Source organism: Enterovibrio makurazakiensis (genome assembly GCF_050336585.1).
Classification (GTDB): Bacteria; Pseudomonadota; Gammaproteobacteria; order Enterobacterales; family Vibrionaceae; genus Enterovibrio; species Enterovibrio gelatinilyticus.
In genome coordinates, this window is record NZ_JAKJSE010000009.1 from 115,344 (window position 1) to 221,092 (window position 105,749).

The following is a 105,749-nucleotide window of genomic DNA, read 5'->3' on the forward strand; positions in this document are numbered from 1 at the left end:
TGATTGCTGGCCTCGAAGATGCCACCAGCGGCGACATACTGATTGGCGGCAAGGTCGTGAATGATTTGGAACCAAAGGACCGCGATGTCGCCATGGTATTCCAAAGCTATGCGCTCTATCCCAACATGACGGTATATGAAAACATTCGTTTTCCACTCAAGGTAAGACATGTCGACCCTGCAACGCATGATGAGAAAGTCATGCGGGCAGCCCAAATGGTCGAACTCACCGATTTTCTGCACCGCCGCCCTGCTGATCTTTCTGGCGGACAACGCCAACGTGTTGCACTAGCGCGTGCAATCGTGCGCGAGCCCAACGTATTTTTGATGGACGAGCCTCTCTCTAACCTTGATGCAAAACTCAGGGTGTCCACGCGCGCCCAGATTAAAAACCTGTCTCACGAACTGCAAATCACCACCATCTATGTCACGCACGATCAGATTGAAGCAATGACACTGGCAGATCGTGTTGTCGTGATGAGTGCGGGTAACGTGCAGCAAGTCGGCACGCCGACGGAAATATACAACTACCCCGCGAACACGTTTGTGGCGAGCTTCATCGGCTCCCCTGCCATGAACCTTGTGAAAGGCAAGATTCGTGATGGCGTCTTTACCGCGGAAAACATGACGATTCGAGGATTAGATACCTCTTTATCAGGGGATATCACCCTTGGTTTTCGCGCAGAAGATGCCACGGTCAATCCCGCAGGTAGCTCACCAGACATCACTGAAATCAGCGGCATCAACGCCAATGTTTTCTCCATAGAATTGCTCGGTGAAGCCACCATGATCACCGTTAAAGTGGATGATGCGTTGGTCGCGGTAAAAGCTGACAAAGAGTATTCAACTGAGATAGGTGATGTGTTTTCAACCAATATTCCAGCCTCAATTTGCCACCTTTTTGATGCAAAAACGGGTGAGCGTATCAACAACAGGAGCCAACCAGAATGAAAGGCTCACGGCCAGAGCAAGCGAGTTTGACCAAAGAAACCGATATGCGTCAAACAGACGAAACACGCCGCGTTATCGAATCCATGGTGGATGGGCTCAACGACCATCGAATAAGCGATATCGGTGAGTTTTTCGCGGAGAGTTTTCGCTGGTTTGGCAACCGAGGATGCGGAACAAAAGTGGGTTTGGAGGCCTTTCAACGCAATTGGCAGAAGCCATTTCAAGCGGCGTTTTCAGACAAGATTTGCGTCGATGAGGCTCGGCTTTACATGGGTGAATGGGCCGCCGCATTTGGACACCAAACCGCGAAACACACGGGCACATTCATGGGTATCGAACCCACCAACCAAACGGTTGAAATCCGCTATATGGACTTTTGGAAAGTTCAGGGAGGAAAAATCGTCGATAACTGGGTGATGGTTGATTTCCCTCATGTTCTTCATCAACTGGGGGTTGATGTTTTTGATGGCGAAGGCTGGGAAGCGTTCGACAACGACCAAAAAACACCACCCACCCCTTCTCAATCACATTGAGTCGCTCCGTTTGCTCCATTCATGGGGAAACACGATCAATAGGAAACACATAGATGGCTATCACGTACCTTAAAACGGGCAAATCTGAATCAGACAAAGTCAGCGATAACGAAAAAGTCGTTCAGATCGTTTCGGACACCTTGAAGAAAATTGAAAATGAAGGGGATGCTGCAGTCAGAGAACTGGCGATAAAGTTCGATAATTACGCACCAGCGTCCTTCCTTCTTTCAGAGCAAGATATTGCGGATCTGATTGCAAAAGTGTCACCAGAAGACATGGCGGATATTCGCTTCGCCAATGAACAAGTCACCAACTTTGCCCAGATTCAACGCGATTCGATGACTGACGTCGAAGTTGAAACGCTACCCGGCGTCATATTGGGACACAAAAACATTCCGGTTCAAAGCGTGGGCTGTTACGTACCAGGAGGGAAATTCCCCATGGTTGCCTCTGCACACATGTCTGTCGCCACCGCCAAAGTGGCGGGTGTTCCCCGTGTGATTGCGTGTACTCCACCTTTCAAAGGGGAACCTAACCCTGCGGTTGTGGCAGCCATGCATCTTGGCGGGGCAGACGAAATCTATGTACTGGGTGGAATTCAGGCCGTCGGTGCCATGGCATTGGGAACGGAAACGATCGATCCCGTGCATTTGTTGGTCGGTCCTGGCAATGCCTTCGTTGCTGAAGCGAAACGTCAGCTGTTTGGTCGTGTGGGCATTGATTTGTTTGCAGGCCCTACAGAAACCATGGTGATCGCGGATGACACCGTTGACGCGGAAATGTGCGCGACGGATTTACTCGGACAAGCCGAACACGGCTATAACTCTCCTGCAGCTTTAGTGACCAACAGCGAGAAACTTGCCAACGACACACTGCTTGAAATTGACCGCTTACTAAACATACTGCCCACTGCAGATACCGCAAAGGTCAGTTGGGAAGATTACGGTGAAATCATCCTCTGCGACTCCTATGAGGAGATGCTGGAGGTATCAGAAGAGAAAGCCTACGAGCATGTTCAAGTGATGACAGATCGCGATGACTGGTTCCTTGAAAATATGACCTGTTATGGCGGCCTATTCCTTGGCCCACGCACAAACGTCTCCAATGGCGACAAAGTGATTGGTACAAACCATACCCTACCGACACAAAAAGCGGGGCGTTATACCGGTGGGCTTTGGGTAGGTAAATACTTAAAGACCCACAGCTATCAAAAAATCACGACCGACGAAGCAGCAACAACCATCGGTGAATATGGCTCTCGCCTTTGCATGCTAGAAGGCTTTGTTGGCCACGCAGAACAATGCAACGTGCGCGTCAGACGCTATGGGAAAAAACACGTTCCTTACGGTCAACCAGCGCCTCGGGGTTAACGTGTGATGACTCATGCCGCTGACCTCACAACATGGATGCACATGCTGACGCGCTGGCGAGAAAGCCAGCAGCGTGTGAATGTCATTGAACTCGATGACATCGCATCAACGATGTTCAGCGATAACGCCCGTATTCACATGTGTCATCCTTTTGGGGAGCAACCTAGCGCGCGTGCATGGATAAACACCAGCTATCGTGCTTTGGTCGACGCCATCCCTGATGCAGAAAGAAGAGACACCATTGTCATCAGCGGGCAAGACCAACAAGACAGTCGTTGGGTCGGTTGCTGTGGGTATTACTGTGGCACCTTCATCGCACCATTTTTAGACATTCCGCCAACGGGCCAATTCGTGCACATGCGATATCACGAGTTTTATCGCGTTTCAGAGAATGGCATCGAAGAGGTACAGGCAATTTGGGACATCGTTGAAGTCATGAAACAAGCCAACGCTTGGCCCATGGCTCCCTCACTGGGCCGCGAAGGTTTGGTACCTGCCCCTGCCACTCTCGACGGCATTAAACCGATGAATGGGGAGCTAAGCGGAAGTGACAGCCTTGATATTGTCATCCGTATGCTCGACAACCTCGGACGACATCCCTCTCAAGGTGGCCCTGACGTGATGAAGCTGCCCGAGGCGTGGCACGAAGATTTAACCTGGTATGGCCCATCAGGAATCGGGACATGTCGCGGTTTTTCAGGGTTTCGCCAATGGCATCAAATTCCTTTTTTAAACGCGATGCCCGACCGTGGCTTGGACAATGAAAACATCACGCTGCATTTTTTTGCACAAGAGAACTACGTCGCGGTGACAGGTTGGCCAAACATGAGTCAAACCTTGTCCGCCGGTGGCTGGCTCGGCATCGCGCCGACAAACAAGAAAATCACCCTGCGCAGTCTCGATTTCTGGCGCATCGAAGATGAGAAAATCAAAGAAAACTGGGTGCTTATCGATCTATTAGACATTTATGCGCAACTTGGGGTCGATGTTTTTGCGAGACTAAAAGCATTCAACACATCAAGACCGACAGGATCCGTCGTTTTGCCAAAGGAAAGGTTATGACCATATCGCTACCCATCACACCCTCTTTTGATCTCTTTAACAAACGTGCACTTGTCTCCGGTGCCTCCTCGGGTATTGGCCTAGCTTGCGCGACGGCACTCGCCAGGGCGGGTGCCCACGTCACCTTAATCGCTCGCCGCGAAGAAAAGCTATTAGAACTAAAAGAAGCCCTCGACCAAGAAGGTTACCAATCTGATATTTTGGTGTTGGATGTCACCCAACTTGATGCGCTTGAGCAGGCTCTAAATGCGCGAGAACCTTACGACATTGTTTTAAATTCTGCGGGGCTCGCGATTCATTCACCCGCGCTCGATACACAGCAAGCTGATTTCGACACGGTCTTCGATCTGAATGTGAAAGCCGCGTATTTCTTATTCCAATTTGCCGCTCGTCGTCTAATGGAATCGCAGAAGCCCGGCAGTTTTATTAGCATTTCCAGCCAAATGGCGCACGTTGGCGGCWTCGATCGTGCCGTGTATTGCGCCAGCAAACACGCCGTTGAAGGTTTCACCAAAGCCATGGCGATTGAATGGGGCAAACAAAACATTCGTGTAAATACAATTTGCCCCACGTTCATCAAAACCGAACTCACCGCAAGCACCTTCGCAGATCCAGAGAAGCTAGCATGGCTGCAAAGCAACATTAAGTTAGATCGTGTCGGTGAAGTGGAAGATTTAATGGGCGCAGTGCTTTACCTCGCCTCTAGCGCTTCAGGCATGGTCACGGGAACCTCGCTCAAAGTTGACGGAGGCTGGACAGCAGAGTAATGGCAAACGATAAGATCACCTCAACCGATGTAGCAAAACATGCCGGCGTCAGTCAGTCTGCCGTCAGTCGTGTCTTTACGCCCGGCGGATCCGCATCCAAGAAAACCATCGATAAAGTCAAAAAGGCCGCCGAAGAGTTGGGTTATCGCCCAAACGTGCTTGCACGCGCCATGGTCTCAGGTAAAAGCCGCGTAATTGGACTTGTGGTGGCCTACCTCAACAATCAATTTTACCCCGAAGCATTGGAAAAGCTTTCAAATTTATTGCAAGAACAGGGCTATCACGTCCTGATTTTCATGGCGAACAATGTCGACAGCGTGGTTGATGAAGTCATTGAAGAAATTCTGGATTACCAAGTCGACGGCATCATCGCCGCTTCCGTCGAGTTGTCATCTGAATTGGCCGTGAGATGCCGTTCGGTAGGCGTTCCGATCGTACTGTTCAACCGCGCCCAACAAGGCGGTGAATTCTCTTCCGTTACCTCTGACAACTTTAGTGGCGGCATGGCTGCTGCAGAGTTTCTGGTGGCAGGTGGACATAAAAAAATCAGCTACATCGCTGGGCTGGAATGCACATCAACACAGCGCGACCGAGAAATTGGATTTCGCGCCGGCTTACAACAAGCCGGCATGGCATTGCATTCGCGCGGCGAAGGCATGTTCGATATGGCAAAAGCCAGTGCGGCAACCAAAGCCATGTTTCAGGACGATCCGCCTGACGCTGTTTTCGTCGCCAATGACCACATGGCACTCGCCGTGATGGACACGCTGCGTTTCGAACTAGGGTTACGTATTCCTGACGATGTTTCCGTTGTGGGGTATGACGATGTACCTGCAGCAAGTTGGCCGAGTTATGGCCTCACCACCCTCGCCCAGCATGCAGACATCATGGTCAATGAAACAGTACGTATTCTGTTGCAACAAATCAGCCATGAGAACGATACCCCACAGAAAGTGGCTATTGGTTCGCCGCTCTTGGTTCGCACATCCGCAAAAATCCCCGCAGGTTGGAAATCATGAAAGGCTTTGATGGCAAGTTCACAGACTTTCCCGACTATATCTTGTCCATCACGGAAGAGATTTGGGAAGGGAGAAATATCCACTCACTGCATGACTACTATTCGTCAGACATTGTCGTGAGAACCCCTGCTGGCATTTCGATTGGCAACAAAGACGTTATCGCGCAAACCAGCTCAGTGCTCAACGAATTACCCGATCGGGTGCTACTGGGAGAAGACGTCATTTGGTCCGGAACACCAGAAGAAGGCATGCTGTCATCCCACCGCATTTTGTCAAAAGCCACACACAGCCGTGATGGGCAATTTGGCAAAGCCACCGGCAAAACGCTGTGTTACCAAGTGATCGCCGATTGCCATGCCATCAATAACCAAATTAATGATGAATGGTTGATTCGAGACCAAGGATCGATCGTTAAGCAACTTGGGCATGACCCCAAACAGTTTGCCATCGATCAAATTCATGCCGAAGGCGGCGCAGGCAACTGCAACCGACCTTTTACGCCAGACCAAGACACCCTAGGCCCCTATCTTGGCAAAGGTAACGATAACATTTGGGGCGAAGCCTACGTTGAAACCCTTAAACGCATGATGAGCGCAGAATACTCGTGTATTCCTGAAGATTACGATCGCGCCTGTCACGTCATACACCCAAGCGGTGAATCAGGTTATTCCTGGTCTGCAGTAGAGGCGTTTTGGTTGGGTTTACGTGCCAGCTTCCCCAACGCTGATTTCATCATTGAGCACCAAATTGGGCGAGAAGATCCGTTAATGCCTCCTCGCGCTGCCATTCGCTTTTCCCTTCACGGAAAACATGACGGATGGGGACGTTTTGGCCAACCGACGGGCGCGAATGTCTACGTCATGGGTGCAGCCCATGTTGAATTTGGGCCGCGCGGCATTCGACGTGAGTTTGTCGTTTTTGACGAAACGGCCATTTGGAAACAAATCGCCCTGCATACGGGTTAGTCGCCACAACAAGGAGTGTTCAATGAAACAGCCGCAATGGGTAAGGTTTGGTGAACTTATACCGTGTCGAACCGCATTTATCGACGCGCACACACCGGGTTCTGATCAGAAAGAAAACTTTACCATTATCGGTGGTGGTGTATCAGAAAGCCCCGACCAACATGTTCATATTCAAGCCACACCGGGCTTCAATATTGGTGCAGCCGGCCAGCCGCCACGTTGTTTCAATTCACTTCACTCACACAACACAGCAGAAGTGTTTTTTGTGCTCAAAGGCCGTTGGCGCTTCTTTTGGGGAGAAACCGGAGAAGACGGCGAAGTGGTACTGGAAGAAGGCGATATTTTCAATATACCCACTCGCATGTTCCGTGGCTTTGAAAACATCGGTAGCGACTACGGCATGATCATGTCGATTTTAGGGGGTGATGACGCTGGCGGCGGTGTCATCTGGGCACCCCATGTTCGAGAAGCTGCCGACGCCCATGGATTGGTCTTAGGCGAAAGTGGCCGTTTATACGACACAGAGAAAAATGAAGCCTTGCCGAACGGTGAGAACGAAATGCCGTTGCCTGAACGGGAATGGCTAAACAGCCTGCTTCGACCCGATGCCGCAACCGTGGTGAAACATTACGTTGCGCGCTACTGGGACATGGTCGCCATGGCTGCAAAACAACCGGTGCTTGTTATCGGTGAAAAAGGATTACTCAAAGATAAACCTGGATTTAACGTTGATTTTCTTACCCGCACCTCTGTTCAACAGCAACCACAATATGCCGAAAAAGACGTCGTGTTGATGGTGATGCGCGGGCATTGGGCGCTCACATGGGAAAACGACACACTGACGCTTAACCCTGGTGACACGGTTTGGCTGCCTGAAGGAACAGATTACAACCTTGACGTGAACGTGTCGGTTGAGGCGAGTCTTTTCCGCGTGACACGCACTCAAGATACGGCAGGATTAACCTGGATGGGTGCATCGTAATGAACCGCGCCTCTCTTGAACCTTTGGTGTTTCTTCCCGGCATGATGTGTGATGAGCGTCTGTTTGCGCCACAAATAGCCGCATTCCAAGCGGATCGAAACGTCATCGTGATGGATATTTCTTCTGAACAATCGATGGCATCCCTCGCCGACAAAGTGCTCAAAAACACCCCTGAGCGTTTCGCGCTTGCGGGGCTGTCAATGGGCGGCATATTGGCGATGGAAGTCTATCGGCAAGCACCTCATCGCATCAGCAAATTAGCACTCATGGATACTAACCCGCGTGCAGAAATCGACGAGGTAAAAGCAGGACGACAAGTTCAACTTGATCGCATCGCCAACGGGGAGCTTCTGAGTGTCATGCAAGAGGTGATGATTCCAAAATACCTTCATCGCGAACACCCCAACCCCTATATCGAAGCGCGCTGTCTTCACATGGCGAAAAGCCTCGGCGACATGGCATTCGTCAATCAATCGCTGGCGCTCAGAGACAGACCCGATCAACAAGACACGCTGAAGCATGTTGATGTTCCCACCTTGATTTTAATGGGTGAAGACGATCAGTTGTGCCCAAAAGACAGACATGATGCGATCAAAGCACTGATCCCTCATGCAGATTATGTGGTCATCAAAAAAGCAGGCCATCTTCCCACTCTTGAACAACCGGAGGCAACCACGCGTGCGCTCGCTACGTGGTTGAACAGTTAATGGATAAAGCGCTCTACGAATTACTGATCAGTGTGGACACGCCAACGGTGTGTAACGCCATAGAAGTCGCACAAGGAAAACGCGGTTTCAACGATTTCACGCGAGGAACGTTGCAAGCATCAGCGCCGGAAAGTCCCGCAATCGTGGGTTATGCAAAAACCGCACAAATAGCGGCACTTGAACCGTCTAACTTGCCCGCTGACGAGGTAAAAAAGCTGCGTATGGACTATTACCGATACATGTCAGAGACCCCTTTCCCGTCCGTTGCGGTAATCGAAGATTTGGATTTTCCTGATGCTATTGGTGCGTTTTGGGGGGAGATCAATACCAATGTCCACAAGGGCTTGGGGTTGAGTGGTGTGTTAACCAACGGTGTGATGCGCGATCTTGGCGACTTACCTGAGGAATTCCTCGTTCTCGCAGGGTCGGTGGGCCCTAGCCATGGTTTCGTGCATATCGAGAGCATTGGCGAGCCTGTCGAGGTCTTTGGTTTACGCGTGTCACACGGAGACCTTATTCACGCCGATCGACATGGCGCGGTGGTGATCCCTACCGACATTGTTCCTGTGCTCGCTGATGCGATTGACACCTTACTCAGCAACGAACAAATCATTTTGAAAGCTGCAAGAGAAGAAGGCTTCAACTTTGACCGATTCGAACAAGCATGGGCTGAATTCGAGCGTGTGCGAACTTAGCGCTTTTCATCGTCTCGCGTGATCTCGATGCGCTGAGACAACACCAACGCAATACTCATGAACACAGAAACACCACCACGCTGCTCATACTGAGCGGTGCAGGCATTTACGGCTCAAAAAAGGAGTACACCATGAAATTTTCATTGATGATGACCGTCATAGCCGGATTACTTTCCACCAGTGCATCTTATGCTGATACCACCATACGGATTGGCCACGCCACACCAGAAGTTTCTCCCATTCATCAATCGCTTCTTTATTTCGAGGAAGAATTGGAGAAACGCTCTAACGGAGACATCGATGTTGAAATCTACCCTGGCGGCCAACTCGGTAGCGTAAGGGAAATGACCGAACTTGTTCAGTCCGGCAACATCACCATGGCAACGGGCGCGTCCGTCCACCTGTCTTCCACGGTGAATGAGTTGGCTGTACTTGACCAATTCTTGCTGTTTGCCGATGAAGACACTGCACGAAATGTGCTTGATGGCGAGGCAGGCAAATCATTGGCCGCCGCCATGGAAAAACGCGGCTTGAAGTCAATGGGCTTTATGGAGTTAGGCTTTAGAAGCTTCACCAACAACCGCGCACCGCTTGATAGTTATGACGCATTTGCGGGGCTTCGTATGCGATCGGCAGATAACCCTATCGCCATCAGTGCATGGCGATCTGTTGATGCCGTGCCCATCCCGCTGGCATGGGGAGAAATCTATTCTTCGCTCCAGCAGAACCTGATTTTCGGTCAAGAAAGTGCCCTCTCCTCCATGCTTGTTGAGCGCTTCTTTGAAGTACAGAAATACGTATCGCTCACCAATCACATTTACTGGCCTGAACTCTGGATGGCCAATCTCGAGTGGTACAACGATCTCGATGACAAAGACCGCAAATTGATTGATGAAGTCGCAAGAGAAACCATTTTGCTTCAACGCGACTTAACCTTGAAGACAAACAACGAAACATTAGCGGCACTCAAAGAAAAAGGCCTCAAGGTCAACAGCCTACCGTTAGAAGACCGCGAGCGTTTGGGTAAAACCATGAACACCGCGATTGAAGCCGACATCCGTAAAAAAGTGGGCAGTGATTTTTACGACCAGTTTATGTCGAACCTTCAACCTTAGTGGCGATACAGGGCTTCTCATCGATTGAGAAGCCCTGTGTTTGACGAGTGTTCAACGTTCACAAACTGGTTGTCATGGAGAATCTCCCACCATGTTTCGGATAATCGAAAAGTACTTCGAGCCAACTATCATTGTCACCAGCCTCTTCGCGATCATTGTGCTGGTGTTTGCAGATGTCATAGCACGCTTTGCGTTCTCAACCTCTATCGTCATCGCCAATGAAATCGCAAGGCTGTGCTTCGTCTACCTCATTTACTTTGGTATCAGTTACGCCATCCGAGAACATCGCCACATGCGCGTCACTTACTTTGTCGACAAATTCTCGACGAAGAAAAAACGTGTTGTGATGTTTATCAGCGAATCCATCTTCCTCATCTACTCAGTCACGGTTTGCTACCTAGGCGTACAAATTACACAGCAAGCCATAGAGCGAGGGAAAACCTTATCAGCCACACAATGGTCAACGTCTGTACTTTACGCTGCCATCATTTTTTCAGGGTTGCTCTGTAGCCTGCGACTTCTCTACTCGCTGTACCAAATTGGTGTGCGCGGTGATTTGAGCCTATATAACAGCGAGGAGACGCCATCATGACTTCACTGATCCTCTTCGCAGGTTTCTTTGGCATGTTGCTCATCGGTGTGCCAATTGGTATCGCCCTTGGCTCAGCATCGCTTCTCGCCATTATGTACATCCCTTTTCTCAAGCCCGATTTGTATGCGCTTGGGCTTGTCAGCGGCATCAACAGCTTCACCTTGATTGCTGTTGTGTTGTTCACCCTTGCAGGCAATATCATGAGCAAAGGCGGGATTTCCAAACGTTTGATCGCCGTTGCCGATACCTTATTTGGGCGCGCACCGGGCGATTTGGGCACCGTCACTATCATGGCTTGTCTGTTCTTCGCAGCCATATCAGGCACAGGCTCTGCCACTGTCGCAGCGGTGGGTTTGGCGATGATCCCCGCGCTTGTTCAGCGAGGATATGACCGCGCTTATGCTGGCGCTATGGTAGCGAGTGCTGGCGGATTAGGTGTGATGATCCCACCGTCAGTGGTCATGATTGTGTACGCCGTTGCGGCGGGCGTATCAGTGACGGCGCTGTTTATGGCAGGGATTCTGCCCGGTATCGTGATCGCCATTACTTTGATCACTTACAACTACTTTCACCGCAGACAAAACCGCCATGCTCACATGGTAGATACTCGAGCACCCGCGACATACAAAGAAATCTTCCATGTACTCAATGAAGCAAAGCTCGCACTCATCATGCCCATTGTTATTCTCGGTGGCATCTACGGCGGCATTGTCACGCCAACGGAGTCTTCTGCCGTAGCCGTGGTATACGCCTTGATTGTCTCTTGCTTGGTGTATCGCGAACTTCCGATGAAGCAATTACCCAAAATCATGCTGGAATCCGCCATGCTGGTCTCCGCAGTGCTCGTGATTATCGGCGCATCCGTGGCCTTTGGTCGCATTATCGCACTAGAGAAGATCCCCACCGAACTGGCGCAGTTCGTTTTATCGAGTACGGAAAACAAATATTTCGTCCTCCTCGCGATACTCGTATTGCTCCTTATCATCGGCACCTTCTTGGAAACGCTCGCCTCGATTGTCATTCTGACGCCAGTGTTATTGCCAGTTCTCACCAAGCTAGACGTGGATTTGGTGCATTTCGGTATCGTGATGATCGTCGCCCTCGCCATCGGTTTCGTGACACCTCCGCTTGGCGCAAACCTCTTTATGGCGGCCCAAGTGGGAGAGATACCCTTCGAGAAAATAGCCAAGCGGATACTACCCTGGGTTATTACCTTGATTGGAGCGCTTCTGCTTATCACTTTTATTCCGCAAATATCTCTATTTTTGCCGGAATACTTTCTTGGGTACAAATAGCCTAAGCTATCGGGTGAAAGTATTGAAAATTGGAATAATATAAATACACCACAGCGTCACAAGCAAATATAAGGTCAAGCACATAAAAGCAGATCTTCAACAACTATAATAAATACCATTATTAAGAGTGATACTTTGGTTATGTCCATTTTCATTCACTTAACGCATGCATAACTGGTAAGCATTGGAATCGTTGATGAGTTCTTTTAAAACAGTATTCGGTATCGATCTACGTACATTGGCATTGTTCCGTATCGGTCTCGCCTTAATGATTCTAGTTGATCTTATCAGTAGAGCCCGTGATATCACTGCGTTCTATACTGATGAAGGGCTGCTTAGTCGCACCGCGTCCATGGCGCTGTCCTCAGACTATCGACTTTCACTTTATTGGATGAATGGCAGTGAATGGTTCGTCACGTTGCTTTTTGTCATTTCTGCGTTCGTCGCTATCTTGCTCCTCATTGGCTACAAATCCAGAACCATGGCGTTTATTAGTTGGATTTTTCTTTTCTCTATCGTAAATCGAAACAGTGTGATTGTAACCGGCGGTGACGTACTGCTCGTAATAATGTGTTTTTGGGCAATCCTTCTACCAATTGGTGCAAGATTTTCAATAGATAGCTCGCTAAATCGTCGATATAAAACAGACGAAAATGCAGTACCTGATGACCACAGATACTTTTCGATCGTCTCGGTCGCCGTTCTTCTTCAAGTGATGTATCTGTATTTCTTCACCGCATTACTAAAAACGTCAGATGACTGGCAAGTCACCATGGATGCCGCGTACTACGCCGTTCATATCGAACAACTCGCCACCGTATTTGCCATTTGGATGAGAGGTTTTCCTGAGCTACTCACATTTGGCACTTACTTTGTTTGGTATCTAGAAATCATTGCGATATTTCTGGTTTTCTCTCCTATCTTCCACGTTCAATTGCGATTGTTCACACTTGCACTGTTGATCGTCATGCACTGCGCCTTCTTTATGTCTCTCCACATCGTGCTTTTCCCATTTATCGACTTTATGTCGCTGAGCTTACTCATTCCAGGAGTGTGTTGGGACTGGTTAGCCAAATTCAATGCCAAACCCAAACGGAGAGACATCGTTATTTTCTATGATGAAGGCTGCGGATTCTGCAAGAAAACCTGCCTAATACTGCGAAACTTTCTTCTTCCTGACAGTGTGAAGATACACCCTGCACAGAAGAACCCCGACATTTATCCAATCATGGAAAAGGAAAATAGCTGGGTGCTTCGTGACCATCAAGGTGGCTTACACACTCACTGGAATGGCGTTCAATATCTGTTTAGGGTATCACTACTTTTTAGACCCATCGGAGTAGTGATGGGATGGAAACCCCTATTAGGGGTTGGAAATAGACTCTATCGTTGGATAGCCGATAATCGTGACATGATGGGGCGAATTACTGAACGCTTTCTGCCTTATAACGACCAAAAAGACCGCGCCGGTTATGTAGAAAATTGCGTGGCCTTGGGGGCACTTTATATTGTGACTTACTACAACGTTAGCGGTATTCAACAATTTCACGTAAAACGCCCGCAACATGTCTCGATACCCGCTAAGGTGCTACGCATTGATCAACATTGGGGTATGTTCGCTCCTTCACCCCTTAAATTCTCTTTGATGCCCGTTATCGAAGGTAAAACCCGAGGTGAAGACGTCGTTGATGTTTGGAGTATGAGCTTTGAGCCACCAAGCCGAGTGATACCTGAACTTCTATCTGCAGAGTTCAAAAATTACCGTTGGCGTAAATACTTTGGAAGATTGCATTCAAATCGTAACAAGAAAGTACTCGCAGGTTATGGCGGCTATTTATGCAAGCAATGGAATGAAGGAATCTTAACAAAAAACAAACAGTTAGCATCTTTCACAATTGAATTTGAACGACTAAGAACCATGCCAAATTATAGGCCGCGTAAACCCTCAACAGTAAAAGTGTGGACCCATTGGTGCTTCAAAGAGTACGCAAAGAAATAGGTTTGTCAGTTTCGGCAATATAGTGTTTCTTGTGGTGTGCGTTATATCAACGCTCATTCCAACGCCACTGGCTGAAAATCGTCTGAGCTTTTGCTTTTCAAAAGTTACTTAAAACGCTAAGAGCCTTATCACAATCGATGATAATTGCCGTTCATTGCTGAATGCAGAGCTAACGAACTACCTGAAATAAGAGTCGAGTTGCTTATTCTCGATTAATGTTCGGGATTAAATCCAGCCGCATCCGAAGACTGATTCGATTTATTGTGAAGCCATAGTCCTGTTGCTTTCATCAAGTATCCAAACACTCCACCAAGCAGCAACGACGGCAAAACAAGTTGCCAGTCACCACCCGCTGCGAATGTGGCGCAACAACCAATAAAAGTGCCTGGGATATATCCCAACCATGCTTGTTTCGCTTGGATACACATAAAGAAAGCAACAACAGCAGTAATCACGTAGCCTAAAATGTCTAGCCCAACAAAGTTGGAGCTTTCGATAATCACCATTGCCCAAAATACACCAGTTGTGTTGGTTAACAAGCTCGCTGCAAGTCCCTTTACACCGCCAGTAGGCGACGCAAAGTAGCTGGTGCATCCCAAGAAACCTGCCCATGACAGTAAGCCGAAAGAAACGGCAATCCAGCCCCATAGACCTGACAAAATACCTGTTGTTAACGAAATCGCGACCAATGTACTCATGTTGCTTCTAAAACCTCACTGCAAAATCTCTGCATTCGGTTTTAGCCTCACTAATAATCAAGCAAGCATACTAAGGGATAACAGCCCTCAATTAATAGACTTAAATCACATAATTAATGTACAGAATAGATGCGATCTCATACGTTAGTGACATATATCACAATTTCAGCCTCCAAATTGTTAGCGAATTGTTTAGTACGTCAACACGCATCCTAACCATTAACGCGATTGCAATTGTGGCACTGAATCCCTCACCCCATCATAAAATGTCATTAATAACCATTACGACCAAATTTCCGATCATACGCTGAGTTATATAAACTTAAATATCACAATTGTGATACACAAATAACCTAAAGATTGTACTTTACAAAGAATCTCTTTCACTCTATGTTGTCAGCTCCTTAACCAACAAGTGCATGAGTTATGTCCCTAACTGCTCACAACAATTTGGCCCAGCTACACACTGCATCAGCCAAGAACGTTGCAGCACTTGTCTCTGTCGTCGTCGTCATTATCTGACGCTGACGATGCTACTATTCGTCAGCAAAAAGCTGGCGAATATAAGTCTCTCCTTTTACATCTTCCAGCAAACTGACTAAACACTTTATATAAGGTACGTCGTTTGAAAAGAAGAGAACTCGCAGCCATAGGTTTCATGACATTCGCCCTATTCTTGGGCGCTGGCAATCTCATTTTCCCACCGTTAATGGCACAGCAAGCTGGCGAGAACTGGCTATCTGCAATTGCAGGCTTCCTCATTACTGCAGTAGGCTTACCGGCATTAACCTTGGTTGTACTTGGGAAGTTACCTTCAATAGATCGGCTCACGTCAGCATTGCCAGCATGGATGGATCGTGGCTTTTGGATCTTAATCCTTACCACCATTGGCCCTGCGTTTGCCTTACCTCGTGCAGTGACGGTTGCCTACGAAATGGGGATAAAGCCATTTAGCTCTGGCGATGGGCTTTTTCTCTTTTCTATACTATTTTGCGCACTTACGCTTGTTTTAGCGATAAAGCCCGGAAAACTCATTAATTACATTGGTCGGATAATGACACCAGCACTCATCGCGATGCTGGGTCTACTCACTGTATTTGCGCTGTTTAATCCCTTGGGGTCACCCTCAAAAGCTACGGATATTTACCAATCGGCACCAGTTGTTAACGGCCTCATTCAAGGTTATATGACGCTAGATGCTATCGCGGCGGTGGTGTTCGGTTGGGTTATTATCAATACTATAAGAACCACTAGCAGTCAGGATAAAGAAACGTCATTTCGCGATACGCTAATTATCGTCGGTATATACGCTGCCTTGATGGCGCTTTGTTATCTTTCTATGGGTTACTTGGGTGCGACATCATCAAACATTGCGCCGAATGCGAGTAATGGTGGAGAGATTTTAGCCGCTTATGCTGCTGGGCAGTTTGGCGCATTTGGACAAATCTTATTGGCATCAATCACACTCATCGCATGCCTAACCACAACGGTAGGTATTACAACTGCCAACGCCGAATATTACAAAAATACTTATGGTATCAATGTTAAATTAAGCGCCATTGTTGTCACCTTTCTCACTGCGACCATTTCTAACGTTGGGCTAGAAACTATTATTCAGGTGAGCTTGCCCGTTATCTTGATCCTGTGTCCAATCGCTATTGCTTTGATCCTATCGGTGATATTTATCCCTAAGGCCGGTGAACCAAAACAACGTTGCGCATCGATGGGACAAACCATGGTGGTGCTTATTTCTGGCGTATTTGGAACATTGGATGCTTTGAACATTTTGGGTAAATTACCCGACTTTGTAAGCGACACAGCAACTCACTACTTACCACTGTTCCCAGACAACATGTCTTGGTTGATGCCATCATTGGTCACCATGGCATTGGTCCGGATCACCCGCCAATTCATGGCGAGTAAACAGCCACTGTTCGGCTAATCCAACATAAGTAAAATGGAGGCGCAACCATGCGCCTCCATTTTCATTCCAAGCACTGCTTCTCATCCCTGCTTGCTAGATTTCCCATTCACAGCCTCAATCGCTTCTGACGTTTGAACAGTATGTTCCATCAATGAATCAGACAGGGCTTACTCCTTGCTCGCTCAACATCTCACCAACGGTACGTCGCCCCAACGTGTCGTATACTGGGGCGACAAGAATTCACGCCGCATACCCCACTTCGGGTCAATTCCCTGTGCGCCCATAAACACCGCGCCAGTACCATAGCGTTGATTTAGACCATCAAACGCCTGCATCAACGCTGGGTTACCGGGCTGCGAGTTAAACAAGTCAGGCTGCACGTGCTTTGCATTTACCAAATCAAGCAATCCGACCCCGACCTTGTAATAGCGCACGCCCTCTTGAAACAACTGCGGTACCATCGCTGCCACCGCAGAAGTGATCACCGCGGTGTCATCTGCCGGAAACGCAAAATGCTGCATTTGTTTAAAGCTCTTGGGCCTTTCATCAAACGGCGAATTTCCCGCGAACACCATCAATACAGAACAGAGCGAGCCTTGTGCTCGAAGTTTGGCAGCAGCGATTCCCACGTGTTTACACAAAGCTTGGCGGAGCGATTCTTGATCCTGTATCCGTTCCCCCATCGAACGTGTCGAAAAGATCTGCTTTTTGTCCGCTCTGGCGACGTCCCACCCTTTGCAGACTTCGCCGTTTAACTCCCTGACCGTACGCTCCACTTCAACGTTAAATTCCTTACGCGCAAGGCCAAGTGGCATGCGAGACAATTGCAGGGCGGTATTCACTCCTTGTAACTTCAATCTCGCGGCAATTTTTCGGCCAATGCCCCACACATCCCCCGTTTCCATGTGTGAAAGCACCGCAACACGCTCTGATTCCGAGTCCAACACGCACACGCCGTTGTAACCCTGTAACTTTTTCGCTGCATGATTTGCCACCTTAGCCAGAGTCAGAGTCTTCCCCATACCTACGCCGACTGCCAAGCGACACTCTTTCCACACTGACTGTCGCAATGCCTGCCCTTGCGCACGTAAATCTGGCACCGCACTGCATCGATGAAACGACAGGAACGATTCATCGATCGAGTAGACATGCTGCTCAGGCGCAAAGCGCCCGATCACCTGCATCATACGATCAGACAAATCCCCATAAAGCTCATAGTTCGACGAACACACAATCACCCCTGCCGCCTCACAACGGGCACGAACCTGAAAGTACGGTTTGAACTTCTCGATACCCGCTTCTTTTGCCTGACGGTTCGCCGCTACAACACAACCATCGTTATTAGAAAGCACAATGACTGGCTTGCCGCGCCAATCTGGTCTAAACACCTGCTCGGCACTGCAATAAAAGGAATTGGCATCCACTAACGCGAACACAAAAGCGGGCTCTGGCGGTGACAGCGGATAGAGCGAATCACGACACCTTCAATGGTAAAGATGTCATGTTGAGTAATGGCCACGGAAGAATACATATCATTGGCCGAAAGCAGAAGGCGACGCGGCACATCAAGCAGTTTACAGATAAACTCGCCGTTTAAGTTTGCCACAATCACATCACCATCCCTGGCGGTAACGTGCCGATCGACGATCAAAATGTCACCATCGAAGATGCCCACGCCCTGCATGGAATCACCCGACGCTTTACCAATAAAGGTCGCGCTTGGATGCTCGACAAGCAGCTCATCAAGGCTCAAAGGCAATTGGCGATAATCGCCCGCTGGCGACTCAAAACCAGTAATACCGGCGCTAGCAAGAATAGGGATAATGGTCATAAAATATACTGTTTATATATACAGTATTCATTTTAGCGCTTTTCGTCTTACAAGCAAGATCCCACGTTTCTGACAGCCGGAAATTTGAACAGGACTAACACGCAGCAGGGGCATCATCACGCAAGGATGTTCATTAGATACAGACATCCCATTCTGAGGTCTTCCCTGCTAACTCCTAAGTTTCACGATGGGGGGCATACCGAAGCAATAATGGCGTATAAAACAGGGGGTCACTATTCTAACTGCATAATCACTCAACTCATTCGCCCAATGGTATAAGGCGGATTCACCATAGGATTTTTTTATGCAGCTTAGCGACCCACAGCTTTACCGCCAACAAGCTTATATCAATGGCAACTGGACTGATGCAGGAGCGCAGAGTGTCATTGATGTGAAAAATCCTGCGACTGGCGAGAGTATTGGCTCTATTCCCAATCTGGGCCGAGTTGAGACCGTAAATGCCATTGCATCCGCTGAGGCTGCTTGGCCTGCGTGGAGGGCCAAGACAGGAAAAGAACGCGGTTTGATCTTACGTCGTTGGTACGACCTCGTCATGACGCATATCGATGACCTCGCGATGATTATTACCCTTGAAAACGGCAAACCGCTTGAAGAGGCCCGTGGTGAGGTACTTTACGCGGCATCATTTCTCGATTGGTTTTCTGAAGAAGCACGTCGTCACTATGGTGATGTCATCCCGCAGACGAAGGGAGACCAACGTTTGTTTGCTATACGCCAACCTGTGGGAGTATGCGGTGCGATCATTGCGTGGAACTTCCCTTGCACACTGGTGACACGAAAGGTAGCACCGGCACTGGCTGCAGGCTGCACGGTTGTCCTTCGGCCTGCTAGCCAAACACCGCTCTCCGCCCTCGCACTTGCAGAGCTGGCTGAACGCGCTGGCGTCCCTGCGGGTGTTTTCAACGTGATCACAGGTGACGCACGGGCTATCGGCGCGGAACTGACCGCCAATGAAACGGTTCGCAAAATCACCTTCACGGGTTCGACGCCTATTGGGCGCCTACTCATGCAGCAAGCAGCGCCCACTGTTAAACGCTTATCACTTGAATTGGGGGGCAATGCGCCATTCATTGTGTTCGAAGATGCAGACGTGGAAAAAGCTGTCGACGCGTTAATGGTGTCCAAATTCCGTAATGCGGGGCAGACTTGTGTCTGTGCTAACCGCGTTTTTGTTCATGATTCAGTCTATGAAGAGTTCGCTCGCCGAGTCACGGAAAAAGTGCTCGATATGAAAGTCGGAAACGGGCTTGAAAGTGATGTTTCAATCGGCCCCTTGATCGATGAAGCTGGCGTCGTAAAAGTATCGGAACTGGTTGAAGATGCTATCGGAAAAGGCGCACGCTTGCTGGCAGGCGGCAAGAGACACGCGCTGGGCGGCGGTTTTTATGAACCAACCGTGTTAGCAGATGTGGGTCAGGATATGGACGTCGCAAGCGAAGAAATTTTCGGCCCAGTGGTTACCCTGTTTCGTTTTGAATCGGAAAATGACGTGATAGAACGAGCGAACTCGGTAGAAACAGGACTCGCTGGGTATTTCTTTAGTCGAGATGCATCAAGAGTATGGCGTGTAGCCGAAGCGCTTGAAGTGGGCATTGTAGGCGTAAACACCGGCATGTTTTCAAACGAAGTTGGTCCGTTCGGCGGCGTTAAGCAGTCAGGCTTCGGACGCGAAGGCTCCCGTTATGGCCTTGATGACTTCTCAGACCTGAAATATATCTGTCTCGGTGACGTGAATTAATCACCTGATTCTTCAATATGCCAGCATCCCAATGAATAGGATGCTGGCATCTTAACTTTCGTCGCTGCCCTACAGCTAAATGAAAGGCTGCCTTTACCGTTCGGTCCATACCTCGATATCGCCATGTGGAACTCAACATCCACACAATCAAGATTCTGAAGGCAAGTTTTCAGAGAGTGATGTTTCAGAAAACAATATTTCAAAGGGTAAAGTTCATATAACTAAGTTCTAAATAGCAAAGTTTTAAAAAGCAAAGGTTCACAAAGCTAAAGTTTCATACAGTAACGGTGCACACAACAAAAGCCTTGTGGTTAATCCAGCTAATCTCTGTGCTCAGATGCGCACTCCCCCTCTCTTGTCCAAACGGACTAATCTAAGACGCTGATTATTATCGACTTATCTCTTTCTTTCCCCTCAAACTGCCGATACTCGCTCTCCACTCATACCGCTATTCATTTATCGAAATCGGTATATCACCCACCTTCTGTTTCTCAAATTTACCAACCATCACGAAATACGATGCCCGCCATTCCGGATGGCTTGTTCGGAAGTGCTGCGAATTGGCGTATAACTTAATGTAGATGATGCAGTTTCATCTAAAGAACTTCTTAAAAGTCAATAGGGACATTTTCATGAAGAGTATTAAAAAATTAGCAACAGTTTCTTCAATTGTATCGGCACTCTTTGCCCCACTAGCATCCGCTGATCCCGTGAAGTTAAACATGCCATCGGTTTACCCAGGATCGCTGACCCAGCTTGGTACAGCGGGTGTGCGTGTAGCAGATACCGTCAACCTAATATCTGGCGGCGAAGTAAAGATAAAGTTCTTTGAACCGGGTGCCCTTGTTCCAGCGCTAGAAATTTTCGACGCTGTTTCAAATGGCTCTGTTGATGCAGGTTGGTCTACCTCCGGTTATTGGGGTTCGAAGAATTCTGCGTTGAATATTTTTGCCACTGTTCCCTTCGGCCCTCAAGCGGGCGAGTACCTTGCATGGATGTGGTATGGCGACGGCGATAAGCTTAAGAACGAAATCTACAATAGACACGGTATCCAGAGTATTACCTGTGGTATCCACTCTCCAGAAACGTCAGGCTGGTTCAAAAAGGAAATCAACAGCCCAGCAGATCTTAAGGGCTTGAAAATGCGCTTCTACGGCATTGGCGCTAAGGTCATGCAGAAACTCGGAGTCGATACGCAATTGTTAGCCGGCGGTGATATTTTCCCCGCATTGGAGCGCGGTACCATTGATGCGACCGAATTCTCCATGCCCGCAATTGATCTCAAGCTCGGTTTCTACAATGCGGCCAAACATAACTACTTCCCTGGCTGGCATCAGCAATCCACGATTCAAGAACTGCTGGTTAACAAAAAGAAGTGGGACGGTATGACCGAACGACAGCAGGCGATAATCGAAACCACTTGTCGATCTAACATTGCCACTCAATATGCGGAAGGTGAAGCGATTCAGGCTCCCGCGCTGGCTGAAATGAAGGAAAAAGGCGTAATAACGCACCGTTGGAATGACGAGATGCTCGACGCGCTTAGAGGCGGTTGGATTACCGTTCTTGCTGAAGAAAAAGCCGCCAACCCTGAGTTCGAGAGCGTCTGGAATAACCTCGAACAATTCCGAGAGCAATATGCAGTCTGGAAGAACCTCGGGTACCTCTAGTCACATCTTAGAAAAACAAGATCAGGCCGCCGCGTAGTCGGCCTTTAGTTTCTAAGCTGTAGTAAGTGCTTATGAAATAAACGCTTTGGTGAAAAAGCCTGGAGGGGTATCTTGCAATTTTTTATTGGTTTTTCTGAAACAATTGACCGAGTCATGAGGTTTCTCGCGATGTTTGGCGGTTGGCTGGGCGTCATGTTGATTGTCGCTGTTTGTTATGATGTGGTCACACGCTACTTCGGTGTTCCTAAACCCGCCGGAATAAATTCCACTATGATCCAAGAGTCAGAATACTGGCTGCACAGTTTTCTCATTGTTTTTTCGATTGGTTACGCTTATCTCAAGAATGCTCATGTTCGCGTTGATCTTTTTCGGCCCAGTTTCTCGCTAAAAACCAAGCTCTGGATCGAACTCATCGGTCTTTTGACAGCGGTCATTCCATACTCGCTATTGGGCATCTGGCTCGCCTGGCCTTACACGGTCAAATCGTATCTTTCCGGCGAAATTTCCAAGTCACAAAATGGGCTTTCAGACCTCTGGATTCTGAAAGGCGGACTCGTCGTTCTTTTTGTACTCATCTTTTTTGCAGGCCTTTCTAAGCTCATTAAGATCATCGCAGCACTCCGCGGCGACCTCTCGATGGAAGCAGCAAATGGAGAAGAATTATGACGCTGATTGAAGCGCTTCCGCTGTTAATGTTCGCCGTGCTTGGTTTACTACTATTCACCGGTTTACCGGTCACTTTTGTCCTTGCCGGTGTCGGTCTTGGGTTTGCCATAATTGGCATCGGGTTCGGCGAGTTTTTGCCCATTCAATTCAAAGTACTGCCCTCACGGATCTTTGGCAGCATTTTCGAAAATGCAATACTCACAGCAATTCCGATGTTCATTTTCATGGGGACAATGCTCGAAAAATCTGGCGTAGCCCGTGATCTTTTAAATTGTCTTCAGGTGCTACTACGCCGTGTACCCGGAGGGCTTGCGCTTGGCGTGACACTGATGGGGACAATACTGGCTGCAACCACAGGTATTATTGGCGCATCGGTGATTATGATGACGCTGCTCGCACTACCAGTGATGATAGAGCGCAAATACAATCATGAGTTAGCGACGGGCACCATTGCCGCCTCAGGCACGCTCGGGATTTTAATCCCACCATCCATCATGTTGGTGATCATGGCCGACCTGCTCTCGCGTTCGGTCGGTGATCTCTTTATGGCGGCAGTATTCCCAGGCCTATTATTGGCTGGACTCTATATCGCTTATATCGTCATCCGCTGCACGTTAAATCCCAAGTTAGCCCCTACGCTGGATGCTGATATTGGGCCACAGAGCCTGGCCGCGGTCTTAGTCATGGTGTTCCGTAGCTTCGTGCCTCCCATTCTTCTCATCTCTATGGTGCTCGGTTCGATCCTTGGTGGCTTTGCGACGCCGACAGAAGCGGCCGGTGTGGGTGCCATGGGTGCTATCCTGCTCGGTTTTATCAACCTTGTTCTTTTGCCCTCAATGGGTGTCGCCGAAGTCGCAGGCCTTAATCCGAATGCTGACGATGGCATGGGTGATCACGCCGTTGGCGGTGGCTTTGTCAAAGAGCTGCGTCATTTTGGTAGCATCCTCACTGAGGTTGTAGAACGTGCGATGCTAACAAATGCCATGATCTTCGGCATTTTTATTGGGGCAACGCTTTTCAGCTATGTGTTCCGAGCGCTCGGTGGTGATGATATTGTCATTGAACTGGTGCATTCGCTTGGTCTTGGCCCTTGGGGATTCCTGTTCCTGATTATGGGGCTCGTATTCATACTCGGATTCTTCTTCGATTGGCTCGAAATCACTCTGATTGTGCTGCCGGTCTTTGCACCGATCATTGCACAACTTGATTTCGGCGATCACATGCCGCAAATCGAAGTCACCTATTGGTTTGCGATCTTGCTGGCGATGAATCTTCAAACCTCATTTTTAACTCCACCCTTCGGCTTTGCACTCTTCTACCTGAAAGCAGTGGCACCACCCGCGGTCAAGATCAGCGAAGTGTATCGCGGGATCATTCCGTTTGTGATGTTGCAGCTTATCGGTCTGGCGCTCGTGATTGCCTATCCGGACATTGCGCTCTGGTTGCCTAGAGTTCTGCAGGACTAATGCAAAGAGCTAGTGATATCTTAATTCTCGTTTGAGGTATGTTGCTATTATGAATAAGGAATCGACACCTTTAGACCGGAGACTTAACGTGACAATAGTCGGTACGAGATCCTCGACAGCGAACTTCGACATTACCACTTTGCGTTTGTTTGTGTGTGTGGCTGAACAAGGGAATATCGCGGAGGCGTCGCGGATTAATCACATCGCGGCGTCAGCGATCAGCAAGCGGATTTCGGACCTTGAAGCACGCGTTGGCGTTAATTTGCTCTATCGGTTGCGCGGTGGTGTAGAACCCACACAGGCTGGCAAGGCAATGCTGCGGCATGCAAAACGTGTTCTGCTGCTTATGGAGGACATGGACGCCGAACTGAGCGAATTTACACACGGCATGCGCGGACAGGTGCGATTGTGGGCCAATACGTCGAGTATCACGCAGTTTCTACCAGAAGATATATCACGTTATGTGGAGCGCTTCCCTGAGGTTGGCATAGAGTTACGGGAGGAAACAAGCCAGATCATCATTGATGGTGTTCGCGAGGGCCTTACTGACTTAGGGATATTTTCCGGTCATACGGATAGTGGAGATCTGGAAACTCGTGTGTACCGTCATGACACTCTCATGGTCATCCTGCCCTCAGGACACCCCTTGGAAGGGCATGAGAAGTTAAAGCTGACTGACATCGCAGCCTATAATCAAGTCGGTCTGCAAGATGGCAGTTCACTGCAAAACCAACTCTTACACGAAGCCTCCTCGCTAGAGGAGCCACTCCGGCTTCGTGTAAGAGTACTGAGTTTTGATGGCATTCGACGTATGGTCGAGGCTGGCTTGGGATTGGCCGTGCTGCCTGAAGGCGCTGTTATTCCTTTCCTCGAAATGGGAACCTTCACTGCCGTTAAGCTCGACGAACCCTGGGCAAAACGTTCACTGATACTGGGTTTCAGAGACTATAAATCATTGCCGGTGGTAGCCCGGACACTGATTGAATGTCTGGCTCCAGAATCCTCGTAGAACGCCTACCCAAACACATTTAGAGGCAACCTTATCGTTTCATTACGCCCTTATTCACTCTGTGTTGTAGACCAATAGCACAGAGTGAGTAAGGGCGACCGTCCCACTCGATCATGCTGCGTTCGCGATCCGATATGTCCAACCTCTTTATTGGGAAGTGGTGAAGGGAAGAAAAGTTTGCAATTCTTAATTAAAAATCAAATACGTTCGACGTAGACCCTTTCCAATTACTCACACAGTTAGGTAGATCTCATATGCCCCTCGTTAAAGAAATTTTTGATTACGTCATCATTGGCGGTGGAACAGCTGGAGCGCTGCTCACCAATCGCCTTAGCGAGAATGGCGCTAGCGTTTGTCTCCTTGAGGCCGGACCTAGTGATATCAATCCATTAATCCACATCCCTGCTGGCTATATAAAGAATGTCTATTCGAAAACACTGACTTGGGGTTTTGAGGCGGAGGCCAGTGCAGGCACGGCGGGGCGTCGATTTTCTCTGCCTCAGGGGCGAGTGCTTGGAGGTTCAAGTTCCATTAACGGCCTGAATCACAACCGAGGACAACGTGCAGACTTCGACCATTGGGCAGCGCTTGGAAATCCGGGTTGGTCCTACAACGAAGTACTTCCCTACTTTCGCCGTTCAGAGCACAAAATAGGTAAGGCAGACAAACGATACCGAGGGCTTGACGGTGAGCTATCAATCACCGACCTTGATTGGCATCATCCCGTTTCTGAAGCGTTCGTAAAAGGCGCGCAAGAACTTGGGATCCCCGAAAATCCAGACTATAACGGCGCACGGCAAGACGGTGTCGGATATTACCAACGCTGTATCAACAAAGGCTTTCGTATTTCATCGGCTCGTGCCTTTCTGGGAACAGCTAAAAAACGGCCTAGCGTAGATGTACGCACCAACGCCCAAGCGACAGCGATTCTTTTCGAAAGTAAGCGTGCGGTGGGCGTAAGCTACATGAAAGGAGGCCCCTCCGGGAAGGCGCACAACGTCATGGCTCGTCGCGAGGTTATCGTTTCTGCAGGAACCATCAATACCGCGAAATTGTTACAAATATCGGGGGTCGGCGACGCTAAACTACTGGCTGAACTCGGTGTTCCTGTGGTCCATGATTTACCGGGTGTCGGCAATAATTTACGTGATCATTATGGGGTACGCATGGTGTCACGTGTAAAAGGTATCCGCACGATAAACAGTATGGCACAAGGCCCACGACTGCTGCTGGAAATTGGCCGCTGGTTGCTCCGTAAACCCAGCCTATTGGCGGTCAGCCCTTCTCTTGCCCATGCTTTCTGGAAGTCGGATGAGACAATGGACAAACCCGACTTGCAGTTTGTGTTCTCGCCAGCAAGTTTCCGTGAGGGTGTGGTGGGTTTGCTCGATAAAAAGCCAGGGATGACAACGGGAGTGTGGCAAGAGCGACCAGAAAGCACAGGTTTCGTTCGTGCCCGTTCTTCGAACCCATTCGATACCCCCATTGTACAGCCCAATTATTTGGCTAACGAGAAAGATCAGCAAGTGTTGCTTGCAGGAATGCGCCTCGCACGACGACTAATGCGTACTTCTGCTCTTGCGCCCTACTTTGACCATGAGACTGCGCCGGGTGATGATGTGCAGACAGACGAGGAACTCCTAGATTTTGCACGCAAAAACGGTACCACGGTCTATCACCTCATTGGCACAGCACGCATGGGGCCGGATTCGGATCCCGAAGCCGTCGTCGACGCTCAACTGCGCGTCCATGGGCTTGATGGGTTGCGCGTCGTTGACGCCTCCATTATGCCATCGATGCCTTCGGCAAATACCAACGCGGCGACACTCATGATCGCAGAAAAGGCTTCCGATATGATTAGAGGGTTAACGCCTCTTGCGCCAGCCGAAAACATCGCGAACGAAGAGGCCACGGAAACTCTCTGTTGATCGTTTTTTGAGCCTCTCGGGACTGAGATACCTCTTTCCCATGTAAGGTTCAAGTAGTCGGCTGAGGTAGACGCCAGATGCGCTGGCAGGCAAACCTTCGCCTTCGAAACGCATCCGATTTTATTTCTTCTCACTATGCCGGTTTCCCGGCTCTCAGGCGCGCTTTTCTAACCCTGCAATGGACTTATACAAACGATGTTCGCCACAGCGAACATCGTTTGTATGCCATGGTTTTGTCGCACCCAAAATCTAGCGCTTACACCAAGACCTGGCAGTAACATCAAGATCTTGCACTCACATCGAGATCTTGCGCTAACAATAGCGGCAACGTATTTCGGTAACGGGGGCATCGTTATTGAACGCTTCGGGAGTCATTCCTTACCCATTATGATCAAGTCATAGATAACAATGACAAGAACAGAGGTGTATTGATGAAAGCTGGTTTTGTGGGCGTTGGTCAAATGGGTGGCCCTATGGCTGTCAATCTGGCTTCAAGCGTTGAGGTAATTGCATACTGTCGAAATAAATCCGTTCGTCAGTCTCTCGCAGTATCTGGGGTGGTCACTACGGAAAATTTGCAGGACGTCGCAGAAGCAGACGTTATTTTCTTGTGTTTACCTAGCGCGAACGTCGTCGAACAGGTTCTTTTTGGCGCAGATGGATTGGCTGACGTTTTACGTCCGGGAACGATTGTTGTTGATACCAGCACCGTCGAATACAGCACGACGATTTCTATTTCAGAGAAGCTTGCTTCACTTGATGTGAAGTTTGTGGATGCGCCCGTATCCGGTATGAGAGCACGCGCTGAAGATGGCACCCTAACCGTCATGTGTGGCGGCGACCAAAGCTTGGTTGAGGATCTCAACCCGCTTTTTTCCAGCATGGCATCAAAAATCCTGTATATGGGCCCGATTGGTAGTGGGCAACTCACCAAACTGATTAATCAGTTGCTCTTTGATATCAACGCCGCAGCTTTGGCCGAGATCCTGCCGCTGGCGGTCAAGCTTGGGCTTGACCCAACCAAAGTCGGGGATGTTGTGAATAGCGGAACCGGACGAAGCTATGCATCAGAATTCTTCATTCCCAATGTTTTAAAAGGGATCTTTGATAAAGGATACCCCTTAGAGCATGCCTATAAAGACTTGATCAGTGGGGCTGAAGTATCGGCACAACATCAAATACCAACACCTGTCTTATCGGCTGCAACAGCAACGTATCAAATGGCATTACTTAACGGACATGGCGCAAAAGATAAAGGCGCAATGATCCGCGTCTTCGAAGACCTGCTCAATGTCAAATTTCGCTCCGACAATACGGAAGGAGATTCTAAATGACAAAAGAACGTGGATTAAAACGAAACCTAACCAACTACGGTGACAAAGAGTTCGCGACCTATTTGCGTAAGTCTTTTGCGCGTTCAATGGGTATTTCGAAAGAAATGCTGGATAAGCCCATTGTCGGCATCGCAATGACACCTTCGGGTTTTAATAGCTGCCATAGAGGCATGCCTGAACTCGTAGATGCCGTATCAAGAGGCATTCTCGCGGCAGGTGCCCTTCCTCGCCCATTCCCTACCATCTCACTCGGTGAAGTTTTTCTCAGCCCCACCAGCATGGTTTATCGCAACCTGATGGCAATGGATACAGAAGAAATGGTGCGTGCTCAGCCTATGGACGCTGTTGTGATGATTGGCGGATGTGACAAAACCGTACCCGCCCAATTAATGGGGGCAGCTTCCGCTGATATTCCAACGATTCAACTCGTGACGGGGCCAATGTCTACGGGTCGCCATCGAGGGGAACGTTTAGGGGCCTGTACAGATTGCCGTCGCTTTTGGGGGAAATACCGAGCTAACGAGATTGATACGGCCGAGATCACTGAAATTGAAGGCAAATTATCAACGACCTCTGGCACCTGTGGAGTCATGGGTACCGCCAGTACAATGGCCTGTATAGCAGAAACGCTTGGGATGTCTCTACCCGATACTGCGGCGATTCCATCGGTGCATTCAGAACGTTTGGTCGCCGCTGAAGCAAGCGGTCACGCCATCGTCCAACTTATTGATAACCCGATTCTTCCTAGTGAAATCATTACTGAAAAATCGGTTGAGAACGCCTTTCGCGTCCTCATGGCCATCAGCGGCTCGACCAATGCGATCGTTCATTTAACGGCTGTCGCAGGTCGATTGGGTATCAAAATCTCTGATGAGCGACTCAATGAAATTTCTGATGAAACCCCAGTTCTGGTGAATTTAAAACCCGTTGGTGAAGGTTACATGGAAGATTTCTATGCTGCGGGTGGCCTTCGCGCCGTGTTACACGAGATTAAGCACCTGCTTCACCTTGATACCATTAACGTTCTCGGGCAAACCCTAGGAGAGATCCTTGAAGAGCCGATGGATTGGGTTGATCGAACCTATATCAAGTCACTCGATGATCCGGTCTCCAACGTGGGCGGATTGATTTCGGTGAAAGGTAACATCGCCCCAGACGGCGCGATATTCAAACGTGCTGCAGCCACGCCTGAACTGTTTGAAGTTGAAGGTAGAGCCGTGGTGTTTGAAAATTTAGAAGACCTAGCAAACCGCATCGATGACCCTGATCTTGATGTAGAAGCCAACGATATTCTGGTGTTGAAAAACGCAGGCCCTGTCGCTGCTGGCATGCCCGAAGCCGGATATCTCCCCATTCCAAAGAAGCTTGCTCAACAAGGCGTGAAAGACATGGTGCGCCTGTCCGATGCGCGCATGTCAGGAACCGCATTCGGCACCATTCTTCTTCATATCTCACCTGAAGCCGGTATTGGCGGCCCATTAGCGGCTGTTGAAAACGGCGATCGCATTCAATTTTCCGTGAGCAAAAAGCGAATAGAGCTATTGGTCGATGACAAGACAATAGAGATGCGTTTGAAAAACAAAGAACCCCTGAAGATGCCTGAACGCGGCTACCGGGCGCTATATAGCAAAACGGTTTTACAAGCCCCGGATGGTTGTGATTTTGATTTCCTTCGTCATACATCAGCTGATTCCTGATGCCGTCCTCAACATATAATTTTCTAGGAAACTAAGATGAACCTTTTCGCCAAACTCAAGCAGCGTGAACAAGAAGGCACTCCCATTAAGGTCGGACTGATCGGGGGCGGTAAATTCGGGACCATGTTTTTATCGCAAGTCGCTCGCTTGCCTGGTATTCACGTTGTTGGTATTGCAGACTTATCACCAAGCGCTGTTCAATCAAATCTCGAACTCGTTGGCTGGCCGAAAGAATCCTATGCTGCAGCGACTTTAGACGAGGCCGTCAACAAAAGGTCGACGCATGTCACCGATGATTGGCGTAGCCTGATCGAGCAGCCTGAGATTGAAATAATCATTGAAGCGACAGGCAATCCAATGGCCGCTGTCGAGCACTGTCTTGGCGCTTTTCGTCAAAATAAACATGTCATCAATGTAACGGTTGAAGCTGATGCCTTTTGTGGTTATGGGCTGGCATTAAAAGCCAAGGAAGCAGGCGTTATCTACAGTATGGCTTATGGTGATCAACCCGCATTAGCGTGTGAGTTGGTAGACTGGGCCCGCGCCAGCGGATTTAAGGTGGTTGCGGCAGGACGTGGTCATAAATGGTTACCTCATTATCGCCATTCTACGCCCGACACGGTTTGGGACCATTGGGGGTTGACCGCAGAACAGGCAAAACGCGGTCGTTTGAACCCAAAAATGTTCAATGCATTTCTGGATGGTTCAAAGCCTGCTATTGAATCGGCAGCCATTGCAAATGGCACAGGACTGGATGTTCCGACGAACGGACTGCTCTTCCCCCCTGGCTCCGTCGATGATATCCCTACCCTCATGCGCCCTAAAGAGCTAGGCGGCGTTCTCGAACGCGCAGGAATGGTGGAAGTTGTGTCTTGTCTAACATTAGACGGGAAACAAATCCCAAATGACATTCGAAAAGGTGTTTGGGTTTGTATCGAAGCAGACACGGATTACCACAAGAACTGTTTTGAAGAATATAAAGTGGTCACCGATCCATCCGGCAGGTACATGGTGAACCATAAACGCTGGCATTTGATCGGGCTTGAACTTGCCATCTCGGTCGCATCTGTTGGGCTACGTAGAGAGGCGACTGGCTTTGCCACATCATTTAGAGCAGACGTTGTCGCTATTGCAAAAAGAAACCTCACGGCAGGCGAAACACTCGATGGTGAAGGCGGTTACACCGTTTCGGGAGGACTACGCCCAGCGTCCATCTCCGTTGAAAACCGATATTTGCCGTTGGGTCTTGCGCATAATGTCATCCTGAAGAATACAGTTCAGGAAGGCCAGCCAGTGAAATGGGATGATGTGGATATCGATATGACGACCGCCGCTTATAAACTGCGCAAAGAGATTGAATTAAAATACGTGTAGTCAGGACAACGCTTTTTGCTCTGGCAAATATCGTAGATGAGTCAATTGAGCAAACAGACTATCAGTCCGTCCGCAGGCCAATAAACAGGCCTGCGGATGAACACAGCGCCCAAGCGAAAACTCCGACTCAGTAATACCCTCCCCCACAACACTCCCATCATCAAAGCCATGTTCGATGTCATTAGATGCTCTCAAAGGAGCACGAAACAAAATGGTTTTATGGAATGCCTCAATGGGTCATACCGTAGAGAGTTATTGAACGCTTACTTGTTTGACTATCTCGAGCAGGTACGAGATATGGCCAGGGTATGGTTATGGAATTAAAAAGAAGAACAGCAGGCTGCAAATAAATCACGTTAAATAAATGCATTATTCGTAAAGTACATATAAAGCAAACAGAGTGACCCGCATTGCGATAACAAAACAATAAATTACATTTAGTTTCCATTGCGCCAAACTCACTTCACGCAAACAAACTTAATTTCAGAAATTATATTACGCATCGAAATAAAAACACCAATCAACATTTCCTTTTCACCAAGCACATAAATACACTAAAAAGGAAAAAACATGATCAAGAAAATTTGTCTGTCTGCTGCTTTAATGGCTCTTCCATCACTCTCTGTGGCTGAAGAGTCGACCATTATCAACGGATTAGATTTTGGGCCTTTGGCTGGTTTGGTTGGAACATGGAAGAGTGTCGACTCAGGTGGCGTTGATGTCGCCCCAGGGCAAGAAGGCACCAAGCAAGGTAAAGGTGGCCCGTCGGTGAAGCCTTTCTATGAAACCATCACATTTACCGCTGCTGCAGATGCAACAAATGCGAGCGACCAGTACCTAGTCTCGCTGTACTACGAGCAAGAGGTATTCAAAAAAGAAGATAATGCCAAGTTCCATGACCAGCGTGGCTACTTGATTTATGACAAAGTGAATCAGGTCGTTTACAACTCATTTTGTGTACCACGCGCAGTGTGCATTGTGACTCAAGGAGATGCTGGGAATAATATTCAGTTTTCCACAGCCAAAGAGGGAATGGCGCAAAGCCAGTATATGTTTGAGAATGCAACAACATCTGATTTTACAATGGTGTTAGACTTTTCCGAGAAAGATATTCTTCGATACACACAAACTACAAGCCTCAATATTTATGATAAGCCTTTCTCTCATAGCGACTCGAGTACGCTAATGAAAATTTCTGCCCCAAACAGCCCAAAGACATACTAAATACATCACACAGGGGAAGCATTAACCACTCATGAAAACCTTATTAAATAAGCACATCACATGATCATGCCATATTAATTATCATGCATCATATGTGTCATACCCAATCGACCTGAAGATCTCGATTTTAGAGGCCGTCAGGTTGTTTGGGTATAATGTTTCGCTCTAAAGAAAATAGAGAGCATTATTTTATATAAGGCAAAAAATGAAGCCCGAGATCTGTTTCGGGTTTTATTCCACTAGGAAAAGCAAAAACCAGCACCCCATACAGAACGGCATCAGAAAGTGAATAACTACAGAAAGAGGAAGAGGAAGAGGAAGAGGAAGAGTCATCTTACGAGAAGTTGCTGAATTGACTGGCTATAGCCGATAAGTTTGTCCGCTAATCTCATCGGCAACGGTAAATAACAGTGTGGCAAAAATCAGTAGTTGTCGATTGGTCCTTGCTGAGTATCGATTGCGCTTTGCTCTTTGACGTGCAATTCCACATAAAGGGGAGCCGAAATGCCAGAAACTGCCACAAAGATGATTAAAGACATCACCCATTGCGGGGTTTTTGGCATATAGCTAACACGCGCGTAGCTTAACGTTAGGTAAGTGATAGCAACAAAGCCAGCGAGCATACTGCAGGCTAAGACGTAGTCGTTTGTGATTACCGCTAACATAGACTGTGAAACATTCATTTGATTTGGGGTCTGCATTTATATGGGGGCGAGATGGTAAATTTTTGTGACTCAAATCACAAGAACATATTCATGCGGAAATCAAAATGAGATTTTTAGGGCCGATCAGTAGGGGTTGAAAGCGAACATTCGGTCCAAGGCTCGACACTCTCTAACGAGGAGTTGATGATGCACCGGCGTCTCAATCACCAAAGCCAACGGAAAGCACAAGAGTGAGCAAGCCGGCACCAAAGTGTAAATCGCTTTAGATAGATGACATAAGCGATCGGCAATAGCCGACCGTAAATTTATAGAATGCTCGCAAGGGAATGTAGGCTTCCATATTAAAGAGTTACATTACAATTACGTGTTATATCCATGGCGTTTGTTTGTCATTCAATCAATGAAAGACAACACCTAAACCGTCTGAGGAAACATCAAGAACCGTTTAGCGCGTGGATCTTGGATTCATGCTCGGCATGCCCCTCATGTGGCGCCATCTTAACCTGAAAATTGTGTGCCTTAATTCCCGCGGCCTGAAAGCGTATTGCGATTCCCGTGCGAATATCACTGGCGAGATTCCAAGCTCTTGAAGCTGAATTGGTCCAACCCGCCACCCAGCATTGATAAGCATCTTTCTCGAGGTCCATGACCCAGAATGCAGKCGCATCCTGAGAAATAAAATGCTGACTGTCTTCCACTGCCTCAATCGCCATCTGTCGTACTTGCTCTAAATCATTTTCGTAAGAAGTATAAAACTCTACGTGAACCCAGATATAGGGATCGTTGTAAGTGAAACTTTCCAACTCAAGAGACAGCATTTTGTTGCTGGGAATGATCAGGCGCTTCCAGTTCCAAAGCTTAATGATTGTGTGATTTAAACTAATGTCCTCAACTGTACCATATTGATTGTCAACCACGACGGTATCCCCTACCCGGATTGCCTTAGAAAGAGATAGAACGACACCAGCAATAATATTTTCAATAACAGGCTTCGCTGCAAACCCCAGAACCGTGGTAGAAACAGCAACAACAATAGAAACCAAAGCAGCAGGTATCGAGTTTAGAAAAGGAAACGATAACGCAATACCAAACACAACAAAGATGAAGAAAAAGGCTATCTTGCTGATAATGGAAAAACGATTCTCAATTTTCTCTACCGCTGCATCAATTTCTTCAGGCTTTCCCGGTACTTTCGGAGAGGTAGTCTGGACGCTATTAAAGTTCTTAAGACGCCGGAGCCTTTTTTCACGGTTTGATTTTGATTTTAGTAGCGCAGTAGCCGCCCACCAGATAACAACTACCCCGATAAGGCAGACTGTACCAAGATAGATATAAAGATTGTCTATCACCATACCCGCACCATTTTCTGTTTATTGCCCAAGAACAAACACGCCAAGATCGCCAAAGTTCTTCTCCCTATCAACAATGACAATGACCTAAGAAATCCAACACGATGGGATAACTCGGGCTGTGTTCAGAACGCTTTTGATAAACCAATCAAAAATGCTATCTGCATGTTAGGCCTCAAGGAGCAAAATGACCAGCATGAACGTGGTCACCTTAATTTCTTAGCGTCGCACTGTCATGGCATCTGGCAAAAAGTATCTTCTAACATTTGGTAAAAAAGCCTGAATCAGGCATTAATTCAAGCCGCGCTTCTGAAAGCGGTCGTTCCATTTACCGTTGTTTTCAACGTTGCACCTCTCCTCTGTGTCGAAGGTGACATGTCGCGTGAAGTCTTTCAATTTGATATCTATAACGTTGAGCTTTTCTTTGATAAACGCTAGCAGCACATCGGTGTCTGCATTGGCTAAATGCGTATTGGAATCAAAAACGACCACTATATTGAGAGAATTGGGAAAACTATCATAGTTAGCAAAATGCGTAAGCCATTCAAAGCCTTCATGTTGTTGCTGAGCAATGTCACATACCTCCGTCAGTACTTCCCTAAGCAAGTTATCTATTTTCTTGTCTGTTTTTCTCACTCAAAAAACCCCTTTTACCAGTAAGAATCTAAAATTGAAGATCGTTGGATGAATTTCCAATGCCTTCTAGTACACACACCAAATCTTGGGTCTCATGGTAAACACCATGCAACCCAAACTCCACGACCAATAGAAATAGTCTGGGTATTTTGGAGCGTTCATTTCTGTATCCGACAGCTTCACGTTGATTGGATATGGGCCCTATGACTCGCTTATGAAACCTCACAATTGAAGAGGCCGGATATACTTACTTCATAGTGATGACATAGAGGAAACAACATGACGAAAAACAGAGAAAGTGATGGTACTGCGAATGTTTCACCAACGGATGCACACGAACGCCGCGCTGCTAAACCCGTTATCTGTTACGCCACAAGTTCTCTGCCTCCCTTTGATGTCAATTTTTATCACACAGCAAGAGTTTCAGCCACTCGCACTGTTTTACTAGAGATCCCACCAAGAGAGGCACGCTGCTTTGTCGTTCCCGAGGGGTGTTTTTTCCGTATATCCTGCCAGCACGGCTCACAAGTTGGGGATTTGAATCTCTGGCAACGAGATGATCTCAGTGAACACTTTTTCAGTGGAAAAACCCGACAACTGCATGCCACCCATCTAACCACCGGTGACAGATTGTGGAGCAACATGCCTTATTTACGTCCAATAGCAACGATTACGGATGATTCATTGAGTTGGTATGGATGGGATGATGATGGCGCGGGCATACATGATGTGATTGGAACGCGTTGCGACCCCTACACGCACAATCGGCTCCATGGAGAAAACTACCATCATTGCTGCCACTCTAACCTCACCCGTGCACTGGCGGATAAACGAGGCATCAGCCAAAAAGACGCAGAAACACACATTCATGATGTATTAAATGTGTTTATGTGTACGGGTTTTACCAAGGATTCGCACCAATATTTTATGAAAGCCAGCCCAGCGCGCAAAGGAGATTATATTGAGTTCTTTGCCGAAACCGATTTGCTTGGAGCACTTTCAGCATGTCCAGGGGGAGATTGCAGCAGCACCCATTCCAGTGATGACGCGCAGTGCTATCCGCTGACCGTAGAGGTATTCACCCCAGAAAAACAATCGCTTGATACGTGGCAACCCTTCCAACGTAGTGAGTATATTGCTAAATAGCTCACAACCCTTGGCACAGCAAGTTGAAACTGACGCCTTAGCGTCAATGTTTAATAACATTGACGTGATACTTATTTATCGGCACGTAAATTCACTTCGACCATGATGGCTCTGGTCAACACAAAGACTCTTAGCGCTTCCCCTTTGACGTCACCATTAACTTCTTAATATTTCATGATGTTACTTTAAAAAATCATCAGTAAAAGCTTTCATCTTTCTTGACTAACAACACCCTCTCACTTTTCTCCTCTGCTCACACCGCTCTACAAGATCTTAAGTTGAACTCTCGCTTTATGAATTGCTTCCACTGTTCTTGTTCGTATGTCAATGCATGCACTACTCTTACTAATGATTCTAATAATTAACATTTTTACAACTTTTAATATTTATTCTTATTTTTGTGCTTGGTTTGGAGAAATACGAGTATGAGCGAAGTCAAACTTCCATTTGGTGCAAATGTCCTATTTGTCAGTGGCGCAGCTTCTCTCAATCAACTATCAACAAAAGTTGAAGTCGGTAAACACCTCAATAAGGGTCAAATACTTAACGTAGAAAGTGACACTATCATTGCTTTTCAGGATGACAACGGAAGACCATTCATCTATAGCAATAGCGATATACATACTTTAAGCGACGTACTTAGCTCAGTTAATTCCCTCAATGTCGGCGATCAGGATATCGCTCAAATTATCGAGTCAATCATTAGTGGACAAGACCCAACTCAAACTGACGAGAATTCAACAGCATCAGGGATGACAGTCACGAGCACGGGGACGCATGGCTTTTATGCTCTTAGCCGGGATGCTAACGAAACCATTGCCAGTGCTGGTTATGATACCAAGGCTTATGATGGTGATGAGACCGCAGCAAACACACAAGAACAACAGACTTCAAACTTCTTCGTTAAACCAGAACTAGATGTTTCAGTTGATGCGCTGACAAAAGACAGCACGCCAACAATAACCGGTACAACAAATCAACCATCCGGTTCCAGTGTCCAAATAACTATTACTGACGCGGATGGAAATATCCAAACTATCACCGCAATCGTTCAAGCTAGTGGTAGTTTCTTTGTAGATGTTCCTCAAGGTTTAACTGACGGACAGTTCTCAATTACTGCATCCCTTGTTGATTCTCAAGGTAGCCGTGTTGTGGCATCTGCTTCAGGAATTATTGATACTACCGCCCCCGGTGAAGGCACTGGCTCGGGCGGCACTGATGAACTACCTCTCATAGCGATCCCTGAAGCCATCGGCGGTGTCGGCGAGACAGAGGTCTCAGACGGAATTGAAGTACAGGTAACCCCGCCCACAGGCACAAAACCCGGCGACATCATCACCCTCACGGTCACACAACCCGATGGCGATACCACCACAGTCACCGCTACCGTCCCGAACGGTTGGATAAGTGGCAGCAGTGTGCCTATCATCGTCTCTCCTGAGGCATTAGGCGGCGGCAGACGTCGTTTGCCTGATGAGGGTGACTACACCATTACCGCCACCGTCACGGATTCGGCGGGAAACACCTCGGCACCCAGCGTCAACGCTGACTTCAGCATTGATACCACGGCCCCTGGTGAAGGCACGGGCGTGGGCGGCACCGATGAATTACCACTCGTGGCGATCCCTGAAGCCTCCGGCGGCGTCGGCGAGAACGAGGTCTCTGATGGTATTGAAGTACAAGTCACGCCCCCCACAGGGACCGAACCCGGCGATAAGATCACGGTCACGGTCACGCAACCCGATGGCGATACCACCGCGGTCACTGCGACCGTCCCAAATGGCTGGACAGGCGGCACCAGTGTCTCTGTGACTGTTTCGCCAGAAGACTTAGGGGCAAGCAGCGGACAATTGCCCGATGAAGGTGACTACACCATTATCGCCACCGTCACGGATTCGGCGGGAAATACATCGGCGTCTAGCACCGATTCCGACTTCACCATTGACACAACCGCACCCGGTGAAGGCACGGGCGTGGGCGGTACCGATGAACTGCCTTTGGTTGCGATCCCCGAATCCACCGGCGGTATCGGCGAGGCTGAAGTCTCTGACGGCGTTGAAGTACAAATAACGCCCCCCACAGGTACCGAGCCCGGCGACACTGTCACTGTCACGGTCACGCAACCCGATGGCAATATCACCTCGGTCACTGCGACGGTTCCAAATGGATGGACGAGTGGCAACAGTGTGTCAGTCAACGTTTCGCCAGAAGATTTAGGAGCCAGCAGCGGTCAATTACCTGACGAAGGCGATTACACGATTTCCGCCACCGTCACGGATTCTGCGGGAAATACATCGGCATCAAGCACAGATTCCGATTTCACCATTGATACCACTGCCCCCGGTGAAGGCACGGGCGTGGGCGGCACCGATGAACTGCCTCTTGTGGCTATCCCCGAAGCCTCCGGCGGCGTCGGCGAAAACGAAGTCTCTAATGGCATCGACGTCCAAGTGACCCCTCCCACAGGCACAAAACCCGGCGATACGATCACTGTCACGGTGACACAACCCGATGGGGATATGACTCAAGTAATTGCCACCGTCCCGAATGGCTGGGCTGGCGGGAGTAGTGTGTCAGTTACCGTTTCGCCAGAAGATTTAGGAGCCACCAGCGGGCAATTGCCTGACGAAGGTGATTACACGATTACTGCCACCGTCACGGATTCGGCGGGAAATACATCGGCATCTAGCACAGATTCCGATTTCACCGTTGATACCACTGCCCCCGGTGAAGGCACGGGCGTGGGTGGCACCGATGAACTGCCACTTGTGGCGATCCCTGAAGCCTCCGGCGGCGTCGGCGAGAACGATGTCTCTAACGGCATCGACGTCCAAGTGACGCCACCGACAGGCACAAAACCCGGCGACACCATCACTCTTACCGTCACGCAACCTGACGGGGACACCACCGCGGTCACCGCAACCGTCCCAAATGGCTGGACAGGCGGCGACAGTGTCTCTATTACCGTTTCGCCAGAAGATTTAGGGGCCACCAGCGGGCAATTGCCTGACGAAGGCGATTACACGATTACCACCACTGTGACTGACTCCGCGGGTAACACCTCGGCATCTAGCTCAAGCTTTGACATCACGGTTGATACAACGTCATCCGCGACACCCACAGTTACTATTACTGACGACGCAAACAACGATGGTTTAGTCAATAGCCAAGAACATGGGAGTGATGATGTTCAGCTGACAGTCTCCGTTGACCATGGGGATTTTTCGACTGGCGGTTTAGTCACGGTCGTTGTCAATAATGACGGCGTCGTTCGAACCGAAAACCTCAAACTCGTTAGCGGTTCCTTGCAACATGAAGATGGCTCATCCGCAGCCGATTATAGCTATAACAATGGCACCATTTCCTGGAACGAGGTGGTCGCTGCTGGAGACAGTATTTCCGTCAATGCTACACAAACAGACTCTGCTGGAAATGTTTCAAGTTCTGGTACTGATTCTGCCCTCGCGACACAAGCGAGCAACGACGCTTCGTCTACACAAGAAGACGTTGCACTAAATGGCAATGTACTCACCAATGATCTTGGCAACTCCAGTGTCACCAGCTTTCTGGTAACAGGTTCTTCAACCGTTTATACCGCAGGTCAAACCGCCGTTATTTCAGGCATGGGATCATTCGCATTAAATGCCAACGGAAGCTACAGCTTTACACCTGAAACTGATTGGAACGGTACCGTTCCAGATGTGACCTACACGACCAATTCCGGTGACACCGCCACTGTTGGCATTACCGTCACAGCCGTTGATGATGCAGTAGATGCGGTAGATGACACTTATTCAATGAACGAGGACGATACACTTGTTCTAAACCTTCTGGGGAATGATCAAGCCCCTGATGATGGGCTTGAAATAACACACATCAACGGCATTGCACTCACTGGTAGAGCTGAAAATATCGCCGTGAGCAACGGCACCGTTGTGATAGATGCTGACGGCAGTATGAGCTTTAAACCGGACGCAAATTATTTTGGTTCAGTCAGTTTTAATTATCAGGTCAAAGATAGTGATGGTTCTAGCGATACGGCCAGTGTGAACATCACGGTTAACAGCGTTAATGATGGTCCAGATGCTGTTGATGACACATTAACGATGACAGATGCAGGAGCTATCGCTTCTGGCTATACCGGTAATGCAATCGACACCCAAATTATCGAAGGTTATGGCACAGGAAAAGTTGATGATTCAGCTTACATGACAACCACCCACGCTGATGGCAGTTACACTGTGGTATTTAGGGCGTGGGATACCAATTATTACGGCAACAACAAAGTCGTGTTACAGAGTTTCAACGCAGATGGATCATTAAAAGGCGATAAACTCACACTGGGTTCCAGAGATAAAATTGAATCGCCTCAGGTAACACAACTCAACGACGATGGTGACTTGTTAGTCACTTGGACTGGCTATAACAACAGTGCCACCCTCAACACCCACTCATATGCGCAAGTCGTATATGCAAATCCTGATGATCATGGCGGTGCCACCACGGGTCCAGAGATGGATTTGGGTTCATCTCAGCTAAGAACAGTCACTTCTGAACACTCTGGCGATACCAGCATCATGGTCTGGCAAAACAGTTTCACACTTTATATGCAGGAGCTTGATGTTTCTGGTAACAAAGTAGGTGGTGCTCAAGTAGTCGGCTCCGTATCAGCCAATTCAAACGGCTACCCCATTGAGTCTAAAGCTGAAATTTCTGTGTTGGACAATGGTAATTATGTCATTTCGTGGAATCAGGGTTCCACAGCTACCGCAACCAATACCGTGATGCTGTCGCCAGACGGTGACAAAATCGGTAGTCAGCAAACGCTCAACATTGGCGGTACAGATGGTATCGGTGACCTTGAAACCAATGTCGTCAGTATCGGTGATGGTAAGTATGCGATTGTCGGTTCCAGTGGCGGAGTTGTAAAACTCACCTTAGTCGATGGTACAACCAATCAACCTATTACTAATTCTACCCAAACGTTGAGCTTAGCTGGCACAACCAGCAATGATTTGCCATCGATTACAAACGTTGGCGCTGATGGGGATTTTGTTGTCGTTTGGCGTGGCATTGAAGGGGGCGAGTGGCAAACCTATATACAACATTTCGATGCCGACGGTTCCAAGGATCAACCAGTGAGTAAACTGGATGCACCAGGTGGTCACGGGCCTGCAAAAGTTATAGGCGTTGGCGATGATGGTGATTACGTTATCGTTTGGAGTAGCATCAACGATGCTGGTGACTATGACGTCCATACTCAGAAATACAACGCAGACGGCACGAAAGATGGTGACCAACTGACATTTACAGGTCAGCAGGAAAACAAAAATGACCTGAACTTCGATATTGTGGCTGTCGGCGATGAAGGCGCCTATACCATTTCATTTCTTGGCACCGACTCCAGTGCTAACGGCGGCGACTACAGTATTTACATTGCCAGCGTTGATGCAAATGGAAACAAAGTGGTCGCCTACCCTGACGGAAGCACCGGCGACTTTTCCATCACCACTGACGTTGTCATCTCTTCCGGTTTTTACTCTGTCTCCTACAGTACCGGTACCCTCTACGCCAACGGCACTGCCTACCCAAGCGGCAGTCAGGTTCCGGCAAATGAATGGGTAAATGTGACGCTAGTGGGCGCGGTTGCCGCGGACTATGACTTGGTCGTCACCGCAGCCGAAGCGATCACCACCGATGAAGACACTGCCCTAGTGATTAATGTGTCCGATCTGTTACTGAATGATACCGATCTCGAAGGCGATACACTTACTGTTGTTTCAGTTCAAGCCCCCGAAAACGGCACTGTCACTCTCAATGGCGATGGCACCATTACCTTCACGCCAACAGCCGACTACTCTGGCCCTGCAAGCTTCACCTATACCATCAGCGATGGACAAGGGGGAACCGACACCGCCACAGTAAACCTGAGCGTACTTGACACGACAGCCCCTGCAACGGGCGACGGCGAAAACACGATTAGCTTTTTAGATGGCGGTAACGAGCGAGTCAGCGATTCCGAATCCACCAATGTGCCATTATCAGGGAAAGTGGCGGTCGGCAGTACAGTCAATTCCATAACTATCACTGACGGTACAGACACGATCACTGTCGATACAGGTGACATTACTGTGGCTGGCGATGGCACAGTCTCCGTAACAGGCCAAGATCTCTCTAGCCTCGCCGACGGTACCTTGACCGTCACCATGAATGTCTCGGATAGCGCTGGTAATAATGGGAATATCACTGACACAACAGTGATGAATATTGCGGGGCGAGAAGCATTTAGTTGGTCTCTACTGTCCGACCCTGATGGTGATGGTACCGCGATTGACGGAGGTGACAGTCTTGCTGGGTACACGTCTGAGTCTATAAATACCGGCACTGTTGATGTCACGTTTAGCAATGACGGACGCTTTGGCACTTCTCCTTCTGGGAATATTGCTGGCGCCGCAACATTTCAAAAAAGCACGCCTATTATCGCTGGAATTGATGGCGGCTCTGAAACAATCAATACCGCGAGCTCCCTTCGCACAGGATACCCAGACACTTCAACAGGAAGCACTTCAACCGTAAATTTCTCTTCTGAAGTCACCAATGTTCAGTTCAGAGTATCCGACCTTGATGTCTATGATACCGTGCGGATATTGGCATTTGATGCTGACGGAAACCCAGTCGAAGTAACCTTCAATGCTGGATCTCTATTAACCGTGTCGGATTCCGATGGCGTCAATGGTAATGACACTGTCACCGGACCGGGAGCGGGGGGGAATCATGACGGTACAGACCCCAATGTTTCTGCACTCATCAACATTGCCGGACCAGTGAGTAGCCTTCAGATAATCCATTTAGATGGGCCAGGTGCAGTTGTTTCAGATATCTTTTTTGATTCACCCGTCATTAAAACCGTTAACGATTCCGCCTCCACTCAGGAAGATGTCGCCCTTAGTGGGAACGTTCTCGACAACGACTCTGGCGATATCAGTGTTGCCACCTTCTCAGTGACAGGCTCTCCAACGGTTTATACCGCAGGTCAAACAGCCACTATTTCTGGCGTCGGTACCTTTGAGCTTGGTACCAATGGCGGCTACAACTTCACCCCGGAGGCTGACTGGAGTGGTGTCGTCCCTACCATCACCTATACGACCAATTCAGGTGATAGCGCCACCATCAACCTCATGGTCACCCCAGAATTCATTGACGCTGTTGATGACAGTTACACGTTGAGTAATGGAGGGAATGTAGCCCTAGACTTGTTAAGCAATGATACTGCGACGGGTAGCGAAATCACCCAGATCAACGGGGTTGCTCTCACTGGCAATGCACAAAATATTGCCGTAGATAATGGCTCAGTCGTCATTGCTGGCGATGGCAGCATGAGCTTTGTTCCAGACAGTAACTTTTATGGACAGATTGACTTTGACTATCAGGTTCAAAGTGATAATGGCGACTCTGACACAGCGACAGTGACCATTGCCGGTGACGCAAACAAACCCACACTTTCTGTCGTGAACACAAACACCGATAACGAAGTCGGTGAGTCATTTTGGGCAACATTTACAATAAGTCTCAGTGACGCCGTCACTGAGCCCACAAAGGTCAAGGTCTCACTGCTTCTGGGAGTTGGCTACGACGTCAGTAATGAAGATCTAGGCAAATATGAATATTGGACGGGGTCAACGTGGGCAAATTTCAAAAACGGAAGTGAACTTACCTTATCAGCATTTCAAACTGAACTTAACGTAAGAACCCAGCCCATCAATGACTCTAAAGCGGAAAGTGCAGAGACACTCATCGTCAGGGCGGAACCCATTGCATCAGAAACCAACATTCAAAGCGGTCAAGCTGAAGACACCGTCGTTATCGTTGAATCTTATGACATCGATACAAGTGGCCTTAATTCAGGTTTTGTGCATTGGCATATTGACGCAGATGGAGTCCAACATGTCATGGGTAACCGATGGCATCCCAATGAAAAGGTCACTCTCAACGGTCCTGATGGAAGTGAAAAAGTGGTCTATGCCGATAGTGATGGCTTCTTCCATGAAAGCGGCGTGGACTATTACACCTCAGCAGGCACACTCTCTGCCCAAGGCGAATCTAGCGGAAACTCTAAAAACAATATCGAAATCACTCCCAGCATCACCCCTATCGTTCTTGATCTGGACGGCGACGGAATAGAGACCTCTGATGTAACTGAAAATCCAGTCAACTTCGACTATGACGGAGATGGACAGGCCGTTAACACTGGGTGGGTCTCAGGAGGAGATGGTTTACTTGTCCGTGACATCAATAAAGACGGTGAAATCAACGACGGTTCGGAACTCTTTGGGTCGAACACCGAGCTCCAAGATGGAACCAATGCAGCAGATGGTTACGAAGCATTAGCCCAGCATGACACCAATGCAGACGGCATCATTGATCAAAACGACACAATCTACTCGGAACTCGGTGTCTGGGTTGATACAAACATGGATGGCAAAACCGACGAAGGAGAACTTCTAAGTTTGGAAGAGGCTGGAGTCGCTTCGATTAGTCTTGATGCTCAAACCACCGACGACACACAGAACAATAACACCATAGGTAAAACATCCACCTACACCACTACCGACGGTGAAGAGCGCGCAGCTGCGGACGTCTGGTTTGCCACCCAGCAAACTGGAGAGGAAGAAACAAATATTGCTGGTTTGGTCGAGGAGCACAGTATCAGTGGCTTAGATAACAGTGAACTTGTCTGGAACAGCGATAACGTTGATGACCAACCTTGGTCTGACACGGTAACTGACTTCACGGTGGGTGAATCTCATCTTGACCTATCTGACTTAGTGACAGACCACGAAGACAACCTTCTTAGCGAAGCAGATGTTGATATGTTCGAGCAAGACGGCTCATTGGTGTTCAGGGTAGACACAGATGGTGACCATGCGTGGAACCAAGAGATCATTCTTCAGGACGTGTCGTTACAAGACATTGTCGATGAAAACGGAATGATCAAAAACGGCGTGTTTGGTGATGACAATACGAAAGAGCTCTTCCAAAAGGCAGCAGCGACAGATGTTGTAGAGAACACGCCAACGCTATTGGACGACCCAACTGTCGATCACCACTAAAAAGGGGCCATTTATCGTGCGATTAGCTGATGATGTAAAACCGCAGTGGAGCATTCCTAGCTCAGCCCAAACCACCGCGGATCCTTTGTTGGATTGCTTGGTGATACTCACCGAGTACTACGGATCTCCGTGTTCGGGTGAAGCCCTCGTGGCTAGTTTACCAATGAGGGAGGCTCGACTTACCCCAGACCTATTTCCTCAAGCATCAGCCCGAGCAGGTCTGGTCTCTAAACTCGCGAGAAAACCGCTCAATACCATTGGTGAAATGCTAACACCCTGCATTCTTCTATTGGCAGATCAAAAAGCCTGTATTTTACGTTCTCTGGACAGTGAAAACGAACAAGCCATTGTTCAACTTCCTGATACTGGTGGAGAAACCACGCTGAGTTTGGAAGATCTCGAAGCGCAATACGTCGGGTATTCCATCTTGATAAAGAAGCAATATCGAGGCGATAAAAGCGTCGATATACATCAGCATACGAAAAAAGGTCACTGGCTATTTTCAATGCTGTGGGAAGCGGCTCCCATATACCGTGAGGCGTTACTTGCTTCAGTGATTGTCAACATTTTTGCGTTAGTTTCCCCCCTCTTCATGATGAATGTGTACGACAAGATCCTGCCCAATCAAGCCTTTGAGTCCTTATGGGTACTCGCTAGCGGTGCCGCATTGGTATTTGCCTTTGATTACATTCTTCGCTACGTCAGAAGTTCGTTGATTGATAATGCGGGAAAGAAAATCGATATTGTCGTGTCTTCTCGCTTGTTTGCCAAATCCATCGGTATACCGCTAGAAAAACGCGGCCCCAGTGTTGGAGGCATGGCAAAACAAATCAGCGAATTTGATAGCGTAAGGGAAATGTTAACCTCTACGACGGTGACGGCACTGGTCGACCTCCCCTTTGCTATCTTCTTCCTTTTTATTATCTACATTTTCGCTGGTGATTTAGCCGTCGTTCCTTTGGCAGCAGGCATCATCATTATCGGCTATGCCTTTGCCATTCAGCCAAAACTTCGAGACGCCATTGAAGAAAGTAACAAGTTTGCAGGGCTAAAAAATGGGCATTTAATTGAAAGTCTCTCTGCTATGGAGGCCATCAAAGCGAACCTCGCGGAAGGGATTGTTCAAAAGACATGGCAGCAAATGATAGCGCACTCTGCAACATGGGGATTAAAGGTCAAAAAAATATCCCAGTCAGTGTCCTACCTCGCCACATTTATTACGCAAATGACTTCAGTCGTGGTGGTGTTCCTAGGGGTATATCTCGTCTCTAAAGGCGATATTTCCATGGGGGGGATCATTGCCGCAGTGATGCTCTCCGGTCGAGTCGTCTCGCCTATGGCGCAGTTAGCCAACTTGCTCACACGGTCGAATCAAACAATGAGCTCTCTTCGCCAACTGGACGCGCTCATGGACCAAAGTGACGAATTTGAAGATAAAGGTCATTTGATCAGCCGACAACAACTCAAAGGCCAGATTGAAGCCTCCGCCGTCAGTTTCACGTATCAAGACACCGAAGAGCCTGTACTTTACCCCTCTACTCTCAAAATCACGGAAGGTGAAAGCGTCGCTATCATTGGCAAGAATGGTTCAGGGAAAACCACACTGCTTAAGATGTGCGCGGGGTTATACCAACCCACGCAAGGTAGCTTGAGATTTGACGGTATTGATTCCAAGCAAATACACCCAGCCGACCTTCGCCGAAATGTGGGTTACATGCCGCAAGACATCACACTTTTTCATGGCTCCATTCGCGACAACATCCTTTTTGGTACTCGACAAGTCACTGAACATCAACTCATCCGCGCCGTTCAACTCTCGGGGGTTAGTCAATTCACGTCTTTGGATTCTCAAGGGCTAGATAAACAAGTGGGAGAACGAGGGGAATCTCTCTCGCGTGGACAGCGTCAAGCTGTCGCTCTAGCTCGATCCATTTTGAATGACCCTTCAATTCTATTAATGGACGAACCCACGTCATCAATGGATGCCTTTGCTGAAAAGCAATTCATCCGCGCTATGCATCACGTCAGCAAAGAAAGGACCTTGTTGTTGATAACCCACAAAATGTCCCTGTTGGAAATCGTCGATCGCGTCGTGGTGCTCGATAAAGGACGTATTTTTCTAGATGGCCCAAGAGAGATCGTGTTGAAGAAACTGGCTCAAGGCCAGAGATCTGCTGACGAACCACGGAGACAAGCCAACAATGAGTAAAACTAAAGACCGCGAACACATCGACATGGCAGATGACATTTATGGGGCCATGATGATGGATGTGCCCCATCGCTATCGTGTGGTTGTCTGGCTAATTATTGTCATGGTGGCCGCATTCATCACTTGGGCATCAGTGTCATCACTCGATCAAGTGACGCGAGGAGACGGAAAGGTGATTCCTTCCTCTCAAGTTCAGCTCATTCAAAGCCTTGATGGCGGTATATTGCAAGAAATGTATGTCGAAGAAGGCATGATTGTTGAAAAAGGTATGCCACTTGTTCACATCGATGACACGCGATTTCGCTCAGACGTCGCGCAGCAGGAAGAAGAGGATGCAAGCCTCAACGCAAACATCATTCGGTTACAAGAAGAATTAAACAGTATTCAACTACAGGGCTTAAACACGGCTTGGCAAGATCAAATCCAGATTGATTCTACGCCACTTGTGTTTCCCGATGACCTAAGAAATAACGAACCCGAATTGGTGAAGCGACAGCAACTTGAATATCAAGGGCATATTGATGGTCTAAAAAATAAAATAGACATACAGTCTCGCCAAGTTCTTCAAAAGCAGCAAGAAATCAAAGAACTAGCAACCAAAATAAAAACACTAGAAAGCGGGGCCAAACTGGTAGCAAGAGAATATGAGCTCACTAAACCTCTCGCCAAGAAAAAGATCGTTCCGGAAATTGAGCTTCTCAAATTACAACGCCAAGTCAATGATATTCGAGGTGAAATCGCAGCGCTCTATCAGCTCCAACCCAAACTAAAAGCGCAGCAAGACGAAGCTATGTTAAAACGACGTGAGGCCGTTCTGTTGTTCATTAATGAAAACCGGACACAGGTCAGTGAGCTGGAAGCCAAGTTATCACGCCTTCAACAGGCCAAAGTCGGTTCGCAAGACAAAGTCGACAAAGCCATCATCACCTCCCCCGTCAATGGCACCATCAAAACCATTCATATCAACACACTAGGCGGCGTTATAAAACCGGGAGATAACATTCTAGAAATCGTCCCCACCGAAGACCAACTGCTTATCGAAGCAAAGATCCAACCCAAAGATATCGCATTCCTTCGTTCTGGTTTACCCACTGTGGTTAAGGTGACGGCCTATGACTTTACACGTTATGGCGGGTTAAAAGGCAAGCTTGAACATATCAGTGCAGATACAACGCAAGACGAGAAAGGCAACAGTTTCTACCTCGTCAGGATCAGAACTGACGTTTCAAATCTCGCAGACAATGACGGGTCAGATTTACCCATAATTCCCGGTATGTTAACCAGCGTAGATATTGTCACAGGAAAACGGACGGTACTTGACTACATATTGAACCCTATTTTACGCGCAAGAGAATCAGCACTTCGAGAACGATAATGAATAGTGCCCAGGAGTTTGTATATATGCTTAATTTCATCGCTATCAAACGTTTCACTAAATTTATTGTGGGGTCTTTACCTTTTGTACTATTCATTCCAACAACAGGCTTTTCCCAGTCGTTAGAACAAGCCGTCGCCAATACTCTTGCATCAAGCCCTGAAGTACGACGAGCATTCAATGCTTACAAAGCGCAACAAGAGCAAGTAGGTCAAGCATTCTCAGGATACTTACCGACGGTAGATATCACTGCTGGTTATGGCTGGGAACAAACTGACAGCCCTTCCACTCGTGCTGGAGGTAGAGAAAATGAAGCGCTGAATCCGGGCGAAGCAGGAATTAGCATAAGACAAGTACTGTTTAGCGGCTTTCAGACTCAGAGCGAGGTCGAGCGTTCGGAAGCTGAAAAAAACTCAGCGTATTGGAACCTCGTATCCGCCTCCGAAGAGCAAGCACTAAAAGCGGTCAGAGTGTATATCAAATACATTCAAGCTAAAGAGGTCGTCTTGCTCTCTGAAGAAAATCTGAAGAGTCACAAAACCATTTATGGCCAAATTAAAGAGAAGACAGACTCTGGGCTAGGCTCAGCCGCAGACCTCTATCAAATTACTGGCAGACTGGCGCGCGCAAAATCAAATGTCATCGTAGCAAAAAACAACCTGATGGATGCGGAAAGTAACTTTGTCCGGGTTGTTAACCTTACCCCCCAAAATCTCAGCCCGCCACAACCGGATATGGCACTCATTCCCACAACACGACAGCAAGCTATCTCTGCAGCAGAAAAAGAACATCCAACACTCAAGGTTTCCAACTCCGACATTACGGCTGCCAAAAAACAACGTGAAGCGGCTAAATCGGCTTATTACCCCGAAGTGAGTCTTGAGGTAAACGGCAATTGGAATAACGATAATGGCGGAACGTTAGGTCATGATAACGACATCCGAACCATGCTGCGTGTGCGTTACAACCTCTACAGTGGTGGAAGAGATACTGCGCTTGAAAAAGAGATGGCATACCGCATTGGCGAGTCACAAGAAATCAACCAAACCGCGGTGAGAGATGTCATTGAAGGAACAACATTGGCTTGGAACGCACGTATTAATCTCATTGAGCAAATAGGCTACCTGAAAGAACATGTTGTCGCTGCGCGACAAACTCAAAGTGCCTACACACTTCAGTTTGGTTTAGGACAACGCACGTTGATCGATTTACTTGATTCGGAAAACGAAGTCTTTGAATCAAGAAAAGACTTCATCGCAGCAGAGTATGACGTTCTCATCGCCGAATATCGCATACTCAACGCTACCGGACGCTTGCTCTCTTCACTAAGGGTTCAATCTCCCTTCACCTCTATGCCAATAACTCAAAGTGAAAGTGGAGAAACGAAATGAAAATCGTATTGATGACACTTCTCCTCTTTCTCCTTGCAGGATGCAGCGGTAACAACGTTGATTCTTTTCCGGAAGCCTATGTACAACCCAATGATTTAAAAGACCTAGATCTCGATGGTGTCATAAACGAAAGAGACAAGTGCCCCGAGACAATCAAAGGTGCAATCGTAGACAATGACGGTTGCTCTGGGGCCAAACACATAAATCAACGCATTACCTTGAATGTAAGGTTTCAAAGTGGCTCCTCCTATATCAACCCAGCCGACCTCCCTGAGATAGAAAATCTGGCCAATTTTCTCAAAAACCACCCTTACACAAACGTAACCGTTGAAGGCCATGCCAGCACACATGGAGATGCCCGCACGAATAAATGGCTTTCCTTGAAGCGTGCAAAAAAGGTCTCATCAGTGCTCTCATCCACCTACGGCGTTGAGCGACATCGAATACGCGCTGTGGGTTATGGAGAAGAACGACTGTTAGACACAACAAATACACCGGATGCCCATCAACGTAATCGGCGCGTCGTTGCAGACATTAGGGTAAGCAACAAAGAAACACCGTTGAAGTGGACAATCTACACACAACTTGATGACTAAATTATCACGGGTATTGCGACTTGGAGGACGAGTAGTCCAAGCCCCAAAACATGGAATTGAACATGACGATAACCAATAAAATAACGATTGTTGTGGTTGGGATTCTCCTATTCCTGTGCTCTGTACTAGCAGTGGCCGAATTTGCTATTAATCTTGCCTTTCTCAAGCAAGAAATTCAGCTCCACGCAAAAAGTGCAATGCAGAACATGAGTGTTGCTTTGATCCCTATTCTAGAAACAGGTGACCGAGAAAAAAGTGACATCTTTTTCTCAACCGTCATGTCCGAAGGCACATTGCTGAAAAATGTTACCCTGCAGTGGATGTTTGAAGGGGATTTACAGCAATGGTCGTATGACTCGGATGTGAGTCAAAAGGTGCCCGAATGGTTTATGTCTCTTGGTTTTATTGAGCCAATCTGGATGACCTCTACGATCAATAACGGTTGGACAGATTTAGCAACATTATCCATCACGGTCTCGTCCGATCACGCCTATTTGGCGCTTTGGGAGTTATCAGGGCCTTTCACGCTATTCGCCATCTCTGTCATCGTTATCGCAACCTTGCTTGTTCGATATACGCTAAAGCGCTCCCTCTCCCCGGTACTAAAAATTACCAAAGAAGCCAAACGCATTGCACAATTCGATTTTTCGGCGAGATTACCTACCCCCAAAGCCAGCGATCTCTCTGAGCTGACCACTGCTTTCAACGAAATGTCGTCCCAGCTCCACGGTTTATTTGAAACACTTAATGAAGAGATAAATGCGCTCAGGCAGAAATACTTGTTTGATCAGCCATCTGGGTTCCCAAACAGAAGCTTCTTTATGCGACAACTGGAAAGCTGGCTTTCGGATGGGGACTGTGGTGTGGTCATGCTCATCAACCTTAAGTGGCTAAAAGAAGACCATCGCAGTGAGGGGGCGAAGAGTGTAAATGATTGCATGCGTTCTTTGAACATAGCACTTCAGAACGTTATTCCACGTTCTCACGATGCATTTGGCGCAAGGCTTGGTAAAGCTGAGCTTGCTGTTCTTATCCCGAGCGTTCATGAAAAAGAAGCAAGAGCGATATTGAGCAAACTCATTCGCGCGTTTAACAATGAAGTATTAAACAATGGGTTACCCACCGCGAATGCATTCATCATTGGTATCGCCGAAAAACAAGGAGGCGATACCTTATCTTCTCTACTGTCACGAGCCAATGACGCTTTGCAACATGCAGAGCGATTCCAAGCTGTTTTTCACTTTTCAGAAACTGAGCACGAGTTTTCACAGACCACGTTGAACACACAACTTGAGGAAGCCGTAAATAACGAAGCCTTCAGTTTGATGGTGCAGCCTATTCTTTCCAGTGCGTCACACCAAACCCAACATTATGAGGTTTACGCCCATATCCAACTGGACAATAAGTCAGTTCCTGCATCGAATTTAATTTCAGACCTTTCACGATTCTCGCTTTCTACTAAATTTGACCAATCTGTCATATCACTCGCAATAGACATATTGAAAAATGACGAAGCCATTCCGCCGCTTTCAATCAATTTGACGCCCAGCAGTGTCAAAGATCTGAAGGTAATATCATGGGTAATCAACAAAGTTCGAAAAAACAAACTCAAAGATCGTATCTACTTTGAATTTGCCGAGGTACTGGTTTGTCTGCACCTTAACGACTGTGAAAAAGCATGTGCGATGATGAAAGAAGAAGGCATTCACTTTGGGATAGATAGGTTCGGGCAACATTTGTCCTCAATCACCTACCTAAGGTCCTTGAAGCCTGATTTTATCAAATTAGATCATTCGTTTTTGGAACACAGTGACGACGACAATAACCATCTTCTACTTAAACCTATGATAAAGATGGCATCGAGCCTTGGGATAGATGTGATAGTGTCAGCCGTAGAATATCAGCAGCAATTGAAGTTGTTCTCCGATACAAACATCGATGGTTATTTTGGCTATATATCCCCCCCAACTCCCATTGAAGGGATATCGTCTCACGTTGCCAAAAGTGCGTAATATTGAGTAACAGCGCACATCAGCGCTATGCAGAGTTTCAACCTATGTCCTTTGCATAGCGCAACTAGAATGACAACTTATGATACTGGCAACGTAAGTTGTTTAATTTGGAGTAGCTAACTTAGTTTGTCTAATACAGATCGTTCTTGTCCTTTAGTTAACCAGTAAGCAACAAAAACACGCTTATTTTTCTCCCCCTTACCAAAATCAGTCAGTCAATTTTTTAAGTCTCATTTAGAAAAATTTTGTGATGCACATTTGTGGCTGGATCGAATAATTAGTACATCAAAGAAATGTGGTCCGAAAATCTTCCATTATGGTGAAAAATTTTCTCAGTGTGAAAGTGAGTAATGGGTCACTAAAGTTGTCTTTAGTTAACCCATCACGTTGAATTTGAAATGAACGACCAATCAATCTTCATGCTCTAGCTGAGGGATTGGCGTATCTAACGAGGCTTTAACGCGATCCATCACCACGATAGTTCTAAACCATTTCACATTAGGGTTGTTGTAAAAAAGCCGCCCACTAATAGCTTCATATTCCGCCATGTTTGCCACCGTTAGCACCAACATAAAGTCAGCCTCGCCCGTGACGTAATAGCATTGTTGTATCTCAGGGCCAGAAAAGCTTTTCTTCATCTCTTCCATATCAGAGGCTTGTGCGCGTATCGCGTGTACTTCCACCATTATGGTAATGATTTGCCCCACCTTTTCAGGGGCAATAACGGCTGAATTGGCTTTAATTACCCCTGAATCTTCAAGTCGCTTAATGCGCCGTTGTACAGACGCTGTAGACAGATGTACCTGCTCGGAAATGATACGTAATGGCGTGGTGTTATCCTTTTGTAAGATTCTAAGGATGGCGCGATCATAATTATCAACTAACGAATTCATATGAAAATTTTTCTCAAATGCACAGCCTAATTCGAGCGCTATTCTCAAGTTAAGCCGAATAACATTGCCAGCATATTCACTCCATTACTGATTCGGAGCATCAATATGCATTGGCATAGCAGACTAGTTCAACCACAGACTTTGGCAGCGCCAGGGTTTGAATCCTTAGCGACTCCAACCTACCGCGGTTCAACGGTATTGTTCAATAAACAAGCTGACGTCGTTGACGCTTGGGATCAAGCGAAAGGCGGGTATAGCTATGGCCTGTACGGTACACCAACAACATTGGAATTATCGGGACGTATTGCACAGTTAGAAGGCGCGCTTCACAGTTTCGTGGTACCCGGTGGCCAAGCAGCTATCGCATTGGTTTATTTTGCAATGTGTCAGGCTGGCAGTCACGCATTGGTACCTCACAACGCTTACGGCCCTAACAAAGAAATGGCGCAAGGATTACTCAAAGGCTTGGGTATTGACGTGGAGCCTTACGACCCACTGATTGGTGCGGGAATAACAGATCTCATCCGTGACAATACCTCTTTGATTTGGGTTGAAAGCCCAGGCTCAGTCACCATGGAAGTTCAAGATGTGCCCGCCATTTGTGCCGCTGCCCATGAAAAAGGCGCCATGGTAGCAATCGATAATACCTACGCCGCAGGTGTGTTGTTTGATGCCTTCGCCCACGGCGTGGATATCAACATGCAGGCATTGACCAAGTATGTCGGTGGCCACAGCGATCTTCTGCTGGGTACAGTGTCTGTAAACAGTGAAGTGCTAAAAGAAAAAGTGGGCGCAACGTTCAAACAGCTAGGTTTAGCGGTATCACCAGATGATTGCAACCTGGCCCTACGCGGCCTGCAAACGCTAGGCATTCGCTTAGCGCACCTAGAAAAATCAACACTTGAAGTGGCTGAATGGTTAACCAAACAATCCGCCGTCGCACAAGTCCTCCACCCAGCTTTTCCATCGTGTCCTGGGCACGAAATATGGAAGCGTGATTTCACGGGCTCAAGCAGCGTCTTCTCTTTCTTGTTCACTGACGAATACACAGCGGAACAAGTTGAAAAGTTCATCGATTCCCTCTCTATGTTCAAGATCGGCATGAGTTGGGGCGGCGTAACAAGCTTGGCACTGGTATATCCAAACATTGAACGTCCGGGCAAAGACTATGCGGGTCGACTCGTTCGCCTCAATATTGGCTTAGAGCAAACATCAGATTTAATTGCTGACTTAGAGCGCGCAATAGAAGTCATCTCCAAATAAAAATAAATATAAAGGCGAAATTAGCTCTAAGTCTGATTTCGCCTAATAAAAATTATAGAAACCAAATCCAATATTAAACATCCCGAGGTAAATACAATGACCGTTATAACTTACCACTCAACCCTACTTAAAATAAAAACCCGCACCATTAAAGATTGCAACTTCGAACAAGACATGATGCTTCATTTAATGGGAGAGCACTAAAATGTCAGACGCAAATCATAGCATTCTTGGGAAGTGGACCCTTTTAGCAATGGGCGTAGGCATTACCGTCGGCGCTGGCTTATTTTCACTGATTGGCGCAGGCATTGGCTTAACGGGTCATGCACTTTGGCTAGCGTTTGGTATCGCCATTGTGTTTGGTATTTTTTATAACATCCCAATGTTATTTGCCAGTGGTGCTTTGGTGCTTGATGGCGGCCCGTACGCATTAATCAGTCGGATACTCGGCAAAAAATATGCGGGTATGTACGTTGTAAGCTTCTTCCTTTATTTCCCTACCGTTGCTATCTATTCCCTGGCACTAGGGTTCTACATTAATTCCATACTTCCAACGGTGACGCCTTCTGCAGGCGCAATTGCTGGCTTAACCGTTTTCTACATTGTTAACTTGTTTGGTCTAGATACACTCTCTAGGTTCCAGAACATGATGACAACATTCCTTATGGTTGGCATTGCGACATTTATTTTGATCGGTTTCGGTCAAGTGGACTTTGCCCTTCTTTCGCCAAGTACCAACCCAGATTTCGCCTCTGACGGTAACATGGGGATCTTTAAAGCGGCTTGTTTGCTGTCTTTTGCAACCTACTGCCAATACTACTTAATGTACTTCAGCAAATACGCTCAAAACCCAAAAAAAGACATTCCATTCGGCATGATCGGTACAACCTTGGTGATTATCTTTGTTTATCTTGGCGTATCAGTGGTCGCCTCTGGCATACTTCCCATTGATCAAGTCGCCAACCAACCACTCACCTTGGTCGCCCGTGAAGTACTTTCCGCGCCAGTCTTTACATTCTTTATGGTTTGCGGTCCTTTCATGGCACTAACAACCACAATCAACAGCGTTTACGCCTCTTATGTTCAACCGATTCAATCAGCCACACATGATGGTTGGTTCCCGAAAAGTTTTGCTGCCACCAACAGAAGAGGCAGCCCTTATAAAATCCTTACGCTATGCTGGCTTGCATCTATGTTGCCTATCCTTCTAGGTTGGGATATCAGCACCATTGCTAACACATACATTCTGACAGACATTTGTATTGGTATATTTATGATGGTCGCCATCGCATTGTTACCTAAGAAATTCCCACAAGCATGGGCCACACGAGAATTCGGTAAGAATGTTCCTTTATGGCTATTCTATACGCTTGTCGGACTAGCCGGTGTTGTTCAAGGCATTCTTATTTATAACTCTATCACCTCAATCAAGCTGTATATTGTGGTCGTCACTGCCATTGCGTTTGCTATTGGTATTCTTTACGCCATTAAGAAAGATAAGGAAATCAATGTCAGTAGCACGATCGATGAAACAGCAATAGACACGGATTTTGACTCTAAGCCAACAACAATAGAAAACAATCCAGCGTAATTACGCTGACGCTTAATTCAATATCTTCTCACATAAAAAGGTGGTCATTGTCAAATTGCCACCTTTACTTATATCATCCTTTTATTAACCCACCGCAACAACCATCTATTAAGTAATATCAGCAACACTCAACCCTTCATTACTATTATTTTATATTCAGCCCACCTGTAATGACTCTGCTCTGAGTTGTAGAACCATAATAGTGCCACTCTCCACCACTGCGACTCCCTTAAGAGATTCACTAAGTTCTATCTAAAATGAATATTTCGAGGAACGTTGTGTACCTAAACATTGCATCCAAGTAACCTGAACGTGCAGAATTCTGCAGCTATTGCTTGATTTGGGTGCGCATGAGATTAGCACCGAAATTCATCACCTCTCGCCTAGCCTCTTAGGGCCGAGCAATACCAAATATAGTCTCAACTTAGTGCATATCTTGAGAAAACGTTCATTTATACCAAAACGACCTGAAGATGCAGGATTCAGCGAATTTGACTGGCGTTGTGATCGCAGCGTCCCTTTTTTATGCAGGTGTATTCATCTCCATCAAAAAGGGACAACAAAGAGCACGGCGTCAGTCAACTCGCCCGAAGGGAGGCCATCAACACGCCCCCTTCTTCGTTAAATTCCACGGGAATAGAACCACTATTCCTCGTAAAATTCGCCTCGAATTGAACGCATTGACGACCTCTGAATGCGAGCATCTTCAGGTCGTTTGGGTATAACAAAAAATGCCAACAGCTTATCGCCATTGGCATTTTCATTAATCGATGTGGCGATTTTATTAGAGCGGAAGCTGGTCGTGTACCAATTCAACCCAGAAATTCGCGCCAATCAGCAATAGGTCGTCGTTGAAGTCGTAGTGAGGCAGATGTAACGCAACACCGCCTTTCTCTCCAGATAAACCATTACCGACTAACATGTAGCAGCTTGGAACTTCACGTTGCATGAACGAAAAATCCTCAGAGATACAGTAGGGCTTACACTTATCATTAACTTTACTTTCGCCTACAACTTTTTTAGCAACACGCACCGCGATTTCAGACGTACTTGCATCATTCACTGTTGATAATACGCAGTTGGAAAACTCATAGTTGTATCCAAGACCTGCTGCCGCAGTAATCCCGGACACAACTCGTTCCATGGCCTGCTTAATGTACTCTTGAGTTTCATCAGAGAAACAACGCGTATCACCAGATAGCGTCACAACCGTAGGTATGACGTTAGCACCGCCGTTGGTTTTAATGTCAGTCACTGACAGTACTGCTGGCTCGTGTATTGCGTCGAGATTACGCGTAATAATCGACTGCAACGCTGAGACAATATTACAAGCGGCTATGACTGGGTCACTGCCTAAATGAGGCATGGCAGCGTGACCACCATCGGCTAGTACTTCAATTTTAAAGTGGTTTTCACTCGCCATAACCGAACTTGGGCTGATCAGAAAGTCACCTAACGGTAAACCTGGTAAGTTGTGCATGGCGTAAATAGAATCTATCTTCCAGCGCGTGAACAAACCATCTTCAATCATGGCTTTAGCACCTGTGCCCTGCTCTTCGGCTGGTTGGAACACAAAATAAACCGTGCCGTCAAAGTCATCTTGTTGGGACAATTTATAAGCCGCGCCCAACAACATTGAGATATGTCCGTCGTGACCACATCCATGCATCATGCCGCTATTTTTCGATGCGTAGCAGAAGTCATTCTGTTCTTCGACGGGAATAGCATCAAAATCAGCACGCAGAGCAATAGATTTGGTCGATGTGCCGCGCTTTAGTATCCCGACCATGCCAGTTTTACCAATTCCACGGACGACTTCAATGCCAAACTCTTCGAGTTTTTTAGCTATGAAATCAGCGGTTACTGCTTCTTCGAATCCAATTTCTGGAATGGTATGGAGATGATGACGCCACTCAATGATTTCTTTTGATAAGTTCATAGTATTCACTTTGTAGATCGAAGAAGACTACAACATTGAGTAGCCTTCTTAATCGCTGAGGGAGTAGCCCATAAAATACATGTAGCTGCTGGTCTATGCTACTGATGGTCTACGCTACTTTTGATTTACGTTACTGTTGATTTTCGCCACATCGGCAACCTAAACCATGGCGCATAACAGATCGTTTTCTTCTCTCGAGACGATTTCACCGGATAGCAGCTTGCCGTAACCTGGGCAGACGGCAGTCTTTCCACACAAGTGCATTGAGTGCCAGAAAAGCGCTGAGTTACTCGATACAATCGGCACACCGTATTTATCTTCTAGATACTGAATTTTCTCTACGGCACGTAAGCTAGTACATGACATGAAAATGACATCCACATTGCCATTGTTAATCAGGACCTCAAGGCCATCTTCAAAGCTGGTTAGTGGCACTTTATGGATCATATTGTCATCAATAATGCCTAGAGCGGTTAAACCAACAACGTTAAAGCCAGCATCAACCAATTGTTCACGAAGCGGGAAATTCACATCGGTTGGGTATGGAGAGAACACCGCAACATTCTTAGCGCCTAGATGCTTAAATGCCGCTTGAGCTGCAGACCAAGGGTTCGTCGTTGGGATATCACCACGGCCTTCAGTTAATAGCTTTGATACTTTCTTTTCGCCAATGACGATTGATGCCGACGTACACGCAAACGCCATCACATCCATCGGCAAACCATCACCCACCAATACCGCACCGTCACTAATACTCGCGGCCACCGCATCTAAGGCTTCAGGTGTCATTCCGTTTTCTTTGAAAATACGCGTACTAAATAGCGCAGCTTGCTCACGTAGTAGATGAGACCAATCCGTTTCTAGCGTATGGTCATTCGCTAGCTGAACCAGACCAATATGAACACGCTCAGGACGAGGTGCAGGTTCAAATTGGAGCTTCACTTCAAACTCATTAAACTCTTCAAAATTCATACTAATATCCTTTTTTATTGCTTTTATTTAGATAAACTTCAGTTTTTAAATCAGCGATTAACCAATAATGATCAGTTCTGGCTCTGCACGTTCTGATAACCATTCCGCGCCGTCTTCAGTGATAACAATGTTCTCTTCGTGAAGCATTGTTTTGCCTAGCGCGTAAGTCATACCCGGCTCTAGCGTCATGACCATGCCTGGTTTTAGCACAGTGTTGTCTGTTGCCGTATTCGATGGTCGCTCAGTCAATTCCATACCTAGACCATGACCAACACGGCCAATGTCATTACCCAGCGCGCCATTCGCTTCGAGCACTTTCCACATTGCGTTGTAAATATCAGTTGTTGTTGCACCAGGGCGAGCAGCCTCAAAACCTTTTGACGTTGCTTCATACGTTGCGCGATATGCAGCTTTGGTTTGATCACTGGCATGACCAAACGCCCAGTTACGGTCGAAATCTGAGAAATAGCCGTCCCACACTGCGCCTGTATCAATCAGCAACACATCGCCTTGCTCAATGACTCGGTCAGTCGGGCCCATCAAAATATCGTCGTAAGCATCTGGGCCTGATCCTGCAATAATGAACGGGCATGCATCCGCACCAGCTTGCAGCATATCGAGACCAAATTGCTTACAGATTTCACGCTCAGTCATACCGACGCGCGCGTATTCAGGAATGCGCTTAAACCCAACGTTGGTGATACGACAAATCTCACGGGTTTTCGCGATTTCAGCTTGGGATTTGATCTGACGTAATTCATGCACGGCGAGTGCAACGTCAACAAACTCTTTATTGACCATTGTGGTCAGTTTTAAGTAGTTGTTCACTGGCATACGAATGTGGGATTCGATACCGAGAGTCATACCCACGCGACCATGGCGGCTTGGGAGAGTGTTTAGGGTGTTTGCAACAAGGCTGATACCGTCATCTTCTGGGCGTGGTGCTGGCCATGTAATGATCGTTTCGATCCAAGTATTTGCCATCCCTTTAGCGCCAATTTCTGGAATGATGGCAATAGGCTTACCTTCGGCAGGAACAACAACAAACCAAGGCCGTGTTGGGCTATGCCAAAATTGGCTGAGAAAACCAGTAAAGTAGCGAACGTTTGGCTCTGTGGTGAAAACCATGGCATCAAGCTTCATGTCATGCATGATTTTTTGAGCGCGAAGAGTACGTTGTTCAAATTCTTGTTGGGTAAAACCACGAGTAGGCATCGTCATTTTATCGACCTTATTATCAATTATGTAGGGTTATATTCTTTTTTGACGAGACGAAACCTGACATTTATCTGGTTTCGTCTTTGAATTTGTTATTTATTGAGAGATCTTTTGAATTGCGTGCTCAATGTCTTGAATGAGCTCGGCGGTTTGTTCTAAGCCGATGTTTAAGCGCACTAATCGACCCGCATAATCTTTACCGGGACGTTCGATATTTGGGTAGACCAAAGCCAGGCTCGTGACCCCACCCCAGCTCATGCCAATTTTGAACATCTCTAACGTATCGATGAACTGCTCAACTTGCTCAGCGGTATACTCTTCCGTAAATAGGAAAGAAAAAACGCTGCTTGAACCCGTAAAATCACGCTTCCAAAGTTCATGACCAGGACAAGATGGGAGTGCTGGATGGAACACTTGAGTAACAGCGGAATGTTTGGTTAGCCATTCAGCCACTTCCAGGGTTGATTTTTCGAGGTGCGCGAGGCGAATACCTAAGGTTTGAAGTCCACGTAATGCTAAGTTGCAGTCATCTGGAGAAACAGCCAGACCTAGTTGTTTGAACGTCTTACCGACTTTTTCGACTAAAACGTCCGTATTGACTGTTACCGTGCCTAACAATAGATCGCTGTGGCCACCAACGTATTTAGTCAATGCTTGCATGCTTATATCTACACCATGAGCGAAAGCATCGAACAACACACCTGCCGCGTAAGTATTATCCAACGCGACCATCACCCCTTTTTCATGTGCCGCGGCGCAAATAGCGGGAATATCCTGGATTTCCATCGTTACAGAGCCAGGGCTTTCAACCCAAATCAGCGATGTATTTTCTCGAATAAGTTCCGAAATTCCGGCGCCAATGAGAGGGTCATATGGCTCTACGTCAATGCCCAAGTCATTGAGTAACCCTTGAGCCATTTCTTTATTTGGACCATAAGCATTAAATGGCACTAGTGCATGGCTGCCAGCTTTACACATCGCGAAGTAGATAAGAGCTATAGCGGCTTGACCACCGGGAACCACAAAGCATTGTTGTGCCCCTTCTAATTGCGCAATGCGTCCTGATAGTTCCAGAGTGGTAGGGGTGCCGTATAAACCATAAGCATATCCGTTTTTGGCCTGATTCCAGTCATCGACCACATCTGCTTGTTTTTTGAACAATACTGTTGAGCCACGGTAGGTTGGAGTCGCTAAAGATTCAAAGCCTGACGCCGCTAAAGTTTGTGGTTGAACAAGTCTGCTATGCCAATGCATATTAATCTCCAGAACGAGAGTGAATTGAATATGCGGCAATATTATTTCGTTTTTATTGAGAATTGCGCTCGTATTTCGAGGTCTTTTTGAAAGAATTTCTCACACAGATTGATTGGATGTTGTTTTGTCTTCAACATCAAAATCCCGACAAGATGCAACACGAATACACCCTATCGGTGTTGCTCCCCTTGGTTTAGTGCTGTAAGTCATACATTCGAGAAGTTCGGACATTAACTTGAGTGACTTTCAAAAGAAACTTGTCACCTTCACGCTCAATCATAGATGTTCAATAACTGAGTTTAATGGTTTAACTCTCACTATCGTCCTTGATAAATTTTCTCGCATAATTCAGAAATTTAATAAATATTTGGCATCAGCCCTCTTTTTTGGCGCAAATTCTAACTGAAACTAAAAATATGCATTTAGGCATAACGTCAAATTGAATAATCAAGAGCAACTCGTTCAGCATTTAAAGAAGAAACGATTAGTTTTGTCATCTTATGCCTTACTCTAAACCACGCCACTGCTTCCTCACCTTGAATACCAACCTCGCCTGCCTACAAAACCACCACTCAAACACGCAATCGGAAGATATCGATAAAAACCCACACGCAAACGATTGCCTTCCTTCAAAAAGCGAGTAAGATGCGCGCCAATTTCAAGGTGTTACTGACGTTGGTTGCTCACCAAAGGGCCAAGTGTACGCCTGCTGATTTCTAGACTCACTTTGGTACTAAAACCTATGAAAACTGCTGTTCCACTGAATATCGATGAAAAGATCTCTCTGCCGAAATCTTTGTCTCTTGGCGCACAACACGTGTTGGCGATGGACCTTTATATCGTCCCTATCATCCTCGCCGGTCTCCTTTCTCTTTCTGTTGGCGATACGTCTTCTCTCATCCAAATGACGTTTATCGTCGCGGGTCTGTGTACCATCATCCAATCTGGATTCTTACTCAAATTACCTGTCATGCAAGGCCCCTCTTACATTCCTATCGGCGCCATTGCCGCAATTGGTAAATCTATGGGTATGGGCGCAGTGTATGGCGCAATGATCCCCGTCGCGATTTGTGTCGCACTACTCGGTCGCCCTTTGAACCTGTTCAGTAAGTTGGTTAAAACATTCGTGCCACCCATCGTCGGTGGCACAGTGATCATCGTGGTGGGAATCTCTTTGTTACCCGTGGCATTCAATGGCATTTACACCGCTGACCGCCCTGCTGAGAATATTCTTATCGCCATGGCGAGTATGTTCTCCCTAAGTGCGTTCATTTTACTTGGCTGCTTTATTAAGCAACTGCATTGGCTTCGTTTGGCATCCGTTCTAGGAGCCATTGTTGTTGGTACACTAGTGGCTGCATCAATGGGCATGGCGGATTTCTCTGCCGTATCCCACGCCGCATGGATTGAGCTTCCAAGCTTGCTGCCGTTTGGCGAACTGGTATTCGACCCGCTCGCTATCATGACGTTATTGTTCGTCACCATGATCGTGCTGGTTGAAACCACAGGCACTTGGTGTGCGGTTACTGCGGTCACGGGTTCTGATTTGGACGACAACCGTTTGAACCGCGGCGCAACGGGTGAAGCGGCAGGTCAATTTATCTGTTCCCTACTGGGCGGAAGCCCTGTGACAGGTTATTCCACTAATGCGGGGATCATTGCCGTAACCGGCGTGGCTTCACGTCGCGCGATTATCGCAGGCGGCTTTATTCTTCTCGTTCTTGGCCTTGTTCCAAAGCTTACCAGCCTGATTGCTTCCGTACCGCATGCGGTGATTGCTGGCATATTTGCGGTTATTTGTGTGGTGATTGCCATGAACGGTTTTCGCGTTGTCCAGAACATACAGCTTACCGAACGCAACATGCTGGTGATCGGTTTGCCTATTATGCTTGCGCTGGGAGCGGTTCTGATGCCTCGTGAAATCATTTATGCGCTCCCTGAACTCGTGGGATATTTGGCGAACTCAGGCATTGCCATTGGTGCGCTGGCTGCGGTTATTTTGAATTTCATTCTTCCTGAAGAAGCATCACAAGAGGCCAAGGCATGATTAACATGACTCAGATTCAATTCGGCATTTTGGCGGACACTTTCCATGCTCCTGTAAAAGGCGAGTTGGCGTTCATTCCAGACTTCTTGATCCTTGTTGATTTACGTGGCGACATTGTAGCTACCTTCCATTCTGACGATGTGGATTACAGCGTTCATCTGAACGCATTATGCGACTCACTGAAGCTGATCACCGTTGAGAAAGGCCAGTACCTGATGCCAGGTTTGGTTGACTTGCACTGCCACGCTCCGCAGTGGCCACAAGCTGGCAAAGGGTTAGATCTGCCGCTTTACGATTGGCTCCAAGACTACACTTTCCCACTGGAAAACCGTTACAGCGACCTGGCGTTTGCTGAAACGGTATACCAAGACGTGACCCGTACACTTTTGGCGAACGGAACCACCAGCGCAATGTATTTTGCGTCTATACATCGTGAAGCCTCAGAACTTCTCGCAAACATCAGCCTTGAACAGGGCCAACGCGCGTTCGTGGGCAGAATCAACATGGACAACGCGGAGCAATGTCCTGCGTTCTATCGAGAGTCATCTGTTGAGCAGTCACTCGCTGACACGGAAGCATTCATTCACAACGTGCGCGGCATGAAATGCAATGAACACGGCTTAGTGAAGCCAGTGATTACTCCTCGCTTCGTGCCTAGTTGCACCGAAACATTGCTACGTGAATTGGGCAAACTGGTTCAGCACCACGACGTTCACATGCAAACGCATTGTTCTGAAAGCGATTGGGCACGGGATTATGCACTACAGCACTATGGTAAGTCCGACATTGAAATCTATGCAGAAGCTGGGTTGTTGAACAACAAAACTGTACTGGCACACTCGATTTTTCTGACCGACAACGACGTTACTGTGATGAAAGAATTTGATGCGGGGATTGGCCATTGCCCGCTGTCGAATATGTATTTTGCCAACGCCGCCATGCACACCCGTGAATTACTAGATAGCGGCGTGAGCATTGGTTTAGGCAGCGATATTGCAGGCGCACCATCTCCTTCGATATTCCGCGCCAGTTTTGACGCTGTTACCCATTCTCGCGTTCGCGAAGACGGTGTAGATTCACGTTTGACGGCAGAAGAACGCGGCGTTGTTGGTTCGCGTGTTAGCTTTATTGAAGCATTCTGGATGGCAACCGCGGGCGGTGGGCGTGTGTTGAATGAAAAAGTGGGTCTATTCGAGAAAGATTTCCACTTCGATGCGCTCGTTATCAAACCGAGTGCTTTGGGTAACCTGCGTATATGGCAGGATATGGACACCCCTCGCGATATTTTGGAGAAAATCGTGTCATTAGGCCAAAGCTGCGATATCGACAAAGTTTGGGTACAAGGCAAACAAGTTCGATAGCGTTTAAAACTCACGCCTAAACCACAAACAAAAACCTCCCCTGCTTGCGCATCGGGAGGTTTTTATTTTGCAAAATTACTCGCGGATTTATGACGATTTAGGATTGGATGCCAAGCTTGCCCAGCACCTCGTCCATTGCGACAACCAGTGCTTCACTTTTGTTTGAATCTAGGGCATCAGAATGCGGCGGAGTAAATGCACCAATGTCATTGTCAAAGTAACGACCGGAAGCACCAGAAAACTCCTCACTCAGGGCTGCATCAACTAACACATCAGCACCAATACTTAAGTCCTTGCCTTCAGAGCCGTAAGCTTCTTTGACCATTTTACTACCCAGAAATGACGCCGGATTGACAGCAATTAGAGCGGGTGCATCCGACCCCAAGGTCTGAGCCAACATGAAACTCCACATGGTGATAGCTAATTTGCTCTGCGCATAAGCAGCGCTATCAGACAATTCTTGTCTGCCTCTCAGCGCCTCCAAGTTAACAGGTGCTTGAGCCGCCGAAGACAAGTTCACCACGCGACTGTCTGCGTCCATCAATGGCAACAGAGCTTTGGTCAGCACATAAGGTGCCAACGTATTAACCACAAAGCGCACGTCATAGCCATATTTGGTCACGGTAGTCGGCACTTTAAATACGCCAGCATTATTGATCAGCACATCGATATTTGAGTACTTCGCTTTAATTTGTTCAGCCATCGTAACCACTTGAGACAAATCCGACAGGTCAGCCAAATATGTATCAAACTTTGCATTCGGGTAAGCATCAGCCAGTGCAATTTTTGCCTGTTCCAATTTGGCACTATTACGACCATGCAACAACAGCGTGTGACCGTCGGCTGCCAGCTTCTTCGCCGTTTCAAAGCCGATGCCATCTGTGGCGCCTGTCAAAAATAGGGTCTTTTTCATCACGCTCTTCCTTTAATGATTATTTTGTACACGGCCTTTTCCTGATCGAGTATATCAATCAGATGTGGATTCGCACTCTATCCCCCAAGCGCTCGTACATAGGTGTTCAACGAATCAATGGAATGAGTCTAATACTTTGGTTAAAGTATATAAATGACAGAAAAGTATAATCATAATTCGGATTTTGGAGATAATGGATGAACACCAATAGCATCAAGTTATTTGTTCTCGCGGCAGAAACGCTGAATATCAGCGCGGCAGGGCAACAGCTGGGGCTCACACCGTCGGTGGCCAGTGCTTGGTTATCAAAATTAGAATTGGAAGTCGGTGCCGATCTGTTTCACCGCACCACCCGAAAAGTGACCTTATCGATTGAAGGCACAGAGTTTCTGCCCTATGCCAAAGAGATTCTGGCGCAAGAAGAGGCAGCGTTTGCTGCATTGGGGCGAGGCAACCCCAATGTAAGTGGCACCCTTCGATTTGCAGCGTCCAGCACGTTCGCCCAACGATACATCGTGCCGATTCTGCCTGAGTTTTTGGAACGCCATCCAGACATTAACCTCGAGCTAACCCTTTCTGATACGCAAGTGAAGTTAATCGAAGGCGGCTATGATCTAGCATTGCGTAACCTCGCTGTTGAAGACAGCAGCTTAATTGGCCGACGCCTTGCGATTGATACGAGGGTTCTCTGTGCTTCCCCTGAGTATCTGAGCGCTCAAGGCACACCAGAAATACCGGAAGATCTCGCCAACCATCAGCTACTGGTCTTTATGAAGGCCAAACCCAGAAAGCTTATCGCCAGTAATGGCAAACGCGAATGTACCTTTCCTCCTACGAACAGCAAACCACGTGTTGTCTGTGACGACGGCGCGAGCATGCGCCTCGCTGCCAAAACAGGTGTGGGAATTTGCATGAGCTCTATTTGGAACATCCATGCCGAACTCAAGGAAGGCTCTCTGGTCAGGGTGTTACCTGACTACCATGTTGAGGATCAAAGCTCAGTGTGGCTCGTATATCCAAAATCCAATGTGCTCACCGCCAAAGTTCGCGTCTTTATTGATTACCTCGTCGAAAAAATCGGTAACCCGCCAGTGTGGGAGCGATAAATCACTTCCCTTGCCACTTCGATAACAACTGCAACTGCCAGCTCAATTGCAGTGGCACTTTCAAAAATGAAGCGTGCGACGATATGGCACGCATTCTATTTTACACACGGTAATTGAACGGCTCATTATCTTCAAAAACCAACAACTGATTCTTTATTTTCGTCATTTATTCGTCATTTAAATCAAATTAATATTCTCTCATCGAAGTTTGGACACACGTAGCCAAAGCACACCAATCCATAGATGGATGTCGGTTTCTGATTGCCGAGAGGAGAAAATAAAATGACAAATACAGCCACTCACATCGATAACGCGACTTTTGCTCCCCTGACGCAGGCTCGTGAATTGGTATTGCCAACGCGAGAAGCCATGTTGCAACGTGCACCATCTGTAAAGCGCTTCTGGGACAGCAACGCGCAATTGCTAACAGACGCTTGGCAGGCATGGGAAATCAGCGACGAATCACCAACAGTTAAACCAAACACATCGCTGCTAGATCCGCGACTAAAAAACGCCGTCGAACAAGCGTGGCAGGATCCAAGCAAAGAAAATGCGGTAAAAGATCTTTGGGAAGAAGTTTCTGCGGGCGTTTATCAAGCCCAGATATTTGACCCAGAGCGCTTGGCAGAATTGCGCACTTATCTCGAAGCGACAGCTAACGCGGGTATACCAACGCGTCCACCTTACGGCATTGCGTTAAACCGTAACGGTGCCATGTTGGACCAACGCTCTGAAGGTTATTTGGCCGCGCCAGCGTTTCAAGGGTTTTACCGTGAATTTATGGATAGCTACATGCGCCCTATCGCACGCCTATTGTTTCCAGGTGTGATGGGGTATGACAGTCAAACGTTTGGTTTCTCGATTCAATATCAAACGGGAATGGATACGTCGCTGCAGCCACATACAGATGCCAGCGCCGCCACCATGAACATCAACATCAATTTGCCGGATGAATCGTTCACAGGATCAGAGGTGGATTTCTACGACCAAGTATCCGGCAACGTAAACCGTATTGTTTTCAAACCGGGTACCGCAATGATCCACCGAGGCAGCATACCGCACGCCGCCCACCCGATCACGAGTGGCACGCGCAGCAATCTAGTATTTTGGCTTTACGGCGATCGAATGCAGATTCCTTTGGCAGGCCAACGCACGGAGCAAGTCGATGCCAAATTACGATGGAAAATATCAAACACCAAAACAGACACATACGCGCCGTTCTAACTCCTAAGTAAATACCAGAAAAGTAATGCAAAATTAATTGATACAATGTTTACGAAAAATAACAAGATAAGATTATTTACATCGAAATCTTTGCAGTGTGAATATTTAAGATTTATAACTTGTTGAAACATTGGAATATAAAACACGACACCACCCGACTCTTATTTGTCGAGAGGTATTTCATTCTCCATTTATACCCAATCAACCTGAAGATGCTCGATTTCAGAGGCCATCAGTGCGTTCAGTTCAAGGCAAATTCTTGTAGGGATAGTCATTCTATTTCACAGGGATTTAACGATGAAGTGGACGCACTGAGGGCCTCCCTTCGGGCGAGTTTACTGACGCCATGCTCGGTGTTATCCCTTTTTAATGGAGATCACTACATCGGCAAAGGGACGCCTAGATCATAACGTCAGTAAACCTCGCTGAATCCTGCATCTCCAGATTGTTTGGGTATACATCAAAACTCCACACAAAAATAGGTATTCCGCTCTTGAGTAAGAGTCTAAATTCATTGTTCTGTTTTTTACAACAACCCTCAATAATGAGACACCGATAGTCTGATGATCTGAGATAAATTGTCAAAATAATTATATGCAATTGGTCGTCATGAATGTATTGGCTAAGTTTAGTGGCAGGAAGCCTATTTGGTTATGCCTTCAGATTTGACTCTATCGGCTTATGCATGGCATTGGCGAGCTTTGTCTTCCAGTTTTGGTTAGCTTCTTATCCCGACCGTTTTTGGCAGAAACTGCTCAGTTGGTTCTTTTTTGGACTGTCTTATTACATTGTTTCGCTTTTGTGGATTAGTGGATATCTTAGCAACGAATATGGCGATGCGGCTTGGATACACTGGGGATTGTGGCCATTTCTGATTGCAATTTTGACGGTCAGTTTTGTGATCGTACCAGTCGTCACCTATGGTCTCTCTCGTCTATCCTCAATCATTGCCTTTCCATTCGCGCTAAGCGGACTCGATATATTGAGAGAACAAAGTACATTCTCTTTTCCTTGGCTACATCCCGGATATCTATTCTCAGATATAGGCTTTCAAGGCTTGTTGAGCACTTTCGGTTCAATAGGCCTCAGCTTCGTCGTCTATGCCTTTTCAAGTTCGCTCGTCGCAATATATATCTGCAAAAATAAAGTTGCCCCGACATTGTTCTCTCTAGCTTTTGTTACCGTTGCATTAATATCAAACTACTCATTAAAAATTCACGATAGCGATCAAGCAGACACGTCTGAATATATCACTGTCAGGCTGATTCATGGCAGTTTCAATGACAAAAGCAAATTATCAAAAAACGCGGTTATTGAACGTGTTGAACGTTACGCTGCATTGTCACTGCAAGCCCCTAAGGCATCTCTAGTCATATGGCCTGAATCAACCATGTCCATGCCCTTTCGTGAAATCATGCCCTTTGTTGATGATTCATTTTCTGCATTAAACGCAAAGGGAGTTGTCGTCATTTGGGGCGGGCAGGATCGACAGCATGGACAAATAAGAAATGTTGTTCTGAGAAGTGACGAGGCCACCCCCATCTATTACAAGCAGCGTCTTGTTCCATTTGGAGAGTACCGTCCCTCTTGGTTTGGTAACTCAATTCATAGTGTGGCTCTCTCACGAGGAAAAGATGTCGCTGTCTCAAAGAATACAAAGAATCAACATGTCTTCGGCTCCCTGCGCGCTGCTGTCGCTGTGTGTTATGAAGCCCTATATTCCGATGTATTCAGTTCCAAACTTAAACAAACTAACACTAATGCTGTTGTCTTACTCAGCGATGTTGAGTGGACCAACCAACTTTGGCTAAAAAGAATACTCTTCTCGGTTGCAAAAACAAGAGCAATGGAAGTCGGTAAGCCTCTGTTAAACGTAACGAATGTTGGAACAACTGCGTTGATCTCCCCCGATGGAAAAGTCATAGACATAGTTGAACAACTTCAACGAACTCAAATGCTTGATGTCAAAGTAAAGCTGCAACCTCAGCAAACCTTCTACACACAACATGGTCATGCGTGGCTGTTGTTATTGTCCATCGCAGTACTCTTTTTTCTCCAAATTTATAAACACATAAATTCAGTTGATTTTCCTTTTTACAAAAGACACAAAAAATCACAAGGATAACGATATGCACATTCGTTGGTTAGTTGCTATCACCGCAATTTCAGTACTATTAATCGGTGTTGCTGTCACCGATTTCGATTCTTATGACAGGCCCCCCTCATCCCCTTATTCTCAAAATTCGAGTTCAGATAGTGAATATATTGGTGTGGATAGACCCCTCGTTGCTGCGGCTAAAATTGATATTTCGGAGGATGCGAAATATGAAACAGAGAGCGAAAGACTTGAAGCTGAAATCATCAAATCTGCAAACTCTCTAGCCGTAGAAATCACGCAGGCCAAAGAAAAATTAGATATTGAAACCGCCCAAGCACTATCAAACGCTGAGTCTCCAGACGTTGTTCTCTCGAGAGCTTACAAAATCATGGAAGAACTCGAAAAACAAGGCATTGATTTTCAACAAGACCCCTCTTCACTTTCTAGTTCTGCCACCAATGCTCCGATCACGAAGGAAGTTGTTGTAATTGCACAAAAAATCAAAGAAATAGAAACGGATCTCATGGACATTGAACATCGTTTCAACAACTTGGGCGAGAATAAGGAATATTCTGATGAAAACTAAGATAATTTCGCAAATCGCTCTCCAGTCGCTAGCTTTGGTTTTCGCTTTTCAAACACAGGCTTCGCAAGTAGGCGAACTGAGTGGCTCTCCTTCCGTCGTTCAGGGGAAAGCGAATTACCGGATAGATATGCAATTGCCACCTGGAGTAAATGACCTTGTTCCAAACTTGTCAATTGATTACCGACAAGGAGCAGGTAATGGGGCGCTAGGATTAGGCGTTAGCTTGTCTGGTTTATCAACGATTACCCGCTGCACCGAAACACTAAGAGATGATGGAAATCAAGGAGGGATCAGCTTTGATCATTCCGATGCATTTTGCCTTGACGGTCAACGTTTACAACTGGTTTCCGGTAAGCATGGAATCGGTGGCAGTGTCTATCGTATGGCTCACGCCCCTCAAACTAAGATCGTAGCAAATGGTAATGGCGCTTCTGCCCCATTGATTTGGATCGTTTATTCACCCGACGGCTTCATCTCTAGCTATGGCACCCGCAAATATTCCAAGAAGACCATTAATGGCCATGGCTTAGAATGGAAGATTTCCAGACAAGTTGATCGCTTCAAAAACGCCATCAACTATCGCTATAACCATCACAACGGGCGTATTTACATTAATCAAATTGATTACGCCGATACCATACTAGATTTTCAATACTCAGATCGTGATGACAAATTAAATGGGTACCATTTTGGATATAGTGAAACCTTAGGACTAAAGCTTGATAGCATCCAAATGACAAAAGCTGGCAGCCTGCTAAGGTCGGTCAACTTAAGCTATGAACCTGTCGATTATGGCGCGATATCCTACACACGATTGAAAGCTGTTCAGGCTTGTGATGCTAACTATAACTGCATGCCAGAAACGACATTCGAATGGGAAAGCAACCCGCATGCTGGCGAAGAACCATTGCAAAAAACGCTGTTCCCTATCGATGAATTTAAAGGTTTTATTACTGGCGATATTGATCGGGACGGCAAGGCCGACATCTGTTATTTGAATGACGGTCTGTATTGTGGATTAAGTCTCGGCAAAGGCTCATTCAGTTCCGCGACAAAGTGGAGCAATGATTTTATGGGAGAAGAGTGGGACGAAACACAGAACTACTCTTCCCTTTCATTTATCGATATCAACGACGACAGCTACCTCGATGTTTGTGCATTCAACGAAACAGGTTTTTTCTGTGCCCTTAACGACAACGGCACGAAGCTCAATGCGGGTAGATATTGGAGTACTAACTTCACGATAAATGATGCGTCAAGACTATTGGATGTGAATAATGATCGGTTGATTGATGTTTGCAAAGTCGATAAAGCTGGAATCTCTTGTGCAAATAATACTGGGGCGGGATTATCTAGCGATTATCAGCTTCATAATCAAGGTTTTACACTTGAAAAAACTTACAATAACATCCCCGTTTACCGTGTAAATGAACCTGTAAATATGCCACAAAGCAATTTTGTGGACATCAATGGTGATGGGTATGTAGACATCTGTGGTGTTAAGTTGGATGGTGATTACTCTTGCTCGCTAGGAAAACGTTCAGAAGGGTCGTTACAATTTTCATCGCCAGAGTCATGGGCTACGGGTATACCCGTGGGTATCAAACACGCATTAAGTGCACCAGTCTTATCAGAAGCAGAATACGATTCAGACGTTAAAGTCTTAGAGCAACTTCAACGCACTTTAAGCCTGTCCGATTTGAACAATGACGGATTGCCGGAGCTTTGTTACCGGAGAGACTCACAGTTAGTCTGTCACCAAAACACAGGTGTAGGATTTGGTAACGCAGAAGCGCGAATCACGCTTAACAGCGTTCATTTTGAACAAACCGACTACGTGGGCGCAGTAGAAGCATCCATTATGTTGACGGACAAAAACGGTGATGGAGTTAGTGATTTCTGTTATATCGCAGGCGAACAACTCTATTGCGGCTTCGGTAATGGCAGACATTTTTCCCAACCGACACTGATAACGACAATACATGCAGACCTTGAGCAGATCGATCAGCACATCAGTTTTGCATCCAATTTTGTGCGAAAAGTTTTCGGCCTCAAAACAACTGTTCATGCGATGGCGCTGAGCAATATTTATGGTCCATTCAAACAAGGTGTAGATACCAATGATGATGGTCGACCAGGTGACTGCTATCGATCAATTTCAGGTTTGACTTGTTTGTCATATGAGGTTGAACCTCTTGCGATATTGAAAAAGGTGACCAGCGGCTTCGGCTCTGCGAGCACTTTTCAGTATCTCATGTCATCTTCTTATTCTGTTTTCCGAGAAGAAGACGCTACACGAAGTGATCTTATTGGCCTATCACCAACGCTGAAGCTTGTATCTCGACTTCATCTTGACAATGGCATCGGCGGTCAAAACACCACAGCGTACTCCTATGTTGGATATCAGGCCCATCCAAAGTATGGGATATTAGGATTCAATGAAATTAGAAGCACCGACCTTGATAACGCCACGACAACGACGAATAAGATGTCCATTCGTGATGATTTTACGAGTTATGTTTCACAACGTCTGGTTGAGTACTATTACTACACATTATCTGACACCACCTTTACCTACGATGAACACCCTTCACTGATTCCTGGTAAGCCTTGGTATTTACTGAGCAACATACAATCAACGAGTCAAGACCGACGCGGGAAATTGCTCAAACACACGACAACAGATTATCAAGATTACGACAAATTAGGTTATCCAGAAACTGTATCTGTAGCCATTGAAGATGGAAATGGGGGGGTGTTTACTGAGACTAAAACAACTATCTACGCACACAACAAACTTCGCTGGATTATTGGAAAGCCCGTTCAAATATCCGTAACAAAATCAAATGGTGGTGAACCACAAACTCGAACAACATCTTTCGAATATGATGACATAACAGGCGCTTTGAATAAACAGACCATTGAACCTGGCCATCCTTTATCACTGACACAGACATTTACTTATAACTCAAAAGGTTTCAGGACGTCCGAGTCGTCGTCATCTAATGAAAGCACTCGCCATAGTACCACCGAATATGACACGTTAGGGCGTGTAACAAAGCACACTAACGCTCTTGGTCACTCAGTATCAACGACATATGACAGCGCGTGTGGATTACCCTCTTCAGTCACGGATGCGAATGGTCTAACAACCACGTTTGAATATGACAGCTTCTGTCGAGAAACTAAGCAGAATTTTGCCGATGGTAACTGGGTTGAACATGTTTACGAATGGTCAGATGGAGCCGATGCTGGGTTTGACACTCAAGGTTTGGTGCTTGGTGACAGAAGCATATTCATGGTCACAGAACAAACGTCACAAGGCAGCTCATCCACAACTTACTATGATCGTCTCTCTCGAGTAGTCCGAAAAAAATCGCTCAATGGTGCAGGCAAAACGGTCATCGTTGACATTGCTTATGATAGAAAAGGAAGAAAGGCCGGAGAAACAATCCCTTACTTTGAAGGTTACTTTCCCGGAGATGCTACGTACTGGGTGAAGACGTACTACGACTATATCCACCGCCCTTGGAAAGTCACACAGCCTACAGAGAGTGGTGGTCTTCTTGTCGCAAAAACTGTTTATGACGGACTAAAAGTCACAACAGATGGTCCAGGTAATTTCACCAAAAGTGAAGAAACAAATGGACTTGGTCAAACCATACGTGTTGTAGAAAACGATACATCGATAATCGAATATACTTATGACGCCTATGGCAACCTCACCCAAACGAACACTAACGGTCAAATAAGCACAGTATCGTATGACCAACTAGGTAACCGTACCGAGATAAATGATCCCGCAATGGGTTCTTGGCATTATGCCTTCAATGCGTGGGGCGACGTTATCTCTGAGGAAGATGCTAACGGAAACAAGATCAACGTAAGTTATGATGAGATAGGCAGAAAAATCGTTGAAAATCGCCCAGAGGGCAATAGTGTCTGGCAATATGACGCCGCTCGAAAAGGTGTCTTAGATAGCGCAAGTTCCTCATCTAGCCAAAGAACGTACACTTATGATGAACTAGGCCGAACCGCTACCATGACCTTGTCTATTGATGGCAAGGAGTACACAACAACATATCAATACAATGAAGATGGACGTTTAAGCCGTATTCATTACCCTTCCGGTATGAATGTTGATAAAGACTATGATATCAACGGATTTATCAAGCGTATGAGTATCCCCTATTCAGACATCTGGGATGCGCAATACATACAAATCGAAAATGCGCTAAAAGAAACCTCAGAGCGCATCATAGAAATCGAGCTTGAAGCCTATGGCTTAGAAAAAAATGCACAAGAACTAATTGGAGAAGCAAAACGCCTACAAGATGCAGCCGATATCTTGATGGAAAATGCTGACGATCATGAAGAAGCCGCCAGTGAACTCTATGCTAGCGCCCGCTCTCTGTTTAGAACATCAAAAATCAATGCAGACAAAGCAACAGCGTACCGAAACACCGCCAGATATTACTGGAATCGATTCGGTAGCCGCGTATTCGACAGTTACGATGTTAAAAACGGTTATGCATACTACAAATACGATAGATGCGTAGATAGTAACTGGAAAGGTTGTAAACGAAGAGAGCACTTCACGGCGCAAGTGCCACTTTGGATGGTTTCTACCAAATACTGTAGTAACGGTAAGTTTGGTTATTTCTGTTATCACGGCCCTCAGAATCAAATCAATGTAACGCAGGTATATAACAGCTGGGCGAATCATTACCAATCGCTCGCAAACACCTATAGGAACAAAGCTAAGCATGCCGCAGATCAAGCGAGTACGTACACGAATTTGGCGCAACAAGCGGATGCTGATGCCCAACAAATGCTTGAACAAGCACAAACGAATCTCGATCTAGCACGGAAAGAAACCGACCTATTGTCAAATTTGACGTCCGAGTTGGATGATCTGGTCGAAGCAGAAAAAGAACTTCAGGAAATTCTCGACGACCGATTGTCCGATGAAACAACAGAAGTGGTTTGGGTATCAACCAGTCGAGATCAATTTGGAAGAGTATCTGGTGAACTATTTGGCAATGGCTATCTGACGCGCAGAGACATCGACAGAGCTAGAGGCACTGTTAATCGCATTACGACCGGAATTGGTGATAAGTACATTCGCGACATTGCATACACCTACGACGAACGAAACAATGTCCTTAGTAAGTTGAGTGATATTCGGGACGAGGATGAATTTTATCAATATGACGAATTTGATCGTCTCACAAACTGGATGCACAGTGATAATAAACTAGTAAGCACTACCGAACGTGACTATCGTTATGACGTATATGGAAACCTCATCCACAAAACGGGAATAGGTGACATAGCGGCGAAAGCAAACGGTCAGTTGGAAGGTGCCTATCGGTATGATGCAAATGGAAATATGCTCGAGGGTCGCGGCAGGTTGCTAACATGGAATAGTTTTAACAAAGCGCAAACAATCAACACCAATGGATCACTCGTTCGCTATGAATATGACAGCGAAAAACAGCGTGTTAAACAAACAGCAGATGGTGTAACAACTTATTACATAGGCCCTGACTATGAGCTAGAAATATCTGCAAATGAAGATGGTGAGTCGGTCAAAACAATGCGACACCGCTTTATAGCCGATGGTCAAGCAGTAGCAGAGCATGTAAAGATCATGATTGGAGAAGAAAAGCAGATAGACAGAACAGGTTACTTCCATCGGGATGCATTGGGCTCAGCAGATCTGGTGACCGATCAAAACGGATTGATACAAGTTGAAAGAAGCTATACACCATTTGGTGAATTGCTGGCAGTTGCGCAACTTCAATCAAAACCGTTGTTCCTGAATGAAGATCTACGGGGTTTTACCGGGCATGAAAATGTAGGCAACGGAAATTTATCGTTGATCAACATGAACGCTCGGCTCTACGACCCTGTACTGGGTCGGTTCTTAAGTGCTGACAGTCTTGTCCCCCACCCTGACATGAGCCAAAGCTATAACCGTTATGCCTATGTGTATAACAATCCAATGAAGTACAACGACCCTACTGGTCACTTCGTCAATTTTGTTATTGGAGCAGTGATTGCAGTATTTGCCATGACGTTTGAAAATCCGACCATTCAAATGATTGGTATGGTCGTCGGTGCTTACTTTATGGGGCCTCTCACTTTTGGCGCTGACTCAGTAGTGTTGTCTGGAGCAACCGTTTCGTTCACGACAAATTTCATTGCAACCGGTGATCTAGCTAGCGCAGCCCAAGCCGGCGTGATAGGGGGAATTTCTGCTGCAGCGACATGGCAAGTTGGCCATGGTTTTGGGAAAGACTGGAATTTAGCCGGTCAAGCTTTAGGGCATGGTGTTTCACAAGGAAGCTTTACTGCGATCCGTGGTGATAGCTTTAAGCAAGGGTTTATCAGTGGTGTCATTGGTAAATTGGGCGGTAAATTGGTTCATGAAAATTTAAGTGATGTTCATGCCACTGTTGAAGTAGCAGGTATCATCGTGGTGTCTGGCATTGCTGCAGAGGCAAGCGGAGCAAATTCGAATGACGCTATTTTGCGCTCAGCAATGAGCGTAGTGACCGTATATCTGTTTAATGACACCGCACGCGCTTGGGAAACACGTGCAGAGGACGAATTCAGCTCGGCTAAATTTAAAGATGGTCTAAACAGTGTTAGTGGTGCAGCAGACAAAGTTGCTACTGCATGTTTCGTGGTGGGAGCCTTCACATGTGCTGCTCCCGCAAGTGCTGTGTCTTTGGGCTCTTCTGCAATGGCAGTGTCTATTGATATAGTTGATGGTGATGGGATAAAAGAGGCCACGGCTGCAGGTGTAGTAAATACAGTTGGAACAAATTACTTGACTGATAAAACTATTGAAGTATTGCCGCCAAAATATGAACTTCCTATTACATTAGGCTCAGAGGCATACGGTAAAATATCGGGATTTATGTTTGATGAAGCTGCTGGGAATATGGGGGAAAAGTGAAGCAAAAAAGAGCTTTGAGGGCAGAGTCCCGCAAATTACCTAACCAAACGGTATCAATCTTATCGATACCGTTCATGTTCATGTTTGTGGAGCAAAGAGAGCCAATGATATTGGTTCTTGCCCTTGTCTTTTTTTGCGGTTTCTTCTACAAGCATTGCAGGTATTTGTTTAAATTTGATCGTTGGTACCGAAAACAGATACTAGCGATCTGCTCTGTCACAGTAATCGCTTGTTTTCTTATCAGTCCCAGTGTTGTCGCTATTTTCTCGGGGGCTTGGATGTTTGCGTTAGCCATGAAAGCAAATGAGAGATACAAAACATTAGATTTCTAATGCCCTTGTGCAATGGCGTTCTTTTTTAAACATATACCCAAGCAACCTGAAGATGCAGGATTCAGCGAGCTTTACTGACGTTATGATCAAGGCGTCCCTTTGCCGATGTAGTGAGCTCCATCAAAAAGGGACAACACCGAGCATGGCGTCAGTAAACTCGCCCGAAGGGAGGCCCTCAGAGCGTCCACTTCATCGTTAAATTCCTGTGATATAGAATGACTATTCCTACAAAAATTTGCCTTGAATTGAACACTCTGATGGCCTCTGAAATCGAGCATCTTCAGGTTACTTGGGTATAAAATAATAAATCAAAGGCAGTTGCTCTCCTGCAACTGCCTCCGTTGGATTCACTGCAGAGGTAAATTTAGCGAGCTTCCCCATCACTCAAGGTCAATGGCTGCAATAGTGTAATGTGGTTAACAACATTACACTCATTCAGTAGATCAAGCTTGAAACTGGCATGCTATGTTGAGAGTGCATAAAAACAACATTTTCTCTATCGATCACGTAAAGATTAGATAGACGATGTCTCTTTCGTCTGTCTCTTCTCTCACTGTTCACGACATGACCAAGATAAGTACAGGTGAACCTTACAACGCATCTAACAAAGTGCTAGCGGCTAACTTCCCAAGTGCATCTGCAGCCTGAGGACTTGCACCTGTAATAAGTTGTCGGTCTACACAAACCGTGTTGTCAGATTTGGTGTTCATCAGGGTCACACCCAAGCTCTCAAGTTTCTTGCTCAAGCCCAAAGACATTTTGCCCGGTAAATACCCCAACTTTGGTGTCATATCATCAACAGAGTCTGGGAATACCGCCATGTTGTAACCGGCATAGAGAAATTCTTTTCCCTCCAATGCCGTAGCAAGCAAAGAAGCAGGACCATGGCAAAGTGAAATAGTGAATAAGCCATTCTCGTTTGCCCAATGTAAGACTTTACCCACATTAACGTCATCTGGAATACCCAGCATAGCGCCGTGTCCACCCGGTACAAAAACCGCTGCATAGTCATCACTCTGGCTCAACGAGGTGCTGACGAAGTCCTGCAATGAACCGGGTTGTTCAAAGCGTGATTTGTACTCGTTGTAGATTGCCTTAACATTCTCGTCTTTCTCTGGGAATGCCCACATTTCAAATACAACGGGTTTACCCGTAGGGGTAACGATATCAAAATCGAAGCCTGCATTTTTCAAATGCAGCATAGGCAATAAGGCTTCAACTGGGTGGTTACCCGTAGAGAACAGTTTGCCATTTTGCATTTCCATGTTCTTTTGTTCGGTGAAAATCACCAACACTTTTGAACGGTGACCTTGGTACGGTTTATAGCTAACGTGGTCGTATTCCGTTTTGTCGGAAGTAGCTAGCTTCAATGCCAGTTTTGACGGTGAATAAGACCCGTCTGATTCGAGCTTTGGCGCAAGGCCCAACAACTTTTTTAACATATCCCAATTCCCTTAATAGCAGTTTGCTAGAAGGGGCATCACAGCCCCAATGCGACATTACGCAGAAACATTAATAATAATCTTGCCTTGCGCTCGACCTGTCTCACTGCGTGCATGAGCTTCAGCCACTTGATCTAAGGTGAATTCGCTATCAATGTTTACTGTCAATTGACCCGCATCAGCGAGTGTAGCTAACTTTTCCAACTGAGCACGGTTTGGCTGAACAAAGCAAAAAGAAGCCTTCACACCAAATTCTGCCGCTTTATTTTCTTCTGGTGATTTAGCAATCGACACTAAACGCCCGCCGCTTTTCAGCGTCTTAAAGCTGTTATCTTGTGTTTCTCCACCGATGGTATCAAACACGACATCCAAGTCTTTAAGTGTTGAAAAGTCTACTTCACGGTAATCAATTACATGATCAGCACCAAGACCGAGTACAAGTTCAGAGTTTCGTGAAGAGGTCGTGGTATATACCGTTGCTCCACGTAACTTGGCGAACTGAATGGCAAATTGACCCACAGCGCCAGAGCCGCCATGAATAAGTACGCACTCGCCAGCTTTCAATTGAACGTATTCGTCCAATGCTTGCCAAGCCGTCAATGCGGCAAGTGGCACACCCGCCGCTTCTTGCCAACTTAGTGAATCAGGTTTAATTGCCACTTCATCAGCAGCCACCGTCACGTACTCAGCATAGGTGCCGTTGTTGGCAATTTCTGGTCGGCTATAAACCGAATCGCCCACAACTAGACTTGTGACATTTTCACCGATCGCCACGACTTCACCAGACACATCCCATCCAAGTGTTAATGGGAGCGTATGATTGAGCAAAGGCTGCAAATAACCTTCTCGAATTTTCCAATCAACAGGATTTACCGACGCTGCACGCACTTTGATCAATACTTCGTTTGCCCTGGGTGCTGGAATCTCAACCGTGTTCAGCGCCAGCACATCTCGACCGCCAAAGTTGTTAATCTGTACTGCTTTCATCACATTGCTCATCAATCATCTCCTTGGGTTTTGTTTATATACCCAAACTACCTAAAGGCGCTGAGCATCAATGTGAAGAAATAATACACACCCTTTACTGCCTTGATTAGATACTAAACCATCACTATATTGTTTACTTAAAAGAAACAATTAAAGCGATCATGGCAATGTTAAACGAAAAAATGCAGGAATTGGTTCTATTTTCTCACATAAACCGACAAGGCAGCTTATCAGCGGCAGCACAGCATTTGGGGATCAGTCGATCCTCCGTTAGCAAACAACTCGCTGCACTGGAAAAAAAGATTGGAGCACGACTTTTCAACCGAACGACGCGCAAAATCATGCTCACAGACGTTGGGCGAAAAGTACTGCAAGAGGCTCACAATGTTGAATTAGCACTCCAACGTATCGAACACATTAGTGAAGACTCTCGCTCCGTAGTGGCTGGAGAACTAACGGTGTCATGTCCCGCCGCACAAGGCCGAATACACATTGCGCCATTAATGACAGAATTTCTAAATCGCTATCCGAGTGTATCGGTCAATTTGCAGTTAGAAGACCGCGTCGTCGATATGGTTGCCGAAAACATTGATGTGTCAATTCGTGTGGGGTATTTGCCCGACTCAACGTTAATTGCGCGGAAGCTGAGTGATGTGTCTTGGGTGCTTTGCGCCAGCCCAACCTATTTAGAGACTGCACCTTCATTAGATAAACCGTCAGATTTACTCAATCACCCTTGCCTCTACTATCGCAGCGCCAAAGTCACGATGAATACCTGGTCATTTAGCAGTAACGACGGTGAAGAGGAGATCACAGTGTCAGGCCCCTTTGCCGTCAATGATCCTGGCGTTCTGGTCTCGGCGGCCTTAGATCATGCCGGAGTGCTACTGCTCGACAAAGGATTATTAGGGAGCACCATTGAAGAAGGCAAGCTGGTGCCCTTACTTGAAGAGTATCAAGCCATCGGGGGTCTTCCGACCTATGTGGTTTACCCTGAAAGAGAATACATCCCTGCGAAAACGAGGGCATTGGTAGACTTCTTATTGGAGAAAGTCCCAGCGGCTATTCATCGTGCCCACGAGATTCGCTCGCTAACCTAACATCGATGTCATCGGGCAGTTGTTTTTACACAACTGCCTTTTGCTGTTCACTGTCACATTAAGCGTTCGACAACAATCAGTCACAGCGCCAAAGCCCGTACATCACTCAAGAACAATAGAGATAAAATTCGTTTTATACGGCGCTATAGTGGCCTCTCCGGTCGCGTAATACTTTGTGCCCGTCTTATCTGATTTCACTTTGAAATAGTACTTGCCCGCCGCAACGGTAATAGTTTGATATGTCCCCTCGCTTGCAATGAAAATACTATCATCCGCCAGCCAGCCTTCCGGCGACACTTCAAAGAGATTCCCATTGCATTCCAAAGAGCCCGTTCTCGGCTGAGAGCAACTTTCGATAAACACTTCCGTTCTGGATTTTGGGTTTTTTACTGCTTTGGTCACGGTTATCGAACCATAGTCACGACTTGACCTTTCCGCGTCGTGAGTCCAAATAGCCTCTTTCTCTACGCTAAAGCCTTTATCATTTTTTACCACGGTGCCATTGCCAACTCCCCCCACAGAGCCTAAAACACCATTAATTGCGCCGTTAACACCATCGTTAACTACTTGTCCTAAATCTTTATTCGCGCAGCCGGACAGAGTTGCTGTTACCGCTATCGCCAACACTAATTTCTTCATACTCATTCCTTTTCGTTCTTTCTTATATCCAACGCCGAGAAAACATTACCACCACTGAAAGCACATGAGATGTCTCAAAATAGAGTTCAACGGCAACCAAAGAACTGGCGTTCACATAAGTCACTGTTTGCTGACAGGGGATGTTGTTTTTGCAGAGAGAAGTCAAAGAGAATGTCATCAAAGTGATACAAAAAGAGCCACAATAAGTGGCTCTATGACGATGTGACTAAATCACTCAAAAAACGGTTAGTGATGACCACCATTATGGCAATCAAAAAATGAGAGGCTTGGCATTGACCAGTTGTGTGTCAAATGCGTATCTAGCGCATACGCTGTACCTGTTAGACCGAACAGTACAAGTGCAGCAATCGCGAGTTTTTTCATTGAGTTAATCCTTCTTATTTTTTGCTTATACCCAAACAACGCAGCAAGTATCGTTATTTTCACTGCAAAAAGAAGGCAATTTACTTAGCTTTACGCTTTGTGACATTCAATGACATAGGGGTAAAAATCGCCTTCACCTCCGTTTTTAGCCCACATCAACATAAAGCTACTAATAGATATTTTTCTTAGCGTATTTTTGTTCCTTATTTGTCGTGTTTTCTTGCTAGCCATTGTCTGATGTTCCCCCCGTTTAAACGAGGGAACATCAAAACTTTGCTTAGACGATGAAGGAGCACATCTCTACTTCCTAGCCCGAGACGTGTATCAAATTATTGTATTCGAGCGCAGCCCCTCGATAATATTGCGCATTGATACAATGTTATCGGTGCCTTTAACCGTTCGCCGTAAACGAGGAATAGAGAGAACGTGATGATTAATCACAGTGGTAGCAGTATACGCTTTTGACTATATGTGCATTGCACTAACAACAGTATCAAGGGACACAGTTCCCTGTCGGCGCTCAATATTCGAGTTGCCAAAGGCTATATGTTTAGAATTAAGACCTTGGGTCATTTCAATAAAACCTGCAATAGCTACTGTTGAGAAATCTTGTCCAGAAATGAATTGTATCCAATCTGACTCCGGTATCGTAATTGGCTTTATCATTTTGTCTAATGCTTTAGTTAGAATCACAGCAACTTCATTTGGGGAATACCTATCTGGGCCTTCTAATTCAATGATTCTTGTCCCATCCCAATTTTCACATAATATTTCAGCGGCTATGCGACCGATATCTTCTGTCGCTATCATAGGCAGCTTTTGGTTAAGTGGGGCGAGAAAGCTAGGCAACTCCCCTTGTGTAGCAGCAATTTGTGCTAACGGCCCCCAGTTTTCCATAAAATAAGCGGCACGTAGATAAGCGATAGATAAATCAGTTTGATTTAAACGTTGTTCCAGTAGTCGGTTCATCGCTATCCACCCAGTACCACTTGATTGCTCTGCGCCAATGGAGGACAAGGCAACTAATTTAGGTAATTGAGCTTTTGTAGCAGCTTCTGCAATAGAGTGAGCCATACTTTCAGCTTGTTCAAAAAGGTTATCTAAATAGTACTGTGGGGGGCTCACTATATAAGCTCCATCAGCGCCGATTAATGCCTTGTAAAGCGAGGAGGTGTTAGTTAAATCTGCAATTGCCACTTCAGCCCCTTGAGCGGCCCAAATATCTCCCTTATCTTCATCACGTACAATAACGCGCACGCGCATACCGACATTCAGTAATGCTCGGGCAGCGGCGGCACCTGTTCGACCACTAACACCAGTAACAACATATAATTTTGATTTGCTCATAATTGGCTCTTTTTTATGTAATTAATGTAACAGTTTGGATACCCGTAATCTTATAAACTTGTCATACATAATGAAAATGCATATAGGTCATACTGGACATGTCTGAAGTGGATTTTGGTGGAGTAGATCTTAATCTTCTAAAGTTGTTTGATGCTTTGTTGAAAGAACGTAGCGTTACTCGAGCAGGTCAACGACTAGGGCTAAGTCAGCCCGCTGCCAGCCGGGGGCTAAGCCGACTACGTCGATTGTTAAATGACCCACTTTTCATACGTACATCGAAAGGTTGGGAACTAACACCACGAGCTATTGCGTTGTCAGAGCCTGTGACAAAGTTACTTGATGATGCCAGAACAATCGTTGCTCCCACCGCATTCGATCCAAGTACTGCATCGGCTAAATTTAGTATTGCAACAGCAGACCACATGGCGTTGCTGTTGATGCCAACACTTATTTCAAGGCTAGCAAAGTTAGCACCTGGCATTGACCTAGTAATTCCTGCATCTTCAGGTGATAACGTAGATTTGATAACTCAAGGGAGTGCCGATATCGCCATTGGGGTTTACGACGATTTACCAGCAAGGTTTCACAAGCGAACACTTTATGAAGAAGACTTTGTTTGTGTGGTCCGGCGTGATCACCCGGTTATTGACAGTAAATTAACTCTAAAGAATTACATTTCGTTATCACATTTAGCCGTGATAATCACTGGGCAAGGAAATAACTCGGTGGACATTGCGTTAAAACAACGAGGTCTAACGCGCAGAGTTGCTATGCAGATTCCACATTTTTTAGTTGCGCCTATGATAGTGGCTAAAAGTGATTTGATTCTATCGCTTCCTCGAAAGTTAGCTCAGCAGATGGCAATGTCGATACCTATCGAAACACTCGAATTACCACTAGAAGTTGACCATTTTTCACCATCTATAATTTGGCATGAGAGACATCACGGTGACCCTGCCCATGCGTGGTTACGTAGGTTGATTGTGGAAATAGGACATGAGATATAAGGTAGAGATACTATTTAACGGTCGATATATTTCATATCAATCAACCCCTAAAGCATCATCTCATTCAAGTGAGTCTATCAAGTCTGTGGCTATTCAAAGCGCTTCAATTCTTAAAGCCCATGGACGAGATTAAGACTTTGGTTATTGGCAGCGCACATCGCCTTTCTGACGCGCTTCGTAATCAATCACACTGCCATTCTTATCGAGCGATAATTCACAGCACTCGTGAAATAGAGAGTTAATCTTTTCTCGGCTTTTTTTAAGGCGTGATTTCAGCGTCGAGTAATTGATTCCCATTTCTTCTGCATACGCCTTTTGAGACTGTCCATGAAGCTCAATGGACGTGAGCATTTCTGCGTCTTCTTCTGGCAGCGCTTGAATAAAAGGCAGCAGGCAAGTGAGAAGATCTTCGCGCACTTGTTCCTTTTCTTTTTCAAACCAAAGATCATCATGACCAATCTGATTTGAGCGGCCCTTTTGACGATAGAAATCGATAATGGCGTTATTCGCCACCTGAAACAGCCAAGACTTCACTTTCGTCCTGTCTTTCACTTCATTGAGATGAAGATAAGTTTTCAACAAAATATCTTGCAACAAGTCATCGACATCATCAGGGTTCGACACTTTCGAATGCAGAAAAGATTTCACACTCGATTGGTATTCACCCCAAACCGTTTCAATTGTCATCGTTTCACTCTTTAAGAGCCGCGATCACTCGCGGCTATCGATTTTCATTGTCGACAAAGTCTATTCGATAAGCGTAATGGAATCTAATATCCCCTTACCGCTATGAATGCCACCTTCGTTTTCTCGTGCGGGTTTACTGCGAACTAGGTAGCCTGCGTAGCCATTGTACTCTGTGACAGGCGCGCCGTTAAAATAGGCCGTAAACAGACCAATCTCACTGACCAAATCATCCACCAGCGTTTGCTCGCCATTGCGCACGGCAATGGTCGGGCGCTCTCGTTCGTGTGGATATAACCGCTGCATCAATGCCCACGCATCATAATCTTCAGGCTTTAAGCTGGCGAGCTTATTTGCAATATCGTCCCCGAAGACACAGTGACCACCGCCCTCGCCTTGGTTTTTCAGTACCCAAGCGTGTTTGTCAGCATCTGATTTAAACCATTCGAGGGTTTGGGCGCTGACTGGAAGCATGTCTGCCAATACACTTTTCACTCGCAACGCTTCTTCTTCGCTCAATGCCCAACGGGTTAAATCTCGCGCCGTCATCATTGTAAGGAGCATCTGCATGGTTTTGCTGGTTGCCAGTTGTTGCCCTACGGTCGCGTTCACTGCCACATGGTGTTGTTCAATAAATACGCGGGTTTGGCTCAGCGCTTCACAACACTCTTCTTCGCACAATTCAGGCGCAAAATAGTCTGAGTATTGGTAACCGGCGCGTAGATATACCACATCAATCGCCCCAATGTCTTTCAAGATCAAGCGTTGGTTTTCGCCAGTCGATAATTGCGTCGCTAATTGATCAAACGTACGGCGTACCGTGCGAACACCACGTTGTTGCAATGCCACTTCCAATAGATGCTGGTCATAAACATTGTCTTCATTTTTTTGCACCACCATCAAGAACATGCGCTGCCCTTCGCCACCAAAATGCGCTCGAATTTCTTGCGCGGCAATAGCAATACCGTGCGCCAATTGGTCTAAACAGGCATTGTCTGCAGGGACAGCAGTTGGCGATTCTACCCATGCGTTATAGGTATCGGGCCATTGGCGGCGCATGTAGTCATGCAGTTCATTGGCACGTTGTCCAAAAGGCCCCATTCCCGCTGCAATACCATTGAATTCGATCACTTTCGCGCCTTGTTGACGGTCATCCATGTAATCGGTGCGCATCAAAAGGAGCGGCTTGCGCTCCGCCATTATCGGCGCGTGTTCCGTCCCGTGAATTTGCGCATGCATTTTCAGCAAACGGCCAAAGAATGGATCCGCGTTTGACATGCTGCGAAGTGATGACTGCAAAAAAGCGTGGTCTTCTGACACTTGGCTGATCAATTTGGTCAGCAACGGCGTCACATTCATTAGGTGGTCGAATACATGACGTTTCATGGTCATCGGTGCAAGGCTATACGGACAATGTCTCGCGGTTCCATCCGCATTTTTTATCGCCACGCCATGCATGATTTGCCACTGGCATGCTTCGTCTGTGATTTGTTTATCAACGATTGGAGAATTCACTGTGCTCACCTTACTGCTCCCTTCGACGCATGTTGTTTGTGTATTAACGCTGCGCATAACACCATTTGATGACGTTTCATGCTTTTGCCAAGCCGAGATGGGCATTTTCTGTTTCATGTTCTTCTTGTTCTTTCTGTGCAAGATATAACTCTCGGTACTCGCCAATTTGAGCCACTAGCTCGTCATGGGTACCGCGTTGAACAACCTTCCCTTTGCTCATTACTAATATTTGATCCGCGTTCTTAATGGTTGAAAGGCGATGCGCCACTGCAATAACTGTTCGTCCATGTTGAATATTTGATAACGCGCTTTTAACAGCTTCTTCGGTTTCGCTGTCAATGTTGGCAGTCGCTTCATCCAGCAAATAGATCTCGGGCCCATGAGCAAAAACACGTGCCAACGCAATCAGTTGCTTTTCACCCACAGACAATGATGAACCGCCATTGCCGGGTTGATGTTCATACCCTTCAGGTAAGCGCTCGATAAACGCTGATGCGTTCACTTCTCTGGCAGCATCAATCGCAGCATCTGAGCGGCTTTCACCCTGCATTAAGTCGATGTTCTCTCGAATGGATCCGCTAAACATGTAAGGGTCTTGCGAGACCAAGCCAAACAGACGACGAATTTGCGCATCAGGCAGATCGTCGATGCGTCGTCCACCCACCAAAATGTCGCCTTCATGATGCGGATAAAAACGCATCAGCAAGTTCACCACCGAACTTTTCCCACTACCACTAGGGCCGACAATGGCTGTGAACTGGCCACTTTTTGCCACGAAACTGACATCATCCAGCGCGTTAACACCCTCTTCATACGCTAAACGCACATGCTTGAACTCGATGTCTTTTTGCGGCGCAAGTTCGACCATCGGCGCATCGTCTTTTTGGGCGTGATGCACAGGCTCATCAAGGATTTCGAAAATGCGTGCGGAGGACACCAGCGCCACCTGCATCTTTCGAAGTTCCATCGACAGCTGCCTGAACGGTTCGAAGAAGCGTTCGATGTAGTTCAAGAAGGCGTAAAGCGTACCGACTTCGACCACGGTTTGTAGCGAAGCATTACCAAACCAAGCCACGATGCCAAGTGCGGTTAATGAACCCACCAAGCGCGTGAATGGCAGCAGCATCAAACTGTCTACGGCGATCGAGCGGGTGCGGAAGTTAAACCATGTATCGTTGTCTTTTTCGAAGCGCGCTTTAAACGCGTTCTCTTGGCGAAATGCCTGAACCAATGACATGCCTTGAAGCGATTCACTGATGGTGTTGTTGATATGGCTAATCTGAATGCGAATCCCATCAAACACGGGCGTCGACACCTTGCGGTAAATCTGCATGGTTGCTAGCAACACCGGAATCAATGCCAGGCTGATAATCGCCAAACGCCAATCCAGCAACGCTATCGCAATGAAAATACCCACGATGCGCAAACTTCCCTGAATAATAGTGGGAAAGGTCGACACAAACAGATCACGCAGCGATTCGGTGTCATTAGTAACATAAGACACCATACGACCTGTCGATAGGCGATCAAACGCCGCAATCGGCAGTGTCAATACATGACCAAACAGCTGCTTGCGAACATCGTTGACCACTAACAAGGCGCCATGTTTAAACGAGAGAGACTGCAAATACTGAAAGCCTGCTTGGCACATATAAAGCACCAACACGGCAGCGCTCAGCACGCCTAAGTGCTTCCAATCAAACTGCTGAGGCACGATCACTTCATCAATGATGACTTTTGCCAACCAAGGAATCGCCATTTCCGCTGATACAGACACCATCAAGAATGCAAAGGCGACGGCAAATCGCAACTTGTGTGGCAAGGTGAAACGGACGAGTCGCACCATAGATTTACTCAACATGGCTCACCTCTTCCACATTAGCGTTATTAACGTCGTGGTTGTCATGCGTGATTGACGTGTGTAACTGAACATGTGTATGGGCTTGGCGTTCATACACGGTGGCGTACCACCCCTTTTCTGCCATTAATGCCTGATGCTTACCGCGTTCAACCACCTTGCCTTGATCAAGCACGAGAATGTCATCGGCATGACGCAAGTTAGGCAAACGTTGTGTCACCAACAGCATGGACTTATGACCATAGTGTGTCTTCAAGTTCTGACGAACGATGGCCTCTGTTTTCATGTCTAGCGCACTGAATGGGTCATCCAAGAGCAAAATATCGGCATCCACTAACAATGCACGCGCCAACGCTATGCGCTGTCTCTGGCCACCTGAAAGGTTCGTCCCATTCTCACTGAGCTGGGTATCAAATCCATCAGTCATCGCTTCAATTTCCTGCTTGATACCTGCCATTTCGGCAACTAACGCGACTTCTTCGTCTGTTGCATGAGGTTTCCCCATGGCGATATTTTCTGAAATTGAACCTGAGAACAACAACGGCTTTTGAGGCACCCAAGCGAGTTTTCCCCGGAGTGAATCAAACGTCAGGTGTTCGGTATTTATACCAGCCAATGTGATCTCAGATTGCACATCGCTCAAACCGTATTGACGCATGATCAGGCTGATCAAGGTACTTTTCCCGCCGCCTGTTGGGCCGGTGATGCCAACAAAACCACCTGCTGGTATCGTAAACGCCACGTCTTTGAGTGCCGATATTGATATGCCAGAAGATGACGTATCAATAGTTGAGGTATCAGTAGATGAAGTGCCAATAGATGAAGCACCTACATATGAGGTGTAAGCAAATGAACGCACATTCACAGAAAGGTTCGAAGGGGCACCGTTAGGAATCACGGCGTGTCCTTCTACCACGTCTGGCTTTTGAGCAAACAACGCTTCAAGACGCTTCCAAGACGTATTACCACGTTGGAACACGTTGAACTGCCAGCCAAATTGCAGGAACGGACCCAGTAACTGCGCAAGGTACAAGGTGAAGCTCGTAAACAAACCAACGGTAATGGCATTTTCGCTGATCATCCATCCGCCATACGCAAGGGTGATGACAAACGAGGTACCGTAGATCAATTGAATAGTTGGCCCAAACAATGAATCGACTTTCGCAACATCAATGTTAGCTTCTAGCGTCTCATCCAGCTTTTCATCAAAACGCGCTTTTTGTCGCGGGTTAATGCCATGAGAACGCACGGCACGAATACCTGCCACAGTTTCACGCACTTCTTCGTTCAAGTGAGAAAATGCCTGCTGCGCGCGTCCAAAGTGTTTTTGCATACCTACGCCGTAACGATTGGTAACCAGTACCAATAGCGGAAACGGCAACAATGCGACGGCAGTAAGATGGCCGCTAACCAAAAACACCATGCCGAAGATCACGGTAAAGCCTGCAATTAAAGAATCCACCAACGTCATCACGCCATCACCCGCAGCGGATTCCACCGCATTCAGATCGTTAGTGGCGTGTGCCATTAAATCACCTGCTGTGTGCTTGCCATAGAACGACGGTGACATGGCTGTGAAATGCAAAAACAAATCGCGCCGGATCACACGGGAGACCTCTATGGCTGCCCCATAAAGCTGGCTATTCCACACATACCTGAGCGCATACATGGCGATCGCTGCGAAAAAAATACCCGCTAAGTGGGTCATCAATAATTGGCTTGTGAGCGCATCATTACTGATCGCATCAACAATACGTCCAATCAACCAAGGTGGTGCCAAGTTAAGTATCGCGACGGTTTGCAACGCAAAAAACGCGATCAGATATCGGCGAGTACATAGCTTCATGTAGCCGCGCATTTTCCAAATTAATTCCATGGGGTCATCTATTTGAATGAGTAGCTGAAGTTATCAATCACAGTTAGCAGTCACACGTAATGGCTGTTTTCTTCGTCAAGAACGTGCTGAATGGCAATTCCTGCGCATTCTCCAATTCGGCTTGTTGATCAAGTGACGTTGTCACAAGCTCATTGAGCTGACCGACGGTCTCAGCCGAAACGGGGTACGCGCTGTGCGTCAACATATGTCCTTCAGACAATCGTTGAACCAGTTCACGATAACCAATGTCATTAACTACCATGTCGGCCAGCATCATCGCAGAAGGCGTTAACGACATATCGGAAAGCTTCTGTTTTTCTAACGAAAGGCTCAACGAATACGCCTGCGTGTTGAAACCGCTATCAAACAAGGCGGCAACATTACCCATTGCACCTAATAGCGCTTCTCCTAATTCAACAAGCGACACGTCACCATCAACCGTAGGCAGCATGAGATCTGGTTTTCTTCCCATTGTTGTCACTAATTCAACACGCTGTTGAATCATTAATTGCTCCTCACGGGTCAATGATGGGCTCGGCGCGAGCGCACAATGCGTGAGGAAGAGATCGAGGAAATCGCTCTGGGTTTCACTCAGGCCCAGCGGCAAATAGGGATTGTTGTCTACCGTGCGAAGCTCAACATACTCAACACCATAACGACACATAGCTTCCAAAGGACGCAGTTCTGCATTCACAACTTTCGGTCTCACTGAGCCGTAGAGTTCGTTTTCAAGCTGCAAAATGGCGTTGTTTAGTTGCTGATTGTCATTCAAGTAGCGGTATTTCTCACTCGGCATCGCTAACAACGCTGAAACGCCTTTCAAATACGCCATTTTATCGTCGTAATTGATTGGATATTTCGATTGTTCGCTGTTGGTGTAACCCAAACTACTCAATCGCAGCGATGTCGCCCACGGCAGATAAAACGAGTGATCACCCATCGGTTCGAGTTGATGCTCTCGCCCTTCCAAATAGCTTTTATCCAGCGCAGGAGATGCACCAAATAAAAACGGAATTATCCATCCGTGACGCATCACGTTTCGGATTAGATGGAAGTACTTCTCAGACACATAGTCTGCAAGAGAAAGCTCAGTCTTTTCATACGCATACATCCCCTGCCAAAACGCTTCTGGCAACGAGAAGTTGTAATGAATTCCCGAGATAGTTTGCATCCGCTTGCCATAGCGATTCGCCAAACCTTGGCGATAGCGCATTTTCATCCTGGCCGAGTGCGACGAACCATATTGTGCTGGACTAATGTCACTGTCTGCTGGCAACACGGGTGGCAAGCTACCCGCCCACAACAACTCGTTTTCTGGCAATGCGCCTGCAACGAAATGATGCAGTGAGGACAAACAATCAAACATCTGCTTTTTGTTTGTATACGCTGGCGTGATCAGCTCAAGCTGAGCTTCGGCAAAGTCAGTGGTGATAAACGGATGCGTTAAAGCAGAACCCAAGGTTTTAGGGTGTAAGGTTTGTGCCAATGCGCCTTTAGGGGTTGTCCGAATGGTTTCCTTTTCAATACCGCGGCGGATGCCTCCTAGCGTGCCTACCAATATTTTTTCTAGTGTTTTCGTCATCTTTCTTATATTCAGCAATGAGTGACATAAAATCACCACATAAAACATGCGTGGTGTTTCAGTGTTCTTTACCTATAAGACGAAGACAAACGAGAAAAGACGACGAAAAGTGATATTTATTTTCGCCTCTATAATTTTAAGGGTTCTGAAAATTTTTCCACCTTCAAACACGCAAATTTGGGCGGGATAAAAAAGGCCTCACCCCGAAAGGTAAGGCCAGAAGTTATCTTCCAGATGCGGGGGCGCTTACCACATCAAATCATCTGGGATTTGGAAATCTGCGTACGGATCATCTTCATCAATTTCCTGCTCCGACACGGTATTGTTCACTATGATCGTTTCTTCATCGCGCTGGCTGATTTTGTCTGCAACCACGCCTGGAACAATGGCATAGCCATCAAGGTAGCGGGCAATGGCTAAGCGACCATTCACGAGTTGCGCTTGGATATCTTTGGTGACGTATAACTTTTTCACTAACGTGCCATCGGTGAAGTTATATCCAATATCGCCATCTTTACGATCGATTTTGTTCATCTCAACCAGTTGCTTCACCTGAGCAAGAATGGCTTTTTTCTGGGCTTCTAACTGCTTCTGGCGATTCAGTTCCTGATCCTGAGCCATTTGAGCCGTGCGATTTTCTTCTACTGCGGCTTTTGCTGCTTTCGCCATTGTGCGGGATTTTTTCGACGTCTTCCCTGCTTTCTTCATCGCTTTTTTATCAATAAGACCCGCTTTAAGCATTTGCTCTTGAAGTGTTAGTTTTGCCATTTTGACTCCGTCTGCGCACACCTTGTCTTTATTGAGCGTGCCTGTTTTTGTTCGCCAAACAGTAATTTCGTTTGTTTCTATGGCGCAATAATACCATTGGTTATTGCAGATCCCACATCGATTCCTGCTTGAGTTGAGATTCAAATTTCACGTTTTTATAGATGTCGCCTCTCTCCGCACACTATTTCGCCAAATCCCTCAATCAAAAGCACCCTGTTCAGGTCCACATCAAAGCACAACTAATAATTTTTTATCAACAGAATCGGAAATAAACCAAGGCTAAATGCCTTTCCCCAAGTGGTTCCGAATCGAAACACTTGTGTAAAAACATCAAATATATTTTTTAACATCAGAATTTGCCTTACATCATTCGTACACTTATTTGGACTTTTCAACATTATGTCGAGGATTTATGTATGTACGACAACACAGCTAACCAACACACATTCACACAAGCACCTCTTTTAGCGAATATTGCGACACCAACGCTACCTTTATCAGACGATTTTCAACAAGGTATTTCTACACCACAAGACATCTTTCTCACCTATATTAGCGACTACATGCTAGCAACACATCATTATGATCTGTTTGAAAAAATCGTTTCCAATCGGACACAAGAAATCACTCGATCACAACCTGCCGACACGCCCAAAGGTAACCTCTATACCACGCTCACGGGCAATATTGCGGCTTCAATTTGTGGAGTCACTTCCCTAAGTGGGCTTCCTGATGATTTTGCCATGATAGAAAAAACAGCCATTGCCTTGTATGGCGACATACTAAGTTGTTGGGCTGCATTTAAAGTGCATCAAATTATTGCTGACGCTCAAACACACTTAAACTCTCGCCAAGATTCAAATGAAGATGCACAAACGCTAGAAGTAAAACCGGAGAGTTATCGCTACGAAGTGGTGAATAATATTCGTCATGATGAGCGCTTGTTCATGACCAGTTACAGCGATGTACCCATGAAACTTTCACTCGCTAATGTTCTGATCAACTTAGAAACATTCGTGAAACAGCAGCATTGGTACGAAATGCTCTACTACCTCGATGTCTCATCTTCAGGCGAACACTTCATTTTGTATCAAGAGCAACATGATTACCCGCTACTATTATCATCAGCACTTATTCAACGCTGGGGTCAGCGTGATAATTGGCTGACATTTGATCCTTTTTTTCAAACAGAAAGTTGGACACTGAGTCTATCCAGTGAGAAAATCAACACGTTGGAACGCTCCGGAATTTTCTCTAACGGCTTGAAAAATAAGTTAAAAACATCATCTGTACCTGCATTCGACTATTCATTGTTGCAAGCAACAAAACAAGAGTCTGCGGTCTGTGAGATCATTAGAATGGCCATCGCTGGCCCACGAGAGAAGTTAAATCACATTCTATATTTAACCCTTAAATATCTGACACTTAAACTTGCCGACATTGGTATTGAAGCGGCTTATACCATCGTGGAACAGCCTTCCATATTGGGTTTTTATCAATCAGTGAATAATGACGGCGACGGAACCTTGCCGTACGTGTCTTTGTGTCACCAAAAAGTGGAAGGTACTGCTTTAACCACTTATCAAGGTATCGTTTTCACTGGACCAATGAGCCAAGCCTTTGAACAGTGCAGTTTCAGAGACTACAACAAGAGAATTATAGCGATGCGCAAGCAAGCGAGAGTAATGACGAATGCTTGAATTCCTTTACACTATGTCAGCGAGCTTCACGGCGGTTTTTCTCGTCGTGATTGCCGTCGTCGTCATGCTTTGGGCCTCTCACTTTGCTCGAGCACTAAGTAAAAATAGGTCTGGAATCTTCCGGCCTATTTACCTCCCCTATACGCTTTATACCGTGTTTATTTCACTGTGGATTCTTTCTAACGCATACTTTCAATCAGATCTTCTTGTGACCTCTAGTGCCAAAACCACCCTGGTGATGGCGCTACTTGCGAACGCATTTTCTGGCCTTGCATTTGCATTGGCCTATCTTTTCTCGTGCAGATTGATTTCAGAGCGTGAAGGGCTTGAATTGAAACGCCGGCAATGGATATTGTTTGGCACAACTTGCACCATCATCTTATTCACAAATGTACTGCCCGGAATGAATATCACGCATGTTGATGTCTACGATGTCGGTGATTTTATCATTCATTTCGGGCCAGCGAGTGGGTTGTTCTTTGGCATTCTTCTGCTTTTGGTCGTACTTACGCTCGCTAATTTCATCCGCTCGAGCCGAAGTTCTCAGAGGCTTAAGAAAGTAAAAGCCTCCTACATGGTCTTTGGCATGGTCGGGTTTATTCTCTCGACCTTTCTCGCCCACTTCCTGATACCCGTATTATTCAACGACTTTTCGATGGCTTGGGTGCCACCTGCTTTATCAATTATTGAAGCCATCATGGTGGGTTACGCTTTACTTCATAATCGATTTTATAGCAGTCGATACATTGCTATGGTCACCATCAGTTTCATTGCTAACGCAACATTGTACGTGACGCCAATCGTTTTCATTGGCATGCAACAGCTCAAACAAGCTACGCTGCTCATTGTCGCTTGGACATTGCTCACGGGTATATTCTGGCCCCGCTCTCATGCCGCAATTCGAAGAGCGGTAAACCAATTACTTTACCGCAAGAATGGTAACCCCGTTGAAAGCATTTGTAATTTGATTGGGGAGTTTCGTTATTCCACTGACGAAGCCGTCGTTAAACTCAATCACGTACTCAATGCGAGAGATGGACGTATTCAGAAAGTCGGCAATAACGCTGAGACCAACGTTTTTGTATCCTGCTTTCAAGGCGATCGCTCAGTACTCGTCAAGGAAGAACTTGAGTATCAAATTCGGCACGACAAATCTGATGATTGCGAATCTTTGACGAGTCTTGCCAAGGAAATGGGCAACACTGGCACCTCTTTGGTCTTACCAATCACCAACGAAAAAAACGAAGTAACTCACTTATACATGGTGTCAAAACAGAATGAGAACGAGCTATTCGCCAGTGAAGAGATCATGGGCTTGCAGCGTCTTTTTGACGAGGCCAATCGATTCATTATTACCGAAGATAAGGTCCGGAAGTCCCAAGTTTTGGCGGGCTCCATCGCCCATGAAATCCGTAACCCACTGACCAAAATCAAATACCACTTTGAACGTATCGATGCAGACATGTTTAACGTAGAGAGTGGCTCTATCAGCCCATTTGCGTCACACAACATGAAGAAAATCTATCAAGAACTCGCAGAAGGACAGAAAGCAGTTCAACTTGGTACACGCTTTATCGACGCCATTCTTGATGAATTGCGCGGAGAAGGGATCAAAACAGAAGTATTCGAACACTACTCTGTAGCGGAGTTGACTGAGCAGGTTCTCAGTGATTTCAGCTTCTATAGCGACAATTATCGTGATCGCATCAATCTGAGCATAAAAGATGATTTTATTTTTAAAGGTAGTGACACCTTATTCAGCTTCATGCTGTTCAATCTGTTAAAGAATGCGGTGCACTACTTTGAAGCTTACCCAAACAGTCAAGTCAACATCCAGTTCAAAAAGAATGGCGAATACAATGAGCTGCATATCGTAGACACAGGGCCCGGTATTTCTATCGAACATCAGGCTCACATCTTTGATGATTTTTACTCACATGGAAAAGAGCAAGGCAATGGGCTTGGCCTCTCGTATTGTATGCGTGTTATGCAATCGTTCGATGGCAACATCGTTTGCCGCTCATTGCCAGAAAAATACACGGAGTTCGTCCTCTATTTCCCTTCAGTGGACGAACAAACGTATGACGAAGAAACCAAGGGGATTGTTTCTTCTTACCTCGAAACAAAATCCATCATCGTTGTCGGTGACAATCTCGCGAGTAACTGGTTGTCCAGTGAGCTGCAATTATTGACCAATAACATCCAACACGCTGCAGACATCGAAACAGGTATTAGTTATGCGTGCCAACACCCTGTTGACATCATCGCTATCGATAGCGCACTAGTTGTACAAGGGAGCAATTTACTCAAGGCCCTGAGAGCGGGAGATCTTGGACACGACTTACAAGTGACTCCGATTTTGTATTTCAGCAATGACACTACCAATGAACACGATCGGTCATTGAACAGTGTCGATTTGATACAAGGGCGAATAGCAGGCATCAACAACCGCTTCGCACTTCACCGATCGCTAGAATGCCTTATTGACGAAGGCCGCCTAACAAAATTGGGAAGTTTAATTGGAAAACGCGTTCTCGTTGTCGACGACATGCAAGTCAACCGGCTCCTCGTTCAAGCGTATCTAACCAGTGAAGGGGTTATCGTCAATCAAGCAGTCTCTGGAGAAGAAGCAGTTGCGAAAGTCACTGCCGAGACATTTGATCTTGTTCTTATGGATATTCACATGCCGGGGATGGGAGGCATTAAAGCCGCCCAAAAAATACGTGATTTAAATGCCAGCACAATTATTGTCGCACTGTCTGGCGAATACAGTGAGGATACTAGGTCATCGATTGAATGCGCGATGCATGATCACCTTGTTAAGCCCATCACCAAACAGCAACTCATCAAAACACTGACTAAATGGTTAGCCACGAAAAAACACCTCGTCGATAACGCTCAACGTCAGGCGTAATAATCCCTTTCAAAATATCTCTCCCCCAACAATCTAGTCTCTTTAGATTGTTGGGGAATACATGAGACTCGACCTGTCGACTGATGAACCGAACAATACCTATCGATACTAGGACAGCTTGCCTTAGAATTGCTCACAAAGTGCTTTCACATCAGCAAACGGATAATGGCTAAATTGACCAAAACCAGCGGTTCGTCCCACACGAAGCCGTCCCGTCAATGGAGAGGAAATACCACATAAGTACCTCGCAACCGCTTCAGCTGTCACTACTTCCATCTTGGCGGCATCAAACAAGGGCTGGCAAGCTGCCTTAAGTTGATCTAACTCCAACAGGGCTAGCGGTGAACCACCAGGCAATACCGCAATATCACCGCGACACACAGAGCAATGACCACATTGTTCTGGAGCATGCTCATCCGCAAAGTAACTGGCTAAACGATGGCTCAAACAAGTTTGTGTTTCAAACAATGCCAGCATGGCATGAATTCGCTCTACTTCACTCTGCTCCTTGTTTTGAAACATTTGATGGATACGTTCACTAAGATCACTCGCCTCTCGCCCTTGGCACGCCTCAGGACGGCAGATATTAAAAACATCCGTCATCTGTTTGCTTTCTAGTTCAATCCACCCACGTTCTGCAAAGTAATCCAATGCTTTGACCGCACGCTGACGGTCTGCCTGATAACCTTGCCAAAGCGCTTCAAAATCCACGGTATGCCAAGTACGAGATTTGGGGGATGAATCAAATACGGCTTTCACAAACTGCTGACGTTCACCATCGAACTTCGCCAGTATATTGTCGATGCTAACTAAAGCCTTAAATCGATAATCGGCGAAGTAACTAAATTTCGGTTCTATCACCCCTTCTAGTTCTAAGTACACCAACAATGTTTTAAGCGGAAGTTGCCGTATGTTGGTATCTCTAGACAGTCGATTGAGCATCACTTCCCAAGCGCTGCCCAGTGGCGTTGTTCCAATTTCATCGATCACTGCACGAATGGCAGAATGATCCGGCGTATCGCCGTAGACAAAATTTTCCAACACACTTAGGGATTCTCGATTGGCTAACACGGTACATGTAGAGGGTTGACCATCGCGCCCTGCTCGACCGATTTCTTGGCTATAATTTTCTATAGACTTTGGCAAGTCGTAATGGATCACCGAACGAATATCAGACTTGTCGACGCCCATACCAAATGCGATTGTCGCCACAATGCAATTAATACCGCCTTCCATAAAGCGACTCTGAATATTTTGACGTAGTTCATTTGGCAGACCAGCATGATAGGCGTGCGCTGGCACACCGTGTTGCTGAAGAAAGTCAGCGACAGATTGCGCGGTATTTTGCAGTGTCACATAAATAATCGTGGGAGCCGAATCATGACGATGAACTTGCTCTAACAACACCTCAGATTTTGTGTTCTCTGTGCACGCAATAACATTGAGATCTAAATTCTCACGATAAAAGCCCGTAATAACAATATTTTCAGACTCAATGCCAAACTTATTCCCCATATCCTCTATCACTTTCGGCGTCGCCGTTGCCGTTAGCAATAAGACCTGGGGAATATTAAGTTGCCGGCAATAAACTGGCAGCTTTAAATAATCAGGACGGAAGTTATGCCCCCACTCTGAAATACAGTGAGCTTCATCTATTACCATCAATGAAATAGAAACTGATGATATAAACTGTCTAAAGCGTTCGTTTTTTAGACGCTCGACAGAAATCATGAGTATTTTTATCTCTCCCGCCTTTACGCCACGCATGACTTCTCTCGATTCATCATACGTCAGAGAGGAGTCAATCGATGCAGCCGCAATGCCTCGACTTTTTAGAAAGTCGAGCTGGTCTTTCATCAGTGCTAACAGCGGGGATATGACAAGAGTTAGATTTGGGAGGTGTAGAGCAGGCAACTGATAACAGAGAGATTTACCAGACCCAGTTGGAAAAATAGCCGCGGAAGAGTGTCCAGACAGCACATTATCGACAACCTGTTGTTGCCCGCCTCGCAAGCTTTCAAAACCAAAAACCTGATTCAGTGTATGTAAATAGCTGACACTCGTGCTCATTTCCGCCCCGGCAAATCAATTAGATAAAGCAATGCTGGAGTTTACACGTCCCTGAGCCTAACGACGAGCGATTGATAGCAAAAAATATAGGTGCTTATATTTTACAAGCAAGTCTTTTCAACATACAGAAAGTGTTGAGTTTTTCCTAATAAGCATAGAAAAAAATGCATGATTTACAGAAAACCGACATGAGTAATAGAAAACAGAAAATTAAAGTACATCATTCTATTTAAAGCCTCTTTTTACACTCAAAAATTTGCACATTATGTTAAAGAACCAAACCCCATTTTTATTGAAAAACAGCCCACCTACAAACCCACATAAAAAACAAGAGTATTTCTTACTCTAACTAAAACAAATAAAGGCAATCTCTAAATTAGACATTCGTAAGAAGACCATTTTCTAATGTTTGATACAACATTGTAAGCATTATTTCAACTAGCCTTTTAACCAACAAAGTCTGCGTGAATCGAATCAAGGTTATCACGCTAGAAAACAACGACATTATGTAAGAGAAATTAGGCTCAAATAACTAACCATCTCTGTCATTTCAATACAACCAAAAGGATTGTAACTTTGGCCATGTTGAATCAAAATTCTCAGAAAAATAAAAGCGAACCAAGCCAAAAACAAAACAATGAAGTGAATAAAAACAGACAGAGAAGACGACTTATCTCCTTAGGCGTTTTTTTGTTAAGTTCCGCTTTTGTTATCGGTGCTAACCAACCTTTAAACCTCCACACTATTCCAGCTCCGTTAAGCGTTTCAATTTCAAACGCAGCGATACTTGACACAAAATCAAACACTCCAAAAACGAACAAAGTGCCATTTGTTAAACCAATATCAACGATTCCTTTTAAAGAGACCCTTGCAGGAAATGGCATTGATCATGGTGATAACCCTGATCGACCTTGGCTCAAAGCGTCCCTCAGCAATAGACCTTTTAGCGAATACTGGCTCAAGCAGGTCGATGCCCACATTAACCAGGCACGCACACCCGGCTGGTTAAAGTTCGAGCGTTATCATATCAACCAAGGCCGCGACCCCCTTCAGTTACCCACTTTTGCGCGCATGGTTGAATCCAAACACGTTCCAGACGTGTTAACTATTCGATTATTGGATGGTGTTGAAACGACAACTGCATTGGCAGATATCGGTTTCGAGCATAAAACATCTCTAGACCCTACTTCTCCTGACACTCGCGTTCATGTCTATCAAATCCCGGAAGGTATGAGCTTTGAAACGGCGCTAGAAGTGGTCAATGCGCACCCCAACGTGGCATTTGGTGAGCCTGACTATTTGATCGAATGGGCGCTGGCACCAAACGAATCAAACGGCGGTATTAGCAATGGTTCCGCGTGGTGGCTAAACCAATTGAACGCCTATGAAGCATGGGAAACCATCACGGATGCGTCCGCTATTGGCCCTATCGCTGTGTATGACCAAGGTATATTACGAAGCCACGAAGATCTAAAAGACAACTTTTGGGTTAACCCTGATGAAGTCGCCGGTAATGGCGTCGACGATGATAACAATGGCATCGTCGATGATATAAATGGTCGCACAAATACTGTCTTCGGCGGCCATGGTACGCCTGTCGCTGGTACAATCTGTGGACGTGGTGATAATGGAATCGGCTATGTGGGCAGTGCGTGGCGCTGTCAGCTTATGGATACAGGCGGTCCGTTGAGTTTTGCAGCAGCAGTCTCTGATGCAATGGCCTCACTGCGTTATGCCACCGATAAAGGCTCAAGGATTTCAAACCACAGTTGGGGGATCAGCGGAGATTACAGCCAAGCATTCAAAGACTTGATCACTGAGATTGCTGACGACGATCACCTGATGGTCATTGCATCACACAACTTCAATTCCAACATCGACAATAGCCCCGTTTATCCAGCGTCTTATGACAATGACAACATTCTAAGTATCGCTGCATCCAACCAAAGTGAAGGTCGAATCAGCTATTCAAACTATGGTGCAGTTAGCGTTGATATTGCAGCACCGACAGAGTTCAACACGACCAATTCCTCGGGAGGCTACTCTGGTTTTAGTGGCACCTCGCAAGCAACACCAGTTGTCACTGGCGTCGTGGCACTCGCATGGTCAATGGATCCGTCCATGACCTACAGAGAAATTAAACAACTCGTCTTGGATACCGCACGTCCAGTTTCCGCTTGGAATGGACTGACTGTTTCTGAAGGTATTATTGACATGAAAAATCTCGTCGAATCAGTGATTGTGGACACTGACGGCGATGGCATTCTCGATGATGTTGACCCCGATGATGACAATGATGGCGTTCCAGATGAAGAGGACGCCTTTCCAAAAGATGCCACCGAAACAACAGATACGGACAATGACGGTATCGGCAACAATGCCGACAACGATGATGACGGCGACGGCGTAAACGATGAGGACGACTGGAAGCCACTAGACCCCAATGAGCAATATGATACGGACGGTGACGGCATCGGTAACAGCGTTGATGACGACGACGACAATGACGGCGTACTCGATGAGGACGATGCCTTCCCGCTTGACGATTCAGAAACGACCGACACTGATGGCGACGGCGTCGGCGACAACAGTGATGTATTCCCTTCAGATCCGAATGAGTCTAAAGACTCTGATGGCGACGGTGTGGGAGACAACGGAGATATTGACCGCGATAACGATGGATTGGCCGATGATTTAGAGTCTCGTACGAGTGCAGAAATCGTAGATTGGCCGGTGCTAACGGGCGCAACCTACAGCGATGGCATGCTCAGAGCTAACGGCGGTTCGTGGAGCTACCAAGCTAACTCAGCCCGTGCCTCTAACTATGGCTTTAACGACAATTATCGCTTTAGCTTCAAGATTGATGCTCTTGGCACCTACAACATGATTGGTTTGGGTAGCGTTGAAAGTTCGGCAAGCTATACCGACATTGATTATGCACTTTACCTCGTCAATACTTCGCTCAACATCTACGAAAATGGTGCCTCAATCGGTTCGTTTGGTTCTATCGCTGTTGGCGATACGTTATCCATAGAAGTCGCGCAAGGCACAGTCACCTATCGCATCAATGATGACATAGCTCGTGAAGTCACTTACAGCGGTCAAACGCCTGATTTCTATGTTGACTCCAGCTTCTATAGTGGAGAAATTCGACTCAGTGACATGTCTCTAACGCCGCTTTCTGGCGCAGGTTTAACCGCCGATGCTGATAACGATGGCGTGACCAACGATATCGATTTGGACTCGGACAACGACACCATTCCTGATGTCATTGAAGCAGGTTTGGCTGACAGCGATGGCAGCTTGACCGTTGACAGTATCGACCAACAAGCAAGCGTCGATCCTGCCCCAGATTCTGACGGTGATGGCATTCCAGACTTCCTCGATCTCGAAAGCCAGAATGCTGAAAACGACGGCACCGCCTTTGACATGCACGGCTACCACTTCGCGGCATTCGACACCAATGGAGATGGCATGCTTACCCTTCAAGATGGTGAAGGCGGCGGCGATGTGAATGGAAATGGCGTTGATGATCGTGCWGAAGACTCGGACGGCGATGGTATYTCYAACCCGAACGATGAAGACGATGACAACGACGGYACGCTCGATATCTACGATGCCTTCCCGTTCGATCCGAATGAAGAYACGGACACCGATGGTGATGGCGTGGGYGATAACGGCGATGCCTTCCCAACAGATGCCACTGAGACAACCGATACTGACGGCGATGGCGTGGGCGACAATGCCGATGCCTTCCCTGACGATGCGTCTGAGACCACCGACTCTGACGGTGACGGTGTGGGCGATAATGCCGATGCCTTCCCTGACGACGCCACGGAAACGTCGGATTCCGACGGTGACGGTGTCGGCGATAACAGCGACATTGACCGCGATAACGATGGCTTGTCGGATGATCTTGAATCGCGCACCAGTGCCAACATCACCAACTGGCCTACCCTGACTGGCAATGCCGACTTCACTGACGGTACCCTCACAGTCAATGGTGGCAGTTGGTCATGGCAAGCCAACTCTGATCGTTTCTCCGAGTATGGTTACAACGACAACTATCGCTTCTCGTTTGTGGTGGGCTCGTTAGGCAGCAACAACATGATCGGTATCGGCAGTGTCGAAAGTTCGGCCAGCTATAGCGACATCGATCATGCTTTCTACGTAGTAGGCACAACCGTATATCTCTATGAAAACGGCGGATACCCGAGTGGTTACAACAGCACATTCTCTATCGCTGCGGGTGATACTTTAGCACTACAAGTCACTGCGGGTACCGTGACGTACTTGCACAACGACACCACCATTCACACCACCACACGCTCGGGAGAGACACCAGACTTCTACGTTGATTCGAGCTTCTACAACGGCGCATTCCAACTCAGTGACATCGTGCTTTCCCCGCTGTCGGGGGCTGGCTTGTCAGCCGATGCTGATAACGATGGCGTGACCAACGATGTGGATTTGGACTCAGACAACGACACCATCCCTGATGTGGTCGAAGCCGGTCTCATCGACGCTGATGGCGATCTGATGGTCGACAGTATCGACCTACAAGCCAGCGTCGATCCTGCCCCGGATTCTGACGGTGATGGCATTCCAGATTACCTTGATTTGGAAAGTCAGAATGCTGAAAACGACGGCACGGCCTTCGACATGCACGGCTATCACTTCGCGGCCTTCGACACCAACGGTGATGGCATGCTTACCCTTCAAGACGGTGAAGGGGGTAGCGATGTGAATGGCAATGGCGTTGACGATCGTGCCGAAGACTCGGACGGTGATGGTATCTCCAACCCGAACGATGAAGACGACGATAACGACGGTACGCTCGATATCTACGATGCCTTCCCGTTCGATCCGAATGAAGACACGGACACCGATGGTGATGGCGTGGGCGATAACGGCGATGCCTTCCCAACAGATGCCACTGAGACAACCGATACTGACGGCGATGGCGTGGGCGACAATGCCGATGCCTTCCCT

The 105,749-nt window shown here is 46.8% G+C and carries 70 protein-coding genes and 1 pseudogene (1 of these 71 only partly in view); 47 read left to right on the forward strand and 24 right to left on the reverse strand.

The annotated features are described in order from the left end of the window. The 14 genes from L4D06_RS07745 to L4D06_RS07810 form a co-directional block, all read left to right on the forward strand. Window positions 1-950 carry the 3' portion of an ABC transporter ATP-binding protein gene (locus tag L4D06_RS07745; protein WP_429738617.1) on the forward strand. Its footprint begins 142 nt before the window's first position, so the window shows 950 of its 1,092 coding nt (coding positions 143-1,092); its start codon lies off the left edge, out of view; its stop codon occupies window positions 948-950. Continuing rightward, window positions 947-1,483 (forward strand): ester cyclase, encoded by a 537-nt coding sequence (locus L4D06_RS07750; RefSeq protein ID WP_129492676.1) that lies wholly within the window; start codon window positions 947-949, stop codon window positions 1,481-1,483. Before L4D06_RS07745 ends, L4D06_RS07750 begins: the two co-directional genes overlap by 4 nt. Before the next feature lie 53 nt (window positions 1,484-1,536). Then, window positions 1,537-2,853, forward strand: coding sequence for a histidinol dehydrogenase (gene hisD / locus L4D06_RS07755; protein ID WP_429738620.1), 1,317 nt, complete (start codon window positions 1,537-1,539; stop codon window positions 2,851-2,853). Between the two features lie 6 nt (window positions 2,854-2,859). Beyond that, a complete protein-coding gene (locus L4D06_RS07760) occupies window positions 2,860-3,915 on the forward strand; it encodes an ester cyclase (protein WP_429738723.1) in 1,056 nt (351 codons plus the stop codon). Beyond that, entirely contained in the window at window positions 3,912-4,682 is a 771-nt protein-coding gene (locus L4D06_RS07765; protein ID WP_429738622.1) for an SDR family NAD(P)-dependent oxidoreductase, read from the forward strand. The genes L4D06_RS07760 and L4D06_RS07765 overlap by 4 nt, the downstream gene beginning before the upstream one ends. Next, a complete protein-coding gene (locus L4D06_RS07770) occupies window positions 4,682-5,701 on the forward strand; it encodes a LacI family DNA-binding transcriptional regulator (protein ID WP_274162690.1) in 1,020 nt (339 codons plus the stop codon). Before L4D06_RS07765 ends, L4D06_RS07770 begins: the two co-directional genes overlap by 1 nt. Continuing rightward, entirely contained in the window at window positions 5,698-6,666 is a 969-nt protein-coding gene (locus tag L4D06_RS07775; RefSeq protein ID WP_429738624.1) for a nuclear transport factor 2 family protein, read from the forward strand. The genes L4D06_RS07770 and L4D06_RS07775 overlap by 4 nt, the downstream gene beginning before the upstream one ends. 22 nt (window positions 6,667-6,688) lie before the next feature. Continuing rightward, window positions 6,689-7,648 (forward strand): cupin domain-containing protein, encoded by a 960-nt coding sequence (locus L4D06_RS07780; RefSeq protein WP_429738626.1) that lies wholly within the window; start codon window positions 6,689-6,691, stop codon window positions 7,646-7,648. Further along, the gene (locus L4D06_RS07785) at window positions 7,648-8,355 is read left to right on the forward strand and encodes an alpha/beta fold hydrolase (RefSeq protein WP_429738627.1); all 708 of its coding nucleotides are present in this window, start codon (window positions 7,648-7,650) and stop codon (window positions 8,353-8,355) included. The genes L4D06_RS07780 and L4D06_RS07785 overlap by 1 nt, the downstream gene beginning before the upstream one ends. Further along, window positions 8,355-9,050, forward strand: a complete 696-nt coding sequence (locus L4D06_RS07790) for an RraA family protein (protein WP_428822532.1) — start codon at window positions 8,355-8,357, stop codon at window positions 9,048-9,050. The genes L4D06_RS07785 and L4D06_RS07790 overlap by 1 nt, the downstream gene beginning before the upstream one ends. Before the next feature lie 131 nt (window positions 9,051-9,181). Continuing rightward, a complete protein-coding gene (locus L4D06_RS07795) occupies window positions 9,182-10,165 on the forward strand; it encodes a TRAP transporter substrate-binding protein (protein ID WP_428822533.1) in 984 nt (327 codons plus the stop codon). A gap of 91 nt (window positions 10,166-10,256) precedes the next feature. Next, on the forward strand, window positions 10,257-10,757 hold the full coding sequence (locus L4D06_RS07800; protein WP_429738630.1) for a TRAP transporter small permease: 501 nt from the start codon (window positions 10,257-10,259) through the stop codon (window positions 10,755-10,757). After that, on the forward strand, window positions 10,754-12,052 hold the full coding sequence (locus L4D06_RS07805; protein WP_429738632.1) for a TRAP transporter large permease: 1,299 nt from the start codon (window positions 10,754-10,756) through the stop codon (window positions 12,050-12,052). The genes L4D06_RS07800 and L4D06_RS07805 overlap by 4 nt, the downstream gene beginning before the upstream one ends. Before the next feature lie 196 nt (window positions 12,053-12,248). Further along, on the forward strand, window positions 12,249-14,051 hold the full coding sequence (locus L4D06_RS07810; protein WP_429738634.1) for a DCC1-like thiol-disulfide oxidoreductase family protein: 1,803 nt from the start codon (window positions 12,249-12,251) through the stop codon (window positions 14,049-14,051). Between the two features lie 212 nt (window positions 14,052-14,263). On the opposite strand, the gene L4D06_RS07815 is transcribed toward L4D06_RS07810, so the two are convergent. Then, entirely contained in the window at window positions 14,264-14,749 is a 486-nt protein-coding gene (locus L4D06_RS07815) for a DUF1097 domain-containing protein (protein ID WP_274162698.1), read from the reverse strand. A gap of 625 nt (window positions 14,750-15,374) precedes the next feature. Here L4D06_RS07815 and brnQ point away from each other — a divergent pair. Further along, a complete protein-coding gene (gene brnQ, locus L4D06_RS07820; protein WP_429738637.1) occupies window positions 15,375-16,691 on the forward strand; it encodes a branched-chain amino acid transport system II carrier protein in 1,317 nt (438 codons plus the stop codon). A 164-nt stretch (window positions 16,692-16,855) separates the two neighbouring features. On the opposite strand, the gene L4D06_RS07825 is transcribed toward brnQ, so the two are convergent. Together L4D06_RS07825 and L4D06_RS07830 are read right to left on the reverse strand one after the other, a co-directional pair. Continuing rightward, on the reverse strand, window positions 16,856-18,109 hold the full coding sequence (locus tag L4D06_RS07825) for a Y-family DNA polymerase (RefSeq protein WP_429738639.1): 1,254 nt from the start codon (window positions 18,107-18,109) through the stop codon (window positions 16,856-16,858). Beyond that, the gene (locus L4D06_RS07830; protein WP_274162701.1) at window positions 18,097-18,504 is read right to left on the reverse strand and encodes a LexA family protein; all 408 of its coding nucleotides are present in this window, start codon (window positions 18,502-18,504) and stop codon (window positions 18,097-18,099) included. The genes L4D06_RS07825 and L4D06_RS07830 overlap by 13 nt, the downstream gene beginning before the upstream one ends. Window positions 18,505-18,808: 304 nt before the next feature. Between L4D06_RS07830 and L4D06_RS07835 the strand changes: the two genes are divergently transcribed. From L4D06_RS07835 to L4D06_RS07885, 11 genes and pseudogenes are all read left to right on the forward strand, one after another. Continuing rightward, complete coding sequence (locus tag L4D06_RS07835) at window positions 18,809-20,263, forward strand: NAD-dependent succinate-semialdehyde dehydrogenase (protein WP_429738641.1); 1,455 nt, start codon at window positions 18,809-18,811, stop codon at window positions 20,261-20,263. 632 nt (window positions 20,264-20,895) lie between these two features. Continuing rightward, a complete protein-coding gene (locus L4D06_RS07840) occupies window positions 20,896-21,933 on the forward strand; it encodes a TRAP transporter substrate-binding protein (protein WP_274162703.1) in 1,038 nt (345 codons plus the stop codon). A 111-nt stretch (window positions 21,934-22,044) separates the two neighbouring features. Continuing rightward, complete coding sequence (locus L4D06_RS07845; RefSeq protein WP_429738643.1) at window positions 22,045-22,599, forward strand: TRAP transporter small permease subunit; 555 nt, start codon at window positions 22,045-22,047, stop codon at window positions 22,597-22,599. Beyond that, the gene (locus tag L4D06_RS07850; protein WP_429738645.1) at window positions 22,596-24,065 is read left to right on the forward strand and encodes a TRAP transporter large permease; all 1,470 of its coding nucleotides are present in this window, start codon (window positions 22,596-22,598) and stop codon (window positions 24,063-24,065) included. Before L4D06_RS07845 ends, L4D06_RS07850 begins: the two co-directional genes overlap by 4 nt. Before the next feature lie 88 nt (window positions 24,066-24,153). Then, complete coding sequence (locus L4D06_RS07855; RefSeq protein WP_274162706.1) at window positions 24,154-25,074, forward strand: LysR family transcriptional regulator; 921 nt, start codon at window positions 24,154-24,156, stop codon at window positions 25,072-25,074. A gap of 254 nt (window positions 25,075-25,328) precedes the next feature. Further along, window positions 25,329-27,002: a GMC family oxidoreductase gene (locus tag L4D06_RS07860; protein WP_429738647.1), complete on the forward strand. Its 1,674-nt coding sequence runs from the start codon at window positions 25,329-25,331 to the stop codon at window positions 27,000-27,002. Window positions 27,003-27,433: 431 nt separating this feature from the next. Next, complete coding sequence (locus tag L4D06_RS07865) at window positions 27,434-28,336, forward strand: NAD(P)-dependent oxidoreductase (protein WP_394211212.1); 903 nt, start codon at window positions 27,434-27,436, stop codon at window positions 28,334-28,336. Then, window positions 28,333-30,033, forward strand: coding sequence for a dihydroxy-acid dehydratase (locus tag L4D06_RS07870; RefSeq protein ID WP_429738649.1), 1,701 nt, complete (start codon window positions 28,333-28,335; stop codon window positions 30,031-30,033). Before L4D06_RS07865 ends, L4D06_RS07870 begins: the two co-directional genes overlap by 4 nt. A 36-nt stretch (window positions 30,034-30,069) precedes the next feature. Next, window positions 30,070-31,407 carry an NAD(P)H-dependent oxidoreductase gene (locus L4D06_RS07875; protein ID WP_429738651.1) on the forward strand — a complete coding sequence of 446 codons (1,338 nt, stop codon included), beginning with the start codon at window positions 30,070-30,072 and terminating at the stop codon, window positions 31,405-31,407. Between the two features lie 204 nt (window positions 31,408-31,611). Continuing rightward, window positions 31,612-31,725, forward strand: a pseudogene (locus L4D06_RS07880) (integrase core domain-containing protein); the annotation flags it as partial. Between the two features lie 255 nt (window positions 31,726-31,980). Further along, entirely contained in the window at window positions 31,981-32,631 is a 651-nt protein-coding gene (locus L4D06_RS07885; protein WP_429738725.1) for a heme-binding beta-barrel domain-containing protein, read from the forward strand. A 422-nt stretch (window positions 32,632-33,053) separates the two neighbouring features. Here the strand turns inward: L4D06_RS07885 and L4D06_RS07890 are convergent, their stop codons facing one another. The 3 genes from L4D06_RS07890 to L4D06_RS07900 all read right to left on the reverse strand — a co-directional run bounded on the left by L4D06_RS07890 (window position 33,054) and on the right by L4D06_RS07900 (window position 35,281). Continuing rightward, on the reverse strand, window positions 33,054-33,296 hold the full coding sequence (locus L4D06_RS07890; RefSeq protein ID WP_429738653.1) for a hypothetical protein: 243 nt from the start codon (window positions 33,294-33,296) through the stop codon (window positions 33,054-33,056). A 434-nt stretch (window positions 33,297-33,730) separates the two neighbouring features. Next, window positions 33,731-34,648, reverse strand: a complete 918-nt coding sequence (locus L4D06_RS07895; protein ID WP_429738655.1) for a mechanosensitive ion channel family protein — start codon at window positions 34,646-34,648, stop codon at window positions 33,731-33,733. 288 nt (window positions 34,649-34,936) lie between these two features. Then, window positions 34,937-35,281, reverse strand: coding sequence for a hypothetical protein (locus L4D06_RS07900; protein ID WP_429738657.1), 345 nt, complete (start codon window positions 35,279-35,281; stop codon window positions 34,937-34,939). Window positions 35,282-35,560: 279 nt separating this feature from the next. Between L4D06_RS07900 and L4D06_RS07905 the strand changes: the two genes are divergently transcribed. The 7 genes from L4D06_RS07905 to L4D06_RS07935 all read left to right on the forward strand — a co-directional run bounded on the left by L4D06_RS07905 (window position 35,561) and on the right by L4D06_RS07935 (window position 53,120). After that, complete coding sequence (locus tag L4D06_RS07905; protein ID WP_274162714.1) at window positions 35,561-36,427, forward strand: urea carboxylase-associated family protein; 867 nt, start codon at window positions 35,561-35,563, stop codon at window positions 36,425-36,427. Between the two features lie 425 nt (window positions 36,428-36,852). Further along, the gene (locus L4D06_RS07910) at window positions 36,853-45,537 is read left to right on the forward strand and encodes an Ig-like domain-containing protein (RefSeq protein ID WP_429738659.1); all 8,685 of its coding nucleotides are present in this window, start codon (window positions 36,853-36,855) and stop codon (window positions 45,535-45,537) included. 16 nt (window positions 45,538-45,553) lie between these two features. After that, window positions 45,554-47,746 (forward strand): type I secretion system permease/ATPase, encoded by a 2,193-nt coding sequence (locus L4D06_RS07915; protein ID WP_429738661.1) that lies wholly within the window; start codon window positions 45,554-45,556, stop codon window positions 47,744-47,746. Continuing rightward, window positions 47,739-49,121 carry an HlyD family type I secretion periplasmic adaptor subunit gene (locus L4D06_RS07920; protein ID WP_274162717.1) on the forward strand — a complete coding sequence of 461 codons (1,383 nt, stop codon included), beginning with the start codon at window positions 47,739-47,741 and terminating at the stop codon, window positions 49,119-49,121. The genes L4D06_RS07915 and L4D06_RS07920 overlap by 8 nt, the downstream gene beginning before the upstream one ends. Window positions 49,122-49,147: 26 nt before the next feature. After that, window positions 49,148-50,512 (forward strand): TolC family outer membrane protein, encoded by a 1,365-nt coding sequence (locus L4D06_RS07925; RefSeq protein ID WP_429738663.1) that lies wholly within the window; start codon window positions 49,148-49,150, stop codon window positions 50,510-50,512. Then, window positions 50,509-51,108, forward strand: a complete 600-nt coding sequence (locus L4D06_RS07930) for an OmpA family protein (RefSeq protein ID WP_429738665.1) — start codon at window positions 50,509-50,511, stop codon at window positions 51,106-51,108. Before L4D06_RS07925 ends, L4D06_RS07930 begins: the two co-directional genes overlap by 4 nt. Window positions 51,109-51,170: 62 nt before the next feature. Further along, window positions 51,171-53,120 (forward strand): bifunctional diguanylate cyclase/phosphodiesterase, encoded by a 1,950-nt coding sequence (locus L4D06_RS07935; protein ID WP_429738667.1) that lies wholly within the window; start codon window positions 51,171-51,173, stop codon window positions 53,118-53,120. 410 nt (window positions 53,121-53,530) lie between these two features. On the opposite strand, the gene L4D06_RS07940 is transcribed toward L4D06_RS07935, so the two are convergent. Then, the gene (locus L4D06_RS07940; protein WP_429738669.1) at window positions 53,531-54,013 is read right to left on the reverse strand and encodes an Lrp/AsnC family transcriptional regulator; all 483 of its coding nucleotides are present in this window, start codon (window positions 54,011-54,013) and stop codon (window positions 53,531-53,533) included. 105 nt (window positions 54,014-54,118) lie between these two features. Here L4D06_RS07940 and L4D06_RS07945 point away from each other — a divergent pair, with 105 nt between their 5' ends. Both L4D06_RS07945 and L4D06_RS07950 read left to right on the forward strand, forming a co-directional pair. Then, entirely contained in the window at window positions 54,119-55,276 is a 1,158-nt protein-coding gene (locus L4D06_RS07945; protein ID WP_429738671.1) for a cystathionine beta-lyase, read from the forward strand. A 205-nt stretch (window positions 55,277-55,481) separates the two neighbouring features. Further along, on the forward strand, window positions 55,482-56,867 hold the full coding sequence (locus L4D06_RS07950; RefSeq protein ID WP_429738672.1) for an APC family permease: 1,386 nt from the start codon (window positions 55,482-55,484) through the stop codon (window positions 56,865-56,867). 784 nt (window positions 56,868-57,651) lie between these two features. On the opposite strand, the gene L4D06_RS07955 is transcribed toward L4D06_RS07950, so the two are convergent. The 4 genes from L4D06_RS07955 to L4D06_RS07970 form a co-directional block, all read right to left on the reverse strand. Then, complete coding sequence (locus L4D06_RS07955; protein WP_429738674.1) at window positions 57,652-58,806, reverse strand: M20 aminoacylase family protein; 1,155 nt, start codon at window positions 58,804-58,806, stop codon at window positions 57,652-57,654. 159 nt (window positions 58,807-58,965) lie between these two features. After that, entirely contained in the window at window positions 58,966-59,778 is an 813-nt protein-coding gene (locus L4D06_RS07960; RefSeq protein ID WP_429738676.1) for a maleate cis-trans isomerase family protein, read from the reverse strand. A 57-nt stretch (window positions 59,779-59,835) separates the two neighbouring features. Further along, window positions 59,836-60,999 carry a M24 family metallopeptidase gene (locus tag L4D06_RS07965; protein ID WP_429738677.1) on the reverse strand — a complete coding sequence of 388 codons (1,164 nt, stop codon included), beginning with the start codon at window positions 60,997-60,999 and terminating at the stop codon, window positions 59,836-59,838. Between the two features lie 93 nt (window positions 61,000-61,092). Beyond that, window positions 61,093-62,250 (reverse strand): cystathionine beta-lyase, encoded by a 1,158-nt coding sequence (locus tag L4D06_RS07970; RefSeq protein WP_429738679.1) that lies wholly within the window; start codon window positions 62,248-62,250, stop codon window positions 61,093-61,095. Window positions 62,251-62,992: 742 nt separating this feature from the next. Between L4D06_RS07970 and L4D06_RS07975 the strand changes: the two genes are divergently transcribed. Continuing rightward, window positions 62,993-64,297 carry a solute carrier family 23 protein gene (locus L4D06_RS07975; protein ID WP_429738681.1) on the forward strand — a complete coding sequence of 435 codons (1,305 nt, stop codon included), beginning with the start codon at window positions 62,993-62,995 and terminating at the stop codon, window positions 64,295-64,297. Next, the gene (gene guaD / locus L4D06_RS07980; protein ID WP_429738683.1) at window positions 64,294-65,658 is read left to right on the forward strand and encodes a guanine deaminase; all 1,365 of its coding nucleotides are present in this window, start codon (window positions 64,294-64,296) and stop codon (window positions 65,656-65,658) included. The genes L4D06_RS07975 and guaD overlap by 4 nt, the downstream gene beginning before the upstream one ends. A 97-nt stretch (window positions 65,659-65,755) precedes the next feature. Here the strand turns inward: guaD and L4D06_RS07985 are convergent, their stop codons facing one another. Further along, the gene (locus L4D06_RS07985) at window positions 65,756-66,571 is read right to left on the reverse strand and encodes an SDR family NAD(P)-dependent oxidoreductase (RefSeq protein WP_429738685.1); all 816 of its coding nucleotides are present in this window, start codon (window positions 66,569-66,571) and stop codon (window positions 65,756-65,758) included. A 197-nt stretch (window positions 66,572-66,768) separates the two neighbouring features. Here L4D06_RS07985 and L4D06_RS07990 point away from each other — a divergent pair, with 197 nt between their 5' ends. The 5 genes from L4D06_RS07990 to L4D06_RS08010 all read left to right on the forward strand — a co-directional run bounded on the left by L4D06_RS07990 (window position 66,769) and on the right by L4D06_RS08010 (window position 78,552). Then, entirely contained in the window at window positions 66,769-67,677 is a 909-nt protein-coding gene (locus L4D06_RS07990; RefSeq protein WP_429738687.1) for a LysR family transcriptional regulator, read from the forward strand. 282 nt (window positions 67,678-67,959) lie between these two features. Continuing rightward, complete coding sequence (locus L4D06_RS07995) at window positions 67,960-68,901, forward strand: 2OG-Fe(II) oxygenase family protein (RefSeq protein WP_429738688.1); 942 nt, start codon at window positions 67,960-67,962, stop codon at window positions 68,899-68,901. 613 nt (window positions 68,902-69,514) lie between these two features. Then, complete coding sequence (gene lnt / locus L4D06_RS08000; protein WP_429738690.1) at window positions 69,515-71,026, forward strand: apolipoprotein N-acyltransferase; 1,512 nt, start codon at window positions 69,515-69,517, stop codon at window positions 71,024-71,026. 4 nt (window positions 71,027-71,030) lie between these two features. Further along, window positions 71,031-71,585 (forward strand): hypothetical protein, encoded by a 555-nt coding sequence (locus L4D06_RS08005; protein WP_429738692.1) that lies wholly within the window; start codon window positions 71,031-71,033, stop codon window positions 71,583-71,585. Next, the gene (locus L4D06_RS08010; RefSeq protein ID WP_429738693.1) at window positions 71,575-78,552 is read left to right on the forward strand and encodes an RHS repeat-associated core domain-containing protein; all 6,978 of its coding nucleotides are present in this window, start codon (window positions 71,575-71,577) and stop codon (window positions 78,550-78,552) included. Before L4D06_RS08005 ends, L4D06_RS08010 begins: the two co-directional genes overlap by 11 nt. Window positions 78,553-79,474: 922 nt before the next feature. On the opposite strand, the gene hchA is transcribed toward L4D06_RS08010, so the two are convergent. Together hchA and L4D06_RS08020 are read right to left on the reverse strand one after the other, a co-directional pair. After that, complete coding sequence (gene hchA / locus L4D06_RS08015; protein ID WP_429738694.1) at window positions 79,475-80,326, reverse strand: glyoxalase III HchA; 852 nt, start codon at window positions 80,324-80,326, stop codon at window positions 79,475-79,477. 57 nt (window positions 80,327-80,383) lie between these two features. Next, window positions 80,384-81,325, reverse strand: coding sequence for an NADP-dependent oxidoreductase (locus L4D06_RS08020; protein WP_429738695.1), 942 nt, complete (start codon window positions 81,323-81,325; stop codon window positions 80,384-80,386). A 155-nt stretch (window positions 81,326-81,480) separates the two neighbouring features. On the opposite strand from L4D06_RS08020, the gene L4D06_RS08025 reads away from it, so the two are divergent. After that, a complete protein-coding gene (locus L4D06_RS08025) occupies window positions 81,481-82,413 on the forward strand; it encodes a LysR family transcriptional regulator (RefSeq protein ID WP_429738696.1) in 933 nt (310 codons plus the stop codon). A gap of 102 nt (window positions 82,414-82,515) precedes the next feature. Here L4D06_RS08025 and L4D06_RS08030 read toward each other — a convergent pair whose 3' ends face one another. The 3 genes from L4D06_RS08030 to L4D06_RS08040 form a co-directional block, all read right to left on the reverse strand. Beyond that, window positions 82,516-83,052, reverse strand: coding sequence for a hypothetical protein (locus tag L4D06_RS08030; protein ID WP_429738698.1), 537 nt, complete (start codon window positions 83,050-83,052; stop codon window positions 82,516-82,518). 246 nt (window positions 83,053-83,298) lie between these two features. Next, on the reverse strand, window positions 83,299-83,436 hold the full coding sequence (locus L4D06_RS08035) for a hypothetical protein (protein ID WP_274162730.1): 138 nt from the start codon (window positions 83,434-83,436) through the stop codon (window positions 83,299-83,301). A gap of 465 nt (window positions 83,437-83,901) precedes the next feature. Further along, window positions 83,902-84,783: an NmrA family NAD(P)-binding protein gene (locus L4D06_RS08040; protein ID WP_429738699.1), complete on the reverse strand. Its 882-nt coding sequence runs from the start codon at window positions 84,781-84,783 to the stop codon at window positions 83,902-83,904. Window positions 84,784-84,881: 98 nt separating this feature from the next. Between L4D06_RS08040 and L4D06_RS08045 the strand changes: the two genes are divergently transcribed. Further along, the gene (locus L4D06_RS08045; RefSeq protein WP_429738701.1) at window positions 84,882-85,790 is read left to right on the forward strand and encodes a LysR family transcriptional regulator; all 909 of its coding nucleotides are present in this window, start codon (window positions 84,882-84,884) and stop codon (window positions 85,788-85,790) included. Window positions 85,791-85,931: 141 nt separating this feature from the next. Here the strand turns inward: L4D06_RS08045 and sigZ are convergent, their stop codons facing one another. From sigZ to L4D06_RS08075, 6 genes are all read right to left on the reverse strand, one after another. Continuing rightward, window positions 85,932-86,477: an RNA polymerase sigma factor SigZ gene (sigZ, locus tag L4D06_RS08050; RefSeq protein ID WP_274162731.1), complete on the reverse strand. Its 546-nt coding sequence runs from the start codon at window positions 86,475-86,477 to the stop codon at window positions 85,932-85,934. 60 nt (window positions 86,478-86,537) lie between these two features. Next, window positions 86,538-87,989, reverse strand: a complete 1,452-nt coding sequence (locus L4D06_RS08055; RefSeq protein ID WP_429738727.1) for a glutathione synthase — start codon at window positions 87,987-87,989, stop codon at window positions 86,538-86,540. 76 nt (window positions 87,990-88,065) lie between these two features. Further along, window positions 88,066-89,850 carry an ABC transporter ATP-binding protein gene (locus L4D06_RS08060; protein WP_429738702.1) on the reverse strand — a complete coding sequence of 595 codons (1,785 nt, stop codon included), beginning with the start codon at window positions 89,848-89,850 and terminating at the stop codon, window positions 88,066-88,068. Further along, window positions 89,840-91,723 (reverse strand): ABC transporter ATP-binding protein, encoded by a 1,884-nt coding sequence (locus L4D06_RS08065; protein ID WP_429738704.1) that lies wholly within the window; start codon window positions 91,721-91,723, stop codon window positions 89,840-89,842. Before L4D06_RS08065 ends, L4D06_RS08060 begins: the two co-directional genes overlap by 11 nt. Before the next feature lie 43 nt (window positions 91,724-91,766). Next, the gene (gene gshA, locus L4D06_RS08070; RefSeq protein WP_429738705.1) at window positions 91,767-93,305 is read right to left on the reverse strand and encodes a glutamate--cysteine ligase; all 1,539 of its coding nucleotides are present in this window, start codon (window positions 93,303-93,305) and stop codon (window positions 91,767-91,769) included. 246 nt (window positions 93,306-93,551) lie between these two features. Continuing rightward, the gene (locus tag L4D06_RS08075; protein ID WP_429738706.1) at window positions 93,552-94,073 is read right to left on the reverse strand and encodes a DUF2058 domain-containing protein; all 522 of its coding nucleotides are present in this window, start codon (window positions 94,071-94,073) and stop codon (window positions 93,552-93,554) included. 416 nt (window positions 94,074-94,489) lie between these two features. Here L4D06_RS08075 and L4D06_RS08080 point away from each other — a divergent pair, with 416 nt between their 5' ends. Both L4D06_RS08080 and L4D06_RS08085 read left to right on the forward strand, forming a co-directional pair. Further along, window positions 94,490-95,773 carry an acyl-homoserine-lactone synthase gene (locus tag L4D06_RS08080; protein ID WP_429738708.1) on the forward strand — a complete coding sequence of 428 codons (1,284 nt, stop codon included), beginning with the start codon at window positions 94,490-94,492 and terminating at the stop codon, window positions 95,771-95,773. Next, window positions 95,766-98,687: an ATP-binding response regulator gene (locus tag L4D06_RS08085; RefSeq protein WP_429738710.1), complete on the forward strand. Its 2,922-nt coding sequence runs from the start codon at window positions 95,766-95,768 to the stop codon at window positions 98,685-98,687. The genes L4D06_RS08080 and L4D06_RS08085 overlap by 8 nt, the downstream gene beginning before the upstream one ends. Before the next feature lie 123 nt (window positions 98,688-98,810). Here L4D06_RS08085 and L4D06_RS08090 read toward each other — a convergent pair whose 3' ends face one another. Beyond that, window positions 98,811-100,757 (reverse strand): RecQ family ATP-dependent DNA helicase, encoded by a 1,947-nt coding sequence (locus L4D06_RS08090; protein WP_429738712.1) that lies wholly within the window; start codon window positions 100,755-100,757, stop codon window positions 98,811-98,813. An 822-nt stretch (window positions 100,758-101,579) separates the two neighbouring features. Between L4D06_RS08090 and L4D06_RS08095 the strand changes: the two genes are divergently transcribed. After that, window positions 101,580-105,749 (forward strand): S8 family serine peptidase (locus tag L4D06_RS08095; RefSeq protein WP_429738714.1); only part of this gene is annotated, 4,170 nt, incomplete at its 3' end.

Bases quoted from the DNA above. Each gene is read 5' to 3' on its own strand.
- L4D06_RS07750 (WP_129492676.1), top strand. From the start codon at position 947: ATGAAAGGCTCACGGCCAGAGCAAGCGAGTTTGACCAAAGAAACCGAT.
- hisD (WP_429738620.1), top strand. From the start codon at position 1,537: ATGGCTATCACGTACCTTAAAACGGGCAAATCTGAATCAGACAAAGTC.
- L4D06_RS07760 (WP_429738723.1), top strand. From the start codon at position 2,860: ATGACTCATGCCGCTGACCTCACAACATGGATGCACATGCTGACGCGC.
- L4D06_RS07770 (WP_274162690.1), top strand. From the start codon at position 4,682: ATGGCAAACGATAAGATCACCTCAACCGATGTAGCAAAACATGCCGGC.
- L4D06_RS07775 (WP_429738624.1), top strand. From the start codon at position 5,698: ATGAAAGGCTTTGATGGCAAGTTCACAGACTTTCCCGACTATATCTTG.
- L4D06_RS07780 (WP_429738626.1), top strand. From the start codon at position 6,689: ATGAAACAGCCGCAATGGGTAAGGTTTGGTGAACTTATACCGTGTCGA.
- L4D06_RS07785 (WP_429738627.1), top strand. From the start codon at position 7,648: ATGAACCGCGCCTCTCTTGAACCTTTGGTGTTTCTTCCCGGCATGATG.
- L4D06_RS07790 (WP_428822532.1), top strand. From the start codon at position 8,355: ATGGATAAAGCGCTCTACGAATTACTGATCAGTGTGGACACGCCAACG.
- L4D06_RS07795 (WP_428822533.1), top strand. From the start codon at position 9,182: ATGAAATTTTCATTGATGATGACCGTCATAGCCGGATTACTTTCCACC.
- L4D06_RS07800 (WP_429738630.1), top strand. From the start codon at position 10,257: ATGTTTCGGATAATCGAAAAGTACTTCGAGCCAACTATCATTGTCACC.
- L4D06_RS07805 (WP_429738632.1), top strand. From the start codon at position 10,754: ATGACTTCACTGATCCTCTTCGCAGGTTTCTTTGGCATGTTGCTCATC.
- L4D06_RS07810 (WP_429738634.1), top strand. From the start codon at position 12,249: ATGAGTTCTTTTAAAACAGTATTCGGTATCGATCTACGTACATTGGCA.
- L4D06_RS07815 (WP_274162698.1), bottom strand. From the start codon at position 14,749: ATGAGTACATTGGTCGCGATTTCGTTAACAACAGGTATTTTGTCAGGT.
- L4D06_RS07830 (WP_274162701.1), bottom strand. From the start codon at position 18,504: ATGACCATTATCCCTATTCTTGCTAGCGCCGGTATTACTGGTTTTGAG.
- L4D06_RS07835 (WP_429738641.1), top strand. From the start codon at position 18,809: ATGCAGCTTAGCGACCCACAGCTTTACCGCCAACAAGCTTATATCAAT.
- L4D06_RS07840 (WP_274162703.1), top strand. From the start codon at position 20,896: ATGAAGAGTATTAAAAAATTAGCAACAGTTTCTTCAATTGTATCGGCA.
- L4D06_RS07850 (WP_429738645.1), top strand. From the start codon at position 22,596: ATGACGCTGATTGAAGCGCTTCCGCTGTTAATGTTCGCCGTGCTTGGT.
- L4D06_RS07860 (WP_429738647.1), top strand. From the start codon at position 25,329: ATGCCCCTCGTTAAAGAAATTTTTGATTACGTCATCATTGGCGGTGGA.
- L4D06_RS07865 (WP_394211212.1), top strand. From the start codon at position 27,434: ATGAAAGCTGGTTTTGTGGGCGTTGGTCAAATGGGTGGCCCTATGGCT.
- L4D06_RS07870 (WP_429738649.1), top strand. From the start codon at position 28,333: ATGACAAAAGAACGTGGATTAAAACGAAACCTAACCAACTACGGTGAC.
- L4D06_RS07875 (WP_429738651.1), top strand. From the start codon at position 30,070: ATGAACCTTTTCGCCAAACTCAAGCAGCGTGAACAAGAAGGCACTCCC.
- L4D06_RS07890 (WP_429738653.1), bottom strand. From the start codon at position 33,296: ATGTTAGCGGTAATCACAAACGACTACGTCTTAGCCTGCAGTATGCTC.
- L4D06_RS07905 (WP_274162714.1), top strand. From the start codon at position 35,561: ATGACGAAAAACAGAGAAAGTGATGGTACTGCGAATGTTTCACCAACG.
- L4D06_RS07910 (WP_429738659.1), top strand. From the start codon at position 36,853: ATGAGCGAAGTCAAACTTCCATTTGGTGCAAATGTCCTATTTGTCAGT.
- L4D06_RS07920 (WP_274162717.1), top strand. From the start codon at position 47,739: ATGAGTAAAACTAAAGACCGCGAACACATCGACATGGCAGATGACATT.
- L4D06_RS07925 (WP_429738663.1), top strand. From the start codon at position 49,148: ATGCTTAATTTCATCGCTATCAAACGTTTCACTAAATTTATTGTGGGG.
- L4D06_RS07930 (WP_429738665.1), top strand. From the start codon at position 50,509: ATGAAAATCGTATTGATGACACTTCTCCTCTTTCTCCTTGCAGGATGC.
- L4D06_RS07935 (WP_429738667.1), top strand. From the start codon at position 51,171: ATGACGATAACCAATAAAATAACGATTGTTGTGGTTGGGATTCTCCTA.
- L4D06_RS07940 (WP_429738669.1), bottom strand. From the start codon at position 54,013: ATGAATTCGTTAGTTGATAATTATGATCGCGCCATCCTTAGAATCTTA.
- L4D06_RS07945 (WP_429738671.1), top strand. From the start codon at position 54,119: ATGCATTGGCATAGCAGACTAGTTCAACCACAGACTTTGGCAGCGCCA.
- L4D06_RS07950 (WP_429738672.1), top strand. From the start codon at position 55,482: ATGTCAGACGCAAATCATAGCATTCTTGGGAAGTGGACCCTTTTAGCA.
- L4D06_RS07955 (WP_429738674.1), bottom strand. From the start codon at position 58,806: ATGAACTTATCAAAAGAAATCATTGAGTGGCGTCATCATCTCCATACC.
- L4D06_RS07960 (WP_429738676.1), bottom strand. From the start codon at position 59,778: ATGAATTTTGAAGAGTTTAATGAGTTTGAAGTGAAGCTCCAATTTGAA.
- L4D06_RS07965 (WP_429738677.1), bottom strand. From the start codon at position 60,999: ATGACGATGCCTACTCGTGGTTTTACCCAACAAGAATTTGAACAACGT.
- L4D06_RS07970 (WP_429738679.1), bottom strand. From the start codon at position 62,250: ATGCATTGGCATAGCAGACTTGTTCAACCACAAACTTTAGCGGCGTCA.
- L4D06_RS07975 (WP_429738681.1), top strand. From the start codon at position 62,993: ATGAAAACTGCTGTTCCACTGAATATCGATGAAAAGATCTCTCTGCCG.
- guaD (WP_429738683.1), top strand. From the start codon at position 64,294: ATGATTAACATGACTCAGATTCAATTCGGCATTTTGGCGGACACTTTC.
- L4D06_RS07985 (WP_429738685.1), bottom strand. From the start codon at position 66,571: ATGAAAAAGACCCTATTTTTGACAGGCGCCACAGATGGCATCGGCTTT.
- L4D06_RS07990 (WP_429738687.1), top strand. From the start codon at position 66,769: ATGAACACCAATAGCATCAAGTTATTTGTTCTCGCGGCAGAAACGCTG.
- L4D06_RS07995 (WP_429738688.1), top strand. From the start codon at position 67,960: ATGACAAATACAGCCACTCACATCGATAACGCGACTTTTGCTCCCCTG.
- lnt (WP_429738690.1), top strand. From the start codon at position 69,515: ATGTATTGGCTAAGTTTAGTGGCAGGAAGCCTATTTGGTTATGCCTTC.
- L4D06_RS08005 (WP_429738692.1), top strand. From the start codon at position 71,031: ATGCACATTCGTTGGTTAGTTGCTATCACCGCAATTTCAGTACTATTA.
- L4D06_RS08010 (WP_429738693.1), top strand. From the start codon at position 71,575: ATGAAAACTAAGATAATTTCGCAAATCGCTCTCCAGTCGCTAGCTTTG.
- hchA (WP_429738694.1), bottom strand. From the start codon at position 80,326: ATGTTAAAAAAGTTGTTGGGCCTTGCGCCAAAGCTCGAATCAGACGGG.
- L4D06_RS08020 (WP_429738695.1), bottom strand. From the start codon at position 81,325: ATGAGCAATGTGATGAAAGCAGTACAGATTAACAACTTTGGCGGTCGA.
- L4D06_RS08025 (WP_429738696.1), top strand. From the start codon at position 81,481: ATGTTAAACGAAAAAATGCAGGAATTGGTTCTATTTTCTCACATAAAC.
- L4D06_RS08030 (WP_429738698.1), bottom strand. From the start codon at position 83,052: ATGAAGAAATTAGTGTTGGCGATAGCGGTAACAGCAACTCTGTCCGGC.
- L4D06_RS08035 (WP_274162730.1), bottom strand. From the start codon at position 83,436: ATGAAAAAACTCGCGATTGCTGCACTTGTACTGTTCGGTCTAACAGGT.
- L4D06_RS08040 (WP_429738699.1), bottom strand. From the start codon at position 84,783: ATGAGCAAATCAAAATTATATGTTGTTACTGGTGTTAGTGGTCGAACA.
- L4D06_RS08045 (WP_429738701.1), top strand. From the start codon at position 84,882: ATGTCTGAAGTGGATTTTGGTGGAGTAGATCTTAATCTTCTAAAGTTG.
- sigZ (WP_274162731.1), bottom strand. From the start codon at position 86,477: ATGACAATTGAAACGGTTTGGGGTGAATACCAATCGAGTGTGAAATCT.
- L4D06_RS08060 (WP_429738702.1), bottom strand. From the start codon at position 89,850: ATGTTGAGTAAATCTATGGTGCGACTCGTCCGTTTCACCTTGCCACAC.
- L4D06_RS08065 (WP_429738704.1), bottom strand. From the start codon at position 91,723: ATGGAATTAATTTGGAAAATGCGCGGCTACATGAAGCTATGTACTCGC.
- gshA (WP_429738705.1), bottom strand. From the start codon at position 93,305: ATGACGAAAACACTAGAAAAAATATTGGTAGGCACGCTAGGAGGCATC.
- L4D06_RS08075 (WP_429738706.1), bottom strand. From the start codon at position 94,073: ATGGCAAAACTAACACTTCAAGAGCAAATGCTTAAAGCGGGTCTTATT.
- L4D06_RS08080 (WP_429738708.1), top strand. From the start codon at position 94,490: ATGTACGACAACACAGCTAACCAACACACATTCACACAAGCACCTCTT.
- L4D06_RS08085 (WP_429738710.1), top strand. From the start codon at position 95,766: ATGCTTGAATTCCTTTACACTATGTCAGCGAGCTTCACGGCGGTTTTT.
- L4D06_RS08090 (WP_429738712.1), bottom strand. From the start codon at position 100,757: ATGAGCACGAGTGTCAGCTATTTACATACACTGAATCAGGTTTTTGGT.